The sequence below is a fragment of the Pandoraea terrigena genome, from assembly GCF_902459705.1.
Lineage (GTDB): Bacteria > Pseudomonadota > Gammaproteobacteria > Burkholderiales > Burkholderiaceae > Pandoraea > Pandoraea terrigena.
Window position 1 is genome coordinate 459470 of the sequence record NZ_CABPRU010000003.1, and the last position, 86297, is coordinate 545766.

Genomic DNA, 86297 nt, shown 5'->3' on the forward strand with positions numbered 1-86297 from the left:
CCCAAGCTCGCAATCGCGTCCAGATGCTGAACCCCGAAAGCGCCGGCGCCGACCACGGCGATCCTGAGCGGCTTTGTCACGCGTCCTCCAATACCAGCAGGCCGTATGCCGTGTTCGATGCAGGCACGTGATAGAAACGATGAACCTCACGCACGCTTTCGTTCATCGCGCCGCGCATGATGAGCCACATGATGATCTCGAGCCCCTCGGATCCGGCCTCGCGCAACAGTTCGGCATGTCCGATCTTGGTGAGCGACAGTGGATTACTCACCATGCCGTCGAGCCAATGCTGATCGTACGGCGCATTGATCAGTCCGGCACGCTCGCCTTGCAATTGATGTGACATACCTCCGGTCCCGATCACCGCGACCTTGATGTCGGGTCCATATGAATCGATCGCCCGCCGGAGCGCCTGTCCGAGCTTGAAGCAGCGCAAGGCAGTCGGTTGAGGGTACTGAATCACGTTGACGCACAACGGGATCACACGGCAAGGCCACTGATCCGGCTGACCGAACATCAGCGACAACGGCACCGTGAGACCGTGATCAACCGACATCTCGCCGACCATCGCCACATCGAACTCGTCATTCAATATCAGCGATTCGGTCAAATGCCATGCCAACGCCGGGTCGCCCTCGCACGCAGGTACGGGTCGCGGGCCATATCCCTCGTCGTGTGGCGGAAACTGGTCCGCCACACCGATTGCGAATGTGGGCGTCATATCGAGCCCGAATCGCGATGCGTGATCGTTATAAACAACGATCACCACATCTGGTTTGACCGCGTCGATCCATTCGCGAGCCGGCTTCACTCCATCGAACAGAGGTTGCCAATAGGGTTCCTGAGTCTTGCCATGATCAATGGCCGCGCCGATGGACGGCACATGCGACGTACCCACACCTCCAGCAAACTTAGCCACGGGACCATTCCTCCACGCTGCGATTGCCGTCGATTGAGCGCCCGCCGGCGATCATCATTGCGCGGAATTCGTCCACCGACATCCCATTGGACGACATGGCCGCCCCCACGTGTTGCATTGTCAGACCGTCCAGGATGGCAAGCTTGAATGTGTAGTAAATGTTCCCGCCCAAACGCAACATCCCAAGCCAGTCGCGCTCAAGCACTGCGCGGCGTTGGTCGCCACTCAGCTTGAACCTGTCGAGGTATTGCGGGGAATCGGCCCGGAAGGCCGCACGATTGCTCTCCTGGTCCAGCGACTTGCAGAACATGTTCAACGCGTATCCCTTATGGTTATGTTCTCCATCGAACACGTAGGTGCCGGGGATCTTGCGATAGTCACGCGCGGTTGTCGTATGCATTATTTCCCCCAGTACAAACGCAAAGGATTGTCGACCAGCAACTTGCGTTGAAGCGCGGACGTGGTGGCAATACGAGGGATAAAGTCCACCAGCAATCCATCATCTGGCATGTGATTCTTCAGGTTTGGGTGCGGCCAGTCGGTGCCCCACAGCACGCGATCCGGGAACGTTTCGACCAGGCGTCGAGCGAACGGTACTACGTCGTGATAGGCATCTCGTTCACCGTCCAGGGCCGGTTTCCCGGACACGGAGAGCCGCTCGGGACAACTGACCTTGGACCAGACATTGGGATGCTCGCGCATGAATCTCACGAGCAACTCGAACTCCGGCCCGTCCACGGGCTTCGAGACATCAGGGCGCCCCATGTGGTCGATCACCAGTGCCGTCGGCAAGCCGGTGAAAAAGTCCCACAACTCGGGGAGATCGACAGCCTCGAAGTACACAACGATGTGCCAGTCCAGTTTGGCAACACGGTGCGCAATCTCGATCAATTCCTCTCTGGGCGTAAAGTCGACCAGACGCTTGACGAAATTGAAGCGCACGCCACGTATGCCTGCGGCGTGCAACTCGTGCAGTTGCTGATCGCTCACATCGCGCCTGACGGTCGCGACACCGCGTGCCCTACCGCCGGAACTGACGCAGGCGTCGACCAGCGCGCGATTGTCCGCGCCGTGACACGTCGCCTGCACGATCACGTTGCGCTCAAAGCCCAGATGATCGCGGAGCGCGAAAAGTTGCTCCTTTCCCGCATCGCACGGGGTGTACTTGCGCTCTGGCGCATAGGGAAAGCGCGCGGCAGGACCGAAAACATGGCAGTGCGCATCCACCGAGCCGGACGGCAACTGGAAGCGCGGTTTGGAAGGGCCCTGGTACCAGTCCAGCCAGCCGGGTGTCTTGGGGAAATGCTCGCTCATCTGCTATCTCGTACTATCTCGGGTTATTTTTTGGCTCAACTTACGCACGATCTTCAATGCCGATACATCTGTGTGGAAAAGCACCACACGGGGTCATCGCGCAATCAAGTTCAGTCGATGTACCTGAGCCCTGCTCGCGCCAGCGGCTCGCGCATCGAGTACATGTCCAGTCCAAGCACCCCCGCGGCCAGCTTCTGCCGTTTCTCCGCTTCGTTGGCCTCGCGACTGGCCGCGGCATCGGCGACTTTCCGCGCGAGTGCGACCGGGACCACCACGACACCGTCATCGTCCGCAATCACCACGTCGCCCGGGTTCACCAGCGCGCCGGCACACACGACCGGGATATTCACTGAGCCGATCGTCGCCTTGATCGTCCCTTTGGCGCTGACCGCCTTCGAGAACACAGGAAACTGCATGGCAGTCAGGTCCTTGACATCGCGGCATCCGCCGTCGATAACGAGGCCCACCGCCCCCCGCGCGCGGAAGCTGGTGGCCAATAGGTCGCCAAAAAATCCATCGGTGTTGTCCGCCGTTACCGCGGCGATGACAATGTCGCCCGGCTGAATCTGCTCGGCCACCACATGCATCATCCAGTTGTCGCCCGGATGCAGCAGCACGGTCACGGCGGTGCCGCACGCGTACGCGCCGGCATAGACCGGGCGCAAATAGGTCTTCATCAGACCCATGCGGCCCATCGCCTCGTGAATGGTTGCGACGCCGAAGCCTGAAAGTTGCTTGACCACGGCTTCGTCAGCGCGAACGATGTTGCGCTTGACTACGCCAAGCGAATTACCAAGGTGGGTATCGGTCATGGTGCTCACAGTCCCTTTCGTTTCAGCGCTGCGTCGAGGCGCGGATAAACTCGCCGCGCATTGCCTTCGTAGACCTTGTGCCGGTCTTCCGGCGACAGATTGGCCGAGGCGTCGATATATCGCCGGGTGTCGTCATAATAGAAATCGGTCTCGGGGTCGATGCCGCGTACCGCACCGATCATCTCGCTGGCAAACAGGATGTTGTCGACCGGTATTACCTTCGTCAGCAGATCGATGCCTGGCTGGTGATAGACACAGGTGTCGAAGAAGATGTTGTTGAGCAAGTGCTCTTTCAGCAGAGGCTTCTTCAATTCCTGCGCGAGTCCGCGAAAGCGCCCCCAGTGGTACGGAACCGCGCCGCCGCCGTGTGGGATCACGAACTTCAACTCGGGGAAATCCTTGAACAGATCCGAGGTCAGGAACTGCATGAACGCTGTTGTGTCGGCATTCAGATAATGCGCGCCCGTGGTGTGGAAGCAGGCATTACAACTGGTCGAAACGTGCACCATCGCCGGGATGTCGAATTCGACCATCTTCTCGTAGATCGGATACCAGTGACGATCCGACAGCGGCGGCGAAGTCCAATGACCGCCCGAAGGATCCGGGTTCAGGTTGATGCCAACGAAACCGTACTCCTTGACGCAGCGCTCCAGTTCCGGGATACACGTCTTCGGATCGACGCCTGGCGACTGCGGCAGCATCGCGGCGCCGATGAAGTTATCCGGGAACAGCTGCGAGACCCGATAACAAAGCTCATTGCAAATCGCCGCCCACGTCGCGCTGGTCTCGAAGTTGCCGACGTGATGTGCCATGAAACTGGCACGTGGGGAGAAAATCGTCAGATCACTACCCCGCTCCTGCATTTTTTTAAGCTGGTTAGCGGCAATGGATTCACGAAGTTCGTCGTCGCTGATGTCCAGCTCGGCAACCTTCGGTTGTTGCGCCGGGTCTGTCAACCCGGCGATCTGGCGGTTGCGCCATGCTTCCAGCGCCTTGGGCGCTGTCGTGTAATGGCCATGACAATCGATGATCACGCTGGCTCTCCTCCCGTAAATGCAAAATTACTCACCATGACCTCGCCGCGCATGATCAATCGCGCGGTTCGCAGCAGCGCTGCACGCTTTACTGTCTGAGGACTGGCTGGATCGATCTCCAACTCGACGCTGAATTCACCCGATGGATGTTCGACCGAGATCGGCTTGATTACGCCTTGCGGCACCGATGCCAGTCCCTGCGCAACGCTGCCTTCGAGCACGCAGGCGGTGGCGACGGTCACCGCTGCCAGCACGCCAATCGCGTCGTGGCACACATGCGGGATGAAACAGCGTGTCGCCAGGCTCCCGCCCGCAGCCGGCGCCGCAATCAGGCACATCTTTGGATAGGTTTTTGTCGTCACGTCGCCGAGGCCCATCAATTGGCCGCAACGCAAACGAAGTGCTTCGAGCGTGGACTTCAGCGGAGTATCGGCATTCAGTTCGGCCACCGACTCCCGGCCGGTGCGGCCCACGGCGTCGGCGCGCAGCAGCACCATGGGCATGCCGTTGTCGATACAGGTGACGTCAATGGCCGACGTCGCGTCCATCTGAACACGATCGCTCACATGCCCCGTTGGCAACAAACCGGAACAAACCGAGCCCGCCGTATCGAGGAAATTGATCGAGATTGGCGCTGCCGTGCCGGGCACGCCGTCAATACGTGCGTCCCCGTCGTAACGCAGTCGGCCACCCGGCGTCTGCACGCTGATGTCGCATGCCATGTTGGTGTTTCGTGTCAGGACGCGCAACGTCGTGACGTCGCCCTGCGGCATCGCCAGACCGGTTTCCAATGCGAACGGCACGACCGCCGCAAGCATGTTCCCGCAATTAGGCGTGGTGTCGACCGCGTCGCTGTCCGGCTGCAGTTGCGCGAACAGGAACTCGAGATCGATGCCCACCCGGCTGCTTCGGCTCACGATCCCGACCTTGCTGGTCAGCGGGTGCGCTCCACCCAGACCGTCAATCTGGCGCCGGTCGGGCGACCCCATCACGTTGAGCAGGATACGGTCGCGCGCGGCCACATCGGCCGGGAGATCGGTCGCGTTAAAGAATGGACCACGCGACGTGCCTCCGCGCATGAACAGACAGGATATCGGGTGTTGCATGGACTTTATCCACCTGGCTCCGTTGATGTACTTGTATTTTTTTACATTATCTGCCATTCTGCAATGACATATCCGTCATATTAGATATGCATAAAATGCAATTCAGGAGATCATCATGGAGCTTCGACAACTTGAATCTTTCGTCCACGTTGCAGAGCTGGGAAGCTTTACCCGCGCGTCCAACTTCCTGTCGGTCGCGCAGCCGGTGCTCAGCCGCCAGGTGCGCGCATTGGAGGTGGAATTTCGTCAGGCGCTTCTGGAGCGCAATGGGCGCGGCGTGACGCTGACCGAGGCCGGCAAGCGTTTTCTGGTGCACGGCCGAAGCGTTCTTGCACAGATCGAACGCGCCCAGCTCGACATGGAGGAAGGACGAGGCGCCTCGACCGGACGCCTTGTCGTGGCGCTGCCGCCAAGCGTGAGTCATACGCTAACGGCCCCGCTGGTAAGGACCTTTCGCGACCGCTTCCCCAAGGCGACGCTATGCGTGCTTGAGGGGCTGTCCACCTACGTGCTGGAGTGGCTGACAATCGGGCGCGCCGATTGCGCCGTGGTTTATACGGTCCCCACGTCTTCGGGAGTTGAGCTGGCCCCGGTACTCAACGAGCAGCTCTGTCTGGTGTCTGGCCGCGGGACGGGTACATCGTCCGCCGACGCATCAGTCCGTGATGAAATCAGCCTGGCGGAAGTCGCCGAGCGAAATCTCGTGATGCCAAGCCGGCCGCACTCTATTCGCATGTTGGTTGAGGCGACGATGGCTCAGGCATCGCTCAAACCACGTATCGCGCTCGAAATCGAAAGCATCCCGGCGATCCTGAGGCTCGTCCACGACGAAGACGTACACGCGATACTGTCGCTCAAAGCGGTTCGCTCGAGTGGGCACGAGAATGACTTTCACGTGCGTCCGATCCGCCAGCCGACGCTGGAAACTACGCTATGGATAGCGACGTCGGCACAACGTCCGGCGGGACCGTTGCTTAATCAGACCGTGCCCTTATTGCAAAATCTATTGCGCGACCATTGGGCGATGGGCCAAGAAAGCGGGATGGCCAAGCACTAAACGTATGAAGAAGCCGAATTCGCACTCGTTTGCGTTGCGCGTGTGCTGGCACGGTTTCGGTGCTTCGCTTCGCTCTTGGGGCTGCGGGGCCTTGTCATATCCACGCGGTCAATCCAGATTCGCGATGAGCGAAGCCTTTCTACAAGCGCCCCAGTCTTTCTTCACTGGAATCTCGCGAATACATATTCGCGGCGTCCAAGACGTCTATACCTGCCTCGAGTGCGCGCTTGATGAGTGGACGGCTTGATTCTTCATGCAGAGACCAGACAGGACGGCCGCGGCCTGGCTCACCCTAAGTCATCGCGCCGACGTGCCCGCAGCATCCGCCGCGCCCACGTTGAGCAACGCCAGCAATTCGTCGGATGTGCGCACGTCCGCGAACCACAGCACCATGTTGCAAAGCGTCGCATTGTGTTCGCCGTCGGTGCGGGCCGCGTTCGCGTCGGCGACGAAGTGGACCTTGTAGTCGAGCATCATCGCGTCGCGTGCGGTCGATTCGCAGCAGACGTTCGTTACGGTGCCAGTCACGATCACGGTGTCGATGCCGCGCAAGACGAGGCGTTGATGCAGATCCGACGATCCCTGGATAAACGCACTGAACCGCGTCTTGTCGACGATCTCGTCCGCATCGCGAACGTCGAGCGACGAATACAGCGCGTGGCCAGCCTGTCCGTCGACCAGCGTCTCGCCGAGACTCGCGCCCCATCCCGCGCCAAATTCATCGAACCGCTGCCATGGTGCTTCGCCAGACAGCACCTGCGTGTGACGGACCCAGTACACATGACCGCCCGCCTGGCGCAGAGCACTCGCGAGGCGATTCACGTTCGGCACGATCTCGCGCGCCATCGCCAATTCGCCGGGAAAGCCCGGCGCGACGAAGCCGTTCTGCAGATCAATGACGAGCAGCGCGGTCTTCGACGCGTCGAGGGTCTCGTAGACGTGCCGCCGGCCGCGTCGGGCCACGGCCCGATCGACGACGGATTGAGGAATTTCAATGTGATGCATTGCTGGAACTCAGGAAACGTTGCAAATAAGTCGCTGCGCCGTGCCAGCCGGCCCGCGCCGGCACGGCCGCTGCACTAGTGCGCGGGAGCGTTGCCGCCGCGTACCCCGCGAAATGACAACAGGATCGCGACGGCAGCCACGAACAGCAGGCCGGCGATCGCGTCGAGTCCGTCGGAGACGCTACCCGTCAGGTGCTTCGACGCGTTGATGATCATCGGACTCGCAAACGAACCCAACTGGCCGATCGAGCTGACCAGTGCGACGCCGACCGCCGCAGTGCTCGTGCGGAAATGCTGGCTCGTCAGCGCCCAGAACACCGGATAGCCTGACAGATTGCCGACCAGCACGAGCGAGAGCGCCACCAGCAGCATCGGAAGATTATGCGCCATCAGTCCCGCGAAGACGAATCCCAGGCCAGTCAGCGCGAGCAACCCCGAGCAGAAGCGCCGCCGCTCTGCCAGATAGTCCGAGCCAATGCCGAACAGCAGCATGCCGATACCACCCGCCGCGTAAGGTATCGCAGTCAGCATGCCGATGAACACCGACGACGTGTCGTGGGACGCCTCGCGCAGAATCTGCGGCATCCAGATACCGATACCGATGACCGACGCGTTCAGCGCCGAGTAACCGAGGATCAGTATGTAGATGCGCCAGTCTGTCAACAACGTGCGCCACACCCCGTGCTCATGAGACGCCGCCGGCACGCTCGAGCGAGCAAGATCGCCTTCGATCTGTTCGATCTCCCGCGGCGAGAGCCAGCGATGTGCGTCGCGCGGCCGATCCGTGAGATATTTCAGCACGACTGCACCGAGCAGCACGGACGGAATCGCCTCCAGCAGGAACATCCACTGCCAGCCATGCCACCCGTTCGCGCCATCGAGCGTCTGCATGATGAGCCCAGAAACAGGGGCGCCGAAGAAGCCGGCGAAAGCGACCGGCAACATGAACAACGCAACGATCTTCGCGCGCCGCTGTGGTGGGAACCAGTACGTCAGATACAGCACGACGCCAGGAAAGAAGCCCGCTTCCGCCGAGCCCAACAGAAAGCGCAATACGTAGAACTGTCCGGGGGTGCGTACGAACATCGTCGCAGCCGAAATCAGCCCCCACAGGACCATGATCCGCGCGAGCGTCCTGCGCGTGCCGACACGTTCGAGATACATGTTACTGGGCACTTCGAACAGCAAATAGCCGACGAAAAACACGCTGGCGCCAAAGCTGAACGCGGTGCTGGAAAACGCGAGGTCGGTGCGGATCGCCGCCTGCGCGAAACCGATGTTGATACGGTCGAGATAGGCCGCGATGTAGCACAGGAACAGTAGCGGAATGATCCGCCACGCCACCTTGCGATAGATCGCGTCCGCGCTGCTGGCCGGCGCCTGCCCGACCAAGTGTGTGTCTGCCTGCATGGTTGTCTCCGTTTTTGTAGTGTTACCGCGTTATCCGCGGATTCCGCTGGGGTTCGGGTCCAGCGAGCCCGGCACGCCCAGTGATTGCGTGTGCGCGCCGAGCAGCGGATTCAATCCCGAGCGTGTGACGCGGCCGTTGAGCGCTCTGCCCAGCGCGGCTTCGCAACGCGCAGACAGGTTGAGCAGTTGTGCGAGATCAATCCCCGTCGCAACCCCCATCGTCTCGAACAGATTGACGAGGTCTTCGGTGCACACGTTGCCCGTATAGCCGCCGCCGTAGCGAACCTTCGCGGGATGTCCTCCAACACCCCCGAACGACGCGTCGAAGTAACGCACACCGGCCTCGTACGCAGCAACGCAATTGGCCATCGCGGTGCCACGCGTGTCGTGAAAGTGAGCGATCAGCTTCACCTCGGGAAAGTGTCGCGCGATGCGTGCGCTCAGCGACGCGACACTCGCGGGCGTCGCCATGCCGGTGGTATCGCCAAGCGTGACCCAGTTGACGCCCCGCACGAGGAACGACTCGATCGCATGGATGACCGTGGCCTCCTCCACGCGCCCCTCGAACGGGCAGCCAAACGCGACCGAGATGGTGCCGATAATGCGGAACGCCGGGCCGGCCCGCGCAACCATCGCGGCGATGTTCTGCCACTGCTCGGCGCAGCTGCGTTTCAGGTTCTTCAAGGAATGCGATTCCGAAGCCGAAACGAGCACGCTGATTTCATTCGCGCCAAAGCCGGCGTCGTAATCGACCAGCGCCCGCTCGACCGCGCGCACATTCGCGCAGGTCGCCTTGTAGAACACGCCGGGCCGGCGCGGCAACTGACGCAGCACCTCGCTCGCGTCCGCGAACTGCGGCACGACCGCCGGGTTCGAATACGAGGTCGCCTCTACACGCATGAAGCCCGCGCCGGCAAATGCGTCGAGCAATGCTGCCTTGTGGGCAGCCGGCAGGATCGCCGTCTCGTGTTGCAGCCCATCGCGCCCGAAGCATTCGCAGATCACCACGTCGGGCTGCGTGGGCGCGTGGCGTCCGATTGAGTTCATGCGGTCTCCTCTGCCGTTTGCGCCGCGCTGGACGCAGCTCGTCCACGCGAAAAACCGCGCATCAGGATATTGGTATCACGCCCGGCGAGCAGTCCCTGCGCCAGCGACAGTTCGCTCACGCGATACAACAGGCGCTTGGTTGCCGCCATCGCTTCGGGACGATGCGCGGCGAGCGCCTCGGCCAGTTGCAGCGCGTTGGGCAATACCTCTGCGGCCGGCACGCTGGCCGTGGCAATGCCAAGACCGAGCGCGTTGGCGCCGTCGAGTGTCTGGCCGGTCGCGACGAGCCGGAATGCGACTTTCTGCCCGACCTGGTGCACCAGATTGGCCATGACGATCGCCGCGACAATACCGTGCCTGAGTTCCGGATAGCCGAAGCGCATATCGTCGGCGGCCACCATCAGGTCGCAGGCCAACGCTAGGCCCGCGCCACCGCCGAGGGCAAAGCCTCGTACCGCCGACACGATTGGCTTGCTCACCTGTGTGAACTCACGGTGCAACGCGCAGGTCAACTCCGCACGTTCGTGCGCGAAAGCGGTTTCGTCGCCCGACAGCGCCGCGAATTCGCCGGTATCCGCTCCCGCGCAGAACGACCGGCCCGCCCCCGTCAGCACGATCGCGCGACAATCGCTGTCGTGCTGCGCCGCGTTGAGCGCGGCGAGCAGCGCGCGCGTCAGAGTGTGATTCAACGCGTTGTGCCGCGCCGGACGATTCATCGTCAACACGCGCACGGACCCATGATTCTCGACGAGCAATTCGTCCATGTCGCCTACCGCGTCAGAAGGGTTTTGCTGCTTTCTCTCCATGCTTCACTCCATTGCTTTCAGATCTTTCCTCGCCAACCTTGCTCGATGGTGACGTCATGTCCCGCCGCGGTGGGTCTGCGTATCGATAACGACACCCGTCCTCAGCAGCGCGTCGACTTCGATATCCGACAATCCGAAGTCGACCAGCACGTTCCGGCTGTGCTCGCCCTGCCTGGGCACCGGCCCGATCTCGCCCCCGCCAGCCAGTCCCGGTACGCCCGCGAGCGGCAATCCGGGCATGCCGCGAAGCGCCAGGTTGCGGAACACACCGGCGTGCTGCACCTGCGGATCGGAGACGAAATCGCCGTAGTCGTTCACGCCGGCACACAGCACGTCATGCGCGTGCAGGCGTTCGAGCCAATCGGCGCTGTCGCGCTCGCGCAGCACATCTGCGATCGCCACGTTGATCTCTTCACGCCGCGCGAGCCGCTTCGCATTGGTGGACCACGCATCACACGATCCCCATTCGGGATGCCCGAGCGCATGCGCGAGCCGGACGAACATCTCGTTGCGCAGTGCGACCACGTTGATGAAGCCGTCGCGCGTGCGGAACGTGCCCGAGGGCACCGTCGCCGGCAGCCTCTCGCGCCCCGCACTCATGAAGTGATCGAGAATCGGGATCGTCTGCAGCGCCGCCGTCACTTCGAGCAACGACAGTTCGACGTGCTCGCCCTGGCCTGTCACGCCACGACCGATCAGCGCCGCGCCCACGCTTTGCGCGGCATACACGCCGCACACCGCGTCGACGATCATCATGCCGACTCGGCGCGGCACGTCCTCGCCGTCGCGGTTCATCACCATCATTCCACCGAGCGCCTGCAGCACCGAATCCGAGCCCGCCTTGTCGCGGTACGGGCCACTGGGTCCAAAGCCCGTAATCGACAGATGAATCAACGCGGCATTGAGCATCGATGTAGTTCGATAGCCGAGCCCGAGTGTGTCCATCACACCAGGGCGGAAGCTGTCGATCAGCACGTCGGTCTGCTCGACCATGCGATGCAGCACCGCGCGTCCTTCGACTCGCGTCGCGTCGATACAAAGCGCGCGCTTGCCGGCATTCGCACCGATGCTGATGGCGGTCAGACCGTTTGCACCGTCGCCCATCAGGCGACCCCAGTCGCCGGCCGGCGGCTCAACCTTGACGACGTCCGCGCCTTGTCGCGCGAGCAATGCACCACACGACGGACCGGCGATGCCCTGGCTCAGGTCGAGCACGCGCATCCCTTCATACGGCAGCCGGGCTTGCTTCGTCGCGCCGCTCATGGCGCAACCTCCTCGCGTGCGAGCCGCAGCACGCCGTCGCTGGCCAGCGCATCGATACGTTCGTCGGCATAGCCAAGCTCCTGCAACACCTCACGCGTGTGCTCGGCAAAACGCGGCGGGCGCCGTCGGACCTGAGCCGGCGTGCGCGAAAGCTTCACCGGAACCCCAACGCCTTCGTAATCGTCAACAGCGACACGCATGTGCCGATGCGTCGTATGCGCATCGGCGAGCGCCGCACTCACGTCGCGCACCGCGCCTGCGGGAACACCCGCGCGTGTGAGACTGCGACAGAGTGCTTCACCGTCGACGCTGCGCATACGCTCGGCGATCAATCGGCGCAGCGAGTCGCGATGTTTCATCCGAGCCCCGTTCGAGCAGAAGCGCGGATCGTCCGCCCATTCAGGACGCCCGACGTCTTGCGCAAAAATCGCGAACTGACGGTCGTTGCCGACGCCAAGGAACACCTCGACCGTCGCGGTCTCGAACTTGTCGTACGGCACGATGTTCGGATGTCCGTTACCGAGCAACGGTGGTACACGGCCCGACATGAACCAGTTCGCGGCAGGCGGGTGCAGTAGCGACAGCGCGACGTCATACAGGGCAATATCGACAAACTGACCGCGGCCGGAGCGCTCGCGCTCCAGCAGTGCGAGCAAAATGCCGTTGACACTGGCCTGCCCCGACGCGAGGTCGACAATCGGCACGCCGATGCGAGTCGCGCCGCTCGCCGGGTCGCCATTGATGCTCATAAGTCCGGACATCGCTTGAATGACCGCGTCGTAACCGGGCAAGCCGCCGAGCGGGCCATCGGCGCCGAAGCCGCTGATGCGGCAATGCACGAGGCGGGGAAAGCGGCCGGCGAGCGTGTCCTGATACCCCAGTCCCCAGCGCTCCAGCGTGCCCACCTTGAAGTTCTCGACAAGCACGTCCGCCTGTTCGAGCAGATCGAGCAGCACCTCGCGCGCGTCGGGTTGGTTCAGATCAAGCACGATCCCGCGCTTATTGCGATTGACACCCATGTAGTACGATGCCGCGCCGTCGCGAAACGGCGGCCCCCAAAGCCGAGTATCGTCGCCGGCGGGCGACTCGACCTTGACGACCTCTGCACCGTGATCGGCCAGCGTCTGCGCGCAGGCCGGGCCGGCCAGCACGCGCGATAGATCGACGACCTTGATGCCGGCAAGGGCACCGGTTCCCGTTTTCGACATGTCAGGCATTCCTGATTGCGTTTGTATCTTATGAAGGTAGTTGGCGTGTTGCATGGGCACTGACCGGACGATCAAGCGGCCGGCTCGAATTCGAGCAGCACCTTGCCTGTCGTCACCGACTGCCCGACTTCGATCAGCACACTGCGCACGATGGCTGCTGCCGGCGCGATCACCGTGTGTTCCATTTTCATCGCCTCGATGGTGAGCAGCGCATCGCCCTCTGCGACACGCTGGCCCGAGCTTGCGTACAGCGCCACGACCCGGCCATTGGATGGCGCGCGCAAACGGCCGTCGCGCTCGCCATCGCTGGCCGTCGCCCCCACATACGTGCGATCCACGAACGACCACGCATGGCCGTCGATCTGCACGTGGACCTGATCGGCGCACAGCACCCAGAACGCCTCCCGATCGACGCCGCCGAACGAGAAGCGCACACGCGGGCGCTCGATCTCGCAAACGTCGAAGGTGATCGAATGTGCGTCGGACTCGATGCGCAACCCGCGTTGGCCGCAGGGCGCGACATCCAGGCGGTACACGACGCCGGTGTCGTCGGCGAGATGGATGGCCGAACCGCGCCAGCCGCTCGCGCGCGTGCCCGGCGAGAGCACGGCGCCGACCACCGCGAGCGCGAGCCATGGGCTTTCGTCTTGCGGCACGAGCACGTCGTCCTTGTGCTCGACCAGAAAGCCGGTGTTCACGCCCCCCGCGACGAATGCCGCATGCTCGAGGCAACGGATCAGCGCCTGCCGGTTCGTGCGAATGCCGAGCACGACCGTGTCGCGCAGCGCCTTGACCAGCGAGCGCCGGGCGTCTTCGCGCGTCTTGCCCGAACCGATCAGCTTTGCGAACATTGAGTCGTAATACGGCGAGACGACAAAGCCGCTGCGCACCGCGTGTTCCACGCGAATGCCGTCAGGCGCAGCCCACAGTTCGATCGAACCGCTTTGCGGTAGGAAGGCGTTTCGCTCGTCCTCTGCGCACAGCCGCACTTCGATCGCATGACCGGCAAGGCGCACGTCTTGCTGACTAAAATCGAGTGCCTCGCCCATCGCGACGCGCAGTTGCCACTCGACGAGGTCGATGCCGGCGATGCATTCGGTGACCGGATGCTCGACCTGCAAGCGCGTATTCATCTCCATGAAATAGAACTCGCCCGACGCATCGAGCAGAAACTCGAAGGTGCCGACACCTTCGTAGCCAAGCGTGATCGCTGCCGCGACGGCCGCGCGCCCCATCTGCTCGCGCGTTTCAACCGACAGGCCGGGCGCGGGAGCTTCCTCGATCAGCTTCTGGTGACGACGCTGCACCGAGCAGTCGCGCTCGCCGAAATGCACGCCGTTACCATAACGATCGACGAGCACCTGAATTTCGATGTGGCGCGGCTCGCGCACCACCCGTTCGACGATCATGCGTTCGCTGCCGAACGCCGCAAGCGCTTCGGAGCGCGCCGACTCGAGCGCGCGCTGGAATGCGCTCGCGTCCTCGACGACGCGCATGCCGCGCCCGCCCCCGCCCGCTGTCGCCTTGACGATCACCGGATAGCCGATACGCGCGGCCGCCTCGGCCAGCATGCCGGCATCCTGTTCCTCCCCGTCGTAGCCCGGAATGCACGGCAGCCCGGCGTTGCGCATGAAAACCTTCGCCTCGGCCTTGTCACCCATCACGCGAATCGCATGCGCTGACGGGCCGACGAACGTCAGACCGGCGTCGGCACAGGCCTGCGCGAAACCGGCGTTCTCCGACAGGAAGCCGTAGCCCGGATGAATGGCATCGGCGCCCGCAACATGCGCCGCCTGCACGATCGCCTCGATGTTCAGGTAAGAAGCTGCGGCCGACGGCGCGCCGATGCACACCGCGCGTGTCGCCATGCGCACATGTGGCGCGTCGGCATCGGTGTCGGAGTAAACCGCGACGGTCTCGATACCCATTGCGTGGGCGCTGCGTATGACACGCGCGGCGATTTCACCGCGGTTGGCTATCAATAGCCGTTTGATGCTGCTCATGGATTCCGGTCTCTGGATAAATTGGGTAGCCTGGCGGCTCGGCGCGCCGACGGCCCTCATGGACGCGCGACGCCGAACTGCATCGGCACCAGTTGCCGGTGAGCCGCCGCATCGCAGAGTTCCAGTACCTGGGCCAGCACGCGGCGCGTATCGCGCGGATCGATGACGCCATCGTCGAGCACGTGCGCGCTCGTCGCGAACACGTCCATCTGGCCTTCGAAGTTCTCGATGACCTTGCGGGAAATTGCCGAAAGCTTTTCTTCGTCCACTTCGCCGGTCTTGCGAAGCATCGCCGCGCGGCTCACGCTGACCATCGTCTGCGCGGCCTGCTCGGCCCCCATCACCGCCGTCTTGGCGTTCGGCCATGAAAAGCTGAAGCGCGGATGAAAGCCCTTGCCGCACATCGCGTAGTGCCCGGCGCCGAAGGACGCGCCACAAAAAATCGTGATCTGTGGAACGCTTGCGCTGCTGATCGCCTGGATCATCTTCGAACCGTGCTTGATGCTGCCCGCCTCCTCGAACGCGCGGCCGACCATGAAACCGGTGGTGTTGTTCAGATAGAGCAAAGGCGTACGCGACTGACAGCACGCCTGAATAAAGTGTGTCGCCTTGGATGCGCCCGCTGGCTCGATCGGTCCATTATTGGTAATGATGCCGACGGGCCGGCCTTGCACCGACGCATGACCGCACACGGTGGCCGAGCCGTAGCGCGCGCCAAACTCGCGGAAGTCAGAGTCGTCGACGATCCTCGCGATCACTTCGCGCATGTCGACCGGGCGGCGATGGTCGTCTGGCATCACCCCAAGCAATTCCTCTGCGCTGTAGCGCGGCTCGCGGAAATCCATACGCTGCGGCAACGGCGCGCGCGACGGCCAGTTCAAGGAACTGACGATTTCGCGCGCGAGGCGCAACGCGTCGCGATCGTCTTCGGCCAGGTAGTCGCCGAGCCCCGACACCGACGTATGCATTTCCGCGCCGCCGAGTTCTTCTTCGGTCGCGACCTCGCCAGTCGCCGCCTTGAGCAGCGCCGGCCCGGCGAGGAAAGCGCGCGAGCGTCCACGCACTAGCACGATGTAGTCCGACAGCCCGGTCTGATACGCGCCGCCCGCCGTGGACGGGCCGTGCGTCACCGTCACAACCGGGATGCCGGCTGCGGACAAGCGCGCGAGATTGCGAAACTTCTGTCCGCCGTTGACGAAATTCTCGACGCGATAGGCAAGCAGATTGGCACCCGCGCTTTCCACCAACTGCACGAACGGCAACCGGTTCTCCAGTGCGATCTCCTGGATGCGCAGCAGCTTCTCGAGACCCTTGGGCTGGAACGCCCCGGCATCGATGCCCGAATCGGTGACGCTTAGCATGCAGACGGTGCCCGCGACCGAGCCGATACCCGCGATCAGGCCGCCCCCCGCGATTTCCCGACCGTCCGCACGCGCGGCGCCTAGACCGTAGCCGGCAATCGAACACAGCTCGAGAAACGGCGCGCCCCTGTCCAGCAGCAAACTCAAGCGCTCGGCGGGCAAGAGCTGTCCGCGTTTGCGGAAACGCGGGGCGGCGGCGGTCGATACTTCGCGCGTTGCCGCTTCGATTGACCGAAGCCGCTCCAGCCGGTCGATCATTGCCCGCCGATGACGGGCAAAGGACTCGCTGGATGGCACCAGAGTTGACTCAAACACTGACATGGGACCGCCTACGGTGACTATGATTCATATACATTTGCATCTGATGCAAACATGCGATATTCTTCTGTTTCGCTAAATTCTACGTATACGCGAACTATTTCCAAGATAAATTTGCAAATTAGCGGGTTAACACTGGTGTCAATAGATATCTATTTTAATTTTATTTGCATCTAATGAAATTAATGGAGAGCCCTTGAAAGCGAACTCACCCAATCCGATCGGAGCGATCGAAAAGGCCTGTCGAGTACTGAAGGCGATGAGCGATGGCCGCAATGTCCGACTCGTGGACATCGCGGATTACTGCGGCCTGGATCGCTCGACCACGATGCGCGTGCTCGACATCCTGATTCGGGAAGGCATGGTGTCGCGCGACGCCGATTCCCGGCACTACCGACTCGGTGCCGAGATCGTCAGAATTGCCAACGGCGTGGAGGAAGAGATCGACTGGCGCGCGATAGCGCGCCCGAGTCTGCTCCGGTTGAGCGGCGAATTCGCGGACACGTCGCTGATGTCGGTGTTGAGCGGACTGGAGATGGTGTGCGTAGACCTGCAGATCGGTGAGTATCCGGTGCGCGCGAATTTTCAGGCGCTCGGCAGCCGCCGTACGCTAGGCGTAGGGTCGAGCGGGCTCGCGGTGCTCGCCGCTATGCGCGACGCCGAGCGCGAAGCCGTGCTCGCGCAGATTGCGCCGCGTGTCACGCACTATCCGACGCTGACGGATACGTTTTTGCGCGGGGCGATCGCGCGCGTGCAGGACAAAGGCTACGCGGTGTTGATTGATGCCGTTGTGCATCGTATGGGAGGGATCGCGGCGGCGATCCGCTCACCGGGTGGCGAGGTGATTGCCGCAGTGGCGATCTCCGCGCTGTCGGAGCGGATTCTGGAGAGGGAGCCCGAGCTTGCGGCGGCCGTGAAAAAGGAGGCCGCGGCCATCGAGGTCGCACTCGCAGACGCAAGGACACGCTTGTGAAGCGCCGCTCGGCGCAAGGCACTCCCCGCCCCAAAGTGCGAGAGCATGACGGCGCGAGCACGTCGCAACGCGAACACCTGAAGGCGCTGACGCACGACGCCAACGAACCATGACCCGCGCCAGTCGATTATGCGGCGCTTGTTGGGCGCGCCCCACCGGGCGGAGAAGCAACGGCGTCGGTCTGGCGGCTCTCGATGACCGCCCGCGTACGCTGTGAAATCCGAGCCGCCGCCTCCTTGATCGATTCGACGAGCCGGTCGAGATTGGCGAACTGCAGACGCGGCGTCGGCACGATCACCGCGAGCGCGCCGACCGCTTCGCCCGAGTCGTCCGTAAACAGCGGCGACGCCAGCGCCGAAACCCCGACTTCAAGTTCGTCTCTCGAAAGATAAAAACCTGCGCGCCGAATCCTGAGCAATGCCCCACGAAATTCTTCAAGTGTCGTGCCCAGTCCGCTGTGCGCGATGTCCTCGGCGTATTGATCGAACAACACCGCCAGCTTGGCCTTGGGAAAGGTCGACAGGATGGCCTTTGACGCGGCACCGAGGAAAAGCGGGCGTGGGCGCCCTCGGCCGTATCTGAGATCAAGCGATGCGTCGTGCGTCTCCCGATGAGTGTCGACAAGTTCGTTCCCGTACCACCGAGACATCACGATGTCGAAGCCTGAATGCTCGCTCAGTTCCCGCATGATCGGTTGACCTGCCGCCAGCAGTGGATCAGACACGCGCAAGTGGTAGTCGAGCTTGATGATGCGAGGGCCAAGCCCGTAGTCCCCTCCCGCAAAACGCACGAGCAAGCCCGCATCCACAAGCTCTCGCACATAGCGGTAAGCCGTCGGAATCGAGCAACCGAGTTCCGCGCCAACGTCTTCGGCGGACAGGAACGGCTTGGCCTCGGAAAACAGATCGAGGATGGATAGGACTTTGGTGATGCTCGACATCTGAACAATGGACCCTATGAACGTGAGTGAATTATAGCCAGAGCCCGCAGCCGATCGGTCAGGGCCGTGCGTATCGGCAAAGCGCACGCGGGGCCGGCGACTTCGCGCAGCGTCAACTGACCCCCAACCCCAACGCAAGCAGCAACGCCTGTCGTCGTGCGTCGCGTCACCCGATCACACAAGCCCCATGCGCTCAGCCATCTCCGCTTGCCATACGCTTCGCGGACGGAAACCCGGCAGGGTTCTGGCGTGGCGCTCGACATCCGCCATCAGCTCGGCGTCTGGCAGGTCGAAGTCGACCGGCACCCGCATCGGCTGGTCAACGTACCACGGCGTGTCGATGAACAGTTCCAGCCGATTGCCTTCCGGGTCTCGCGCATAGATCGAAACCGCATTTCCATGGGTCACGGGGCGGATTTCATCGAGCCCTTCCGCCACGAACTTTTGGTGGAACTGCCGGAGCGTGGCAAGACTGTCCGCTTCCAGCGAAATCTGGTTGATCGGATTGAACGCCAGTTGCACCGGACGGCCGCTCGCCAGGACGATCTGATGATGTACCGCCGGATCACGGCTCAAGAACACCAACTGCACGTCTCCATGCTGCGCCCGCAGCTTGCCACGATCCGTCACCGTGAACTCCAGCACCCGGGAATAGAAATCTTCGACCCGCGCCATATCGCTCACGTAAAAACCCATATGGCTCAACGAGAGCCCCCGCCGCTTCTGCTTCAACCCTTCCATGCTCGTCTCCGATAGTGATAAACCCTAACGAAAAACACGTTGTGCTCATCGTTAAATGTAGTTTATTCTCAAATTACGATAAATACATCATTTTTGTTAGCACCATACGGATCGAATAGACCGTTCTTTATCATCGGAGCATCAATGAAACTCGTCAGCTTCTCCACCTCGCACGGCCCCTCGTTCGGCGTTGTTCGCGACAACACAATCTTCGACCTGGGCAAGCGCCTTGATGGGCGCTTCGCGGACCTTAAAGCGCTGATTGCCGCCGACGCCTTCGCGGAAGCGGCCCAGGCAATCGAAGGCGCACAGGGCGACCACGTGCTCTCGGACGTGACGTTGCTGCCGGTCATTCCCAATCCCGAGCAGATCTTCTGCGTGGGTCTGAATTACGCCGAGCACGTCAAGGAAACCCAGCGCGAAGTGACCGAGCAGCCCACGATCTTCATGCGGCTGCCCGCCTCCCAGGTTGGCCATGGTCAACCGATGCTGCGCCCGCCCGAAACACAGCAGTTCGACTACGAGGGCGAGATCGCCGTCATCATCGGCCGCGGCGGACGGCGTATCTCCGAAGCCGACGCGTGGCATCACGTTGCGGGTTATGCCTGCTACAACGACGGCTCCGTGCGCGACTGGCAGCGCCATACGACGCAATGGGGGCCGGGCAAGAACTTCTACCGCACCGGCGCGTTCGGGCCGTGGATGGTCACACGTGACGAGATCGCGCCGAATTCGCTGATGACGCTCGTCACCCGCCTGAACGGGCAGGAAGTGCAGCGCGCAACCACGGACATGCTCATCCACGGCATCGCCAAGCAAATTGCTTATCTCTCGACGTTCACGCCGCTCTTCGCGGGCGACGTGATCGTGACCGGCACGCCGGGCGGCGTCGGTGCGAAACGCCATCCGCCGCTGTTCATGAAACCGGGCGATGTGGTCGAGGTGGAAGTGGATCGCATTGGGCGGCTGTCCAATCCGATTGCCGACGAGGCGTAAAGCGCGTGACCGGGTGCGGCGAGCCGCCCCCGGTGTCTCATCAGCAGGAAACAAATATGTCAAATCAAACGATTCCAACGCATACGTGCGACTACGACGTCGCGATCATCGGTCTGGGCCCCACCGGGGCCACACTGGGCAATCTGCTCGCGATTCAGGGTTTGCGGGTGCTGGTGCTGGAGCGCGACAAGGACATCTTTGCGCTGCCGCGCGCGGTCCATTTCGATGGCGAATGCATGCGCGTGTTTCAGACGATCGGGATTGCAGACGCCCTGCTCCCCAACCTGTTCGTCGGCCCGGGAATGAAGTTCGTCAACGCGCAAGGCAAGTTGCTGATCGACTGGCCACGTCCGACCAGCATTGGGCCGCATGGCTGGTGTGCCAGTTACAAATTCCACCAGCCCGACCTGGAGAATGCTTTGCGCAAGCGCCTCGCGCAGCAACCCAACGTCGAATTGCGCCTGCGACACGAGGTGTTCGCCCTTGACGAGACAAGCGACGGCGTTCAATTGCGCTTCGAGGACACGCGTTGCGGCAAACTGGGGCGCGCCACCGCTCGATATGTCGTCGGGTGTGACGGCGCGCGCTCCATTGCGCGGCGATTCATGGGCACCGAGCTGACGGATCTCAAATCGCACGAACGTTGGGTCGTGGTGGACGTCATGCTCAATGCGCCACGCCCCGAACTGGGCGACGTCTCAATTCAGTATTGCGACCCGGCGCGGCCGACCACTTACACACGCGGTCCCGGCAATCGTCGCCGCTGGGAAATCATGGTGATGCCCGGCGACGATTCGACACAACTCACGACCCCGGAATGGCTGTGGGACAAGCTCGCTCGCTGGATCTCGCCCGCCGACGCACGGCTCGAGCGCTCGGCCGTCTATACGTTTCATTCCGTCGTCGCCAACGGTTGGCGCCGCGGCCGGTTGCTGCTGGCAGGAGACGCTGCACACCAGACGCCTCCATTCATGGGCCAAGGCATGGCAGCCGGTATTCGCGATGCGTCGAATCTCGCCTGGAAGCTGGGTGCCGTGCTTCGCGGCGAAGCCTCCGATGCCCTTCTCGACACGTATGAATCGGAACGCTCGCCGCATGTGCGCGAATTTATCGAAACTGCCGTTCAGCTCGGCGCCGTCATACAGACAACCCACCCGGAACTTGCGAACGCTCGCGACGACGAGACGGCCGAAGCCATCCGCAATTTTGTGACGCCGCAACCGAAGCTCGGACCAGGAGAATGGGTAGACGACCCGTCAGGCACGGCAGGACAGATTGCGCCGCAACCGCGCCTGCGCGATGGCCGGCGTCTTGACGACGTCGTCGGCTACCGATTCGCACTGGTGACCTTGCCGGAGTTGCTCAGCGAGTGCCCGGACCTACCTGATCAGGCGGCCCGCGCGCATGTCCAGCTTATCGCGAGCGAGGATGCGTCGATCCGCGAGTGGCTCGGGTCAACCGGCGCTGTCGCCCAATTGGTGCGCCCCGACCGATACGTGTTTGGTGTCGCGCCTGACGCGCATGCCCTGGACCACCTGCTTGACCAGGCACTGCCCCATCCGCGCACGGAAAACGCCTGATCGGCGGCCATCGGGCCGCCGTTGGGCAACACCATTGCGCATATACGTCATTGGACATAGAAGCCAACCCTTCCTGGAGAAGTCATGGAGACAACCCGCAACCCCGCCGGCGATATCAGCCGTCCGCAATCCACCGGTCTGACACGATCGCAATGGAAGATGATTCTCATCGCGAGCCTCGGCGGCTCACTGGAGTTTTACGACTTCATTGTGTATGGCTTTTTTGCTCACTACATCGCCGCGCAGTTCTTTCCTAACGCGTCGGCGCTGTTGAGCATGCTCGCCGCCTACTCCGTACTGGCGATCGGCTACGTGATTCGACCGCTCGGCGGCATTGTGCTGAGTAGCTGGGGAGATCGTTATGGCCGCCGCCCCGTGTTTCTCGGCTCCATCGTCGTCGTGACCACCGCGACCATTTGCCTTGGCCTGCTGCCGAACTATGAGCACTGGGGGATCACCGCATCGATTGCGCTGATCGTCCTGCGCATGCTTCAGGGGTTCTGTGTCGGTGGCGAAATGCCCGGTGCCATTACTTATGCCGTGGAAGCTGCGCCGCATCGCGCGGGCCTGGCTGCCGGCGTCATCATCTGCGCGGTGAACGTGGGCGTATTGCTCGCGACCGTCGTCAACCTCGTCATTCAAAGTTCCCTGTCGAGCGCAGATGCCGCGGCGTATGGCTGGCGAGTCGCCTTCCTGTTCGGAGGTCTCTGCGGAATCGTGTCGTACTGGATGCGACGCAACCTCGACGAGTCTCCCGAGTTCCAGAAGATGCATGGCGCCGTCATCAAGCAACCGTTTCGCGAGACGCTTCGTCACCACGGTAAATCAGTCGTCACCGCCGCACTCACGATCGCGGTCATGGCCGGTGTCAATGGCATCTTGTACGGGCACATGCCGGCTTACCTGGTGCAACAACTTCACTATGCGCCCCGAACGGCGGCGATCGCGCAGAACGCTTATCTGATCGTCAGTTCCTTTGGCTTGCTCGCAGCGGGCTGGCTTGGCGACAAGGTGCCGCGCCGCTACCTTCTGCGTGCGTCGGCCGCGTTGCTGGTGGTACTGAGTTATCCGTTTTATTACGCGCTGATCAACCACGCCGTGGACCTGGTGACCCTGTTCATCTTCGCGGCGCTGGTCTTCTCGCTCGCAAGCGGTACATGGGCGTCCGTGCTTGCCGATCAGTTCCCGGTTCAGGTGAGATTCAGCGGCATCGCACTCTCGTATAACGCCTCCGTTCTCGTCTTCAGCGGATTCGCCCCCTTGCTGGCGACCATGCTGATCCGTGAGACCGGCTCACTGGCCGCACCGGCGTACTTCGTTATCGGCGCCTGCGGTATCGCGTTGTTCGCGAGCTTTGGACTCCCCGCCAGTCGATCGACATCGCCGCTCGGGTTACCGCCGGATCGACTCAACGGCGAACCGTCGCGCTGACCCTTCAACGCCACATCACTGCGGGGACGGCGGACGCCGCTTAGCGCGACACCGCCGCCGGGCACTCGCTCAGTCTGCGTGAGCCCGATCAAACGCCCACACTTCCGGGAAGCCCATCAACTCGCACATTTGCGAGAACGGATAGAGCGCGTTGTCGATGCCCATCGTGCCCTTGCCGGCCTTGATCTGCGCGTATGCATGTTCCAGGGCGCGCGCGGCGGCCAGGAAGCCCGTCGCCGGATAGATCGCCATGGAAAACCCGAGCGACTGCAATTCCGCTGGCGACAATTGTGGTGTGCGTCCGCCCTCGACGATATTGCACAGCAGTGGCACGTCGAAGGTTTTTCCGATCGTCTCCAGCTCCTCCGCGCGCTCGGGCGACTCGATGAACAGGATGTCCGCCCCCGCCTTCACGTAAGCCTCGCCTCGACGCAATGCTTCGTCCAATCCGAGCGATGTGCGGGCGTCGGTGCGTGCAACGATCTGGAAGTTCGCGTCGTCGCGCGTCTGTGCCGCGACCTGGATCTTCTTGACCATATCGCCGGCCGGAATCACCCGGCGACCCGGCGTATGGCCGCACTTCTTCGGAAACTCCTGGTCTTCAAGCTGAATACCTGCCGCGCCCGCGCGTTCGTAGCCACGCACCGTGTGCATGACATTGAGCAACCCACCGTAACCGGTGTCGCCATCGCAAATCAATGGCGTGCGGCTGTTGCCGCAGAACGCCGTCACACGATTGACCATGTCGGTATAGGTCGCCAGGCCGGCATCGGGTACGCCCAGATACGAGGCGACGGTGCCGAAACCGGTCATATAAAGACAGTCGAACTGCATCGCGTCAGCCATGGCGACCGAGATCATGTCGTAGATCCCCGGCGCGACGACAATGTCGTGCCGAGCCAGTTTCGCTTTGAGTTGACTGCGTTTTTCTTGGGCGTTCATAACGATTCCAATAAGTCGGTGAAACAGGATTTCCGACGCGCGATGTCATCGACCCGCGCGTCATGTCAAAACCGGACGCCGTATTGCGCCAGACGTCAGCTTTGCGATTTTCCGGAGAATTCCGAATCGCCGAGACCGGCGGCGCCAGGCGCGCCCGCATTCGGTGCGATGTCCTCGAGCGAGCGCCGGTTGGTCTCGATGCCGAACACCGCGAGCACGATCGACATGGCCGCCAGCACGCAGGCGATCGTCGTGAGAACCTGCTGGATGCCGCCGGACGCATAGAGCGCGACGACCATCTGCGGTGCGAGAATCCCGGCGACCCGGCCGGCACAGCCCGCCACGCCATTGCCGCGCATGCGGTTCTCCGTCGCGAACAACTCGGGACAATAGGTTGCGATGCCAAGCGCGACCATCAGATAGGTGAGCGTGAACAGCAGGAAGCCGAGCACGGTCGCCATCTCCACACTCGTCGAATGGCCATAGGCCCACCCCACCACGGCGGCAACCGCCGACACCGCGATCATGCCGTTCTTGCGGCCGACCCGGTCGGCTACGAGCACGCCCACCAGCGCACCCGCCGGACCGCCGAGCGACATCAACGTGGTGTAGCCGAGCGACGACGCCATTCCGATGCCCTGCTTCATCAGGAACGTCGGCACCCAGACAATGAAGCCATAGATCACGACGTTGATGCCGATCTGCACGCAAATTGCCACCACCGTGCGACGAATCTGCGCGCGCGAAAACAGGTCCAGCAGCGTGGTCTGCCGTGTGGCGACGGGCAGCGACTGGCGCACCGGGGGCAATACGCCCCCGCGCGCCGACTCGGCTTCGGCCGCGCGCAGAATCGCATCGGCCTCGTCGAAGCGCCCCTTGGATTCCAGCCAGCGCGGCGATTCGGGCATCTTGGCGCGCACGAACCACATCACCAATGCCCCCACGCCCACGATGCCGAACATCGCGCGCCAGCCAATCGAGGGGATGATCAGGTAGCCGAGGAAGGTCGAGAAGAACAACGCCGAATTTGTGATCAGCGACAGGTATGCCGACCACTTGCCGCGCACGGCGGGCGGAACGAATTCACCAAGCGAGCCGTAGCCGACCACGATCTCCGCGCCAAGCCCAAGTCCCATGAAGAAGCGGCACACGATCAGCCACGTCATGTTGGGCGCGAACGCACCGGCCAGCGACGCCAGGCCAAAGATCGCCAGGTTGAACTGATACGTGAACTTGCGTCCCTTCCGATCGCCCAGCACACCAGCCGTCAAGGCACCGAGCAGCATGCCGACAAAGGTCGCTGACAGAAAGGTGGCGTTGAGCTGCATCGTCGACCAACCACTCTTGGCCAAGGCCCCCAGCACGCCGCCGGCCAGGTAGATGTCGAATGAATCGAGGAACATGCCGCCGCCGATCAGCCACAGGATCCGGCGATGGAACCCAGAGATGGGCAGCCGGTCGAGCCGGGGCCCCGCGTTTATCGAACTCAACATGCGCTGTCTCCTCCGTCGTTATCGACGTGATGTTTTCGGGGTACTGCTGATGGAACCGGCTAATCCCCTGCCAACGCAGATGCCACGGCGTCGTCGGTCCGCGTGCGATGCGCACGGCCAAGCACGACGCTCTGCGCCGCCGCGATATGGCAGCGCACGATCGCCTCGGCCCAGACGCCGTTGCGTTGTTCAAACGCGTCGACGATCTCGAGGTGCTGGCGTGCGCTGCGCTCGCGGTGTTCGGGGTTGTAGGTGTCGAACGTCCACTTGACCAGTGGCGTCTCTTTCATCGATTTGAGTGAGCGGTCGAGCCGGCCGTTGCCAGCGCCGCCGCTGATGATCGCGTGAAAGGCATCGTTGAGCGCAAACCAGCGTTCGGTCAACGCAGCCGTTGGAGGCTCGCGCGCAATGTCGAACATCGTCACGGCCAGTTCGCGAAGCTGCGCGACTTCATCGTCGGTCGCCCGCTGCGCTGCACGCCCCGCCAGATACGGCTCGATCAGCAGGCGAGCCTCGAAAATCTCGCGTGCGTCCTGCTCGGTCCATGCGCGCACGCGCACGCCATAGTTGGGCACCGCTTCGACCCAACCCTCCGCATCGAGCCGGCGCAAGGCCTCGCGCACAGGGGTGCGGCTCACGCCCAAGCGCGCCGCCAGTTGCGTCTCGCGCAGATATTGCCCCGCGGCGTACTGACGTTCGGCCAGTGCGGTCTTGATGGCCAGGTAGACGTCAGCGGAGGAAAGCGTGAATGGTGTAGACGACATTGTATGCAATGTTTTCATAAAAATAGAGATTCACGGGCGCATTCCGCAAATTTTGTAAACATTGTATGCAATGCGGCGAATTGCAGGATCGGTAATTCCCCTTAGCCGCTGCCTCGCGATCGTAGCAACCCCTTCACCGCATCGTTCCGGGTTCCCGGCACACCGCGAACGCCATGGCCGGCACGTCATGCGACACAAAAAGCAAACGGGCGCCACACGGCGCCCGTTCTGATGCATCCCCCCGATTCCGATCACGCGGCGGGCCGCGCGTCCTTCACCGTTACCGCCGCATGGCCGGCAGTCACAGGACGCCGACGCCCCGCAATCTCGTCGCTCCCCGGTTCATCCGCGGGCAGGCGATGCAGTTCGATGTCCTGCACGGTCTGGATTGCCGTCGCATCGATTCCGTCGGTCAGCGGCTTAGGATCGATTCCGATGCCGAGCACCATCACCGCCATCGCCCCAAGCAGCGCGAACTCGCGACGGCTCACATCCTTGAGCGACGCCACGCGTGCGTTCCCCACGCGTCCGAACATCACCCGCTTGACCATCCACAGCGTGTAAGCCGCGCTCAGCACGAGCGTCAGCGACGCCAATGCGCCAATCCAGAAATTGGCCTTGATCGTGCCCATCAACACGAGGAACTCGCCAACGAAGCCGGAGGTCCCCGGCATCCCCACGTTCGCCATCGAGAAAAGCATCGCGAATGCCGCGAAACGCGGCATGGTGGCCGCCACGCCGCCGTATGCATCGATCGATGCGCTGGACGTCCGGTCGTACAACATCCCCGTGCACAACAGCATCGCGCCCGAGACAATGCCGTACGAAATCATCTGCATCACGGCACCGTCGGTCCCCATCTCCGAGAACAGGAACAGCCCTAGCGTGACCAGCCCCATATGCGCGACGGCCGAGTACGCCAGCAGCTTGCGCAGATCGGTCTGCACAAGCGCCACCAGACTCGCGTAAATCACGGCGACCAGCGACAGCAGGACCATGAGCGGCGCAAGGAAATGGCTGGCATCCGGCAGCAACGGCAGATTGAATCGAAGCAGCCCATAGCCGCCGAGCTTGAGCATGCCGAGCATGACCGCCGCGCCAGTGGGCCCGTCAAGATGCACTTCGGGCAACCACGTATGCACGGGCCACATCGGCACCTTGACCGAGAACGCCCCGAGAAAACCGATGAACAGCAACACCTGCACCGCCAACGGCAGATGCAACGTCTGCCAGCTTGCGATCTCGAAGCTCCGCGTCTGCATGTACAGATAGAGCATCGAGACGAGCATCATCAGCGAACCGGTCAGCGAGAAGAAAAAGAACTTCACGGCGGCGTGCGTGCGATTGGCGCGGCCATACACGCCAATGAGCAGATACAGGGGTAGCAGCGTCGCTTCGAAGAAGACGAAGAACAACATGCCATCCTGCGCCGTAAATACGCCCTGCATCAATCCCGACAACACCAGGAAGCTGCCGAAGTACGCGCTCATACGCGTCGTCACGGCACGCCACGAGGCCAGCACGACAATGAAGGTCGTCACGCCGGTGAGCACCACCAGCCACAGGGAAATGCCGTCGACGCCGACATGCCACGACGCATCGAACGAATCGATCCAGCGAAACCGCTCGACAAACTGCAGGCTGGCCATGTGGGTGCGAAATCCACGCACCAGCGGCACGATGGGCGCAGCCGATATCGCGGCGGCGATGAGCGAGGTCCAACGCACGACATTGGGATGACGATCCTGGCCCAGCAGCATGACGAGTGCGCCAGCCGCGATAGGAAGCCAGATAAGAAGGGACAAGATGGGAAACATGGAGGTCCTGATGTGCCGCAACAAAAATTCAGCGCGAAGGCGCTATATCGACGCAGCCAGGGACGAACCTACCCCGCACGCATCGCAGGTCGCGATGCGCGCAAATCAAGGCAAATCAATGCCATCGGGAGGGGACGCCAGGCGCGAAGGCGTCAACGAAGGTGGCAAGCATACGCGTCCGAAAAAATTTCTGCATCGCACCAATTTTACAAATGATTGCGGGTGCGTCTCTCGCCAGGACCGTCGGCGGTGGCGTCGGCGTCGAACTGCCAGGGCGGCAATCCTCCACTGCAGATCAGGCCTTCGGGCGACGCAAATCGAACATCGGCCCGATTTCCGCATAGTCGCCAAGATAGCCCGCGCGCATCACCGGATGCGCCTTGGCCGTGTCGAAGATGCCGTCTTCGCGCAGATATTCGCGGCGGATGTGCACCCCGACGACCTGCCCCAGGGCGAGCCAGTTGTCCATCGGCGTGCCGTCCAGATTGTGCATGCGCACGATCTGAAGCAACCGGCATTCGAGCGACGCGGGCGACTCGGCCACATGCGGTACGTCGACATTGACACCCGCCGCCTTCGTCAGGCCCGCCAGTTCGAACTCGTCGACGTCGTGCGGCACGGGGGCCGACGTCCGGTTCATCTGCGCCGCGAGCGACTTGCTCGTGAAATTCCAGACGAACTCGCGCGTGGCCTCGATGTTGGCAATCGAGTCCTTGTAGCCCTCGCTGCAAAACCCGATGATCGGCGGAAACGTCGCGAACGCACCGAAGAAGCTATACGGCGCCAGGTTGACCCGGCCCTGCGCATCTCGGCTGGAGATCCAGCCGATGACACGCGGCGCCACAATCGCCTTGAATGGGTCGTGGGACAGGCCGTGACCCTTCGCCGGGTCATAGAAGTGAACGTCGTTGGGCATAAGGCAATGAAGGTTCGCGTCAATGAATGCCCCACACGATATCGCATTGCCACAGGCCGCAGATCATCCGCCAGTTGATGATTCATCCATCGAAACAATAATTTCGACAGCCAAAACACGCCATCCCATTGGCAAACGCCCCACCCGTGCCCCGAATACCGCATGAATAAGGGCTTGCGGCGCCGTGCCGGGGGTCTCCGGCGAGAATTATCGATTTATGCGAGGATTGCGCGTGTTGCGTCGCGCAAGGCGACGCGTTTTCATTGCACGCGCCGTCACGGCGCCGTCAGCCCATGCCCGCCACGCTCAAGATTGATTTTGTCTCCGATGTCGCCTGTCCCTGGTGCGCCATCGGCCTTGCCTCATTGAAAACGGCCCTCGGCCGTCTGGGCGGCGAAGTCGAAGCCGACCTCCATTTCAGCCCCTTCGAACTCAATCCCGACATGCCGGCGGACGGCGTCCCGCTCGCCGATTACATGGCGCGCAAGTACGGCCTGTCGCCGGAACAGTTGGCACAGAATCAGGCCAACATTGGCGCGCGGGCAGCCGCCGAAGGATTCCCGATGCGCATGGACCTGCGCACGCATGCCTACAACACCTTCGACGCCCATCGTCTGCTGCATTGGGCACGGACGATCGGCAACGACAAGCAGCTCGCCCTGAAGGAAGCGCTGTTGCGCGCCTACTTTGTCGAAGGCAAGCGCACGAGCGACCCGGATGTGCTCGTCGACGCCGCGCAGCAAGCCGGCCTCGACACGGCGCGCGCACGCGAGATCCTCGCCTCCGACGAGTATGCCGACCAGGTGCGCGCGCTAGAGCGTCATTACCAGAATCTCGGCATCCAGTCGGTACCGGCGATCATCTTCAACAACCGGCATCTCGTGAGCGGCGGCCAACCGCCGGAAGTGTTCGAACAGGCCATTCGTCAAATTCTGGCGGAGGGCTGATCGGTCATGTCGTCCCTGCCCCCGATCGCCGATACCTCTGTGGTGAGCGCCCCAGCGGCGGCGCACACTCACGAGCCGCCCGCCACCGGACGCGGCCTCGCCATGACGGCGATCCTGCTCGCTGTCTCGCTCGCCAGTCTCGACACTGCGATCGCCAACACGGCGCTGCCGCAAATGGCGCTCGATCTGAAAACGACGCCGTCGGCATCGGTCTGGATCGTGAACGCGTACCAATTGGCGATGGTGGCGACCCTGCTTCCCTTTGCCTCGCTGGGCGAGCGCATCGGCCATAAGCGTGTCTTCATGTCGGGCGTGGCGGTGTTTCTCGTGGCGTCGCTGCTGTGCGCACTGTCGCCGACGCTCGGCTTTCTCGCGGGCGCTCGCGTCCTGCAGGGGGTGGGCGCCGCCGCGGTGATGAGCGTGAACATCGCGCTCATTCGCTTCCTGTACCCGGCGCATCAACTGGGACGTGGTGTTGGCCTGAACGCACTGATCGTGGGCATCTCGTTTGCCATCGGGCCAACCTTGGCGTCGCTGGTGCTCGCGTTCGGGAGCTGGCCGTGGCTGTTCCTGATCAACGTGCCGACGGCGTTGCTGGCGCTGGCGTTCTCGCGCCGCAACCTGCCGGACACGCCACGCAGCGCGCACAAGCCGGACATGATCGCCGCGTTGCTCAACGTGGCGACGTTTGCGCTGCTGATCTTCGCGCTGAGTCAGAGTGCGCAACGGGCTGATTGGCGTCTGACGCTGACCTGCTTCGTGGGGGCGCTCGCCTTTGGGTGGGCACTGATTCACCGCGAGCGTGGCCATCGTGCACCGATGCTGCCGGTCGACTTGCTGCGTCTGCCCGCATTCGCCCTCTCGACGCTCACGGCGATCTGCGCGTTTGCGACCCAGGGGCTTGGACTGGTCTCGTTGCCGTTCTATTTCGAGAACGTGCTGCATCGCAGTCCCATCGAGACAGGCTTTCTGATGACGCCCTGGCCGTTTTTCGTGGCAGCGATTGCGCCATTGGCGGGACGTCTGTCCGATCGATATCCCCCGGGCGCGCTGGGCGCCATTGGTCTGGCAATGCTGAGCGCCGGCATGGGATTGCTGGCGATCATGCCCGAGCACGTGCAACTGTGGGATATCGGCTGGCGCATGGCGCTGTGCGGGCTGGGCTTTGGCTTCTTCCAGTCGCCGAACCTGAAGGCGTTCATGCACAGCGCACCGCCTGAGCGCAGTGGCGGTGCGAGCGGCATGGTGGGAACGTCGCGACTGCTCGGTCAGGCCACGGGCGCTGCGCTCGTGGCCCTCGCGTTGGGCCTTGCCGGCGCACAGGGTTCCCTGTGGGCGTTGGCGTGGGGGGCAGCGTTCTCGGGCGCAGGGTGTCTTGCGAGCGGCTTGCGATTGGTGCGACGCCAGGCTTGATCGCGAGTCGCGGGGTATCACGCCAGCGAACCGACGTGGCACCCCAGGCGATTCAGGATGACGATTCGGTGACGCGTCGCTTGACCTTGATCTCCGCCACCGGAATGACCGCGGCCACCGCGTCCCCGAGCAGGCGGCGCAACACGCCGGGTTTGTCGACCAGGTCGGCCAGCGTGTAACCGTCGAGCACGGCAAAGTAAGCGCGCAACGCCTCGCCCAGCACGCCTCGCAGGTTGCACGCCGACGTGATGACGCAAGCGTTTTCCCCCTGATGGAAGCACTCGACCATAGCGAAGTCGGGCTCCATCGCCCGCACCACCTCGCCGAGACCGATGCGCTCCGGCGCGCGTCCAAGACGAATCCCGCCCGAGCGCCCGCGCACGGTGTGCAAGTAGCCCAGTTGGCCGAGCTTCTGCACTATCTTCACGAGGTGGTTCTTGGGAATGTCGAACGCATCCGCCACGGTCTGCACATGCACCAACTCGTCGGGATGGACCGCGACGTAGATGAGCGTGCGCAAGCTGTAATCGGTATGGTCGGTGAGTCGCATTCGACGGGGGAATACTGAGGAAGCGGGTAAGGCGGCATGGTGTGGTGCCGCCCGGAAACATCGCGAGCCAGTTTAACATGGCTTCAAGAGGCATCTTATGCCGCGCCGAAGCCCCGCGCCACCTGTCTCGCTAGTGCACGTCGCCAGGCACTCACCTGGCATCACCCCACCTGCCCCGCGCCCCCTACCCTCCGACCCCGCTGGCGAGCGCCGCGGCGCGAGCACCGGTGCCTCGACGCCCCTGCCAGCGCTGCCGCCAGACGAGCCATTCGCCGACGACACCACGGCGAAACACCAGCACGCAGAGCACGAAAATCACGCCGGTGACCACGCTCACCATCGTGCCGAGCCCGCCGAACGCCTGCCAACCCGTCGCCTGCGCCAGCCAGTTACCGAGGTCGCCGAGCTTGGTCTCCAGCGAGACGATGAGCAACGCCCCCACCACCGGACCGAAGCGCGTGCCCATGCCGCCGACCAGCGTCATCAGAATGACGGATCCTGAGAGCGACCAATGCACATCCGACAACGTGGCGAAGCCCAGCACCAGCGTTTTCAGCGATCCGGCGAGGCCCGCGATCGCTGCCGAGAGAACGAACGCCAGCAGTTTGAAGCGCGCCGCCTCGTAGCCGAGCGAGATCGCGCGCGGCTCGTTCTCCTTGATCGCGGCCAGCACGCGGCCGAATGGCGACGCAATGATCCGTGACAACAGCGCAAACGTCGCGGCAACCACTGCGAGCACCACGAAGTACAGCGTGTGATCGTTGTCGAGCGACAAGCCAAAGAGCGTCTGACGGGGCACGCCCTGCAATCCGTCTTCGCCCCCCGTGAACGGGGCCTGAAGGCAGAAGAAGTAGAACATCTGCGCAAATGCGAGCGTGATCATCGCAAAGTAAATGCCCTGCCGCCGGATGGCGAACAGCCCGAATACCAGCCCGAACACAGCACCGGTCGCGACACCGGTCAACACGCCCGCCAGCGGCGACCACGCAAGATCCCGCATCACGTACCCAGCGAAGTACGCCGCCCCACCGAAGAACGCTGCATGGCCAAACGACAGCAAACCCGTATAGCCAAGCACCAGGTTGAGCGAGCAGGCAAACAGCGCAAAGCACAGCACCTTCATCGCGAACACGGGATACACCCCGAGCGCCGGCAGCGCGGCCAGTATTACGAGCAACACAAGATCGAAACGGTATTGACGCATCATCGACGACTCACTTGTAGGCATAACCACCGAACAGACCATGCGGGCGCACGAGCAGCACGAGCGCCATGATCACGAACACGACCGTGGCCGAAGCCTCCGGGTACCAGAGTTTGGTCAGCCCCTCGAGTACGCCGAGGACAAGACCGGTGAGCACCGACCCGGCAATCGACCCCATCCCGCCGATCACCACGATCGCGAAGACCGTCACGATCATCGGCTGCCCCATGAGCGGCGAGACCTGCATGATGGGCGCCGCCAGCACGCCCGCGAACGCCGCCAACGCGGCGCCGAACGCATACGTGAGCGTGACCATGAGCGGCACGTTCACGCCGAACGTCTCGACGAGCCGAGCATTTTCAGTACCGGCGCGCAACAATGCCCCAATACGCGTGCGCTCGATGACGAGCCACGTGAGTGCGCAGGCGGCAAGCGACGCAACCACCACCCACGCCCGATAGTTCGGCAACACCATGAACGGCAGATGCGTGGCGCCGGCAAGCAGCGCCGGCCCCTCGAACGACATGCCCGACACGCCATAAGCCGTCCGGCCAAGCCCCTCGATGACCAGCGTGAGTCCGAGGGTGAGCAGCAGGCCGTACAGATGATCCAGCCGGTAAATGCGTGAAAGCAGCCCACGCTCGATGGCCGCGCCGAGCAAGCCGGCCACCAGCGGCGAGAGCACCAGCATCGTCCAGTAGTTCAGTCCGAGATACTGACCGCCCATCCACGCGACGAGTGCGCCGAGCATGAAGAGCGCCCCGTGCGCGAAGTTGATGACGTTGAGCAGGCCGAAGATAACCGACAGGCCCAGGCTCAGCACGGCATAGAAACAACCGTTGACCAGGCCGAGCATCAGTTGGCTGAGCAACGCCGGCAAAGGAATATCGAAAGGATTCACGACAATGGCCTTCAGAGCGAGTTACACATTGAGAAGCGTCTGCAGCGTCTGCGTGTGGGTGGGCAACTGGGCAGCGTCGAATTGCAGCGCAATGCGCCCGTGCTCCATCACATAGAAGCGGTCGGCAAGCGGGGCAGCGAAGTGGAAGTTCTGCTCGACGAGCACGATCGTGTAGCCGCGCGACTTGAGCGTCTCGATCATGCGGGCGAGCGTGCGCACGATGGCGGGCGCCAACCCCTCGGAGATCTCGTCGAGCAGCAACAGGCGCACGCCCGTGCGCAGAATCCGTGCGATGGCCAGCATCTGCTGCTCCCCACCCGACAGGCGCGTGCCCGGACTGTGCCGGCGCTGTGCCAGATTCGGGAACATCGCGTAGATTTCGTCGAGCGACATGCCCGGCTGTCCGGCGGCGGCACCGCTCGGCGTCATCACCGGCGGCAACAACAGGTTTTCCTCGCACGACAGACTGGCGAAGATGCCGCGCTCCTCCGGGCAAAAGCCCACGCCGCACCGCGCGATCTTGCGCGTCGGCAAGCCGATGGTCTCTCGCCCGAAGACGCGCACTGAGCCGGCGCGGGTATCCGTGAGTCCCAGAATGGCGCGCAGCGCCGTGCTGCGTCCCGCGCCGTTGCGGCCCAGCAGGCTGACCACCTCGCCCTGCCCCGCCAGCAGATCGACGCCATGCAGGATGTGCGATTCGCCATACCAGGCCTGTAGGCCTGTCACCGCCAGCGCCGGGACACTGGCGGCAACGAGGGACGATTCATGTGCCTTCATGCGTGCGCTCCTTCCAGTGTGGCGTCTGCCGAGCCCATGTAGGCTTCGCGCACGCGGGCGTCAGCGGTGACCGTGGCGTAATCGCCTTCGGCCAGGATCTCGCCGCGCTGCAAGACCGTGATCGTGTCGGCAATGCCCGCCACGATCTTCATGTTGTGCTCGACCATCAGCACGGTGCGTCCGGCCGCGACTTGCCGGATGAGCGACGCCACGCGGTCGACGTCTTCATGCCCCATGCCCTGGGTGGGTTCGTCGAGCAACATGACGTCCGGCTCCATGGCAAGGGTGGTGGCGATTTCCAGCGCGCGCTTGCGACCATACGGCAGCGACACGGTCAGCGCGTCGGCGTAAGCCGCGATGCCCACTTCGTCGAGCAAGGCCATCGCGCGCGTATCCAGGTCGCCCAGTGCGCGTGCGCTGCGCCAGAAGTGATAGGACTGGCCGGTGGCGCGTTGCAGCGCCACGCGCACGTTTTCGATGACCGACAGGTGCCCGAACACCGCCGAAATCTGGAACGAGCGGATCATGCCCCGCCGTGCGACCGCCGCCGGGGCGAGGCGCGTAATGTCCTCACCGCGATAAAAGATCTGGCCCGATGTCGGCGTCAGGAATTTTGTCAGCAGGTTGAAGCACGTCGTCTTGCCTGCGCCGTTCGGGCCGATGAGCGCATGAATCGCCCCCCGCCTGACCTTCAGGTCGACGCCGCCCACGGCCGTGAAGCCACGAAACGCCTTGGTGAGCTGCCGGGTTTCGAGAATGATGTCGTCGTGATGCATGCGCTCACCCCACCACCGGTAGCGGCGTAATGCCGTAACCGTGTTGCAGACGGCGTTCGAGCACGGGATCCTCGAGCTCGAAATCGAAGCGCTCGGCCGAGCGGATGCCGCCGATTGCCGCGAGCGTGCCGCACAGCATGGCCGTGCCGTCATCGAAGCGTCCGCCCGCCTCGATGAACCGCGCGAGCAGATCCTGCGGCGAGCGCATCGCCGTCACCGGCCCCTGCTGATACAGCACTTTCTCGCCGCCGATGTTGGCGTAGCTGCGCAGCACGAGCCGGTCCCAGTGTGCCTCGACGTCGGCCAGCGGCCAGAGCATCGCCGCACAGGGCTTCTCGCACATTTGCTTCGAGACCGTCACCCCATACGTTTCCACGTCGCGATCCGTGTGGTCCGACGCTACCCCAACGTACGTTTCGCCCCCACTGCGCACGAGCAGGAATTCGACCTCGCCGCTGCTGGCGCGTCCGCTCGCCTCGATATGCGACTGTGTGGTGAGCCGGTCACTCGACACGCGGTAGAACATCGGCGTGGCCGCCGGGCGTTTCACACCGAGTGCCTCGAGTTCACGGATGTGATGCTCCATCGCTTCGGCGTCCCGCCCCGTCCAGCCCGCAACCACGAGCTGTTTGATGGCGATATCTCGATCGACGGCACCCTGCGCCGTCTGTACAACGAAATGCATGAGTTTCATCTTGCCGACTCCGGTCATGGCCTGACTTCTTGGCTTCACTTCTTGACGAACGCGCACTGGCTCTGGGCAAGCGGGCGAAATGCCTCGTTGGCGGGGATCGTCTGCAGCACCTTGTAGTAATCCCAGGGCTTCGTCGACGCCTTGGGCGACTTCACTTCGACGAGATACATGTCATGCACCATCAGGCCGTCCGGACGAATCTGGCCGCCCTTGGCGAAGAAGTCATTGACGGGCGCCTGCTTCATCGACGCCATCACCGTGTCGGCGTCATCGGTGCCGGTGCGCTGCACGGCCTGCAGGTAGTGCATGACCGACGAGTAAGTCCCGGCGTGGACTAGCGTCGGCATCTTGCCGGTCTTCGCGAAGAAGCGCTGCGCCCAGGCGCGCGACGCGTCGTCACGGTCCCAGTAGAAGGCGGTCGTCAACGTCATGCCCTGCGCCGCCGCAAGCCCCAGGCTGTGAATGTCGCTGATGAACATGTGCAGACCCGCGAGCTTCTGCTTGCCCGGGCCGTTGATGCCGAACTCGCGGGCCGTCTTGATGGCGTTGACCGTGTCCGCCCCGGCGTTGGCCAGTGCAATCACCTTCGCGCGAGATGCCTGCGCCTGCAGCAGGTACGACGAGAGATCCGACGAATTGAGCGGATGCTTGGCGTGACCCACGACCGTGCCGTTCGCGTGTTTCAGGGCATCGGTGGCGTCCTTCTCGAGCGATGCGCCCAGCGCGTAATCGACCGTCAGGAAATACCAGCTGTTGTCGCCACTACGCGTCATGGCCTTGACCGTGTTCGACGCAAACGAATAGGTATCGTACGAATACTGCACGGTGTACGGCGAGCAGTCCTCGTTCACCAGCCGCGTGGTGCCCGCGCCGGTCACGATGGCGATGCGATGCTTGCCCTTGGCGACATTGGCCACCGCCAGCGCCACGGACGACGGCAACAGATCCTCGACCACGTCGACGTGCTGGTTGTCGAACCAGTCGCGGGCGATCGTCGCCGCCACGTCGGTCTTGTTCTGATGGTCGGCCGAAATCACTTTGACCGGCACGCCATTGACCTTCCCGCCAAAGTCGTCGACAGCCATTTGCGCGGCTATCACCGAGCCCTTGCCGCCGATATCGGAGAAGATTGACGACATGTCGGTGAGCACACCGATCTTCACCACCCCATCGCTCATCTTGCCGGGCTGCGCCCGAGCGGCGAAGGGCGTGGCAAGAACGGCGGCGAGCGCCAGTGCGGCCATTGACGTGATACGACTTGCGCGAAACGTAACCATGATGTTTTCCCGATAGCCTGTAGAGGTTCGTGTGGGTGAGACGGTCTCCGCACGGCGCGGCAACGCCCTGATGGCCGCCGCGCGCGATGCCCTGCCTTGAACGTGTCAGGCCGGGTCGTAGTAGTGAATTTCGAGAAGCAGGCAGCCGTCGTTCGACTTGAACGGGCCGTGAAACGCACCTGGCGGACGGCAGGCATACGTGTTCGGTGCAAACGCTTCGCCGCCCTCGCCCTGCGCGTCGTTGCCGACCGTCAGATCGCCTGCGACCAGATAGACCTCTTCCCAGTAGGTATGCACGAACGGCGCCTTGGTGTAGATGCCCGGCGCGAAACGCAGCAGGCGCGTGCGGCTGCCCGCGCGGTTCTGCTCGTCGAGCGAACCCGCGAGAATCTTCTGTTCGATGCCCGGCGGGTAGCCCGGCGGCACCTCCCAACCGTCCTTCATATCGATGGAGTGAAACTCGTCATGCAGCTTGTTGATCGCCATGGGAACTCCTTGTCTGTGTCTCTGGCTGTGGCGGGTAATGCCGTTGTCGTGGGGAGGGAATGCCGGTCAGGCGGCGACCGGCTGCCGGACGATCTCGTCCGAGAGCGCGTAGGTGCCGAGCAGGTTGTCGACCAGACGCGTAGCCTTCTGCCAGTCGTACGTGCGATAGGCGTGACCCTTGGTCACGAAGGCGGCGCCGGCATAGAACATCTCGTACTGGTTGTGGCGCGAAGCGAATTCGGAGCCAACGGCGTCCCAGGCGAGCTTGAAGAACTTCACGCGCTCCTCGGCGTCGGCCACCGGCGACTTCTGCGTCTTCGCGATAATGCTGGCGAGCATCGGGTTCTCGAAGTCGTGAATGCTGGACGGCAACATGATCATGCCGCCGCCCGCCAGTTCGCGAAGCGTGCTGAGAACCTTCGTGTAGAGCTGCTGCGTGAGCACCTGCGAGCCATAAAGCAGGCTGCGGTCCGGCACGTAGTAGCCTTTCTCCACATGGCCCTTCGCCTCCATGCCGTGCACCCACGCCTCGACCATCGCCGCCTCGGCCGCGAGTTGTCCCAGCGTCTCGCGCACTTGCGGGAAGGCGTTGGTGCCGTTCATTTCGGTAATACGCAAGGCGATGCCCACCAGAAAGCGCAGCTTGACCATCAGTCGCACCTGGCACTGGTAGTTCTGGTAGCTGTGCGCGGGCGTGGCGTGGAACTGCTTCGCGCACATGGCGGTATCGCCGGCAACGAAGATGCGCTCCCACGGCACTTTGACGTCGTCGAAATACAGCACGGCGTCGTTCTCGTCGAAGCGCGACGCGAGCGGGTTGTCGAACACCGACGTGGCGTTGCCCTCGTACGACTTGCGCGACAGCACGCGCAGCCCCTTGGAATTCATGGGAATGGCAAACGACAGCGCGTACATCTCGTCGCCCGCCTTGAGCGGCTGGATGCAACTGCAAAAGACCTCGTTGGCCATGATGCCGCTAGTGGCGAGCATCTTCGCGCCGCGCACCGTAATGCCCTCGTGATCCTGATCGACGATGCCGACCGCGAGGTACTTGTCCTCCTGCTCGTGAGCGGATTTCGACTGATTGGCCTGCGGATTGACGATCACATAGGTCAGGAACAGATCGTTGTCGCGGGCGTACTTGTAGTAGTCGCGCAAGGCGCCGGCCCGCTGCGTGTCGTACTGATCGAAGACGTCGATGCCCATGACCATGCCGGACAGGCATGACGCCACATGATCCGGCGAGCGCCCCATGAAGCCATAGTGCAGCTCGCTCCACGCTTCGAGCATCTCGCGGCGCTGGACCAGTTCGTCGTAGCTCGTGGGCAATTGCCAGATGCGCGAGACCTGATCGCCCGTGTCCGGCGACGCGAACGTCATCGCCTCGACGTTCTCGGGACGCGCCTGAAAATCGTACAGACTCGCGTAGCTGCGAATGGAGTTTCGGAACGCTGGATGGGTGGTCACGTCGCTGACGGGCTTGCCGTCGATATACACCTCGCGTCCGTCACGCAATTGGCCGATATGTTGACTGCCGTTCTTTACCATGACTCTCTCCTGAAACCCTGGGAAACTCACGCCGCGACCGGCGTGGTGTCGAGCGAGCGATACTGCCCGCCGAAGAAAATGAGCGGACGGCCGTCGTGGCGGGCCGTATGGCGCACCACGCGTCCGATAAAAATCACGTGATCACCGCCGTCGTGCTGTGCGTGCGCCTCGCATTCGAAAGCGGCCAGCGCTCCCGGCAAACGGCCGATGCCCACCCCATCGAAACTCACGCCGTCCCATTTGCTGCCGCGGGCAGTGGCGAAGCGGTTCGATGTCTCGCGCTGGCTCTCGTCAAGCACGTTCACGGTGTAGCGCCCCGCGACACACAGGTCGTCAAGGCTGAGGCAGCGCCGGTCGACGCTGAACAGGATCAGCGGCGGCGCCAGCGACACCGAATTGAACGACGCCACGGTGATGCCGATGGGCGGCCCCTCGGCACGCGCTGCGGTAATGACCGCCACGCCGGTGGCAAACATGGCGAGCGTGCGGCGAAACTGTCGCGCCTCGTCCTCCGGAGTCGTCACTGCGGTAGATACATCGTTCACGGTTACCTCCTTTGCAAGCCGGCCCGACAGACGAGACGACTTCGATTTAGTCGTTTCATCCACCGCACCGCCTTTTACATTTAGCTTTGTTTGTTAGTAGTTATTGAACGTTAACAAAATTAGCTAATCAAGCAAGGTAAACCCTGAGAGCGATCTCGGTGCATGTGCTTTCCGACGGTGCGTCGACGCACACAAAATGGGCAAAAGCCTTGATGGCATTGGGGTTTCAAGGCAATCGCGACACGCGGCCAGCAACCGCGTTGCGGATAACCCATCTCGTATTCCCGCGGCAAACGATCGCCAAAATCGTCCGCATGAAACCCTTTTTCCAATGTGGGAGAGTGCAAAGCGCGAGACACGCGGTGCTACACTCGGCCGCAATTCATGATGTCCACCGGACGATTCGGAGCCCCCCTATGCCGTCGACCACACCGTCGCTTTTCGAAGCCCCCATCTACATGGACTACAGTGCAACGACCCCGGTCGATCCGCGCGTGGTCGAGACCATGGTTCCGTACCTGAACGTCAATTTCGGCAATCCGGCCTCGCGCAGTCACAGCTATGGCTGGACCGCCGAACAAGCGGTGGAAACCGCGCGCGAACACGTCGCCGCGCTCCTGGGGGCCGATCCGCGCGAAATCGTCTGGACGTCGGGCGCGACCGAAGGCAACAACCTCGCGATCAAGGGCGCCGCGAGCTTCTACAGCGGCAAGGGCAAGCACCTCATCAGCGTGAAGACTGAGCACAAGGCAGTGCTCGATACCCTGCGCGAGCTCGAGCGGCAAGGCTTCGAGGTCACCTATCTCGACGTGCAGGAGGACGGGTTGATCACCGTCGATACGGTACGTGCAGCCCTGCGCCCCGACACCATCCTGGTGTCGGTGATGATGGTCAACAACGAAATTGGCGTGATTCAGCCCATCGCAGAGATCGGCGAGCTGTGCCGCGAGCGCGGTATCGTGTTCCACTGCGACGCCGTGCAGGCCGCGGGCAAGATTCCGATCGACCTGCAGACGCTGAAGGTCGATCTGATGACGGTCACCGCCCACAAGCTCTACGGCCCGAAAGGCATTGGCGCGCTGTATGTGCGCCGCAAGCCACGCATTCGTATCGAGGCACAGATCCACGGCGGCGGACATGAACGCGGCATGCGCTCAGGCACGTTGCCGACCCATCAGATCGTGGGCATGGGCGAAGCGTTCCGGCTGGCAAAGCGTGAACTGGCGGCGGAGGCTGCGCGCGTTCGCGTGCTGCGCGACCGTCTGCTGGCTGGTTTGCAGGCGATGGACGAGGTGTACGTCAATGGCGACATGACACATCGCGTGCCGCACAACCTGAACGTGAGCTTCAACTTCGTGGAAGGTGAATCGCTCATCATGGGGATCAAGGGTGTAGCGGTGTCGTCGGGTTCGGCGTGCACGTCGGCGTCGCTCGAGCCGTCGTTCGTGCTGCGGGCGCTCGGGCGCAGCGACGAACTCGCGCACAGCTCGATCCGCTTCACGTTGGGACGCTTCTCGACCGAGGCGGAAGTGGACAGCGTGATCGAGCAGGTGCGTGGCACCGTAGGCAAGTTGCGCGAGATGAGTCCGCTATGGGATATGTATCAGGACGGCGTCGATCTGAACGCGATTCAGTGGGCCGCGCACTGATCCAGCGCTGGGGGTGCCGCGCCTAGCGCTTGTCGCGCGTTGCCAACTCGTGGCCAAGGTCGAGCGTGGCCCGGTCGCCGTTGGCGACGAGCCGATCGACCACGGCGCACAGCACCTTGAATTCGGTGCGCGTCACGCCGTCAAACAGCACGTCGTTGATGCGCTGCTGTGATGGTGTCAGTTCGTGGAGCCGTTTGGCACCGGCGGCCGTCACCGTCAGGCTCATCTTGCGACGGTCGTCCGGATTCTGACGCTTGTCGATCAGCTTGAGCGCCTTGAGCTTGTTCGTCTCGATGGTCACGAAGGCCCCGGACAGGTGCAGATGCTCGGCCAGTTGATTGACGGTGACGTCCGCGAGCGACGACAGGTGCACGACCGATTGCAGCAGCGAATATTGAATGCCGGTCAGGCCGATCAGGCTGCCAAAGCCGTCTCGAACGGACAGCAGGCGTGCGGCGAACGGCAACAGGCCATTGATCAGATGCCGGAATTCGGCGTCGGAACCGTCGATGAGACAGGCCGGATTGGTGACGGTGAGCGCCTTGGACGGCGACGATTTGGGCATATGAAGAAGTAAGTAAGCGACGCTGCGCGCCTGGACAACAACTTTGGAAAAAAATTATACTGCAAAGTTATCGCCACGCTCCCCGGGGACGGCGTCTTGCTACGCCTCGCCGCGCCCCGGCATGCCTCATGCTACCGATGGGCCGACTTACCAGCGCACGGTCATCCCGCCCATCCAGGAATAGTCGTAGGTCTGTGGATTGAGGCCGCGCCGATAGCCGACGTCCAGATCCAGCCAGGACTTCGGACTGTAGATCGCCCCGAGAATCATGAACGCCGGATGGGTCCGCTGCGTTACGTCGGGGTTTTGCGAGGCGCCCACATCCAGAATGAGCTGCGTTGTCGGCAACACGCGGTAAAGCACGGCCCCCGAGACCTTCCACAACGACTGGCGATCCCCTTGACGATTCGGTTGATAGGCGGCCCCGGCGTTGAACAGGAACGTCCATTTGTCGGTCTCGTATTGCGTGAGCAACGTTGCGCCGGCGTTCACCCGGCCGCTGCCGAGCCCGCGTTGATCGTTGCCCGTCGGAAAACTCAGGTACGGCTTGAGGCCGATGCTGAACGCCCCGTCGTCGTACATCCGCCATTTGGCACCCGTCTCCACATCGCCGAAACCGTTGCCCTCCGCGTCGGAGCGATTCTGGAGGTGTGTATAGGGAACGTCGACATACAGATCGAGCGCCTCGCCCACCCCGCGCGTAAGCGTGCCGTTCCAGAGCGTCTGGCGCCCCATATCCTGCTGCTTCGACGTGACTTCGCCATTCGTCTCGAATTGCCATTTGCCGTCGCCCTGCGTGCCGGTATCGTCGGAGACCAGCGGGTGGGCGGCAAAGGCGCTGAGCGGACAGAACAGCGCCAGAGACATCAATTGCTTCTTCATGAGTCGTTCTCTTGCTTATGTGTGTCGTCCCGGCGCGGCGAGCGGCGGGACGAGGATGTGCGGATGCCTGCCCCCGCCCGGCGGGGCGGGAGCGTCGCATCAAATCGATGGGGGTTTGGGGTCCGATCCGCGCCCGGTCAGAACCAGCGCCCAAAGCGGCGGATGTAGATCGTCTTCACCACTTGCGCGAGGGCGATGTAACCGAGCATGGTCGCAGCAAGCCAGTAGAAGTACGCCCCCGGCAGGGCGACGAAGCCCAGCGCTTCGGCAAACGGCGAGTACGGCAGCCAGCAGGCCAGCGCGATTGCCACCGTCGTCGACAGCATGATCGGCAGCGCAGGCGTGCTTTGCAGGAACGGAATCTTCTGCGTGCGCAACAGGTGAACGACCAGCGTCTGCGACACCAGTCCCTCGACGAACCAGCCGGAATTCATGATGACCTGCCCCGCGTCGCCGCCTTGGGCGTGATACAGCGCACCTGCACCGAAGACCGTCCACATCAGCGCATAGGTCGTGATATCGAACACCGACGAGGTCGGTCCGAGCCACAGCATGAAGCGCCGGATGTTCCCCGCGTCCCACTTGCGCGGCTTCTTGAGGAATTCCGGATCCATGCGATCCCACGGCAGGAACATCTGCGAGATGTCGTACACGAGGTTCTGCACGAGCAATTGCATCGCGAGCATCGGCTGCCACGGCAGGAATGCGCTCGCCACCAGCACCGAGAACACGTTGCCGAAGTTCGAGCTGGCCGTCATGTTCAGGTACTTCAAGATGTTGCCGAACGTCTCGCGACCCTTGATCACCCCTTCTTCGAGCACCATCAGGCTCTTTTCGAGCAGGATGATGTCGGCGGTCTCCTTGGCGATATCCGCACCGGTATCCACCGAGATGCCGACATCGGCATCGCGCAGTGCCGGGGCGTCGTTGATGCCGTCGCCCAGGAAGCCCACCGTGTGACCGTTGGCCTGCAGGGCCTTGACCACGCGCGCCTTGTGCAGCGGCGCAAGCTTGGCGAACACGGTCGTGCGGCCGACCGCCTCGCGCAGCGTGGCGTCGTCCATCGGCTCGATGTCCGTGCCCAGCAGCGGCGTGCCCGGCTCGAGCCCCACTTGACGGCACACGTTTATCGTGACGATCGGGTTGTCGCCCGTCAGCACCTTCACCGTCACGCCATGCTCGCGCAATGCGGCAATGGCCGGGGCCGCCGAGTCCTTGGGCGGATCGAGGAAGGTCAGGAAACCGCAGACCGTCAGCCCCGCTTCGTCGGACGTCTTGTACTGCGTCTTCGTCTCGCTCGCAGGGATGTCGCGCGTCGCCACGACGAGCACGCGGAATCCGTCGGCGTTGTACGCCTCGGCGCGCGCCAGCAGGATCGCGCGGGAGGTATCGTCCAGCACGCGCACCCCCTGCGGGGTCTGCACGTACGTGGAGACGGACAGCATTTCCTCGACGGCGCCCTTGGTAATCATCACGTGCTCGCCGCGCGCGTCGGCCACCACGACCGACAGACGCCGGCGCACGAAGTCGAACGGCAACTCGTCGATCTTGGCGAAGTCGCGGGGCTGCACTGCCTCGCCAATCTCGTTGGCACGCCGGATGATCGCCACGTCGATCAGGTTGCGCTGGCCACTCTGGTGATAGCTGTTGAGCCAGCCCAGGCGCAGCACATCCTCGCGCTCGTCGCCCGCCACGTCGAGATGCTGCTCGAGAATGATGCGGTCCTGCGTGAGCGTACCGGTCTTGTCGGTACACAGCACGTCCATGGCGCCGAAGTTCTGCACCGAGTTCAGGCGCTTGACCACCACCTTGCGGCGCGACATCGCCATGGCGCCGCGCGCCAGGTTGGCGCTCACGATCATCGGCAGCATTTCCGGCGTGAGGCCAACGGCCACGGCCAGCGCGAACGTCAGCGCGCTGACCCAGTCGCCCTTCGTCAAACCGTTGATCATGAACACGACCGGGACCATCACCAGCATGAAGCGAATGAGCAGCCAGCTCACGCTGTTCACACCGCGGTCGAAGCTCGTCTCGACTCGCTTGTGACTCACCACATTCGTCGCCAACGCGCCGAAATATGTGTCCCCCGCCGTGGCGACGACAACGCCGGTGGCCGTGCCGCTCACCACGTTCGTGCCCATGAAGCAGATATTGGACAGGTCGAGCAGGTTCGCATTGCCCTGTCCGGTCGTCTCGGCGGACTTTTGCGCGACGGCGCCGAGGGTGTCGTATTTCTCGACGGGCAACGCTTCGCCCGTGAGCACCGCCTGGCTGATGAACAAGTCGCGTGATTCGATCAGACGCAGGTCGGCCGGGATCATGTCGCCCGCCTGGAGCGTCACGATGTCGCCCACGACCAGCTCGCGCATGGCGACTTCGTGACGCTCCGGCTCGCCCGTCGCTGTCACTCGGCGGCGAACGCTGGCTGTCGTGCGCACCATGGCCTTGAGCTTCTCGGCCGCACGCAGCGACCGGAACTCGGAGAAAAAGCGCAACAGGCCGCTGATGGTCACCATCGCGAGCAAGATGGAGATGCCCATGTAGTCCTCATCGCCCGGATCCGCGAAGTGGACGTCGGTGAAATAGCTGACCGTGGCGAGCGCCAGCAGCACCATCACAAACGGGTTCTTGAACGCGCCGAACAGTTGCACCGCCCAGTGCGGCGGCTTGTCGTGCGCGATTTCGTTGGGACCGTAGCGGGTCTGACGCTGGCCGACGTCGGCCAGCGTCAGACCGTTCAGGTCGGTGTCGAGGGTGTGCAGCGCGTCCTGCAGTGGCTCATTGGCCAGCCGGGCAACGACGTCGGGGCCCGCGGGCGGCAGGCCGGAGGTTGTCGAGCGTTCGACGAAGCCGCGCTGCTTGCGGCGCGAGTGAAGAGACTTGTTCATGACGATGTCCTGGCGCGGCTTACGCTGGCATGGCGGCCGGCCGGTCTCGTCAGGCGCTACCGGATGTCATGTCTCCGGAAACAACGCGCGAACGCACCCTGCCGCGCCGCGCGGCGCGCGGTCGGTAATAGTGAAAATTCGTTGGGATCGCCCGTCGGAACCCTACGTGCCAAGCACAGGGTCCCGACGGGCCTCATTCGGCTACTTCCATCTTCCATATTGGACTCCTTACATTTTTATATTCGGTACACCGGCAGTCGCTGGCGCCCTGTCTGGCAAGAAACACCGTTGCGACAGGAACGACGGAATCAGCCGTGCGTGGACCTTGCGCCAGCGCTCGCGTGTCGGGCGGCATCGTCGGACCAGAACACGCGGCGCACGCTGCGCTCGCCGGACAGGCGCATGACGAGCGACGTGAGCGACGCGCGCGAAGCGGCCGGACAGTCGAGCGTGACGGTGGCCGAGGCTTCGTCGCGATCGCTCCAGCGTGTGATGCTGACGCGCGTGGCACGCAGGCCGAGGGCAGTGAGATCGATGAACATCTGCTTGCGCAATGCCCCAAGGGCATCTGCCAGGCAGACGATGGTCAGACGCGACACCGGGGTGGGGAGCGTCGGTGGGCTCTGGAAAGCCTGAAAAGTTTGCAACGTTTGAATAGCGCGCATGATTTCCTCGCATAGCTGCGAATCGTCCCTACCGCGCACGGCACGGACGGCCGGCCAGTGCGGGCGCGCCGGTGCGATGCCAAACGCATGCGCAAGACGACAACGCCCCTCACGGGCACGACAGTGAAATTTCTGCGGGAATTGCGCCAAAGCGGTCACGCTCAAGGCGAGCGTTCGGTGGCGCTAGACACCGCATCCTGCATGAGGACGCGGCACAGGGAATGGCTGTGGATCCTCAGGCAATCAGTCGATCAAAGGTCGACTACTACTGGCATCGGAATTCACGGACAAACCCCTTGAGTGGAAGACAGGGCGGATGGTAACCGAGGCCAAAATGCAGCGTCAAGCGCAAATTGCTGCGCCGCACACAAGATGGGAATTTGCCCATACCCGTTGGCACTGCCACTGAAGTGAAGCGCGCGACGGGCCCGCCACATGTGAGACATTTCAGCGAACGGTACGGCGAATGGTCGTTGTGCCGGCGGGACTGCGCCGTCAGCCTGGCACGTCGACGGCCGGCGCAACGCGCGCTTACTCGTTCTCTTCGAAGTAATGTCCGAACTTGACCTGCTTGGTGCGGATATAGCGCGCGTTCTCTTCGCGCATCGGGATATCGAGTGCCACGCGCTCGCACACCGGGATACCGTGCTTCGCCAGCGTGTCGAACTTCTTCGGATTGTTGCTCATGAGGCGCACCGACCGGACGCCGAGAATGCGCAGGATCGCGGCCGCCGAGTCATATTCACGGGCGTCGTCCGGCAAGCCCAGATCGAGATTGGCTTCGACCGTATCGCGGCCCTGCTCCTGCAGCAGATAGGCACGAATCTTGTTGCTCAGGCCGATACCGCGCCCTTCATGGCCACGCAGGTACAGCATCACGCCGCGCCCTTCGTCCGCGATCTTGCGCATCCCCACGTCGAGTTGTTCGCCGCAATCGCAGCGATAGGACCCGAAGACATCCCCCGTCAGGCATTCGGAGTGCAGGCGCACGAGCGTGGGCGCATCGCCGCTGACCTCGCCCATGACCAGCGCGAGGTGCTCGTTGTCGCTGCCTTTGACGCGAAACGCGTGAGAGGTGAAAGTGCCGTATCGGGTCGGCAGGGTGGCCGTTGCGACAAGCTCGACGCATTCGCCAGCGTCGCACGCGGGCGTGGCAGAGGCAGTACCAGGGGACTTCATGATGACGTTCAAACAGGCCAAGATTGGGGAGTCGCCCGCCACCGGATGGCGAGGGCGTGCGCTAGAAGTGTAACGCCATTTCCGAATTTCAGCCGGCGGCGGCATGCAACTCACTGTTTCACGCCGCCTGCCAATCCGATGGCACCCGGCCAATGCCGACGGCGCCGAGCCTCGACGTTCCGTGCCGCGCGACTGGCGACGTCGTCCCCGCCGATCCGCCAACGGTAGTCCGAAAGCGCACACCCGGCATCAGCCGTCCGAGACACCTGGCGCTTCAAGCATCCCGCTAATGGCGAGGGGCAGTCCCGCGTGTGGCTTCGCGGGCGGTCGCTGAAAGCTGCCCAGGCGCGCAACGCCCGGTTGCAGTGCCACCAGCGACTCGCAATGCCGGACCGCACTGGAGACGCCGTCGACAACAGGTACGGGAATGCGGTCTCGCAACGTCCGCGCCAGCCCTGCCAGCGGCGCGCCCGCCACCACGATCACGTCGGCGCCGTCCTCATTCACGGCTTGCCGGCTCAGTTCGATGAGGCGTTGCGCGTGGTCCTCCTGCACGGTCGCAATATCTCGCAATGGCGACGTCAGGCTGCGAATGCTGGCGAGCCGCGACATCAGCCCGTTCGCTTCGACACACTCCCGATACCAGGCTTGAATCCGGTGCGAGATGGCGATGATCGAAAAGCGCGCGCCGAGCAAGCACGCGCTCGCCAACGCCGCTTCGGTCATGCCGACGACCGGCACGTCGAATAACTCCTTGATCCCCCCCAACCCAGGGTCGCCAAACGCTGCGACCACGAGGCCATCGAACGTGCCCGCCTGTTCCGCCGCGGCACACGCCGTGGCGTAACCGCCGACGAGCGCCTCGAAGCGCGTCTCGATATAGGCAACGCCAAACGACGCCGTCGCGAAGGCGAGCGTCGTTTGCGGCGATGCGGCGCGACGGGCTTCGGCTTCGATCAGCCCCGTCACGCTCGTAGAGATATTGGGATTCACCACAAGTAAGCGCATGAGATCTCCTGCAACGGTCGTTGTCTTGCGTTACACCAGCGACGGCGCGTCTGCCGGCAGGAAGCGCCCTCGCCCGGCGGCGGGCGCCAGGTATTGCCCGCTGGCCACGAGTTGTTCGCCGCGCGAAAAGCAGTGCACCGGCCAGCCGATGACCTCGCGCCCCTCGTACGGCGTGTAGTCGACGGCATGATGCAACTGGGCGTTGCGGATCGTCGTACGCACTTCCGGATCCCACAACACAATGTCGGCATCCGCCCCAACGGCGATGGTGCCCTTGCGGGGATACAGGCCGTAGAGCCGCGCCGGACGGTACGACGTCAGCTCAACGAACTGGTGAATCGACAGACGTCCGTGACGCACGCCATCGAACAGCAACGGCAGGCGCGTCTCGATGCCGGGAATGCCGTTGGGGATATGCTCGAACGACTGCGGCTTGCCGCCCGGCTTCTTGCCTTGCGGGTCTTCATAGTTGAACGGCGCGTGATCCGACGAGAACACCGAGAACACGCCTTGCTTCAACGCCTTCCACACGGCTTCCTGATTGTCGGCATCGCGCGGCGGCGGGCTACAGACGCATTTGGCCCCCGCGTAACCGTCGTCGCCCGGATGATTCATGTCCTCGGCGCTCAAATACAAATACTGCGGACACGTCTCGGCCAGAATCTGCATGCCCCGGCCCTGTGCCCAGCGAATCTGACCGATGGCCTCTTTGCCCGAGACGTGGACGATGAGAATCGGCACGTCCACCAGTTCAGCGAACGTGATCGCCCGGTGCGTCGCTTCGCGCTCGACGGCTGCGGGCCGCGCGAGGCCATGGAACTTCGGCGCAATGCGACCCTGCCCGACGAGCTTGTCCGTCAGCCATGCGATGCAATCCGAATTCTCCGCATGCACCATCACCAGCGCGCCATGCTCGCGGGCCACGGACAGCACCTCCAGAATCTCGCGGTCCGAGAGCTTCAGATCGTCGTAGGTCATGTATATCTTGAACGACGTGTACCCTTCGCGAATCAGTTGCGGCAGCTCTTCTCGGAGCACCTTCTCCGTCGGATCCGCCACGATCAGATGAAAACCGTAGTCCACCACCGCGCGCCCTTCGGCGCGGCGGTGATAGTCGTCGACGGCCGCGCGCAACGAACCGCCCTTCTCCTGCGCGGCAAACGGGATCACCGTCGTCGTGCCGCCGCACACGGCCGCGCGTGTACCGGTGAAGAAGTCATCGGCCATGCGCAGGCCGTCCGGCATCGGCTGATCAAGGTGGCAGTGGCCGTCGACGCCGCCAGGCAGCGCAAGCAAGCCCGAGGCGTCGATCTCCCGCGCACCGCCTGCCAGATTCCGGCCCAGGGCCGCGATCACGCCGTCGCGCACGCCGATGTCGCACGTAAAGCGATCGGCCGCCGTGACCACGTCGGCATGCCGAATGACCAGGTCGAAAGTGTCGATCATCGTCTCACTCCCCTTGCAGGAACAGTTGGCCCCAGCCGCTCAGCGCGCGCGTGTCGACGCCGGCGAGCCGCATCGACTTCCAGAGCACCGTCGAAATGGTGTCGTACACGGGAATGCCAGTCCGGGCTTCCAGCGCACGGGCGAGCGGCGCGGCATGCAGGTTCGTGCAGAACGTGGTGATGGCTTGCGGGCGCGCTTGGGCCACGTCGTTGACGAGGTCCTCCAGCGTCTGCGCACTGACTTCCGAAAATTCGAAGTTCTTGCTGAGCCCGAGGTGGCGCTCCGCCGTGCAGCGAATGCCTTGACGCGCATAGTTCGCGACAATGCGTTGTTGCACGTCTTCCAGATAGGGGGTCACGAGACCGAGTTCGGTCACGCCCGTGCGCGCCAGGATCTCGTTGAGCGCCAGCACGGATGTCGTCGCGGGAATACCGGTCGTTTCGGTGATCTGCCGGCACAGCGCTTCGTCGGTCTCGAAGCCGAGCCAACCGGCGGACGTACCGTTCCATGCAATGACATCGACTTCGGCGTCGGCGAGGAGCTGCGCCGCGTCGAGAATCTTTTGCAGGTCGAATTGGCCGAGGGCGTTCTCGCCGAGGGAAATCTGCGTGACGCGAAAGCGGGAGAAATGGACAGAGACATCCTCCAGGCCGGCCACCATCGCGCTGGTAATCGGTTCCAGCGCAGTGTTGGAAGACGGCGTGAGCATGCCAAGCAATTTGCGTTTTTTAGTCGTCATGGTCTTACCGATAATGCGGTGATCGGCCGCCTGGGCGGCGCGCCGATCGAGGGGAAAACGTGGGTCCGCGAATCAGACCGGAAGCTTGCGTTCGTAGTCGATCAGCGTCGAGCAGATGAACAGCCCCACACCGGCGGCCGCGAAGAACATCAGGGCAAGGAAATACGAACCGGTGGTCTGCACGATCAAGCCGACAATCAGCGGAACACTGATGCCCCCGATGTTGCCGCCGAGATTCATCACCCCGCCGAGGAACCCCACCTTGTTACGCGTACCGAGAATGGACGGAATGCACCAGTACAGGCCGCACCAGCGAAGGAAGAAGAGCGTCGAGGACAGCAGCACCACGGTCACGACATCGCTCTTCACATAGGCCACGGAGAAGATCGACGCGGTCGCGATAACGGCAGCGATACCGAAGAGCGTGCGCATGACCTTGTTCGGCGAGCCGCCTGCGGCCTTCCATTTGTCGCCGACCCAGCCGCCGAACAACTCGCCGATAAAGCCGCAGAAGAAAATGATGAAGCTCGCGCCGCCCATCTGCTTGATGTCGAACCCGTGCACCTTGTGGAGGTAGTTCGGCATCCAGGTCAGCAGCCCGTAGAAGACCGTGTTGAAGCACATCCAGCCCAGCGCCATGCACCACACGGAGCGGTACTTGAAGAAGTCCAGCGAGCGTCCGGAGAGGTTGGCCGGTTCGGCGCGGTGCTCGCTCGCCTGCGCTTGCTCGATGTAGGTCGCTTCATCGTCGTTGACGGATGGGTGTTCGCGCGGGGTGTTGCGGATGTAGCGCCAGGCGACGTAGCCGGCCAGCACCGTGCCAACGCCCGCGATAACGAACGCCAGACGCCACGAGCCAAGCATCGTGATGAGCCAGGTGATGATGATGGCGCCGAGGGCGGCCCCCAGCGGCGCGCCGCCGTCGAGCAGCGTTGCGCCACGGCCGCGTTCGTACTGCGTCATCCAGATGGCGTTGAGTTTGCCGCCCGCCGGATAGATCGGCGCTTCCGCCGCGCCGAGTCCGAAGCGCGTGAGCAGTAGTGACGTCGCATTCGTGCACAGGGCGGCGGCCGCCTGGAAGATGCCCCAGAAGACCGTGGCCAGCGCAATCACGATGCGTGGCTTGTATTTGTCAGCCAGCATGCCGCCCGGAATCTGCATGACGGCATACGTCCAGAAGAATCCGCTCAGGATCAACCCTTGCATCGCGGGCGTGAGGTCGAACTCTTTAGAAATCAGCGGCATCGCCACCGACAACGACGCCCGATCGATGTAGTTGATCGAGATCAGACACAGCATCAAGAAAAAAATCTTCCAGCGCACAGCGCTCTTCGTGCCCGCCATAGCGGCAACCCTGCCTGTCGACTGCATGGTGAATCTCCAGAGTAGATGACTTACATACCTTTCGTCGCGACTTGAGAGCGAGTATAGAATCTGTAATCTGTAATTACAATATCGGTAAATAATTGATTTTATTGAAATCAACTCTAGGGATTTCCCTACGTGGTAGGATATTTATGACACTGATAAATACATACGAGACTGTGACCCTCCCCCTCCAGAAGTCCCTCAAGCTCCGCACGTTAGGTATGGCGGCCGAGATTACGGCGCGTTTGCGCGTCATGATTGAAGAAGGCGAACTGCCACCGGGCGAGCGTATCGACGAGAAGGCGCTGTGCGAACTGTTCGACGTGTCGAAGACACCGCTGCGCGAAGCGCTCAAGACGCTGGTGTCCGAGGGGCTGGTGCTGCATCGGCAATACATCGGCTACCGGGTTGCGCCACTCGATCTCGACGAGCTTCGTGCGACGTTTGAGATTCTCCATGGCCTGGAGCGCATGGCGGGAGACTTGGCGTCACAGCGATTGACCGACAGTGCGCTGGCCGCGATCGAGAAGAAGCACGAGCAGATGCTCGACGCGCATGGCAAAGGTCTGCGCACGGAATACTTCCGGATCAACCAGCAGATCCACCAGATGATCGTGGACGGTGCGGGCAACCCGGTGCTCTCGTCGCTCTATGCCACGTTGATGAGCAAGGTCCACCGCGCGCGCGGTGCCGCGAACGCGGATCTTTCCCGCTGGCAGGAATCGCACGAAGAGCACGACCAGATCATGGCGGCCCTGCGCGAAGCCGGACGTCCGCACTTGGGCGAGGTGCTCAAAGCGCACTCGGAGAATACGGGCGCCGAGGTGCTGAGCGTGGTCGCCGAGGCCATTCGCCTCGGCGAGCCTCAGCGTCGGGCGCGCGAGGCCGGGGTAAGCTGACGCATCGAAATGATCCGCCCGGTGGCGCGATCCATCATCACGACCCACACGGTACGCTGAACGCCCATCTCCGCAGCACCATCGACGCCATCGGCAAGATTGCCGATATGCTCGAACCCCTGACTTCCCGAACATGACCATGACGCGCCGCGGCGATCGGTTTGACGGCACCGTACTTGCTCATCGAAGGCTTTTACCTGGTGCGCGACACCTCGCCGGTGAAGACCAACGCCGAGGTCGATCAGGCGCGCACGCGCGTTGTCGTCGGCAAAGGCAGCGCGTATGCCCTGTTCCTGACGCGCGAACTCAAGCCCGCGGAAATCGTGCGCGCGGCGAGGCGGCTGTGGCATTTCTAACGACGTTCGTGGAAGACATGAAACGCGAGGGTTTCGTGGCGGATGCCATGCAACGACATGGCGTGACAGGTGTAGGTTTACCCGTCGTCTTGCCGGAAATTGAGCCATAGTCCTGCCGGTTTCATTTTCCACCCAAACCAGGCGCCCTCGCCTCGTTGCTTCCCCTATTGAATTGGTGCCCATCACATACGTCGCTGGCGAATTCGGCCGACGAATATGTTCTGTGCCCGGGTTGATCTTATGATGGGATCTGTTATCCCGAGGGTGGCCAGATGAATTCCCAGCATAGTGAGAGCGATTCGCCTGCATTCTGGAGAGAGCAGGAGATGCTCCTTCTCCAACAAATAATGAGCCTCGTAGGCAAAGGGCTATCGCCGGACGTAATTCTTCGCGAAACGCTCCATCTGATGTCCGAGCTCCTCGGGCTGAACCGTGGGCGCATCGTGCTTCTGGACGATGCTGCGACTGACAGCTGCAAAATCCGGTATGCGTATGGCCTCAAGACAGACGAAATCGAGCGGGGGCGCTACAAGGTCGGTGAAGGCATTACGGGGCATGTACTGCGCCATGGCCAACTGATTATCGTACAGGACATCGATCGAGACGATGTCTTTCTTGCGCGGGCCGTTACACGTGACCGCCTTCCGCCGGGGCCCGTTTCGTTTATCGCGCTACCGATCCGAATTGAGGATCGCAGCGTGGGCGTCTTGGCGTGCCATCGAATTCGTGTCCGCAATCGTGCACTATCGAGCGACGTGTCTATTTTGCGGATCTTGTCGACACTGGCTGGCCACCTTCTTCATCTTGATTCGATGATGAAGGCAAAGACTCGCGCACTCGAAGAACAGAACGAGATGTTGATGCACGCGCTTGAGCATGAGAGCGCGAAGTACGGAATCGTGGGTACTTCGCCTGCGCTGCTTAAAGCGATTTCGCAGCTGGAACGAGTCTCCGATGCGTCGGCGAGTGTCCTGCTGCTCGGCGATTCAGGTACCGGCAAGGAGCTGTTCGCCAGAGCGCTGCACCTGTCTGGTCAACGCAGTGATAAGCCATTCATAAAGGTGAACTGTGCAGCAATCCCCGACTCGCTTTTCGAATCCGAATTGTTTGGCTACGAGCGGGGCGCGTTCACGGGTGCAACCGGTGTGCGAGAGGGGCTTTTTGAACAGGCATCTTCGGGGACGATCTTCCTTGACGAAATTGGTGAGTTGCCTCTCACGTTGCAGGGAAAGCTGCTTCGTACGTTGCAGGAGGGAACGATAACCCGGCTGGGTGGGAAGCGTGAAATCAAGGTGGACGTCAGGCTTGTGGCTGCGACGAACAGAAGCCTGGAAATAGATGTTGCGAACGGCCTGTTCAGACAGGATCTCTACTACAGACTCAACGTTATTCCCATTCGTCTGCCGTCGTTAGCCGAGCGCAAAGGTGACATTCGCGCTTTGGCATTGCATTTTCTCAGCCGTGCAAACCAGGCAAACCAGCGCAACGTCAATCTCGCGCCTGATGCGCTCGCAAGGCTCGAGGATCATCAATGGCCTGGCAATATCCGCGAACTTTCGAATTTCATCGAACGCGTCGTGCTGCTCGCCGATAGGGCAATACTCCATTCGGAAGATGTTGAACGGTTTCTACCCGCAACTGAACTGGTGCCACTGGTTGAGACTCCCAGGTCGACCCGGCTGCAGAGGATTCCAATTCCGGAAGGGGTGCGTCAGTACATGGCGAACGACTCACATTCGGCAGATGAACTGCGTCAGGCATTGCGGTCGGCTGGCGGGAACAAGTCGCGAGCAGCGCAACTCCTCGGATTGACGACCCGTCAATTTTCGTATCGCTGGCAGAAAATTTGCAGCTAGATGCGACTGACAATGTTCGACGAATTGTCGACATTGTAAACAATTTGGAATTTGGTGCCTGTCGGGCTTGCGTCGTGGTGGATCATAAAAAATATAATAAATACAGTAACTTATAGGTTTTCAGTCGTCCTGGCACGATCGTTGCATTGATAGATGTGCGATCTCGCAGATCGTCTCATCCGGCACTTATGCCACGTCTGTCACCAGGAGAATTACCTTGAGTACCGAAACCGTCACCACCTACCTGCGCCCCATCGACCGCGAAGGCCTTCTGAAGTTTGCCGCCGCCGGCCGTGAGAATCCCGAGCGTAAGGGCAGCAACAAGGTCCATACGGTCATGCAGGGGCAGTTCCGCTCGTGGAGCTATGTGGGCACCCACAACCCGGTCGTCGTGGATGAGCCGGTCCATCTCTTCGGTGAAAACACGGTTCCTGCGCCGGGCGAGATCGCGCTGTCGGCGCTGGGCGGTTGCCTGAGCGTCGGCATTACGGCGGTGGCCACCTACCGCCAAGTCAAGCTTTCGCGTCTCGAAATCTTCCTGGAAGCCGATATCGGCAATACCGCCGCGTGGGGTGCCGGTGGCGCCGAACGTCAACCCGTGCAAATGGGCTTCCAGGAAATTCGTGTGAAGGTCCTCATCGAGGGCGACGCCACGCGCGAAGAACTGGACGACATCGTCAAGCACGCCAATAACTTCTCACCCGTTGCAAACACCATGCGCAATCCTGTCCCGTTGAGCATCGCGCTCGCGGAATAAGCCGCAGCACGCTCCTTCACACTGATTAACGGGAGTATCGCATCATGAAAGCGGTTGAATTTCCTGGCGACCGGATCGATTCGACGTGGACCGATTCCCAGGTCATTGCAAACGTGACGGCCATCTCCGATGGCCCGCTCGCAGACGCCGCGCATCGCATTGACGACGGCCATTACCCTCTCGAGATCATGGGGTCGCTCGGCGCCGCAGGCGCATTCGGCGCGCACCTCGAGCGAGGCGGTCGTCGGGTTGGCCTGGCGCTGGACGCTATGCGCGCTGTGAGTCGCCGTTGTGGATCAACAGGATTTCTCACATGGGCACATGACGTCTGCGGGCTTTACATGGAGCAATCCGGTAATCCTGCGCTGACTGGCGAACTGCTCGATGATCACACGATGGGGCGTACCTTCGGGGGTACGGCGCTTTCGAATCCGATGAAAGCGATTGCCGGCATCGAAAAGATGCTGCTACGCGCAGTGAAGGTGCCTGGCGGATATCACGTTAGCGGCGCACTGCCGTGGGTGAGCCATATCGCGCCGGGACATTATTGCGGTGCCATGGCAGGCGTGGTCCGCGACGACGGCTCGCTGTCGCACGAGATTATGTTCCTGCTGAAGTTTACGCCCGAGGTCGTATTGCGCCAATGTCCGGAATTCTCGGGCATGGAAGGAACCAGCACCTGGGGCGTGCGCCTCGACAACTACTTTGTCGGCGACGCCGCAATGATTGCAGATCCTGCACGTCCTCTCATTGCGAAGATACGCGCTGTATTTGTGTTGCTGCAAGCCGGAATGGCAATTGGCATTGCACAGGGCAGTATCGACTCTATCCGCGAAGTCGAGCCAGTACTTGGTCACGTCAACCAATTTCTGGAAGACGGTCCGGCCGAGCTTCAGGCGGAGTACGACGAGTTGGAGAGTCGCGTCGCCAAGCTTGCGGAGACGCCGTACGACGACAGCAAAGACTACCTACTTCATGTGCTGGACGCACGCGTGCAAGGCGCGCAGCTGGCACTACGTGCTGCGAATTCTGCGCTTATGCATCAGGGCGCGCGCGGCTACCTTATGAGCGCTGCTCCGCAGCGCCGTATTCGCGAGGCTCAGTTCGTCGCGATCGTAACGCCTGCCATCAAGCACCTGCGTTGGGAGATGGCTCGTCTGTCGAAAGAGGAGATCCCCGAATGAGCACTCCGATGAATTTGCCGTGGCGGCAATTCCTCTGCCGCGCCTGCGGCTTGATTTACAACGAGGAATTGGGCGATCCGGATAGCGGGCTTGAACCAGGGACGAGATTTGAGGACATTCCGGAGGACTGGGCTTGTCCGCTCTGTGGCGTTGTAAAAGCGGATTTTGAGCCTTACGAACCGTTGGAGTGCACTGCACGCTCGGACGATGCAGTGGTCGTTGCGCCGTCACGTGAGCTCGGCGTCGTGATCGTGGGCGGTGGCATTGCCGGTTGGAGTGCAGCAGAGGCGTTGCGTGCGCTCGACCCCGCTGTACCTATGACTCTCGTGACCGCATGCAACGGCGACAGATACCTCAAGCCGGAATTGTCCGTTGCGCTCGGGCGCGGCCTGAAGCCTGCCGATCTGGTTCGGGAGTCTGCCGTCAATGCAGCTCGGCGCCTTAATCTGCGTCTGATGACAGAAACGTTTGTCGTCGGCATTTCTCCGTCAATCAAACAGGTACGGACCACGCGAGGCGCAATTCGCTATACGAAGCTGGTGATCGCGCAGGGTGCGCGCCCGGCGCTACCGGAGCAGATGCCGGCCTCGCTATGTTGGCGTGTCAATGATTTGGCCGGATGGTCGGGGATTCAGGCGCGCCTGGATGGCGCAAAAAAGAACGTTGCGATCGTCGGTGCGGGGATGATTGGGTGCGAACTCGCGGACGATTTTTCGCGTGCAGGCCATGCCGTGTCGCTTATCGATGTCAACCCCGGCCCGTTGGCTAGTCTGGTTCCAGCGGTCGTCTCTGACAAGCTTCTGACGAGCCTACAGGGTGCAGGTGTCAGATTCTTGGGAGTTCGTCGCATCGAGAAGATCGAGAAAGCGGAAAACGGCCAAAAGAACATTCAAATGCAAAGCGGCGAGCAAATTTGCGTTGATGAAGTCGTCGCTGCGACAGGGCTCGTCACTGAGACCCGTCTCGCGAAAATGGCCGGGCTTGCGTTTGATCGAGGCATCGTTATCGATCCGCACACGATGCAGACAAGCATCGAAGACATTTATGCGATTGGCGATTGCATCAGCGTTGCTGGCGTGCCGTGCCGATTCATCGAACCGATCGTGCGGCAAGCGGGGGCGCTTTCGCATCACGTGCTCAACCGCGAGCACGTCGGCTATGTTCACAGCACGCCGCTGATTCGCCTGAAAACGAAGGCATTCCCCATCGTTCTCCACGGCGTCCCGAACGCCAATGGTACGTGGGGTGCTCCCGATGATCGAGATGGTCAGATTCGGATTGAGCAGAGCCTCGATGGTCGAGTCATTGCCCGCATCGAAGCGGGTTTCGCAGAGCAGCGGCTAGTCGCTTGAATGCCTTGCTGCCCGTAGGGCGGCTAACCCGAGTCCGGCTTAAACCAGGTGCGTCGAACATGAAAGATGAAAATCCGTATCGTCCGTATAGCCCAGACCACTCGCTGGAGCGCTGCTCATGTGGCATGCACGCCAGCCAGGACGAACACGATGCACGCAGCGGCGTTGTAGCTCACCGCCCAGTGCACGATGAGGAAGTCCAGTCGCGCCATTTCCTCGAAATGGCAGCTGTCAGGGCGCTGTTCCCCCACGACGCGCTGCGCCGGCGATTCCTGCGTGCGGTCGGCATCAACGCCGCGCGTGCCGCAATTGCCAGCGTGCTCCCATTGGCCGACCTTCAGGCGATGGCGGAAGAAAGGCGTCCTCTGGAGAAGAAGGACCTGAAGATAGGTTTCATCCCGATCAACTGCGCCACACCGCTGATCATGGCGGATCCCATGGGCTTCTATCGGGAACAGGGTCTCAACGTCTCGCTTATCAAGACTGCCGGTTGGGCGCTGGTTCGAGATCAGATGCTTAATCACGAGCTCGACGCGTCGCATTTCCTGGCACCGATGCCGCTCGCTATTTCCATGGGGATTGCGTCTGCCGCCCAGCCCATGCGAGTTGCCGCCATTCAGAACGTCAATGGCCAGGCAATCACGTTGGCTCTGAAGCATAAGGACAACCGGGACCCGAAGCACTGGAAGGGCTTCAAGTTCGCCATTCCGTTCGAGTATTCCATGCATAACTTCCTGCTCCGCTACTACCTTGCAGAGCATGGACTTGACCCCGACCGTGATGTTCAGCTCCGTGTGACTCCGCCTGCGGAAATGATCGCCAATCTGAGGGCCGGCAACATTGACGGGTTCCTCGGACCGGATCCCTTCAATCAACGTGCTGTGTATGACCAAGTGGGTTTCATTCACATCTTGTCGCGCGACATTTGGAACGGGCACCCGTGCTGTGCGTTCGGTGTAGCGCAGGACTTCATTGACAAGAACCCGAACACATTCGTGGCGTTGTACCGTGCATTGCTGAAGGCATCCGCGAGCGCTCACAAGTTGGAGAACCGTCCTGCGATTGCTCGCGCCATCTCGACGCCGAACTATCTGAACCAGCCGGAAACGGTCATTCTACAAGCGCTCAATGGCCACTATGCCGATGGGCTTGGACATGTGCGTGATCAGCCGGATCGAACGGATTTTCAACCGCTTCCGTGGTACTCGATGGCCACTTGGATGCTCACGCAAATGCAGCGGTGGGGCTACATCAAGAAGCAAATTTCCTACGACGACCTTGCTAAAAAGGTGTTCTTGCTTACGGATGCGAGTGCGCAAATGAAGGCACTGGGGCAAGAAGTCGACCACGACGCGCTGGCTGGCGGCATGCGGAAATTCTCAGTGATGGGCCGTGAATACGACCCTGCCGACCCGGCCAAATACCTTGCAAGTTTTGCGATCAGGCGGGCCTGATTCAAAGGATATGAGATGAAGTCTTCAATTCGATTGCAAGCGGCACTTGTGTCACTCGCCATGGTTGCGATTCTGCTCGTTTGCTGGCAATTCGCGACAACGGCGGGGAAGCAGGCTCAGCACGCGCCAATGACACCGGAGCAGAAAGAGTACGCACAGTTGATGGGGCAGACGCCCGGCGACCAATCGTCGGAGCCGAAGAGCGACGGTTTCCCGACACCTGCACAGTTCTTTTCCGCCGCAGCGCAAAACCTCGCGCACCCATTTTACGATCATGGTCCCAATGACAAAGGAATCGGCATTCAATTGGGGCATTCTCTTCTGCGTGTCGCTGGCGGCTATCTGCTCGCTGTCATCGTGTCGATCCCTTTGGGCTTCTTGATTGGCATGTCTCCACTGCTATATCGCGCTTTTGATCCATTCATTCAGCTGCTGAAGCCGATCTCTCCGCTCGCGTGGATGCCAATCGCGCTATACACGATCAAGGACGCCTCTGTCTCTGCGATCTTCGTGATCTTCATCTGCTCGCTATGGCCGATGCTGATTAACACCGCGTTCGGCGTCGCGAACGTAAGACGTGAGTGGCTAAACGTTGCCCGCACCCTCGAAGTCTCGCCGTTACGCAAGGCAGTGCAGATTGTCTTGCCCGCCGCTGCGCCGACCATCATCACCGGCATGCGCATCTCGATGGGGATTGCGTGGCTTGTCATCGTGGCTGCTGAAATGTTGGTCGGCGGAACGGGCGTCGGCTATTTTCTATGGAACCAGTGGAACAATCTTTCGCTGACAAATGTCCTGTTTGCGGTACTCATCATCGGCGTCGTTGGGATGCTGCTTGATCAGCTTTTCGCCCGCCTGCAAAAGAAGGTGACCTATGCAGAGTAATGAAAATCGTGCCACGAGCGGTAGTGCCTTCATTGAGGTCGACAACCTCTCGAAGCGTTATCGCGCTGATCTTCCGCCGGTCTTCGAAGACGTGACATTCAAGATTGATCGTGGAGAGTTCATTTGCGTAATTGGTCACTCTGGCTGCGGAAAGAGCACGATTCTGAACGTACTCGGGGGGCTCGAGCAGGCGAGCGGTGGCGGTGCCGTAATGGGCGGCAGGGAGATTGCAGGTCCGAGCCTCGATCGCGGGGTCGTGTTCCAAGGTCATGCGTTGCTACCCTGGCTCACCGCGAAGCAGAACGTCGAGTTCGCAGTTCGCTCCCGGAATCCGGATTGGACGCGTCAGCAGATCGAAGAGTGCGCAATGCGCTTCCTCGATATGGTCGGCCTCACACGCGCGATCGACAAGAAGCCATCGGAGTTATCGGGTGGCATGCGCCAGCGCGTGGGGATCGCTCGTGCGTTCTCCGTCGCGCCAAAGATGCTTCTGATGGACGAGCCGTTCGGGGCACTCGATGCGCTGACGCGCGGTGTTATCCAGGATGAACTTCTGCGCATCTGCCTGGCCACTCATCAGACCGTTTTCATGATCACGCACGATGTCGACGAAGCGATCTTGCTTGCTGATCGAATCTTCTTGATGAGTAACGGGCCGCGAGCACGCCTTGCAGAAATTGTTGTGAACACGATGCCACGGGAGCGAACGCGAGAGACGCTTGTCCACGATCCCCAGTTCTATCGGATTCGGAACTATCTTATCGATTTTCTGGTGAGACGCTCTGCCACGATTCAACAGGATATCGAACACGGTCGTGACATGCATCAAACGACGCAAATTGTTCGTCCAGGTTTGTCTCAGGACAACGTTACGGAGCTTGACCAAGGCCGCGCGCTCCGTATGGGCAATACGGCCTAATTTTCCAGTGGTTTTTTTGAGGATAGTCACATGATTTCGAGTCGCACGCAGGTTACCGAGATGATCGTCTCGGCGAAGGTTCGCAAGGGCCTCAAGTGGGCAGATGTTGCGGAAAAAGTCGGCATGGCCAAGGAGTGGACGACTGCCGCATGCCTCGGTCAAATGCAGTTGAGCAAGGAGCAGGCTGCCGTCGTCGGCGAGATCTTCGAGCTTTCCGACGAGGCCATCGCATGGTTGCAGATCGTTCCGTATAAGGGCTCACTGCCGACGGCTGTTCCGACGGACCCGCTGATCTACCGCTGGTATGAGCTGGTGAACGTCTATGGCACGACCATCAAAGAACTGATCCACGAAGAATTCGGCGACGGCATCATGAGTGCAATCGACTTCTCGATGGACATTCAGCGTCAGGCGGACGCGAAGGGCGACCGCGTAAACGTGGTGCTATCCGGCAAATTCCTGCCGTACAAGTCCTACTGATCGGCTGGCGGCGAGACCTATGACGTCACCGGGGCCATCTACGGCCTGGCCATTGGCGCGGTGCTCGGCTTGACGTCAGGTCGTGAGGACTGTCGAGAATACGGCTGCCTGGCCAAACGGCAACCCTATGGGTGAACGCACAGAATTTATGAGAATCGCCGGGAGTCTTTAATGGCGGAAAGCAGCCGGAGTCGAACCGACCTGGGAGCGGCTGACGCCCCCAACCGGGTTTGAAGCCCGGCCGCATCACCGGATACGAATGCCTTCCTTCGGACAACGCAATGTGACTGGTTCGATCGTCATGCAAGGACTCTGGCATCGCTTGATGCCGCGTGAGTTCGGCGTCCCGAGTTCCCTACGCCGCGCCCCATTCCGCCCCGGGGCGCCGCACATGCCAATCGCCAACGCGGCGAGTATATCCCGCACGATCGAAGAACTCCAGAATCTGGATCGCGCGCTTGCGCCCCAGGCCCGTCGCATCGCGAAACGCGCCGGCTTCCACCTTGCCGCCCGCATCGGCGATCATGCCCGCCAGCCTGTTGACACTCGCATCGTCGTAGAACAGATCCTTGACGACCTGATGCAGCTGCCCTTGCCTCGCGAGCTTGCGCAATACCGCACGCACCCGCGCTTCGGGCACATTCAGCGCACGGCCCATATCCCGCACCCAAGGTGGATCGAAACGCCCCTGCACCACAAGCGGGAGCAGCGCTTCAGCCAACGCCGTCTCCTCGTCCGTCATTTCCACGCGGTGCGTCGGCAGATGCCACCACGCCCCCGTACGCGCCAGCGCCCCATCGCGCAACATCGCCTGCACGATGACGCGCCAATGCCGTGCGTCCAGCGCGGGCCACGTCATGCGGCCCAGCCGCGCGGCATCGAGTCCCGGTTCGTCCGGCAGGCGCACATGATAGTCACGCAGTACGTCGAGCACGCGCGTGCGCACGATGTCCCACGCCTGAGGCGAAAACGCGAGCGATTCCCCCTCCGCCCCCGCCATCACCACCGCGCTCGCCGGCCACTGCCATTGCCCCTCCGGCAACCCCGTGAGCGCCACGACTTGCGCACTCGTCAAACCGAACGCGGACTGCGCAAGCAGCGCATCCAGCCCATCCCCCTCCAGAGCACACGCCACGGCGTCGAGCCACGCCAATCGCGCCGCCGAGCGACGTTTGCGCGCCGGCGCCGCCGGGTCGAGCACGCGCCCGCCGCCGACCGTCGCCGTCGCCTGCGGATTGCGCACGATGAAGCGGTCGCCCGGCATCGTGCACACGGGCATATCGAAGACCAATTGCACACGCATCGTGCCACCCGGTGCCAGCGTGTCCCCTTCCAGCAAGACCGTGCGCGCCTGCGCATGCGTCGTGCCCACATGCACGTGCAGCGGAAACCACTGCGTAAGCGGCACACCGCCTTCCAGCCAATGTAGTTCGACGTCCACATACGTCGACGGCCCCGGCAATCCCGCCGCAACGATCCAGTTGCCCCGCCGAAGCTGGTCACGCTCAACGCCCGCCAGATTCAGCGCGCAGCGCTCCCCGGCTCGGCCCGCGTCCACCGGTCGGTTCTGCGCATGCACGCTGCGCACCCGCACCGGCAATCCCTGCGGCATCACCACGAGGTTGTCCCCCACGCGCACCGTGCCAGCGAATGCTGTGCCGGTCACGACCGTGCCATGGCCCGCCAGCGTGAAGACACGATCGACGGCGAGACGAAACAACGCGTCCTCGCGACGCGTCGCGTTGCCGGACGCGTGCAATGCCTGCGCCGCCTGCGCCAGACGCTCGCGCAGCACCGTCACGCCCGCGTCGCCCGGTGTCGTCGCGGACACCGGCACGACCTCCGCCCGGGCGAACGGCGTGTTCGCAAGCCATTGCGAAATCTCTTGCGTCACGGTGGCCAGCCGCGCCGCATCGACGCGATCCGCCTTCGACAGAGCGACCACGCCACGTCCCACACCCAGCATCGACAGAATGGCAAGATGCTCACGCGTCTGCGGCATGATGCCGTCGTCCGCCGCAATCACGAGCAGCGCGAAATCAATGCCGACAGCACCGGCCGCCATCGTGTGGATCAGCTTCTCATGGCCGGGAACATCGATGAAGCCCAACACCTCGCCATCCGGCAACGGCGTGTAGGCGTAACCCAATTCGATGGAAATGCCGCGCGCCTTTTCTTCCTTAAGCCGATCGGTGTCGACCCCCGTCAACGCGCGAACGAGACTCGTCTTGCCGTGGTCGATGTGACCGGCGGTACCCACGATCATGCGCGCAGCTCCGCGAATTGCAACGCCAGACGTGTTTCGTCAGCCGCTTCGAGACAACGCAGATCGAGCCACAGTGTCTGATCGGCAATCCGGCCGATCACCGGACATGGCAGCGCTCGCAGCGCGGCTTCGAGCGCCGCCAGCGCACGGCCGCTGCCACGTTTGCCGCCTCCGGCAGGCACGATCGCCAAACCATAGCTCGGGAGCTGCTCGACCGGCAACGCACCGCTGCCGATCTGGCTTACCATCGGCGCGGCGCTCACGGTATAGGCATCGCCCAGCGACTGCGCAAGCACCAGGGCCAGGCGCTGCGCCTGCACCATCATGTCGGCGCGCGTTCGGGTGAGCAGGCGCAACGTGGTGAGCCGCTCGGTCAGATGATCGGGATCGCGATACAGACGCAGCACCGGCTCCAGTGCCGCGAGCGTGAGCTTTCCCACACGCAGCGCTCGCTTGAGCGGATGCTTCTTGATCTTTGCGATGAGGTCCCTGCGCCCCACGATCATGCCCGCCTGCGGACCGCCCAGCAGCTTGTCGCCGGAGAACGTCACGAGATCGGCCCCGGCGGCAATCGTCTCCTGCACGGTGGTCTCGTGCGGCAACCCCCAGCGCTCCAGCGGCGTCAGTGTGCCGCTGCCGAGATCGACCGCCACCGGCACGCCGTGCGGCTTGGCAATCTGCACGACCTCCGCAACGTCGACGTGCTTCGTGAAGCCCGTGACCACGTAGTTGCTGCAATGGACCTTCATCAGCAATGCCGTCTTCTCGCCAATGGCATTGCGATAGTCGGCCGCATGCGTACGATTGGTCGTGCCCACTTCGACGAGCTTCGCACCCGCGTGCGTCATGATGTCGGGAATGCGAAACGCGCCGCCGATCTCCACCAGCTCACCGCGCGAGACCACGACGTCGCGACGCTTGGCAAGCGTTGCCAGCATCAGCAGTACCGCCGCCGCATTGTTGTTGACCACCGTTGCCGCCTCGCCGCCCGTCAATTCGCACAGCAAGGGCGCGACGAGGTCGTCGCGGTCGCCGCGTCCGCCCGTCGCGAGATCGAATTCGAGGTTGGCCGGCGCGGTGAGCGCTTGCATGACCGCTTCCACGGCGACCTCGGGCAGCAACGCCCGCCCCAGATTCGTATGCAGCACCGTGCCGGTGAGATTGAAGACCGGACGCAGCGTCGCCCGATTGCGTTCAGTCAGCGCGCGGGTCACCCGCGCCCCGAAGGCGGCCGGGGCCAGCGTGTCGTGCGTCAGCGTGCCCGCCAGCGCCGCCGCGCGGCACGCGTCGAGATCATGACGCAACGCGTCTGTCACCTGTGTACGACCGAAGTCCGCCAACACCGCCCGAAAGTCGGGCATCCCCAGCAGCCGGTCGAGCGACGGCAGATCCGCCGCCCCTGCCAACCCAAGATCGTGCTCGGCCATGCGCATCCCCGCATTCCCTTAGACCATTTCGGCGTTCTGCCAAAGCAACGGATTACCGTTGGCGCGCGCATAACCCGCCTCGCCCATCAACACGTCGAGGGCGAGACTCGCGAGATCGTCGGCAACCGGCTCCACGAACGGATCCTTGTCCTGGTAGAAGATCTTGCGATAGCTGTGGCAGTCGTCGCATGACTCCGCCCGGATCGGGGACGACGCGACGCGTTTGGCCGCCTCGTCGAGCGCCGGACGACCGTCGGCCCTCCTGGCGCCCCCCCCCTCGGCGTGGACTGCCCGCAGGTCCGCACCCGATGCCGCCGCGTCCCCTGTCTTGTCAAGCACGTGGTACGCAACATGCTGGCTCGCTTCGCAATGCGTGCACTTCACGCGGACCATGTGCCATTCGGTCGAGCAAAGCCCGCATGCGAGATACCGGTAGCCCTCATGCGCCCCACCGATACGAACGACACTCGCCACCGGCAGCGTGCCGCACACGGGGCAGACATTGGGGACGTCGAGCATCGGCACTTCGCCCGCGTCGAACAGGCTTGCCACGCCCGTCCACAGCACTTGCAGCGCCGCCATCAGGAACGGCGCGCTCGCCGCGTCGACCCCCTTGCCATGCCCGGCGAGCAACGCTTGCGCTGCCGCGTCGAGCGCGGCCGGACTGGCGGCACGAATGCGCGCGAGCACAGCGCGCACCGGCGCGGGCAGGTCCGGCTGTGCCGCCACGGCATCGAGCAGTTGCATGAGCAATGGCTGCCACCGGCCGGCGTCGTAACCACCGCTCGCGGGCACGAGCGGCATACAGTGCAGTTGGGCTTGCTCGATCGACTCGGCCGGTGGACGCTGCGCCGAAAAGGTGTCGAGCACGCGCTGTTGCGCGTCGACAAGCAAGGCCATGAAGCGGAGGTAATCGCCTAGCGGGTGGCCGTCGGCCAGTTGGCGCAGACGCGCCGCGCGCGCCGAGAACACTTCGGCGCGTTGCGGCATGCGTAGACGGGGAATGGCAGTGCGATCGAGCGACTCGATCTGTCCGGGTTCAAGGATGCGTTGCAAGGTAGCCGGCCTCGTAAGCTCGCCCGGCCACCACGGCCGGACTCATTTGTTGAGCTGCTTGTACCAGGCGCGATGGTGCTTCCACGCCCAGCCGCGGGTGACGGTACCGCGCGTCATCGCACGCACGGAACCCTTGATCCAGATTGCTGCATAGATGTGCGTAATGATGCCGCAAATCAGCACGAATGCACACACCGCGTGCACGTCTGATGCCAGGCGAATCACCCCGATCGGGAAGTACAGCGAGAAGTAGGCGCGCCAGATCACGACGCCCGAGAGCAGCAGCCCGATCATGCACAACACCATCACGTAGAAAAGCAGTTTCTGTCCGGCGTTGTAGCGCCCGACTTCCGGCAGATTCTCTTCGCGATTGTCGAGCACGTCGCCGATCTTCTTCATCCACTCCGTGTCGCGCGACTCGAACTTGTTGTAGCAGCCCAGCCGCACGGCGAGACAGGCAAAGGCAACGAACATCAACACGCCGACAAACGGATGCAAAATCCGCGTCCACGATCCGCCTCCGAACACATTGGCGAGCCAGAACATCGACGGATGGAACAGCGCGAGCCCGGAGAGCGCCAGCAGAATGAACGTGCCCGCGACAATCCAGTGGTTGATGCGTTGCCCCGCGCTGTAGCGCTCGATCAGATCGTCCTTGTCCGCCCGACGATCACTGCGTTCGTTCGACATGGTCAGACCTCCTCGTGCGTGGCGACGCCCTTCTGGCCGTCGGAACCGTCGCCCTTGCGGGATGCATCGTATCGGCGAGCGGCCGCCTCATCGTCCTCGGTCGTCTCGTTCGGACCGGTCTTGATGTAGTGGAAGAACCCGGCGAGCGCCGTCAGCGCCATGGCGGCGACGCCCAGCGGTTTAGCGATGCCCTTCCAGAATGCCACCATCGGACTGATCCGCGGATCGTCCGGCAAGCCGTGATACAGCGACGGCTTGTCGGCATGATGGAGCACATACATCACGTGCGTGCCGCCCACGCCCGCCGGATCGTACAGCCCGGCGTGCTCGAAACCGCGTGACTTCAGGTCTTCGATGCGCTCGGCCGCCTGGTCCTTCATGGCGTCCTTGGTGCCGAACAGGATCGCGCCGGTCGGACACGTCTTCACGCACGCCGGTTCCAGTCCGACTGACACGCGGTCGGAACACAAGGTGCACTTGTAGGCCTTGTGATCCTTCTGCGAGATGCGCGGGATGTTGAACGGGCATCCGGTGATGCAGTACCCGCAGCCGATGCACGCCTCTTCATGGAAGTCGACGATGCCGTTGGCGTATTGCACGATGGCGCCTGGCGACGGGCACGCCTTCAGGCAGCCCGGGTCCTCGCAATGCATGCAGCCATCCTTGCGGATCAGCCACTCGAGATCGCCCTTCGGGTTCTCGTACTCGGTGAAGCGCATGAGCGTCCACGAGTCGGCCGTCAGGTCCGCCGGGTTGTCGTACACGCCGACGTTCGTGCCCACCTCGTCGCGCAGGTCGTTCCACTCCATGCACGCCGTCTGGCACGCCTTGCAGCCGATGCATTTCGACGTATCGATCAGCTTGGCGACGTCCCCCGTGTGCGCCTCGCGCACCGAGGGCGACGGCAACGTGGTGGCCGAGCGCCGTTTGATATCCAGTGATTGCAATGCCATGGCGCCCCCTTATGCCTTCTCGACTTTCACCAGGAACGACTTGAACTCGGGTGTCTGCGAATTCGCGTCGCCCACGATCGGCGTCAGCGTGTTCGCGAGGAACCCGGGTTTGGTCAGTCCCTTGAAGCCCCAGTGAATCGGAATGCCCACGTGATGAATCGTCTTGCCGTCCACCTTGAGCGCACGAATGCGCTTGGTCACGACCGCCCGGGCCTTGATGAAGCCGCGATTGGACGAGACCTTGACCGTGTCGCCCGCCACCACACCGATTTCCTTTGCGAGTGCTTCGCCGATCTCGACGAACTGCTCTGGCTGGATGATCGAATTGAGCAGCGCGTGCTTGGTCCAGTAGTGGAAGTGCTCGGTCAGTCGATACGTCGTCGCCACATAGGGGAACTTGTCGGCCGTGCCCATCGCGGCCAGATCGTCCGGGAACACGCGGGCGCCCGGATTGTTCGTGGCCTTCGGCTGCTTCGGGTGCAGCGGGTTGTACCCCAGCGGCGTCTCGAACGGCTCGTAGTGCTCGGGGAACGGCCCCTCGGCCATAGCCCCCTTCGCGAAGAAGCGCGCCACGCCCTCGGGGTTCATGATGAATGGACTCATGCCGGCCGCCGGATCCTCGTCGACCTTGAAGTCCGGCACGTCCGCCCCGGTCCAGGCCTTGCCGTTCCACCACACCAGCTTGTGCTTCGGATTGAACGGCTTGCCCGCGAGGTCGGACGACGCGCGGTTGTAAAGAATGCGACGGTTCGCTGGCCACGCCCACGCCCAGTTCAGCGTCTGCCCGATGCCGGTCGGATCGCTGTTGTCGCGGCGTGCCATCTGATTACCCGCCTGCGTCCACGCGCCGGCAAAGATCCAGCAGCCCGACGACGTACTGCCGTCGTCCTTCAGTTCGGCAAACCCCGCCAGTTGCTCGCCGGCCTTGCGGGTGACCTTGGTCGGGTCCTTCGGATCGACCAGGTCCTTGAGCGCACGGCCGTTGTACTCCTTGGCGAGTTCTTCGGGAGACGGACTCTCCGGCTGGGCGTATGGCCACGACAGGTTGACGATCGGATCGGGGAACTTGCCGCCCTGCGTCTTGTACATCTCGCGCAGGCGCAGGAACAGCCCGGTCATGATGTCAATGTCCGTGCGTGCTTCGCCCGGCGGCTCGGCCCCCTTCCAGTGCCATTGCAGCCAGCGCCCCGAGTTGACCAGCGTGCCGTCTTCCTCGGCGAAGCAGGTCGTCGGCAAGCGGAACACCTCCGTCTGGATCTTGCTCGAATCCACGTTGTTGTGCTCGCCAAAGTTCCGCCAGAACTCCGACGTCTCCGTCGCCAGCGGATCCATGACGACGAGGAACTTGAGCTTGGCCAGCGCCTGATCCCACTTGAACTTGCCCGGTGCCGCCGCGAGCGGGTTGAACCCCTGCGCGAGGTAGCCGTTCATCTTGCCCTGGTTCATCAGCTCGAGCACCTGGAGCAAGTCGTAGGGCTTGTCGAGCTTGGGCAGGTAGTCGTAGGCCCAGTGGTTTTCGGCCGTGGCCGCGTCACCCCACCACGCCTTCATCAGGCTCGCGTAGAACTTCGGATAGTTCTGCCAGTAGCTGAGCTGGTTCGGACGCAGCGGCTTTTGGGTGCGCGCCGCCAGGTACTGCTCGGCGGTCTGCTCGGCCTGCTTGGGCAACGTCATGTACCCCGGCAGCAAGTCGGTCATCAGTCCGAGATCGGTCAGCCCCTGGATGTTCGAGTGGCCGCGCAGCGCGTTCATGCCGCCACCGGCCACCCCGATATTGCCCAGCAGAAGTTGCACCATCGCACCGGTGCGGATCATCTGCGAGCCGATCGAGTGCTGTGTCCAGCCCAGCGCGTACATGATCGTCATCGTGCGCGTCGGCGTGGAGCACTCGGCGATCAACTGGTAGACCTGATGGACCTTGTCGGCCGGCGTGCCGCACACGCGCTCGACCATCTCGAGGGTATAGCGCGAGTAGTGCTGCTTCATCAACTGGAACACCGTGCGCGGGTGCTGCAGCGTCGCGTCGGTGAGGACGTAGCCGTCCGCACCCTTCTGGTAGTCCCAGGTGCTGCGGTCGTAAGTGCGCTTCTCGGCGTTGTAACCCGAGTAGATACCGTCTTCGAACGCGAATTCGTCTTTCACGAGGAAGGTGAAATCGGTGTAGTTCTTGACGTATTCGTGCTGGATCTTGTCGTTCGTGAGCAGGTAGTTGATCAGCCCGCCGAGGAAGACGATATCCGTGCCGGAACGGATCGGGGCGTAGACGTCCGCGACCGATGCCGAACGATTGAAGCGCGGGTCAACCACGATCAGGCGCGCGTTGTTGCGCGCCTTCGCCTCGGTCACCCATTTGAAACCGCACGGGTGCGCCTCGGCGGCGTTGCCGCCCATGATAAGGACCAGATCCGCGTTCTTGATGTCGACCCAATGGTTCGTCATCGCACCACGGCCAAACGTCGGGGCAAGACCTGCCACCGTCGGGCCGTGTCAGACACGTGCCTGGTTGTCGAATCCCAGCATCCCGGTACTGCGGATGACTTTATGCGTGATGTAGCCGACTTCGTTGCTCGAGGCCGACGCGGCCAACATGCTCGTCGTGACCCAGCGGTTGACCGTCAGGCCATCGTCCGTTTTCTCGACGAAATTGGCATCGCGATCGTCCTTCATCAACTTGGCGATGCGATCGAGCGCGTCATCCCAGGAAATCCGCTCCCACTTGTCCGACCCCGGCTTGCGGTATTCCGGATATGTCAGGCGGTTCGGGCTGTGGATGAAGTCGATGAGGCTCGCCCCCTTCGGACACAAGGTGCCGCGATTGATCGGGTGGTCGGGGTCGCCTTCAATGTGGAAAATGCTCTTCGGCGCGTTCATCGCCCCGTCGCCGTAGCTATACATGAGCAGGCCACAGGCGACGGAACAGTACGGACAGGTGTTACGGGTTTCCGTCGCTCGCGCTAGCTTGAACTGACGGACTTCCGCCAGCGCCGCGTCAGGTGCAAACCCGAGCATTGCCAGGCTGGACCCGGCCAACGTCGCGCCACTCACTTTCAGGAACTGGCGCCTCGACATATTCAGCATGGGGGAAATCTCCTCAAATTTTCAAGAACTTTGCGGGAGTCCGTTGAGTATAGAGCAAAGATTCATGGTTTTCCGTGACTTAGCACAAACCATGCCGAATGCTGCGACGCAGCGCAAAACGCAGGAACTTCCTCAACAGTTTGGTATTCTGAGCGTCACTTTGCTCACCGTCCCCCCGGGCATGCACACCTTACCCCCAGAAGATGACGTGACAAACCTGATGGCATGCCCCAACTGCGACACGCTGCACCGTCGCACGGACGTGCCCCCGCGCGAGGCGGCACGCTGCGTGCGCTGTCACTCGGTGCTTTACCGCGCCCCCGATCTGCGCCTGTCGCGCGTACTGGCGCTTACCCTGGCCTGCCTGATCGTGTTCGCCATCGCGAACGCGTTTCCCATCGTCGAGATCGAGGTGCAGGGCATCTACACGCGTACTACGCTCATCGGCGCCGCCTGGGCCCTGTACCGCGAAGGCATGTGGCTCGTCGCCTTGCTGGTCTTCACCACCACGGTGCTCTCGCCACTCTCGCAATTGCTCGCGCTGGTCCATCTGATTGGCCCGCTCTCGGTCGGGCGACGGCCGTATGCCGTCTTTCACGTGATGCGCGCCATCGAGTTCTGCCGCCCCTGGGGCATGATCGAAGTGTTCATGCTCGGCGTCCTGGTGTCGCTGGTCAAACTCTCGTCCATGGCCAGCGTGTTGCCCGGCATTGCGTTATGGGCCTTCGGGGCGCTCACCGTGTTGCTGGCGATGGTGCTGTCTTACGACCTGCGCAATCTCTGGCTCGTGATCGACCACACATCGGACGCCAACGCGGCCAGCGCCTCGCCATCCCGGACGGTGCCGCGATGAAATACCTCACCGCCAAGGACGCCGGACTGGTGGCGTGCACCGCATGCGGACGGCTCTCACGCCACGTCGAGACGCTCGAGACGGCGCGCTGCCCACGCTGCGGCGCGATCCTGCACCAGCGCAAGATCGACAGTCTCACGCGTACCTGGGCCTTGCTGATCGCGGCCGCGATCCTTTACATTCCCGCCAACGTCCTGCCCATGATGCAGACGCGCTCGCTGCTCGGGAATTCCAGCGACACGATCATGAGCGGGGTGATCTATTTCTGGATCAACGGCGAGTACGATCTGGCCATCGTCGTCTTCACGGCCAGCATTCTCGTGCCGATGCTCAAGCTTATTGCGCTGTCGCTGCTGTGCCTCACCGCGCAGCGCGGCGCGCGCTGGAAACCGCATCAACGCACCAAGCTTTATCACATGATCGAGTTCATCGGCCGCTGGTCGATGCTCGATGTCTTCGTCGTCGCGCTGATGGTCGCGCTCGTGAACATCCAGTCGCTGGCCGTGATCCAGGCCGGTCCCGGCATCGTGGCGTTCGGCTCGGTGGTCGTGCTCACGATGCTCGCCTCGATGCAGTTCGACCCCCGCTTGATCTGGGATCAGATCCGCGACGACGATACCGAACAGGACGATCATGACTGACCCGAACGATCCGCAAGCCCCCAAGGCGCCGCCGCCCGGTGCCGGCGAACTGCCCACGCCGGTCATCGAGCCGCGCAAACGCTGGGCACCGTCGCTCGTCTGGCTGATCCCGCTGGTGGCGGCCGTGATCGGCCTGTCGCTCGTCGCCAAGGCAATCATCGAGCGGGGCCCGAGCGTCGTCATCGATTTCAAGACGGCCGAAGGCCTCGAAGCCGGCAAGACGAAGGTGAAGTACAAGGAAGTCGATATCGGCACCGTCAAGAACATCGAGCTGTCCGAAGACCTGTCGCATGTGCGCGTGACCGTCGACCTGACCGAGAATGCCAAGCGATTCGCGGTCAAGGACTCGCGTTGGTGGGTGGTGCGTCCGCGCGTGGCGGGCGGCAGCGTCTCCGGCCTGTCCACGCTGCTCTCGGGCGCCTATATCGGTGCCGACGCCGGCAAGTCGAACGACGCGTCGAATCATTTCGTGGGACTCGAAGTGCCGCCGGTCGTCTCCAGCGGCCAGCCGGGCAAGCCGTTCGTGCTGCATGCGGCGGACATCGGCTCGCTCGACATCGGCTCACCGATCTATTACCGCCGCATCCAGGTCGGTCAGGTCGAAGCCTTCTCGCTCGACCCGGATGGCAAGGGCGTGACGCTGCGCGTGTTCGTCCAAGCGCCCTACGACCAGTACGTCGGCTCCAACACGCGCTTCTGGCATGCGAGCGGCATCGACCTGCGGCTCGATTCGAACGGCTTCCAGGTCAATACGCAGTCGCTGGCGTCGGTGGTCATCGGCGGCATCGCGTTCCAGGCGCCGAACGAGTCTGGCGCGGGCGTGATGGCCAAGGCGGGCCAGGAATTCCGCCTGGCGCCCGACGAAACCACGGCCATGAAGGCCCCCGACACGCACCCGATGACGGTCGTGTTCCGCTTCCAGCAGTCGTTGCGCGGCCTGGCGGTGGGCGCGCCGGTGGATTTCCGCGGTATTACGCTGGGCGAAGTCACATCGATCGGCGTGGAATTCGATCAGGCGACCAAGCGGATCAGCATGCCGGTGACGGTCGAAGTCTATCCGGATCGCCTGCGTCGCCGCGACCCGAAGAACAATCTGCCGTCGAACGAACTCGCCAGTCGCCAGATCCTGAATTCGCTCGTCGCGCGCGGTCTGCGCGGCCAGTTGCGTACCGGCAATCTGTTGACGGGCCAGTTGTACGTGGCGCTCGACTTCTTCCCGAACGCCAAGCCCGCCAAGGCGGAGGAAGTCGACAACGTGGTGCTCGTGCCGACCGTGCCCAACACGCTCGACCAGTTGCAGCTCCAGATCGCCGACATAGCGACCAAGCTCGACAAGATTCCGTTCGACAGTATCGGCCAGAACCTCGATGCGTCGCTGCGCAAGCTCGACAAGACGCTCGACAGCGCGCAGGGCCTGTTCCGCCAGCTCGACGGCGAGATCGCGCCGGAGGCGAAGGCCACGCTGAGCGAGGCGAAGAAGAGCTTCGGCGCCGCCGAGCGCACCCTCTCCGAAGACGCTCCGGTGCAACAGGACGTTCGTCAGGCCATGCAGGAACTGACCAAGACCCTGCGCTCGCTGGGTACACTCGCCGAGTATCTGCAGCTGCACCCCGAGGCATTGCTGCGTGGCAAACCCAAGGACCCGCAACCATGACGATGCCGCCCCCAATGCCCCATAGCCAGCGCCGCCGGGCGATGCCGATGGTCGGCGCCGTGCTGGTCACCCTCGCCCTGACGCTCGCCGGATGTGCGTCGCCGCCAGCGCGCTTCTACACGCTGACCGACGCCGCCGGCGCCGCCGGCGCGGGCAGTCCCGCCACGACTGGCGCGAACGTGCCGACCGCGCCCTATGCGATCGAAGTCTCGCCAGTCGCCGTGCCCGAGCAGGTCGACCGGCCGCAACTCGTTGTCACGCGCGGCGGCGGCCGCGTCGACATTCTGGAGGAATCGCGCTGGGCCGCCCCGCTCAAGACCGAGCTGACGTCGACGATCTCGCGCAACCTCACGCAGCACCTTGGGGCGATGGACGTCTATGGCCTGCCGCGGGCCGACGGCCTCACCGTCTACCGCGTCTCGACATCGGTGCAGCGCTTCGAGTCCGTGCCGGGCGGGCAGGCGGCACTCACGGCGGTCTGGAGCGTTCGCAGGGTACCGGGCGACGTCGTCGTCACTTGCCGCTTTGCGGGCACCGCGCCCGCCTCGGGGGACGACGGTGGCACAGACGGCATCGATGGGGTTGTCGCGGCGCAACGCCAGCTCGCCGACCGGCTGGCGCTCGGCATCGGCAACGCCATTGCCGCGAGCGCGCAAGGCACCACGCCGCACTGCGAGCGCTGAACACAGTCTAGGCGGTCGTCACGCTGCGGTTGTCCTTGATGCAGGCCTCGGGGGCAGGTCAAGACGCGGGCTGATTCGAAGTGTGTGCGGGTGAAGCCGTCATCCGCGTGCTCAACGCCCGAGATCGGTGGCCGACGTGTGTCGCGTCTCGCCGCCCTCTTGGGTGGCCCCCGCTGCCGGGTCTTCCACGCGTCGGAAAATGAGCGCCGACACGAGCGTTATCAACCCGACGCACACGAAGGTCAGGCGAAACCCCGCCACCGTGCCGCCCACGCCCACCTGCCCGGCCAATTGACCGAACAATGCCAGCAACTGGCCACCGATGGTCACGCCCAGTCCCAGCGCCAGCATCTGCGCCATCGAGAACAGACCATTGCCCGCGCTCGCGCGACGCGTGCCGAGATCCTTGAGCGTGACGCTGTTCATCGCGGCGAACTGCATCGAGTTCGCCCCGCCGAAGATCGCCAGTTGCGCCAGCCCCAGCCACATCGGCCACCCCGGGCCGAACAACGCAAAGCTCGCGATGGCGCCACCGACCACCGCCGTGTTGACCATCAGAAAGCGCGTGTAGCCATAGCGCTGCACCAATGGCGTGACCATGCGCTTGACCACTACGCCAGCCAGTGCGACCGGCAACATCATCAGGCCCGACGCGAGCGGGCTGTACCCCATGGCCACCTGAAGCAGCAGCGGCAACAGGAAAGGCACGGCGCTGCTGCCAATCCGCGCGACCAGATTACCCAGCAGCCCGAGCCGGAAACTGCGCGTCGCGAAGAGTTCGAGCGGGAACAGCGGCGCGGCGCGACGCCGGGCATACGGCCAATAGCCCAGCGTGGTGACGACGCAAAGCAGCGCCAGCCCCACGGACACCCCCCATCCCCGGTCGGAGAACGGGTGATCGAGCGCCAGCGTGAACGACACCATCGCCATCGAGAGCAGCGCGAAACCCGTCCAGTCGAAGTCGGCATCGATGACCTCATCGCGTGCCGGACGCGGCAAGTAGTGCCGCACGGCCAGGCTGCCGACGATGCCGATTGGCACGTTGATCAGGAAAATCCAATGCCAGGAGGCCACCTGCACCAGCCAGCCGCCCAGCACCGGACCGATCATCGGACCGACCTGTCCGGCAATCGACACGAACGCGAGCGCCGCCAGGTACTGCCCTGCCGGGAACGTGCGCAGCACCGCGAGGCGCCCGATCGGCAGGAGCATCGAACCGCCCGCCCCCTGCAACACGCGCGCGAGCACCAGTTGCGACATCGTGTGCGCCATCGCGCAGCAGATCGAGCCGAGCACGAACAACAGGATCGCGACGAAGTAGATGCGGCGCGTACCGAACCGGTCGGCCAGCCAGCCCGACGCCGGGGTCAGCATGGCCATCGTCAGGGAGTAGGAGACCACCACGGGCTGCATGCGCAGCGGGTTCTCGCCGAGGCTCGCCGCCATGGCGGGCAGGGCCGTGTTGACGATGGTCGTGTCGAGCGCCTGCATGAAAAAGCCCGCCGCCACGATCCACAGCAGCGCGGTGAGTGTCTTGTCTTGCGTCATGCGGCGTGGTGACGAAACACGGCGACCCGCCCTGTCTCTGAAAAAGAATTAAGCGAAAGCAGAATTCTAGCGCTTCAGGCAGGCCAGCCGATGCCGAGGCTTCCAGACGGCGGAGAATGCCCCGCCGCCTTGCCGTCGTCCGCCCGGCCGCAACCCGCCTCAAGCCCTGGCTGCACGATAACCGACATGTTCGAAGCGGGCCTCGTCGTCGACATCGTCTTCATACGACGTGTCCTGCGCCGCGTGATCCGTTGCATCGTGGGCACGGTCCTCGTCGGCCAGCGCGCCGAGGCGGATCGCCGCGTGCACGAGTGCGATATGCGAGAACGCCTGCGGGAAGTTGCCGACCTGACGCGCATGGTGTGTGTCGTACTCCTCGGCCAGCAAGCCGACATCGTTGCGCAACGACAACAACCGCTCGAACAAGTCATGGGCATCGCGGTGACGGCCAATCATCACCAGGCAGTCGACCATCCAGAAACTGCATGCGAGAAACGCGCCCTCGCCCGCCGGCAGGCCGTCGTCGACCCGGCTCGTGCGATAGCGTTGCACCAGGCCATCGTGCATCAGATCGCGCTCGACCGCTTCGATGGTGCCGATCACGCGCGGATCGTCCGCCGGCAGGAAGCCGACGAGCGGAATCATCAGAAGACTCGCATCCATCTCCGACGAGCCGTACGCCTGCATGAACGCATTGCGCCCTTTGTCGAAGCCGTGCGCGCACACGTCTGCGTGAATCTCCCTGCATAACTGACGCCAGTGATCGATCGGCCCCGGCAAGCCGAAGCGCTCGGCCGACTTGATCGCGCGGTCGAACGCGACCCAGGCCATTACCTTCGAGTAGGTGAAGTGCTGGGGGCCGCCGCGCACTTCCCAGATGCCCTCGTCCGGTTTGCGCCAGACGGTCTCGAGATGCGCCACGAGCTTCGTCTGCACCTCCCATGTGGCCTCGACCGGCGGCAATCCACCGAGACGCGCCTGATGCAGCGCGTCCATCACTTCGCCATAGACATCGAGCTGCAACTGTCCGACCGCGCCATTGCCCACGCGCACGGGCTTCGCGCCTTCGTAGCCGGGCAGCCAATCCACTTCCCACTCGGGCAGACGCCGCTCGCCCGAGAGTCCGTACATGATCTGCACCTGCGACGGCGCACCGGCCACGGCGCGCACCAGCCAATGGCTCCAATCGTTCGCCTCGGTGTAGTAGCCGCCAAGCATCAGCGCCTGCAACGTCAGCGTCGCGTCGCGCAACCAGCAGTAGCGATAGTCCCAGTTGCGTTCGCCGCCGAGATGTTCGGGCAATGACGTCGTCGGGGCGGCCACCACACCGCCCGTCGGCACGAACGTAAGCGCCTTGAGCACGATGAGCGAGCGGCGAATCGCGTCGGCCCACCGGCCGTCGAGCTGACAACGGTGCGCCCAGGTGCGCCAGTAGCGCTCGGTATCGGCGAGGGCGGTGAGCGGGTCGATCTCGCGCGGATCGGGGTGATGCGACGGCACACGCGAGAGCACGAACGGCACGGTGTCACCCGCCTTCACGTCGAACCGGGCGCACAGACTGCCCGGCACATCCTGGATCTCGACGGGGGTGCGCACCACGACCTTGTCGGGCCCGGCGATCAGCCGCATCCCCGGCCCGGTGGGATCGTCGCCGTCGAGCGGACGCGACCACGGCACCGACGCCCCATAGTCGAATCGCAGGATCAACTCCATCGACATCGTCACCGTACCGTGTATGCCCTTGACCAGCCGCACGAGATCGGCGGCGCCGTCACGCAACGGCATGAAGTCGATCACGGCAACGCAGCCCTCCACGGTCTCGAAACGGGTCTCGAGAATCAGCGTGTCGTCGTGATAGCGACGCGTACAGGCCACATGGGGGTCATCCGGCGCGAGCTTCCATCGGCCATGCTCCGGGCCGCCAAGCAGTGCGGCGAAACACGCCGGGGAATCGAAATACGGCCAACAGAGCCAGTCGATCGAACCGTCGCGCGCCACGAGTGCCGCGCTTCGGCAGTCGCCAATCATTGCGTAGTCTTCAATACGTGCCGGCATGCTCACCTCGCGAAGGGAAGAGGAACGTCGCGCCCGTCGCCAGACCGGGGAACGCCAGCGAGTGGAGCCCTATGATGTTACGCGCGTGATCGAGGCGCGGCCACTGGCACGATGACGGGCCGTGGCGATTGCTGGAGATGCTGCCTGGGGTCATGCGGTCCCTCCTGTCGACGTTGGGTGTCGGGTCGGATTGATCGGTGGCCTGTCGTGCGCCAATCTAAAAACCGACCGGCCACCCGGAGGGAAGTTCTACGCTAGGCGTCAACACGCGGAGAATCCGCATCGCAGACGCGCCACATACGTTATGCGCTCACGTGTGCCGCCTCTTCCAGCACATGCACCGCCCCCTGCGCGATCAGGTCGCGAATCCGCGTCGCGTCGAAGCCATACGCTGCCAACACCTCGCGCGTGTGTTCACCAAGCCGCGGGGCGGGGCCGCCCGTGCGCTTCGGCGTCTCGGAGAAGCGGATCGGCAGGCCGATGCTGCGTGTCGGGCCATCCAGTGGATGCACCGTTTCGACCACCATCTCGCGCGCCACGATCTGCGGGTGCGTCACCGCTTCCGAGATGGGCAACACCGGGCCGACCGGCAGGCCCACGGCGTCGAGCCGTTCGACCCAGTGGTGAGTCGTGTCGCGCATCAGGTACGCCGTGAGCCGCTCGACGAGTTCGGCACGATGCGCCGTGCGGCCGACGTTGGTGGCGAAGCGTGGATCACCGGCGATCTCGGGGGCGTCGAGCACCTGCAGCAGCCGCTCGTAGTTCGCCTGATTGGCCGCGCCGATATTGATCCAGCCATCTTGCGTGCGAAACGCCTGATAAGGCGTGCTCGTCGGATTCGCCGAGCCAAGCTTCGGTGGATTCTCACCGCTAGCGAAGAAGTTGGCCGCCGCCCAGTACATCTGCTGGAATCCCGCTTCGAGCAATGACGTGTCGACAATCTGCCCCTGCCCCGTGCGCAACCGATGCGCATACGCCGCCGAGACGCCGAGCGCCGCCAGAATGCCCGCGTTGATATCGGCAATCGGCGAGCCTGCCTTGATGGGCCCCTGCCCCGGCTCGCCCGTCACGCTCATCAGGCCGGAGAGTCCCTGCGCGATCAGATCGAAGCCGCCTTTGTCGGCGTATGGGCCGGTGCGTCCGTAGCCGGAAATGGCGCAATAGATGAGGCCCGGATTCGCCGCGCGCAACGTCTCGTAGCCAAGGCCGAGCCTCTCCATCGTCCCCTTGCGGTAGTTCTCGGTGACGACATCGGCACTCGCCAGCATCTCGCGCAAGACTGCACAGCCGCCTTCCGTCTTCAGATTGAGCGCAATGCCGCGCTTGTTGCGATTGAGCATCATGAACGATGCCGACTCGCCGTGCGAGAGGATCGGCGCGAAGCGCCGCGCATCGTCGCCATCCATCTTCTCGACCTTGATGACGTCGGCCCCCATGTCGGCAAGCATCATGCCGCACACCGGGCCGGACATGATGTGCGACAGTTCGATCACCTTGACGCCCTGCAACGGTCCGCCTGACGGCTTGAGGGTATCGGTCATGTCAGCGCCCCTCGAACACGGGCGACGTCTTCGCGAGGAAGGCGCGATAGCCCGTCTGGAAATCGGCCGTGCCGAAGCACGCGAAACCTTCGTCGATCTGCGCGGCAGTGAGCGGCTGGCCGCTGGCCAGTTCGCGCACGAAACGCTTGTGCCAGCGCGCGACCAGCGGCGCGCCGGCAGCGATGCGGGCCGCGCTCTCCAGGGCCTCTCGCGTGACGTCGCCATCGGCCACCACGCGGGTGACGAGCCCGATGCGCAATGCCTCCTGCGCGTCGAAGATCCGGCCTTCCAGCAGAATCTCGAGCGAGCGCGCCGGGCCGAGCAACCGCACAAGACCCGATAGCTCCGCATGCGCCATTACCAGGCCCAGCTTGTTGATCGGCGCGCCGAAACGGCTCGACTCGCCGCAGATGCGCACGTCGCAGGCCGCCGCGATTTCCATGCCACCGCCAACACAGATACCGTGGATCATTGCCACTAGCGGCACCGGACACCGGGACAACGCGTCGAGCGTGCGGTGCATGAGCGCGCCATACGTGCGCGCTTGCTCCACGCTGGCGCGATCGGTCTCGAACTCCGCAATGTCGTTGCCCGGCGCGAACGACGTCTCGCCCGCCCCGCGCAGCAAGATGCAGCGCACATCCGGCGTCTCGGACAACGCCAGGATCGTGTCGCCCAAGGCCTGCCACATGGACTGGGTCAAGGCGTTGAGCTTCTCTGGTCGATTGAGCGTAACCCGCGCGATTGCGCCGTGTCGCTCGGTCAGTACGATCGATGTCACATAGCCTCCTTTGAACGCCAGCGCGCACCCGATGTCGGCCAGCCTCTATTTTTGGTATACCAATTTACGCAAACGATAAAATCTTTGATGCGGAATTAGCAAGCAGAAAACGATCTAATAAGGGTAAACGTGGGATTTTTACGTATTGGTGATTGACGACAGACGACATGCTCGTCAGAATTGGCATTCCATTTTTACAACCCCTGCGCATGATCACGTCCGCTTCGCTGAATGCCGCCGCTTACGAAGCCCTCAAGGCGCGCATCGTGCGCGGCGACCTTCGTCCCGGGGCACCCCTCTCGGAACGCGCGCTATGCGACGCGCTGGCTGTCTCGCGCACGCCACTGCGTGAAGCGCTCAAGCGGCTGGCGAACGAGGGGTTGGTGGAAATCTCGGAAACGCGCCGGGCACGGGTGGCGCGTGTGAGTGTCGACGAAGTCGTGAATCTGCTCGCCGTGATGGCGGTACTCGAAGGACTCTCGGGCGAGCAGGCGTGCGAAAAAGCGTCGGAGGCCGATCTGGTTGCACTCACGCAACTGCAGGCCGACATGGAATCAGCATACGCCCGCGCCGATCACGCCGCCTACTTCGCCCTGAATCAGCAAATCCACCTGAGCATTCTGCGTATGGCGGACAACGGGCCGCTGGCCGAGTACTTCCATAATCTCAACGCACGCCTGCGGCATGTGCGTGAGCGGTTGACGCCCACGCCCGAGCGCTGGCGTCAGGCCGTCGATGAACATGCGCAAATGCTGGCGCTGCTGCGCCGGCGCGATGGCAAGCGACTGCGCACGCTGATGGAAGCGCACCTGCGCAGCAAGACCGACGCCTACGTCGCCGCCATGCTCAACGACGGACTGGTGAGCCTGGGGCGAGCGGCGTGACCGGATCGGCACACCCACGCAGGCAAGCGCTGGCACCGCACCGGCGCGTTACGCGACGGCGAGCCGATGGGCGAGCACGGTAGCGCACTTGGCCATCAAGTGCCCGCGCAACAGTCGGCCGAGCGCAGCGCCGTCACGTGCATGCAAGGCGCGCAGCATCGCAACGTGCTCGTCGACGGCTTGCTCCCACTTGCCGGCGTGCAGGTTGGAGCGGAATCGCAACGCCTGAAGGCGTTGATTGACCGATTGGTACATCTGCGTGAGGGCGGGATTGCGCGCCGCTGCATTGATGCGATCGTGAATCCGCTGGTTGAAGTCGAAATAGTCCGAGAGGTTGCCGTTCGCGTGGCACGCGCTCATCGCGCAATGCAGGGTCTCGATGTCGTCGACTTCCGCCTGCGTGATGCGCTCGCAAGCCAATTCGCCAGCCAGCGCTTCAAGACCGCTGAGCAGTTCGAAGGCGTCGGCGATATCGGCGGCCGACAGCGTCACGACGCGTGCGCCGCGATTCGGCAGCAGTTCGATCAAACGCTCGACCGCCAGCATCTTGAGCGCCTCGCGCAGCGGTGTGCGCGACACGCCGAGTTGCTCGCACAGGGCACGCTCGTTCAGGTGCGCGCCCGGCGGCAGCGTGCCTTCGGTCATCATCTTGCGCAGGCGATCCATCACGGCGAGATGCAGCGCCTGTCGACTGATCGGGCGAGCCGTCTCGTGGTCCGGCGGGTGGACGACGTGATCACGCAGGACATTCAGGGTCACAGAGTGCATAGGCTGGGTCGGGTCGTTCACTTGGAAAAGAAGGTCATCGACTGCACGCACCGCACTTTCGCGAGCGACGGCACGCTTGTCCGTTGCCACATCGCGCGAAATATTACGAAATATTACGAAGTCCGATTCTCTCAGATCGCCGGGACTTTGACTACGTTAGATGGTGTTTTCACCGAGTAGCCATCATGTTCACCGCGCCGCGCAACGACGACTGAATTTTGTATACGATGTGGAGCCACGTGCTGCCAGCAAATCGCTGGGGCATCGCTCTTCCTCCAGGAGACTTGCAAAATGTTCGAGACCCCCGCTGTCGAATCACTGGCCCAACTGCTGGCCGACACCCGTCGCGGCGATACGCCGATCGATGCCCCCGCTGCAGCGCTGCTGCCGGCCGATGCCGACGCCGCCTACGCCGTGCAATTGCGCACGCTCGATCTGCTCGGCGAGACGATTGCGGCGTGGAAAGTGGGCGCGAAAGCCCCGATGGATCTGCCGAATTGCGCGCCGATTCCGGCGTCTGTCGTCAGCGACGCCGGCGGCACCCTGGCACTCGATGATTTCTTCCGTCCCGGGTTGGAACTGGAGATCGCGTTCCGACTGGCACGCGATATCAAGCCGAAGATTTACGACGAACGTGAGGCGCTCATGTTTGTCGGCGAGACGCTTGTCACGATCGAGATTACCGACAGTCGCTTCGCGACGCGCGGTCTCGACAGCCGGTTCACACTCGCCGATTTGCAGAACAATGGCGCACTCGTGATCGGGAGCGGCCGTGCTTACGATGCGTCGCTCAACTACCTGACGCCGAAGCTCACGTTCTCGCTCGATGGTGTGAACCTCGCGCCAGCCGACACGGGGATCAACACGGGGGGCGATCCGCGCACCCTGCTCACGTGGCTCGTCAATCACAACGGCAGGCGCGGCATCACGATGCGCGCGGGTGCCATCGTCACCTGCGGCTCTTACGTCGGCATGATTCCCGCCCGCGGTGCAGGCGTGCTGCGCGGCACGATCGACGGGATCGGCGACGCGTCCGTCACGCTGAAGTGATGGCGCGCGACCCTTCCGGATTGCCGTGAGATTGCGCTTCGCGCCCGTCGCCACTTATCCACAGTTTTTGTTCACAACGTTGTGGACAAGTCCTTGACGAGCAAGCGCAAGTCGTTGATTCGACTCAGGGATTCAGTTGACCTGCGCCGCGGGAGCAGCGCTCTGGTGGTCTACCGCCAGCGCGAACCCCTTGTTGCGCTCGCGAACGACACGGTGAATCAGCTCCCACACCGTATGGGCAACGGGCGAGAGCGAACGGTTCTTGCGACGCACGAGCACGATGTTGCGCTCGAACGCGGGCAACAGCGGGCGCACGGCCAGCGTCGAGTTCTCCGGCAACGGCAGCGCCAGCGGCGGCAGCACACTTACCCCCAGCCCCTCCTGCACCATGCGGAAGATGGTGCTCACGTGCCCCAACTCCTGCGTGATGGTCCCTTGCACCTTTTGCGTGGTCAGCGCGCGATCGATCAGCACGCGGCTGCCCGAACTCTGATTGAGCAGCACCAGGTTCTCACCCGAGAGTTCCGACCAATGCACCGCCCCCTGCGCGGCGAGCGGATGATCGCTGCGGCACACCAGACAGAACGGCTCACTCATCAGGTGCTCGGTCGTGAGGTCGTCCGCCCCTTGAGGCGCCACCACGATGCCAAAGTCCACATCGCCCGCGCGCACGCTATCCAGAACGGCGCGCTGCATCTGATCGACGAGCGCGAGCGCAATATCCGGATACGTCGCCTGCGATGTCAGCAGCACGCGCGGCATGAGCGTCGCGGAGATGGTCGGGGCCGCGCCAATGCGTACCCGCCCGCTCGTGCGCGCCTCCGCGCCGTGCGTCTGCAACAGGGCGATCTCGAGTTCGTCGAGCACACGGTCGAGACTGCTTGCGAGCGTCACACCGGCATCGGTCAACGCGACCTCGCGTGTGGTGCGGTCGACGAGACGCAGGCCAAGTTGCCCTTCCAGTTCGTTGATGCAGCGGCTGATGGCCGGTTGTGTCAGGCCGATCTCGGCCCCGGCGCGGCTGAAGTTCTTGCTGCGCGCCACGACCATGAAGACCTTGAGTTGTCTCAGCGATACGTTCATGTGCTAGTGCCCTGCCGGAAAGTGAGCGAACAAGCCACCGCCGTGGCTCCGGCGCGCCGCGCTCGGCGGCGCGCCCCGTAACACGCGGATCAAACGGTCGCGCCGATCAGGCCGCTGCCTTGACCATCTCTTCGACGACCTTCTTCGCGTCGCCGAACACCATCATGGTCTTGTCGAGATAGAACAGGTCGTTGTCCAGCCCGGCGTAACCCGCCGCCATCGAACGCTTGTTGACGATGATCGTCTTGGCCTTGTACGCCTCGAGAATCGGCATGCCGGCAATCGGCGAGGTCGGATCGGTCTTTGCGGCCGGATTGACCACGTCGTTCGCGCCGAGCACCAGCACCACGTCCGTCTGCCCGAATTCGCCGTTGATCTCGTC

General features: G+C 63.0%; 79 protein-coding genes, 1 tRNA gene and 1 pseudogene (1 of these 81 cut by a window edge). 24 read left to right on the top strand and 57 right to left on the bottom strand.

From position 1 onward, the window contains the following. From PTE31013_RS09715 to PTE31013_RS09745, 7 genes are all read right to left on the bottom strand, one after another. Window positions 1–80: the 5' end (the start) of a Gfo/Idh/MocA family oxidoreductase gene (locus PTE31013_RS09715; protein WP_150612589.1), read on the bottom strand. The gene continues 874 nt to the left of window position 1, outside the view; 80 of the gene's 954 nt are visible here — the first part of the coding sequence; its start codon is at window positions 78–80; its stop codon lies beyond the left edge, outside the window. Then, window positions 77–919: a class III extradiol dioxygenase subunit beta gene (locus PTE31013_RS09720; RefSeq protein ID WP_150612590.1), complete on the bottom strand. Its 843-nt coding sequence runs from the start codon at window positions 917–919 to the stop codon at window positions 77–79. The genes PTE31013_RS09715 and PTE31013_RS09720 overlap by 4 nt, the downstream gene beginning before the upstream one ends. After that, window positions 912–1319: a protocatechuate 4,5-dioxygenase subunit alpha gene (gene ligA, locus PTE31013_RS09725; protein WP_150612591.1), complete on the bottom strand. Its 408-nt coding sequence runs from the start codon at window positions 1317–1319 to the stop codon at window positions 912–914. Before ligA ends, PTE31013_RS09720 begins: the two co-directional genes overlap by 8 nt. Beyond that, window positions 1319–2233, bottom strand: coding sequence for an amidohydrolase family protein (locus tag PTE31013_RS09730; protein WP_150612592.1), 915 nt, complete (start codon window positions 2231–2233; stop codon window positions 1319–1321). Before PTE31013_RS09730 ends, ligA begins: the two co-directional genes overlap by 1 nt. A gap of 110 nt (window positions 2234–2343) precedes the next feature. Then, window positions 2344–3045 carry a 4-carboxy-4-hydroxy-2-oxoadipate aldolase/oxaloacetate decarboxylase gene (gene ligK / locus PTE31013_RS09735; RefSeq protein ID WP_150612593.1) on the bottom strand — a complete coding sequence of 234 codons (702 nt, stop codon included), beginning with the start codon at window positions 3043–3045 and terminating at the stop codon, window positions 2344–2346. A gap of 5 nt (window positions 3046–3050) precedes the next feature. Then, window positions 3051–4079 carry an amidohydrolase family protein gene (locus PTE31013_RS09740; protein ID WP_150612594.1) on the bottom strand — a complete coding sequence of 343 codons (1029 nt, stop codon included), beginning with the start codon at window positions 4077–4079 and terminating at the stop codon, window positions 3051–3053. Next, window positions 4076–5185, bottom strand: coding sequence for a 4-oxalomesaconate tautomerase (locus PTE31013_RS09745; RefSeq protein ID WP_150612595.1), 1110 nt, complete (start codon window positions 5183–5185; stop codon window positions 4076–4078). The genes PTE31013_RS09740 and PTE31013_RS09745 overlap by 4 nt, the downstream gene beginning before the upstream one ends. A 115-nt stretch (window positions 5186–5300) precedes the next feature. Between PTE31013_RS09745 and PTE31013_RS09750 the strand changes: the two genes are divergently transcribed. Next, window positions 5301–6242, top strand: coding sequence for a LysR substrate-binding domain-containing protein (locus PTE31013_RS09750; RefSeq protein WP_150612596.1), 942 nt, complete (start codon window positions 5301–5303; stop codon window positions 6240–6242). A gap of 139 nt (window positions 6243–6381) precedes the next feature. Here the strand turns inward: PTE31013_RS09750 and PTE31013_RS25350 are convergent, their stop codons facing one another. From PTE31013_RS25350 to PTE31013_RS09795, 9 genes are all read right to left on the bottom strand, one after another. Further along, complete coding sequence (locus PTE31013_RS25350; protein WP_425495554.1) at window positions 6382–6501, bottom strand: aldo/keto reductase; 120 nt, start codon at window positions 6499–6501, stop codon at window positions 6382–6384. 38 nt (window positions 6502–6539) lie between these two features. Continuing rightward, entirely contained in the window at window positions 6540–7247 is a 708-nt protein-coding gene (locus PTE31013_RS09760) for an isochorismatase family protein (RefSeq protein ID WP_150612597.1), read from the bottom strand. A gap of 74 nt (window positions 7248–7321) precedes the next feature. Beyond that, entirely contained in the window at window positions 7322–8656 is a 1335-nt protein-coding gene (locus PTE31013_RS09765; protein WP_150612598.1) for an MFS transporter, read from the bottom strand. Between the two features lie 30 nt (window positions 8657–8686). Then, window positions 8687–9703, bottom strand: coding sequence for a hydroxymethylglutaryl-CoA lyase (locus tag PTE31013_RS09770; protein ID WP_150612599.1), 1017 nt, complete (start codon window positions 9701–9703; stop codon window positions 8687–8689). Next, entirely contained in the window at window positions 9700–10509 is an 810-nt protein-coding gene (locus PTE31013_RS09775) for an enoyl-CoA hydratase/isomerase family protein (protein WP_246174190.1), read from the bottom strand. Before PTE31013_RS09775 ends, PTE31013_RS09770 begins: the two co-directional genes overlap by 4 nt. A gap of 54 nt (window positions 10510–10563) precedes the next feature. Beyond that, window positions 10564–11772, bottom strand: coding sequence for a CaiB/BaiF CoA transferase family protein (locus tag PTE31013_RS09780; RefSeq protein WP_150612600.1), 1209 nt, complete (start codon window positions 11770–11772; stop codon window positions 10564–10566). Further along, entirely contained in the window at window positions 11769–12980 is a 1212-nt protein-coding gene (locus PTE31013_RS09785) for a CaiB/BaiF CoA transferase family protein (protein ID WP_150612601.1), read from the bottom strand. The genes PTE31013_RS09780 and PTE31013_RS09785 overlap by 4 nt, the downstream gene beginning before the upstream one ends. Window positions 12981–13051: 71 nt before the next feature. Next, window positions 13052–14983 (bottom strand): acetyl/propionyl/methylcrotonyl-CoA carboxylase subunit alpha, encoded by a 1932-nt coding sequence (locus PTE31013_RS09790; RefSeq protein WP_150612602.1) that lies wholly within the window; start codon window positions 14981–14983, stop codon window positions 13052–13054. 56 nt (window positions 14984–15039) lie between these two features. Then, window positions 15040–16665 (bottom strand): acyl-CoA carboxylase subunit beta, encoded by a 1626-nt coding sequence (locus PTE31013_RS09795; protein ID WP_150612603.1) that lies wholly within the window; start codon window positions 16663–16665, stop codon window positions 15040–15042. 193 nt (window positions 16666–16858) lie between these two features. Here PTE31013_RS09795 and PTE31013_RS09800 point away from each other — a divergent pair, with 193 nt between their 5' ends. Beyond that, entirely contained in the window at window positions 16859–17635 is a 777-nt protein-coding gene (locus PTE31013_RS09800; protein ID WP_150612604.1) for an IclR family transcriptional regulator, read from the top strand. 127 nt (window positions 17636–17762) lie between these two features. Here the strand turns inward: PTE31013_RS09800 and PTE31013_RS09805 are convergent, their stop codons facing one another. Both PTE31013_RS09805 and PTE31013_RS09810 read right to left on the bottom strand, forming a co-directional pair. Further along, a complete protein-coding gene (locus PTE31013_RS09805) occupies window positions 17763–18575 on the bottom strand; it encodes an IclR family transcriptional regulator (protein ID WP_150612605.1) in 813 nt (270 codons plus the stop codon). Window positions 18576–18749: 174 nt separating this feature from the next. After that, a complete protein-coding gene (locus PTE31013_RS09810; protein WP_150612606.1) occupies window positions 18750–19316 on the bottom strand; it encodes a VOC family protein in 567 nt (188 codons plus the stop codon). 144 nt (window positions 19317–19460) lie between these two features. Here PTE31013_RS09810 and PTE31013_RS09815 point away from each other — a divergent pair, with 144 nt between their 5' ends. The 3 genes from PTE31013_RS09815 to PTE31013_RS09825 all read left to right on the top strand — a co-directional run bounded on the left by PTE31013_RS09815 (window position 19461) and on the right by PTE31013_RS09825 (window position 23323). Then, on the top strand, window positions 19461–20312 hold the full coding sequence (locus PTE31013_RS09815; RefSeq protein ID WP_150612607.1) for a fumarylacetoacetate hydrolase family protein: 852 nt from the start codon (window positions 19461–19463) through the stop codon (window positions 20310–20312). Window positions 20313–20368: 56 nt separating this feature from the next. Next, the gene (gene mhpA, locus PTE31013_RS09820; protein WP_150612608.1) at window positions 20369–21892 is read left to right on the top strand and encodes a bifunctional 3-(3-hydroxy-phenyl)propionate/3-hydroxycinnamic acid hydroxylase MhpA; all 1524 of its coding nucleotides are present in this window, start codon (window positions 20369–20371) and stop codon (window positions 21890–21892) included. Between the two features lie 84 nt (window positions 21893–21976). Further along, entirely contained in the window at window positions 21977–23323 is a 1347-nt protein-coding gene (locus PTE31013_RS09825; protein WP_150612609.1) for an MFS transporter, read from the top strand. A 69-nt stretch (window positions 23324–23392) separates the two neighbouring features. On the opposite strand, the gene PTE31013_RS09830 is transcribed toward PTE31013_RS09825, so the two are convergent. From PTE31013_RS09830 to PTE31013_RS09850, 5 genes are all read right to left on the bottom strand, one after another. Beyond that, window positions 23393–24265 (bottom strand): isocitrate lyase/PEP mutase family protein, encoded by an 873-nt coding sequence (locus PTE31013_RS09830; protein ID WP_150612610.1) that lies wholly within the window; start codon window positions 24263–24265, stop codon window positions 23393–23395. A 95-nt stretch (window positions 24266–24360) separates the two neighbouring features. Next, window positions 24361–25758: an MFS transporter gene (locus tag PTE31013_RS09835; RefSeq protein WP_150612611.1), complete on the bottom strand. Its 1398-nt coding sequence runs from the start codon at window positions 25756–25758 to the stop codon at window positions 24361–24363. Between the two features lie 59 nt (window positions 25759–25817). Then, window positions 25818–26522, bottom strand: a complete 705-nt coding sequence (locus PTE31013_RS09840; protein ID WP_150612612.1) for a GntR family transcriptional regulator — start codon at window positions 26520–26522, stop codon at window positions 25818–25820. Window positions 26523–26773: 251 nt separating this feature from the next. Then, on the bottom strand, window positions 26774–28339 hold the full coding sequence (locus PTE31013_RS09845) for a complex I subunit 4 family protein (RefSeq protein WP_150612613.1): 1566 nt from the start codon (window positions 28337–28339) through the stop codon (window positions 26774–26776). 295 nt (window positions 28340–28634) lie between these two features. Next, window positions 28635–29255, bottom strand: coding sequence for a flavin reductase family protein (locus tag PTE31013_RS09850; RefSeq protein ID WP_150612614.1), 621 nt, complete (start codon window positions 29253–29255; stop codon window positions 28635–28637). Window positions 29256–29548: 293 nt separating this feature from the next. Between PTE31013_RS09850 and PTE31013_RS09855 the strand changes: the two genes are divergently transcribed. Further along, window positions 29549–30202, top strand: a complete 654-nt coding sequence (locus PTE31013_RS09855) for a DsbA family oxidoreductase (RefSeq protein ID WP_150612615.1) — start codon at window positions 29549–29551, stop codon at window positions 30200–30202. Window positions 30203–30208: 6 nt separating this feature from the next. Next, the gene (locus tag PTE31013_RS09860) at window positions 30209–31615 is read left to right on the top strand and encodes an MFS transporter (protein ID WP_150612616.1); all 1407 of its coding nucleotides are present in this window, start codon (window positions 30209–30211) and stop codon (window positions 31613–31615) included. 52 nt (window positions 31616–31667) lie between these two features. Here the strand turns inward: PTE31013_RS09860 and PTE31013_RS09865 are convergent, their stop codons facing one another. From PTE31013_RS09865 to PTE31013_RS09910, 10 genes are all read right to left on the bottom strand, one after another. After that, window positions 31668–32165 (bottom strand): Rrf2 family transcriptional regulator, encoded by a 498-nt coding sequence (locus PTE31013_RS09865; protein ID WP_150612617.1) that lies wholly within the window; start codon window positions 32163–32165, stop codon window positions 31668–31670. Between the two features lie 184 nt (window positions 32166–32349). Next, on the bottom strand, window positions 32350–33372 hold the full coding sequence (locus tag PTE31013_RS09870; RefSeq protein WP_246174218.1) for a branched-chain amino acid ABC transporter permease: 1023 nt from the start codon (window positions 33370–33372) through the stop codon (window positions 32350–32352). A gap of 7 nt (window positions 33373–33379) precedes the next feature. Further along, window positions 33380–34270, bottom strand: a complete 891-nt coding sequence (locus PTE31013_RS09875; RefSeq protein ID WP_150612619.1) for a branched-chain amino acid ABC transporter permease — start codon at window positions 34268–34270, stop codon at window positions 33380–33382. A gap of 21 nt (window positions 34271–34291) precedes the next feature. Further along, entirely contained in the window at window positions 34292–35047 is a 756-nt protein-coding gene (locus PTE31013_RS09880; RefSeq protein WP_150612620.1) for an ABC transporter ATP-binding protein, read from the bottom strand. Beyond that, window positions 35044–35823 carry an ABC transporter ATP-binding protein gene (locus PTE31013_RS09885; protein WP_150612621.1) on the bottom strand — a complete coding sequence of 260 codons (780 nt, stop codon included), beginning with the start codon at window positions 35821–35823 and terminating at the stop codon, window positions 35044–35046. The genes PTE31013_RS09880 and PTE31013_RS09885 overlap by 4 nt, the downstream gene beginning before the upstream one ends. Before the next feature lie 4 nt (window positions 35824–35827). Further along, window positions 35828–36517 carry a DUF2848 domain-containing protein gene (locus tag PTE31013_RS09890; RefSeq protein WP_150612622.1) on the bottom strand — a complete coding sequence of 230 codons (690 nt, stop codon included), beginning with the start codon at window positions 36515–36517 and terminating at the stop codon, window positions 35828–35830. Between the two features lie 35 nt (window positions 36518–36552). Continuing rightward, entirely contained in the window at window positions 36553–37794 is a 1242-nt protein-coding gene (locus tag PTE31013_RS09895) for an ABC transporter substrate-binding protein (protein WP_246174220.1), read from the bottom strand. A gap of 105 nt (window positions 37795–37899) precedes the next feature. Beyond that, entirely contained in the window at window positions 37900–38280 is a 381-nt protein-coding gene (locus PTE31013_RS09900; RefSeq protein WP_150612623.1) for a cupin domain-containing protein, read from the bottom strand. Window positions 38281–38346: 66 nt separating this feature from the next. After that, window positions 38347–39828: a 4-hydroxyphenylacetate 3-hydroxylase family protein gene (locus tag PTE31013_RS09905; RefSeq protein ID WP_150612624.1), complete on the bottom strand. Its 1482-nt coding sequence runs from the start codon at window positions 39826–39828 to the stop codon at window positions 38347–38349. Between the two features lie 26 nt (window positions 39829–39854). Continuing rightward, window positions 39855–40373: a flavin reductase family protein gene (locus tag PTE31013_RS09910; protein ID WP_246174223.1), complete on the bottom strand. Its 519-nt coding sequence runs from the start codon at window positions 40371–40373 to the stop codon at window positions 39855–39857. Between the two features lie 416 nt (window positions 40374–40789). On the opposite strand from PTE31013_RS09910, the gene PTE31013_RS09915 reads away from it, so the two are divergent. Beyond that, complete coding sequence (locus tag PTE31013_RS09915; RefSeq protein ID WP_150612625.1) at window positions 40790–42022, top strand: IscS subfamily cysteine desulfurase; 1233 nt, start codon at window positions 40790–40792, stop codon at window positions 42020–42022. Between the two features lie 22 nt (window positions 42023–42044). Here the strand turns inward: PTE31013_RS09915 and PTE31013_RS09920 are convergent, their stop codons facing one another. The 9 genes from PTE31013_RS09920 to PTE31013_RS09960 form a co-directional block, all read right to left on the bottom strand. Further along, complete coding sequence (locus PTE31013_RS09920) at window positions 42045–42587, bottom strand: MarR family winged helix-turn-helix transcriptional regulator (protein WP_150612626.1); 543 nt, start codon at window positions 42585–42587, stop codon at window positions 42045–42047. Between the two features lie 147 nt (window positions 42588–42734). Continuing rightward, window positions 42735–43469, bottom strand: coding sequence for a transporter (locus PTE31013_RS09925; RefSeq protein WP_150612627.1), 735 nt, complete (start codon window positions 43467–43469; stop codon window positions 42735–42737). A gap of 137 nt (window positions 43470–43606) precedes the next feature. After that, the gene (mgtA, locus tag PTE31013_RS09930; RefSeq protein WP_150612628.1) at window positions 43607–46357 is read right to left on the bottom strand and encodes a magnesium-translocating P-type ATPase; all 2751 of its coding nucleotides are present in this window, start codon (window positions 46355–46357) and stop codon (window positions 43607–43609) included. Window positions 46358–46665: 308 nt separating this feature from the next. Continuing rightward, complete coding sequence (locus PTE31013_RS09935; RefSeq protein WP_150610659.1) at window positions 46666–47022, bottom strand: hypothetical protein; 357 nt, start codon at window positions 47020–47022, stop codon at window positions 46666–46668. 531 nt (window positions 47023–47553) lie between these two features. Continuing rightward, entirely contained in the window at window positions 47554–48201 is a 648-nt protein-coding gene (ribA, locus tag PTE31013_RS09940) for a GTP cyclohydrolase II (RefSeq protein ID WP_150612629.1), read from the bottom strand. A 249-nt stretch (window positions 48202–48450) separates the two neighbouring features. Then, window positions 48451–49209, bottom strand: coding sequence for an aspartate/glutamate racemase family protein (locus tag PTE31013_RS09945; RefSeq protein WP_150612630.1), 759 nt, complete (start codon window positions 49207–49209; stop codon window positions 48451–48453). Between the two features lie 30 nt (window positions 49210–49239). Further along, window positions 49240–50655, bottom strand: coding sequence for a dihydropyrimidinase (gene hydA / locus PTE31013_RS09950; protein ID WP_150612631.1), 1416 nt, complete (start codon window positions 50653–50655; stop codon window positions 49240–49242). 4 nt (window positions 50656–50659) lie between these two features. Continuing rightward, window positions 50660–51394 (bottom strand): maleate cis-trans isomerase family protein, encoded by a 735-nt coding sequence (locus PTE31013_RS09955; RefSeq protein ID WP_150612632.1) that lies wholly within the window; start codon window positions 51392–51394, stop codon window positions 50660–50662. A 72-nt stretch (window positions 51395–51466) separates the two neighbouring features. Further along, entirely contained in the window at window positions 51467–52765 is a 1299-nt protein-coding gene (locus PTE31013_RS09960) for an MFS transporter (protein WP_150612633.1), read from the bottom strand. 218 nt (window positions 52766–52983) lie between these two features. Between PTE31013_RS09960 and PTE31013_RS09965 the strand changes: the two genes are divergently transcribed. The 10 genes and pseudogenes from PTE31013_RS09965 (at window position 52984) to cynS (ending at window position 62904) form a co-directional block, all read left to right on the top strand. Continuing rightward, the gene (locus tag PTE31013_RS09965; protein WP_246174264.1) at window positions 52984–53661 is read left to right on the top strand and encodes a GntR family transcriptional regulator; all 678 of its coding nucleotides are present in this window, start codon (window positions 52984–52986) and stop codon (window positions 53659–53661) included. A gap of 143 nt (window positions 53662–53804) precedes the next feature. Beyond that, window positions 53805–54127: pseudogene (locus PTE31013_RS09970) on the top strand (type 2 periplasmic-binding domain-containing protein); the annotation flags it as partial. Between the two features lie 216 nt (window positions 54128–54343). After that, complete coding sequence (locus PTE31013_RS09975; RefSeq protein WP_217426220.1) at window positions 54344–55873, top strand: sigma-54 interaction domain-containing protein; 1530 nt, start codon at window positions 54344–54346, stop codon at window positions 55871–55873. A gap of 217 nt (window positions 55874–56090) precedes the next feature. Continuing rightward, on the top strand, window positions 56091–56630 hold the full coding sequence (locus PTE31013_RS09980) for an OsmC family protein (RefSeq protein WP_150612636.1): 540 nt from the start codon (window positions 56091–56093) through the stop codon (window positions 56628–56630). Window positions 56631–56674: 44 nt separating this feature from the next. Further along, on the top strand, window positions 56675–57814 hold the full coding sequence (locus PTE31013_RS09985; protein WP_150612637.1) for an acyl-CoA dehydrogenase family protein: 1140 nt from the start codon (window positions 56675–56677) through the stop codon (window positions 57812–57814). Next, window positions 57811–59166 carry an FAD-dependent oxidoreductase gene (locus PTE31013_RS09990; protein ID WP_150612638.1) on the top strand — a complete coding sequence of 452 codons (1356 nt, stop codon included), beginning with the start codon at window positions 57811–57813 and terminating at the stop codon, window positions 59164–59166. Before PTE31013_RS09985 ends, PTE31013_RS09990 begins: the two co-directional genes overlap by 4 nt. A 59-nt stretch (window positions 59167–59225) precedes the next feature. Further along, window positions 59226–60620, top strand: coding sequence for a CmpA/NrtA family ABC transporter substrate-binding protein (locus PTE31013_RS09995; protein ID WP_150612639.1), 1395 nt, complete (start codon window positions 59226–59228; stop codon window positions 60618–60620). A gap of 15 nt (window positions 60621–60635) precedes the next feature. Then, window positions 60636–61505, top strand: a complete 870-nt coding sequence (ntrB, locus tag PTE31013_RS10000; protein WP_150612640.1) for a nitrate ABC transporter permease — start codon at window positions 60636–60638, stop codon at window positions 61503–61505. Further along, window positions 61495–62424 carry an ABC transporter ATP-binding protein gene (locus tag PTE31013_RS10005; protein WP_150612641.1) on the top strand — a complete coding sequence of 310 codons (930 nt, stop codon included), beginning with the start codon at window positions 61495–61497 and terminating at the stop codon, window positions 62422–62424. Before ntrB ends, PTE31013_RS10005 begins: the two co-directional genes overlap by 11 nt. Window positions 62425–62454: 30 nt before the next feature. Then, a complete protein-coding gene (gene cynS / locus PTE31013_RS10010) occupies window positions 62455–62904 on the top strand; it encodes a cyanase (protein ID WP_150612642.1) in 450 nt (149 codons plus the stop codon). A 172-nt stretch (window positions 62905–63076) separates the two neighbouring features. Here the strand turns inward: cynS and PTE31013_RS10015 are convergent. The 7 genes from PTE31013_RS10015 to fdnG form a co-directional block, all read right to left on the bottom strand. Next, a tRNA-Sec gene (locus PTE31013_RS10015) sits at window positions 63077–63172 on the bottom strand. Between the two features lie 87 nt (window positions 63173–63259). Then, window positions 63260–65170, bottom strand: coding sequence for a selenocysteine-specific translation elongation factor (selB, locus tag PTE31013_RS10020; protein WP_150612643.1), 1911 nt, complete (start codon window positions 65168–65170; stop codon window positions 63260–63262). Next, complete coding sequence (gene selA / locus PTE31013_RS10025) at window positions 65167–66597, bottom strand: L-seryl-tRNA(Sec) selenium transferase (protein ID WP_150612644.1); 1431 nt, start codon at window positions 66595–66597, stop codon at window positions 65167–65169. The genes selB and selA overlap by 4 nt, the downstream gene beginning before the upstream one ends. Before the next feature lie 18 nt (window positions 66598–66615). Further along, window positions 66616–67644, bottom strand: a complete 1029-nt coding sequence (gene fdhE / locus PTE31013_RS10030; protein ID WP_150612700.1) for a formate dehydrogenase accessory protein FdhE — start codon at window positions 67642–67644, stop codon at window positions 66616–66618. 51 nt (window positions 67645–67695) lie between these two features. After that, window positions 67696–68343 carry a formate dehydrogenase subunit gamma gene (locus tag PTE31013_RS10035; RefSeq protein ID WP_150612645.1) on the bottom strand — a complete coding sequence of 216 codons (648 nt, stop codon included), beginning with the start codon at window positions 68341–68343 and terminating at the stop codon, window positions 67696–67698. 2 nt (window positions 68344–68345) lie between these two features. Continuing rightward, window positions 68346–69296: a formate dehydrogenase subunit beta gene (fdxH, locus tag PTE31013_RS10040; RefSeq protein ID WP_150612646.1), complete on the bottom strand. Its 951-nt coding sequence runs from the start codon at window positions 69294–69296 to the stop codon at window positions 68346–68348. A 9-nt stretch (window positions 69297–69305) separates the two neighbouring features. Then, window positions 69306–72374 (bottom strand): formate dehydrogenase-N subunit alpha, encoded by a 3069-nt coding sequence (fdnG, locus tag PTE31013_RS10045; RefSeq protein ID WP_150612647.1) that lies wholly within the window; start codon window positions 72372–72374, stop codon window positions 69306–69308. Between the two features lie 208 nt (window positions 72375–72582). Here fdnG and PTE31013_RS10050 point away from each other — a divergent pair, with 208 nt between their 5' ends. The 4 genes from PTE31013_RS10050 to PTE31013_RS10065 are packed head-to-tail and all read left to right on the top strand — an operon-like array spanning window position 72583 to window position 76205. After that, complete coding sequence (locus tag PTE31013_RS10050; protein ID WP_246174242.1) at window positions 72583–73227, top strand: paraquat-inducible protein A; 645 nt, start codon at window positions 72583–72585, stop codon at window positions 73225–73227. After that, window positions 73224–73868: a paraquat-inducible protein A gene (locus PTE31013_RS10055; protein WP_150612648.1), complete on the top strand. Its 645-nt coding sequence runs from the start codon at window positions 73224–73226 to the stop codon at window positions 73866–73868. Before PTE31013_RS10050 ends, PTE31013_RS10055 begins: the two co-directional genes overlap by 4 nt. Further along, complete coding sequence (locus PTE31013_RS10060) at window positions 73861–75522, top strand: PqiB family protein (RefSeq protein WP_150612649.1); 1662 nt, start codon at window positions 73861–73863, stop codon at window positions 75520–75522. Before PTE31013_RS10055 ends, PTE31013_RS10060 begins: the two co-directional genes overlap by 8 nt. Further along, window positions 75519–76205: a PqiC family protein gene (locus PTE31013_RS10065; RefSeq protein WP_150612650.1), complete on the top strand. Its 687-nt coding sequence runs from the start codon at window positions 75519–75521 to the stop codon at window positions 76203–76205. Before PTE31013_RS10060 ends, PTE31013_RS10065 begins: the two co-directional genes overlap by 4 nt. A gap of 111 nt (window positions 76206–76316) precedes the next feature. On the opposite strand, the gene mdtD is transcribed toward PTE31013_RS10065, so the two are convergent. The 5 genes from mdtD to PTE31013_RS10085 all read right to left on the bottom strand — a co-directional run bounded on the left by mdtD (window position 76317) and on the right by PTE31013_RS10085 (window position 82130). Next, on the bottom strand, window positions 76317–77753 hold the full coding sequence (gene mdtD, locus PTE31013_RS10070; RefSeq protein ID WP_150612651.1) for a multidrug transporter subunit MdtD: 1437 nt from the start codon (window positions 77751–77753) through the stop codon (window positions 76317–76319). 159 nt (window positions 77754–77912) lie between these two features. Further along, on the bottom strand, window positions 77913–79808 hold the full coding sequence (locus PTE31013_RS10075) for a glycoside hydrolase family 15 protein (protein ID WP_150612652.1): 1896 nt from the start codon (window positions 79806–79808) through the stop codon (window positions 77913–77915). Further along, complete coding sequence (locus PTE31013_RS24775; RefSeq protein ID WP_174978502.1) at window positions 79792–79962, bottom strand: hypothetical protein; 171 nt, start codon at window positions 79960–79962, stop codon at window positions 79792–79794. The genes PTE31013_RS10075 and PTE31013_RS24775 overlap by 17 nt, the downstream gene beginning before the upstream one ends. 148 nt (window positions 79963–80110) lie before the next feature. Further along, complete coding sequence (locus tag PTE31013_RS10080; protein ID WP_150612653.1) at window positions 80111–81349, bottom strand: CaiB/BaiF CoA transferase family protein; 1239 nt, start codon at window positions 81347–81349, stop codon at window positions 80111–80113. A gap of 1 nt (window position 81350) precedes the next feature. Continuing rightward, window positions 81351–82130, bottom strand: a complete 780-nt coding sequence (locus PTE31013_RS10085) for an enoyl-CoA hydratase/isomerase family protein (protein ID WP_150612654.1) — start codon at window positions 82128–82130, stop codon at window positions 81351–81353. A gap of 209 nt (window positions 82131–82339) precedes the next feature. Here PTE31013_RS10085 and PTE31013_RS10090 point away from each other — a divergent pair, with 209 nt between their 5' ends. After that, window positions 82340–83014: a GntR family transcriptional regulator gene (locus PTE31013_RS10090; protein WP_174978503.1), complete on the top strand. Its 675-nt coding sequence runs from the start codon at window positions 82340–82342 to the stop codon at window positions 83012–83014. A 48-nt stretch (window positions 83015–83062) separates the two neighbouring features. On the opposite strand, the gene PTE31013_RS10095 is transcribed toward PTE31013_RS10090, so the two are convergent. Next, complete coding sequence (locus tag PTE31013_RS10095; protein WP_150612656.1) at window positions 83063–83782, bottom strand: GntR family transcriptional regulator; 720 nt, start codon at window positions 83780–83782, stop codon at window positions 83063–83065. A 291-nt stretch (window positions 83783–84073) separates the two neighbouring features. Between PTE31013_RS10095 and PTE31013_RS10100 the strand changes: the two genes are divergently transcribed. After that, window positions 84074–84832 (top strand): 2-keto-4-pentenoate hydratase, encoded by a 759-nt coding sequence (locus PTE31013_RS10100; protein ID WP_150612657.1) that lies wholly within the window; start codon window positions 84074–84076, stop codon window positions 84830–84832. 132 nt (window positions 84833–84964) lie between these two features. Here PTE31013_RS10100 and PTE31013_RS10105 read toward each other — a convergent pair whose 3' ends face one another. Together PTE31013_RS10105 and PTE31013_RS10110 are read right to left on the bottom strand one after the other, a co-directional pair. Further along, on the bottom strand, window positions 84965–85915 hold the full coding sequence (locus PTE31013_RS10105; protein WP_150612658.1) for a LysR family transcriptional regulator: 951 nt from the start codon (window positions 85913–85915) through the stop codon (window positions 84965–84967). Between the two features lie 106 nt (window positions 85916–86021). Beyond that, window positions 86022–86297: NAD(P)(+) transhydrogenase (Re/Si-specific) subunit beta (locus tag PTE31013_RS10110; RefSeq protein ID WP_150612659.1), on the bottom strand; the 276-nt coding region annotated here is incomplete at its 5' end.

Coding starts and splice junctions, on each gene's coding strand:
- ligA (WP_150612591.1), bottom strand. CDS start 1,319: ATGCATACGACAACCGCGCGTGACTATCGCAAGATCCCCGGCACCTAC.
- PTE31013_RS09730 (WP_150612592.1), bottom strand. CDS start 2,233: ATGAGCGAGCATTTCCCCAAGACACCCGGCTGGCTGGACTGGTACCAG.
- ligK (WP_150612593.1), bottom strand. CDS start 3,045: ATGACCGATACCCACCTTGGTAATTCGCTTGGCGTAGTCAAGCGCAAC.
- PTE31013_RS09745 (WP_150612595.1), bottom strand. CDS start 5,185: ATGCAACACCCGATATCCTGTCTGTTCATGCGCGGAGGCACGTCGCGT.
- PTE31013_RS09750 (WP_150612596.1), top strand. CDS start 5,301: ATGGAGCTTCGACAACTTGAATCTTTCGTCCACGTTGCAGAGCTGGGA.
- PTE31013_RS09760 (WP_150612597.1), bottom strand. CDS start 7,247: ATGCATCACATTGAAATTCCTCAATCCGTCGTCGATCGGGCCGTGGCC.
- PTE31013_RS09765 (WP_150612598.1), bottom strand. CDS start 8,656: ATGCAGGCAGACACACACTTGGTCGGGCAGGCGCCGGCCAGCAGCGCG.
- PTE31013_RS09770 (WP_150612599.1), bottom strand. CDS start 9,703: ATGAACTCAATCGGACGCCACGCGCCCACGCAGCCCGACGTGGTGATC.
- PTE31013_RS09775 (WP_246174190.1), bottom strand. CDS start 10,509: ATGGAGAGAAAGCAGCAAAACCCTTCTGACGCGGTAGGCGACATGGAC.
- PTE31013_RS09780 (WP_150612600.1), bottom strand. CDS start 11,772: ATGAGCGGCGCGACGAAGCAAGCCCGGCTGCCGTATGAAGGGATGCGC.
- PTE31013_RS09785 (WP_150612601.1), bottom strand. CDS start 12,980: ATGTCGAAAACGGGAACCGGTGCCCTTGCCGGCATCAAGGTCGTCGAT.
- PTE31013_RS09790 (WP_150612602.1), bottom strand. CDS start 14,983: ATGAGCAGCATCAAACGGCTATTGATAGCCAACCGCGGTGAAATCGCC.
- PTE31013_RS09795 (WP_150612603.1), bottom strand. CDS start 16,665: ATGTCAGTGTTTGAGTCAACTCTGGTGCCATCCAGCGAGTCCTTTGCC.
- PTE31013_RS09805 (WP_150612605.1), bottom strand. CDS start 18,575: ATGTCGAGCATCACCAAAGTCCTATCCATCCTCGATCTGTTTTCCGAG.
- PTE31013_RS09810 (WP_150612606.1), bottom strand. CDS start 19,316: ATGGAAGGGTTGAAGCAGAAGCGGCGGGGGCTCTCGTTGAGCCATATG.
- PTE31013_RS09815 (WP_150612607.1), top strand. CDS start 19,461: ATGAAACTCGTCAGCTTCTCCACCTCGCACGGCCCCTCGTTCGGCGTT.
- mhpA (WP_150612608.1), top strand. CDS start 20,369: ATGTCAAATCAAACGATTCCAACGCATACGTGCGACTACGACGTCGCG.
- PTE31013_RS09825 (WP_150612609.1), top strand. CDS start 21,977: ATGGAGACAACCCGCAACCCCGCCGGCGATATCAGCCGTCCGCAATCC.
- PTE31013_RS09830 (WP_150612610.1), bottom strand. CDS start 24,265: ATGAACGCCCAAGAAAAACGCAGTCAACTCAAAGCGAAACTGGCTCGG.
- PTE31013_RS09835 (WP_150612611.1), bottom strand. CDS start 25,758: ATGTTGAGTTCGATAAACGCGGGGCCCCGGCTCGACCGGCTGCCCATC.
- PTE31013_RS09840 (WP_150612612.1), bottom strand. CDS start 26,522: ATGTCGTCTACACCATTCACGCTTTCCTCCGCTGACGTCTACCTGGCC.
- PTE31013_RS09845 (WP_150612613.1), bottom strand. CDS start 28,339: ATGTTTCCCATCTTGTCCCTTCTTATCTGGCTTCCTATCGCGGCTGGC.
- PTE31013_RS09850 (WP_150612614.1), bottom strand. CDS start 29,255: ATGCCCAACGACGTTCACTTCTATGACCCGGCGAAGGGTCACGGCCTG.
- PTE31013_RS09855 (WP_150612615.1), top strand. CDS start 29,549: ATGCCCGCCACGCTCAAGATTGATTTTGTCTCCGATGTCGCCTGTCCC.
- PTE31013_RS09860 (WP_150612616.1), top strand. CDS start 30,209: ATGTCGTCCCTGCCCCCGATCGCCGATACCTCTGTGGTGAGCGCCCCA.
- PTE31013_RS09865 (WP_150612617.1), bottom strand. CDS start 32,165: ATGCGACTCACCGACCATACCGATTACAGCTTGCGCACGCTCATCTAC.
- PTE31013_RS09870 (WP_246174218.1), bottom strand. CDS start 33,372: ATGATGCGTCAATACCGTTTCGATCTTGTGTTGCTCGTAATACTGGCC.
- PTE31013_RS09880 (WP_150612620.1), bottom strand. CDS start 35,047: ATGAAGGCACATGAATCGTCCCTCGTTGCCGCCAGTGTCCCGGCGCTG.
- PTE31013_RS09885 (WP_150612621.1), bottom strand. CDS start 35,823: ATGCATCACGACGACATCATTCTCGAAACCCGGCAGCTCACCAAGGCG.
- PTE31013_RS09890 (WP_150612622.1), bottom strand. CDS start 36,517: ATGAAACTCATGCATTTCGTTGTACAGACGGCGCAGGGTGCCGTCGAT.
- PTE31013_RS09895 (WP_246174220.1), bottom strand. CDS start 37,794: ATGGTTACGTTTCGCGCAAGTCGTATCACGTCAATGGCCGCACTGGCG.
- PTE31013_RS09900 (WP_150612623.1), bottom strand. CDS start 38,280: ATGGCGATCAACAAGCTGCATGACGAGTTTCACTCCATCGATATGAAG.
- PTE31013_RS09905 (WP_150612624.1), bottom strand. CDS start 39,828: ATGGTAAAGAACGGCAGTCAACATATCGGCCAATTGCGTGACGGACGC.
- PTE31013_RS09915 (WP_150612625.1), top strand. CDS start 40,790: ATGCCGTCGACCACACCGTCGCTTTTCGAAGCCCCCATCTACATGGAC.
- PTE31013_RS09920 (WP_150612626.1), bottom strand. CDS start 42,587: ATGCCCAAATCGTCGCCGTCCAAGGCGCTCACCGTCACCAATCCGGCC.
- PTE31013_RS09925 (WP_150612627.1), bottom strand. CDS start 43,469: ATGAAGAAGCAATTGATGTCTCTGGCGCTGTTCTGTCCGCTCAGCGCC.
- mgtA (WP_150612628.1), bottom strand. CDS start 46,357: ATGAACAAGTCTCTTCACTCGCGCCGCAAGCAGCGCGGCTTCGTCGAA.
- PTE31013_RS09935 (WP_150610659.1), bottom strand. CDS start 47,022: ATGCGCGCTATTCAAACGTTGCAAACTTTTCAGGCTTTCCAGAGCCCA.
- ribA (WP_150612629.1), bottom strand. CDS start 48,201: ATGAAGTCCCCTGGTACTGCCTCTGCCACGCCCGCGTGCGACGCTGGC.
- PTE31013_RS09945 (WP_150612630.1), bottom strand. CDS start 49,209: ATGCGCTTACTTGTGGTGAATCCCAATATCTCTACGAGCGTGACGGGG.
- hydA (WP_150612631.1), bottom strand. CDS start 50,655: ATGATCGACACTTTCGACCTGGTCATTCGGCATGCCGACGTGGTCACG.
- PTE31013_RS09955 (WP_150612632.1), bottom strand. CDS start 51,394: ATGACGACTAAAAAACGCAAATTGCTTGGCATGCTCACGCCGTCTTCC.
- PTE31013_RS09960 (WP_150612633.1), bottom strand. CDS start 52,765: ATGCAGTCGACAGGCAGGGTTGCCGCTATGGCGGGCACGAAGAGCGCT.
- PTE31013_RS09965 (WP_246174264.1), top strand. CDS start 52,984: ATGGCGGCCGAGATTACGGCGCGTTTGCGCGTCATGATTGAAGAAGGC.
- PTE31013_RS09975 (WP_217426220.1), top strand. CDS start 54,344: ATGCTCCTTCTCCAACAAATAATGAGCCTCGTAGGCAAAGGGCTATCG.
- PTE31013_RS09985 (WP_150612637.1), top strand. CDS start 56,675: ATGAAAGCGGTTGAATTTCCTGGCGACCGGATCGATTCGACGTGGACC.
- PTE31013_RS09990 (WP_150612638.1), top strand. CDS start 57,811: ATGAGCACTCCGATGAATTTGCCGTGGCGGCAATTCCTCTGCCGCGCC.
- PTE31013_RS09995 (WP_150612639.1), top strand. CDS start 59,226: ATGAAAGATGAAAATCCGTATCGTCCGTATAGCCCAGACCACTCGCTG.
- ntrB (WP_150612640.1), top strand. CDS start 60,636: ATGAAGTCTTCAATTCGATTGCAAGCGGCACTTGTGTCACTCGCCATG.
- PTE31013_RS10005 (WP_150612641.1), top strand. CDS start 61,495: ATGCAGAGTAATGAAAATCGTGCCACGAGCGGTAGTGCCTTCATTGAG.
- cynS (WP_150612642.1), top strand. CDS start 62,455: ATGATTTCGAGTCGCACGCAGGTTACCGAGATGATCGTCTCGGCGAAG.
- selB (WP_150612643.1), bottom strand. CDS start 65,170: ATGATCGTGGGTACCGCCGGTCACATCGACCACGGCAAGACGAGTCTC.
- selA (WP_150612644.1), bottom strand. CDS start 66,597: ATGGCCGAGCACGATCTTGGGTTGGCAGGGGCGGCGGATCTGCCGTCG.
- PTE31013_RS10035 (WP_150612645.1), bottom strand. CDS start 68,343: ATGTCGAACGAACGCAGTGATCGTCGGGCGGACAAGGACGATCTGATC.
- fdxH (WP_150612646.1), bottom strand. CDS start 69,296: ATGGCATTGCAATCACTGGATATCAAACGGCGCTCGGCCACCACGTTG.
- PTE31013_RS10055 (WP_150612648.1), top strand. CDS start 73,224: ATGAAATACCTCACCGCCAAGGACGCCGGACTGGTGGCGTGCACCGCA.
- PTE31013_RS10060 (WP_150612649.1), top strand. CDS start 73,861: ATGACTGACCCGAACGATCCGCAAGCCCCCAAGGCGCCGCCGCCCGGT.
- PTE31013_RS10065 (WP_150612650.1), top strand. CDS start 75,519: ATGACGATGCCGCCCCCAATGCCCCATAGCCAGCGCCGCCGGGCGATG.
- mdtD (WP_150612651.1), bottom strand. CDS start 77,753: ATGACGCAAGACAAGACACTCACCGCGCTGCTGTGGATCGTGGCGGCG.
- PTE31013_RS10075 (WP_150612652.1), bottom strand. CDS start 79,808: ATGCCGGCACGTATTGAAGACTACGCAATGATTGGCGACTGCCGAAGC.
- PTE31013_RS24775 (WP_174978502.1), bottom strand. CDS start 79,962: ATGACCCCAGGCAGCATCTCCAGCAATCGCCACGGCCCGTCATCGTGC.
- PTE31013_RS10080 (WP_150612653.1), bottom strand. CDS start 81,349: ATGACCGATACCCTCAAGCCGTCAGGCGGACCGTTGCAGGGCGTCAAG.
- PTE31013_RS10090 (WP_174978503.1), top strand. CDS start 82,340: ATGATCACGTCCGCTTCGCTGAATGCCGCCGCTTACGAAGCCCTCAAG.
- PTE31013_RS10095 (WP_150612656.1), bottom strand. CDS start 83,782: ATGCACTCTGTGACCCTGAATGTCCTGCGTGATCACGTCGTCCACCCG.
- PTE31013_RS10100 (WP_150612657.1), top strand. CDS start 84,074: ATGTTCGAGACCCCCGCTGTCGAATCACTGGCCCAACTGCTGGCCGAC.
- PTE31013_RS10105 (WP_150612658.1), bottom strand. CDS start 85,915: ATGAACGTATCGCTGAGACAACTCAAGGTCTTCATGGTCGTGGCGCGC.